This window comes from Vannielia litorea (assembly GCF_019801175.1).
Taxonomy (GTDB): domain Bacteria; phylum Pseudomonadota; class Alphaproteobacteria; order Rhodobacterales; family Rhodobacteraceae; genus Vannielia; species Vannielia litorea_B.
The window spans coordinates 442,354-557,696 of sequence record NZ_JAHVJR010000002.1 but is presented as its reverse complement, the minus strand read 5'-3'; the positions used below and the strand labels follow the sequence as shown (position 1 = coordinate 557,696).

At 64.5% G+C, this 115,343-nt stretch carries 102 protein-coding genes and 1 tRNA gene (2 of these 103 only partly in view); 59 read left to right on the top strand and 44 right to left on the bottom strand.

Annotated elements, in window-relative coordinates; all coding sequences use genetic code 11:
• Window positions 1–25, top strand: the final stretch of a protein-coding gene (locus KUV38_RS18095; protein ID WP_222471584.1) for an AzlD domain-containing protein. The gene continues 299 nt to the left of window position 1, outside the view; the window shows 25 of its 324 coding nt (coding positions 300–324); its start codon lies beyond the left edge, outside the window; its stop codon occupies window positions 23–25.
• 7 nt (window positions 26–32) lie between these two features.
• Here KUV38_RS18095 and KUV38_RS18090 read toward each other — a convergent pair whose 3' ends face one another.
• The 3 genes from KUV38_RS18090 to KUV38_RS18080 all read right to left on the bottom strand — a co-directional run bounded on the left by KUV38_RS18090 (window position 33) and on the right by KUV38_RS18080 (window position 1,523).
• Window positions 33–638 (bottom strand): hypothetical protein, encoded by a 606-nt coding sequence (locus KUV38_RS18090; protein WP_222471583.1) that lies wholly within the window; start codon window positions 636–638, stop codon window positions 33–35.
• 51 nt (window positions 639–689) lie between these two features.
• The gene (locus KUV38_RS18085) at window positions 690–824 is read right to left on the bottom strand and encodes an aa3-type cytochrome c oxidase subunit IV (RefSeq protein WP_222471582.1); all 135 of its coding nucleotides are present in this window, start codon (window positions 822–824) and stop codon (window positions 690–692) included.
• Window positions 825–932: 108 nt separating this feature from the next.
• Window positions 933–1,523 carry a YqgE/AlgH family protein gene (locus KUV38_RS18080; protein WP_222471581.1) on the bottom strand — a complete coding sequence of 197 codons (591 nt, stop codon included), beginning with the start codon at window positions 1,521–1,523 and terminating at the stop codon, window positions 933–935.
• A gap of 124 nt (window positions 1,524–1,647) precedes the next feature.
• Here KUV38_RS18080 and KUV38_RS18075 point away from each other — a divergent pair, with 124 nt between their 5' ends.
• Entirely contained in the window at window positions 1,648–2,460 is an 813-nt protein-coding gene (locus KUV38_RS18075) for a protein-disulfide reductase DsbD domain-containing protein (RefSeq protein ID WP_222471580.1), read from the top strand.
• Between the two features lie 134 nt (window positions 2,461–2,594).
• Window positions 2,595–4,151: an ABC-F family ATP-binding cassette domain-containing protein gene (locus KUV38_RS18070; protein WP_222471579.1), complete on the top strand. Its 1,557-nt coding sequence runs from the start codon at window positions 2,595–2,597 to the stop codon at window positions 4,149–4,151.
• Between the two features lie 52 nt (window positions 4,152–4,203).
• Here KUV38_RS18070 and KUV38_RS18065 read toward each other — a convergent pair whose 3' ends face one another.
• The 4 genes from KUV38_RS18065 to KUV38_RS18050 form a co-directional block, all read right to left on the bottom strand.
• Complete coding sequence (locus KUV38_RS18065) at window positions 4,204–7,593, bottom strand: efflux RND transporter permease subunit (protein WP_222471578.1); 3,390 nt, start codon at window positions 7,591–7,593, stop codon at window positions 4,204–4,206.
• Window positions 7,594–7,606: 13 nt separating this feature from the next.
• Entirely contained in the window at window positions 7,607–9,076 is a 1,470-nt protein-coding gene (locus tag KUV38_RS18060) for an efflux RND transporter periplasmic adaptor subunit (protein ID WP_222471577.1), read from the bottom strand.
• A gap of 150 nt (window positions 9,077–9,226) precedes the next feature.
• Entirely contained in the window at window positions 9,227–9,757 is a 531-nt protein-coding gene (gene moaB, locus KUV38_RS18055; RefSeq protein WP_222471576.1) for a molybdenum cofactor biosynthesis protein B, read from the bottom strand.
• Window positions 9,754–10,539 carry a uracil-DNA glycosylase gene (locus KUV38_RS18050; protein ID WP_222471575.1) on the bottom strand — a complete coding sequence of 262 codons (786 nt, stop codon included), beginning with the start codon at window positions 10,537–10,539 and terminating at the stop codon, window positions 9,754–9,756. The genes moaB and KUV38_RS18050 overlap by 4 nt, the downstream gene beginning before the upstream one ends.
• Window positions 10,540–10,612: 73 nt before the next feature.
• On the opposite strand from KUV38_RS18050, the gene KUV38_RS18045 reads away from it, so the two are divergent.
• The 6 genes from KUV38_RS18045 (at window position 10,613) to pyrC (ending at window position 15,014) form a co-directional block, all read left to right on the top strand.
• Window positions 10,613–11,554, top strand: coding sequence for an aspartate carbamoyltransferase catalytic subunit (locus tag KUV38_RS18045; RefSeq protein WP_222471574.1), 942 nt, complete (start codon window positions 10,613–10,615; stop codon window positions 11,552–11,554).
• Window positions 11,551–12,000, top strand: coding sequence for a hypothetical protein (locus tag KUV38_RS18040; RefSeq protein ID WP_222471573.1), 450 nt, complete (start codon window positions 11,551–11,553; stop codon window positions 11,998–12,000). Before KUV38_RS18045 ends, KUV38_RS18040 begins: the two co-directional genes overlap by 4 nt.
• Entirely contained in the window at window positions 11,997–12,548 is a 552-nt protein-coding gene (locus tag KUV38_RS18035) for a hypothetical protein (protein WP_222471572.1), read from the top strand. Before KUV38_RS18040 ends, KUV38_RS18035 begins: the two co-directional genes overlap by 4 nt.
• Window positions 12,545–13,111 carry an aspartate carbamoyltransferase catalytic subunit gene (locus KUV38_RS18030; protein ID WP_222471571.1) on the top strand — a complete coding sequence of 189 codons (567 nt, stop codon included), beginning with the start codon at window positions 12,545–12,547 and terminating at the stop codon, window positions 13,109–13,111. Before KUV38_RS18035 ends, KUV38_RS18030 begins: the two co-directional genes overlap by 4 nt.
• Window positions 13,108–13,671, top strand: a complete 564-nt coding sequence (locus KUV38_RS18025) for an aspartate carbamoyltransferase catalytic subunit (protein WP_222471570.1) — start codon at window positions 13,108–13,110, stop codon at window positions 13,669–13,671. The genes KUV38_RS18030 and KUV38_RS18025 overlap by 4 nt, the downstream gene beginning before the upstream one ends.
• Window positions 13,672–13,736: 65 nt before the next feature.
• Window positions 13,737–15,014 (top strand): dihydroorotase, encoded by a 1,278-nt coding sequence (pyrC, locus tag KUV38_RS18020; RefSeq protein WP_222471569.1) that lies wholly within the window; start codon window positions 13,737–13,739, stop codon window positions 15,012–15,014.
• A 33-nt stretch (window positions 15,015–15,047) separates the two neighbouring features.
• Here the strand turns inward: pyrC and hemH are convergent, their stop codons facing one another.
• Entirely contained in the window at window positions 15,048–16,064 is a 1,017-nt protein-coding gene (gene hemH / locus KUV38_RS18015) for a ferrochelatase (protein WP_315898660.1), read from the bottom strand.
• Window positions 16,065–16,124: 60 nt separating this feature from the next.
• On the bottom strand, window positions 16,125–16,949 hold the full coding sequence (locus KUV38_RS18010) for a class I SAM-dependent methyltransferase (protein WP_222471568.1): 825 nt from the start codon (window positions 16,947–16,949) through the stop codon (window positions 16,125–16,127).
• Between the two features lie 29 nt (window positions 16,950–16,978).
• On the opposite strand from KUV38_RS18010, the gene KUV38_RS18005 reads away from it, so the two are divergent.
• From KUV38_RS18005 to KUV38_RS17990, 4 genes are read left to right on the top strand one after another with little or no spacing between them, the layout of a single operon-like run.
• Entirely contained in the window at window positions 16,979–17,704 is a 726-nt protein-coding gene (locus tag KUV38_RS18005) for a ComF family protein (protein WP_222471567.1), read from the top strand.
• Window positions 17,705–17,732: 28 nt separating this feature from the next.
• Window positions 17,733–17,993, top strand: a complete 261-nt coding sequence (gene grxC / locus KUV38_RS18000) for a glutaredoxin 3 (protein WP_222471566.1) — start codon at window positions 17,733–17,735, stop codon at window positions 17,991–17,993.
• Window positions 17,993–18,823: a carbon-nitrogen hydrolase family protein gene (locus tag KUV38_RS17995; RefSeq protein WP_222471565.1), complete on the top strand. Its 831-nt coding sequence runs from the start codon at window positions 17,993–17,995 to the stop codon at window positions 18,821–18,823. Before grxC ends, KUV38_RS17995 begins: the two co-directional genes overlap by 1 nt.
• 6 nt (window positions 18,824–18,829) lie before the next feature.
• Complete coding sequence (locus KUV38_RS17990) at window positions 18,830–19,282, top strand: MarR family winged helix-turn-helix transcriptional regulator (RefSeq protein ID WP_222471564.1); 453 nt, start codon at window positions 18,830–18,832, stop codon at window positions 19,280–19,282.
• Between the two features lie 38 nt (window positions 19,283–19,320).
• On the opposite strand, the gene KUV38_RS17985 is transcribed toward KUV38_RS17990, so the two are convergent.
• Window positions 19,321–19,692, bottom strand: a complete 372-nt coding sequence (locus KUV38_RS17985; protein ID WP_222471563.1) for a hypothetical protein — start codon at window positions 19,690–19,692, stop codon at window positions 19,321–19,323.
• 11 nt (window positions 19,693–19,703) lie between these two features.
• Entirely contained in the window at window positions 19,704–20,441 is a 738-nt protein-coding gene (gene ubiG, locus KUV38_RS17980; RefSeq protein WP_222471562.1) for a bifunctional 2-polyprenyl-6-hydroxyphenol methylase/3-demethylubiquinol 3-O-methyltransferase UbiG, read from the bottom strand.
• Window positions 20,442–20,499: 58 nt separating this feature from the next.
• On the opposite strand from ubiG, the gene pip reads away from it, so the two are divergent.
• From pip to KUV38_RS17950, 6 genes are all read left to right on the top strand, one after another.
• On the top strand, window positions 20,500–21,489 hold the full coding sequence (gene pip, locus KUV38_RS17975) for a prolyl aminopeptidase (protein WP_222471561.1): 990 nt from the start codon (window positions 20,500–20,502) through the stop codon (window positions 21,487–21,489).
• Window positions 21,490–21,620: 131 nt separating this feature from the next.
• Window positions 21,621–22,817, top strand: coding sequence for a polysaccharide pyruvyl transferase family protein (locus tag KUV38_RS17970; RefSeq protein WP_222471560.1), 1,197 nt, complete (start codon window positions 21,621–21,623; stop codon window positions 22,815–22,817).
• A 98-nt stretch (window positions 22,818–22,915) separates the two neighbouring features.
• A complete protein-coding gene (locus KUV38_RS17965; RefSeq protein WP_222471559.1) occupies window positions 22,916–24,037 on the top strand; it encodes a Coenzyme F420 hydrogenase/dehydrogenase, beta subunit C-terminal domain in 1,122 nt (373 codons plus the stop codon).
• An 809-nt stretch (window positions 24,038–24,846) separates the two neighbouring features.
• On the top strand, window positions 24,847–27,435 hold the full coding sequence (locus KUV38_RS17960) for a right-handed parallel beta-helix repeat-containing protein (protein WP_222471558.1): 2,589 nt from the start codon (window positions 24,847–24,849) through the stop codon (window positions 27,433–27,435).
• A gap of 174 nt (window positions 27,436–27,609) precedes the next feature.
• Window positions 27,610–28,626 carry a glycosyltransferase family 2 protein gene (locus KUV38_RS17955; RefSeq protein ID WP_261385424.1) on the top strand — a complete coding sequence of 339 codons (1,017 nt, stop codon included), beginning with the start codon at window positions 27,610–27,612 and terminating at the stop codon, window positions 28,624–28,626.
• Window positions 28,619–30,085, top strand: a complete 1,467-nt coding sequence (locus tag KUV38_RS17950; protein ID WP_222471557.1) for a class I SAM-dependent methyltransferase — start codon at window positions 28,619–28,621, stop codon at window positions 30,083–30,085. The genes KUV38_RS17955 and KUV38_RS17950 overlap by 8 nt, the downstream gene beginning before the upstream one ends.
• 6 nt (window positions 30,086–30,091) lie before the next feature.
• Here the strand turns inward: KUV38_RS17950 and KUV38_RS17945 are convergent, their stop codons facing one another.
• Window positions 30,092–31,213 carry a glycosyltransferase family 4 protein gene (locus tag KUV38_RS17945; protein ID WP_222471556.1) on the bottom strand — a complete coding sequence of 374 codons (1,122 nt, stop codon included), beginning with the start codon at window positions 31,211–31,213 and terminating at the stop codon, window positions 30,092–30,094.
• A 317-nt stretch (window positions 31,214–31,530) separates the two neighbouring features.
• On the opposite strand from KUV38_RS17945, the gene KUV38_RS17940 reads away from it, so the two are divergent.
• The 7 genes from KUV38_RS17940 to KUV38_RS17910 all read left to right on the top strand — a co-directional run bounded on the left by KUV38_RS17940 (window position 31,531) and on the right by KUV38_RS17910 (window position 46,456).
• Window positions 31,531–38,289 (top strand): cadherin-like domain-containing protein, encoded by a 6,759-nt coding sequence (locus KUV38_RS17940; RefSeq protein WP_222471555.1) that lies wholly within the window; start codon window positions 31,531–31,533, stop codon window positions 38,287–38,289.
• Window positions 38,290–38,402: 113 nt separating this feature from the next.
• Window positions 38,403–39,182, top strand: a complete 780-nt coding sequence (gene rfbF, locus KUV38_RS17935; protein ID WP_222471554.1) for a glucose-1-phosphate cytidylyltransferase — start codon at window positions 38,403–38,405, stop codon at window positions 39,180–39,182.
• The gene (locus KUV38_RS17930) at window positions 39,182–41,506 is read left to right on the top strand and encodes an NAD-dependent epimerase/dehydratase family protein (protein WP_222471553.1); all 2,325 of its coding nucleotides are present in this window, start codon (window positions 39,182–39,184) and stop codon (window positions 41,504–41,506) included. Before rfbF ends, KUV38_RS17930 begins: the two co-directional genes overlap by 1 nt.
• Window positions 41,503–42,696: a class I SAM-dependent methyltransferase gene (locus tag KUV38_RS17925; RefSeq protein WP_315898659.1), complete on the top strand. Its 1,194-nt coding sequence runs from the start codon at window positions 41,503–41,505 to the stop codon at window positions 42,694–42,696. The genes KUV38_RS17930 and KUV38_RS17925 overlap by 4 nt, the downstream gene beginning before the upstream one ends.
• Window positions 42,697–42,698: 2 nt before the next feature.
• Window positions 42,699–43,871 (top strand): class I SAM-dependent methyltransferase, encoded by a 1,173-nt coding sequence (locus tag KUV38_RS17920; RefSeq protein ID WP_222471552.1) that lies wholly within the window; start codon window positions 42,699–42,701, stop codon window positions 43,869–43,871.
• 9 nt (window positions 43,872–43,880) lie between these two features.
• Window positions 43,881–45,437, top strand: coding sequence for a lipopolysaccharide biosynthesis protein (locus KUV38_RS17915; protein ID WP_222471551.1), 1,557 nt, complete (start codon window positions 43,881–43,883; stop codon window positions 45,435–45,437).
• A 29-nt stretch (window positions 45,438–45,466) separates the two neighbouring features.
• Window positions 45,467–46,456 carry a glycosyltransferase family 2 protein gene (locus KUV38_RS17910; RefSeq protein ID WP_222471550.1) on the top strand — a complete coding sequence of 330 codons (990 nt, stop codon included), beginning with the start codon at window positions 45,467–45,469 and terminating at the stop codon, window positions 46,454–46,456.
• Here KUV38_RS17910 and KUV38_RS17905 read toward each other — a convergent pair.
• Window positions 46,409–47,896: an O-antigen ligase family protein gene (locus KUV38_RS17905; RefSeq protein ID WP_222471549.1), complete on the bottom strand. Its 1,488-nt coding sequence runs from the start codon at window positions 47,894–47,896 to the stop codon at window positions 46,409–46,411. The two genes, KUV38_RS17910 and KUV38_RS17905, sit on opposite strands and share 48 nt — an antisense overlap.
• Before the next feature lie 36 nt (window positions 47,897–47,932).
• Window positions 47,933–49,030 carry a right-handed parallel beta-helix repeat-containing protein gene (locus KUV38_RS17900; protein ID WP_222471548.1) on the bottom strand — a complete coding sequence of 366 codons (1,098 nt, stop codon included), beginning with the start codon at window positions 49,028–49,030 and terminating at the stop codon, window positions 47,933–47,935.
• 401 nt (window positions 49,031–49,431) lie between these two features.
• Here KUV38_RS17900 and KUV38_RS17895 point away from each other — a divergent pair, with 401 nt between their 5' ends.
• Both KUV38_RS17895 and KUV38_RS17890 read left to right on the top strand, forming a co-directional pair.
• On the top strand, window positions 49,432–50,970 hold the full coding sequence (locus tag KUV38_RS17895; protein ID WP_222471547.1) for a lipopolysaccharide biosynthesis protein: 1,539 nt from the start codon (window positions 49,432–49,434) through the stop codon (window positions 50,968–50,970).
• A 39-nt stretch (window positions 50,971–51,009) separates the two neighbouring features.
• Window positions 51,010–51,822, top strand: coding sequence for a CpsD/CapB family tyrosine-protein kinase (locus KUV38_RS17890; protein WP_222471546.1), 813 nt, complete (start codon window positions 51,010–51,012; stop codon window positions 51,820–51,822).
• Window positions 51,823–51,903: 81 nt separating this feature from the next.
• Here KUV38_RS17890 and KUV38_RS17885 read toward each other — a convergent pair whose 3' ends face one another.
• The 4 genes from KUV38_RS17885 to KUV38_RS17870 form a co-directional block, all read right to left on the bottom strand.
• Window positions 51,904–52,563, bottom strand: a complete 660-nt coding sequence (locus tag KUV38_RS17885; protein ID WP_222471545.1) for a hypothetical protein — start codon at window positions 52,561–52,563, stop codon at window positions 51,904–51,906.
• A 158-nt stretch (window positions 52,564–52,721) separates the two neighbouring features.
• Window positions 52,722–52,931 (bottom strand): hypothetical protein, encoded by a 210-nt coding sequence (locus tag KUV38_RS17880; protein ID WP_222471544.1) that lies wholly within the window; start codon window positions 52,929–52,931, stop codon window positions 52,722–52,724.
• A 254-nt stretch (window positions 52,932–53,185) separates the two neighbouring features.
• Window positions 53,186–54,037: a glycosyltransferase family 2 protein gene (locus KUV38_RS17875; RefSeq protein WP_222471543.1), complete on the bottom strand. Its 852-nt coding sequence runs from the start codon at window positions 54,035–54,037 to the stop codon at window positions 53,186–53,188.
• Window positions 54,038–54,119: 82 nt separating this feature from the next.
• Window positions 54,120–55,010 (bottom strand): ExeA family protein, encoded by an 891-nt coding sequence (locus KUV38_RS17870; protein WP_222471542.1) that lies wholly within the window; start codon window positions 55,008–55,010, stop codon window positions 54,120–54,122.
• Window positions 55,011–55,456: 446 nt separating this feature from the next.
• Between KUV38_RS17870 and KUV38_RS17865 the strand changes: the two genes are divergently transcribed.
• From KUV38_RS17865 to KUV38_RS17855, 3 genes are all read left to right on the top strand, one after another.
• Window positions 55,457–56,143, top strand: coding sequence for a sugar transferase (locus tag KUV38_RS17865; RefSeq protein ID WP_222471541.1), 687 nt, complete (start codon window positions 55,457–55,459; stop codon window positions 56,141–56,143).
• 168 nt (window positions 56,144–56,311) lie between these two features.
• Complete coding sequence (locus KUV38_RS17860) at window positions 56,312–56,929, top strand: polysaccharide biosynthesis/export family protein (RefSeq protein WP_222471540.1); 618 nt, start codon at window positions 56,312–56,314, stop codon at window positions 56,927–56,929.
• Window positions 56,930–56,938: 9 nt separating this feature from the next.
• The gene (locus KUV38_RS17855; protein ID WP_222471539.1) at window positions 56,939–58,267 is read left to right on the top strand and encodes a hypothetical protein; all 1,329 of its coding nucleotides are present in this window, start codon (window positions 56,939–56,941) and stop codon (window positions 58,265–58,267) included.
• Here KUV38_RS17855 and KUV38_RS17850 read toward each other — a convergent pair.
• From KUV38_RS17850 to KUV38_RS17825, 6 genes are all read right to left on the bottom strand, one after another.
• Window positions 58,264–58,749, bottom strand: coding sequence for a glycosyltransferase (locus tag KUV38_RS17850; protein WP_222471538.1), 486 nt, complete (start codon window positions 58,747–58,749; stop codon window positions 58,264–58,266). The genes KUV38_RS17855 and KUV38_RS17850 overlap by 4 nt on opposite strands.
• The gene (locus tag KUV38_RS17845; protein WP_222471537.1) at window positions 58,746–59,216 is read right to left on the bottom strand and encodes a UDP-N-acetylglucosamine--LPS N-acetylglucosamine transferase; all 471 of its coding nucleotides are present in this window, start codon (window positions 59,214–59,216) and stop codon (window positions 58,746–58,748) included. The genes KUV38_RS17850 and KUV38_RS17845 overlap by 4 nt, the downstream gene beginning before the upstream one ends.
• Window positions 59,203–60,573, bottom strand: a complete 1,371-nt coding sequence (locus KUV38_RS17840; protein ID WP_222471536.1) for a sugar phosphate nucleotidyltransferase — start codon at window positions 60,571–60,573, stop codon at window positions 59,203–59,205. The genes KUV38_RS17845 and KUV38_RS17840 overlap by 14 nt, the downstream gene beginning before the upstream one ends.
• Before the next feature lie 80 nt (window positions 60,574–60,653).
• Window positions 60,654–62,270, bottom strand: coding sequence for a VPLPA-CTERM-specific exosortase XrtD (xrtD, locus tag KUV38_RS17835; RefSeq protein WP_222471535.1), 1,617 nt, complete (start codon window positions 62,268–62,270; stop codon window positions 60,654–60,656).
• The gene (locus KUV38_RS17830) at window positions 62,267–64,729 is read right to left on the bottom strand and encodes a tetratricopeptide repeat protein (RefSeq protein ID WP_222471534.1); all 2,463 of its coding nucleotides are present in this window, start codon (window positions 64,727–64,729) and stop codon (window positions 62,267–62,269) included. The genes xrtD and KUV38_RS17830 overlap by 4 nt, the downstream gene beginning before the upstream one ends.
• 116 nt (window positions 64,730–64,845) lie before the next feature.
• The gene (locus KUV38_RS17825) at window positions 64,846–65,145 is read right to left on the bottom strand and encodes a hypothetical protein (protein WP_222471533.1); all 300 of its coding nucleotides are present in this window, start codon (window positions 65,143–65,145) and stop codon (window positions 64,846–64,848) included.
• A gap of 370 nt (window positions 65,146–65,515) precedes the next feature.
• Between KUV38_RS17825 and KUV38_RS17820 the strand changes: the two genes are divergently transcribed.
• The 9 genes from KUV38_RS17820 to infB all read left to right on the top strand — a co-directional run bounded on the left by KUV38_RS17820 (window position 65,516) and on the right by infB (window position 76,891).
• Window positions 65,516–66,310, top strand: a complete 795-nt coding sequence (locus KUV38_RS17820) for a hypothetical protein (protein ID WP_222471532.1) — start codon at window positions 65,516–65,518, stop codon at window positions 66,308–66,310.
• 6 nt (window positions 66,311–66,316) lie between these two features.
• Window positions 66,317–67,402, top strand: coding sequence for a GSCFA domain-containing protein (locus KUV38_RS17815; RefSeq protein WP_222471531.1), 1,086 nt, complete (start codon window positions 66,317–66,319; stop codon window positions 67,400–67,402).
• 4 nt (window positions 67,403–67,406) lie between these two features.
• Window positions 67,407–68,186 carry a sulfotransferase domain-containing protein gene (locus tag KUV38_RS17810; protein ID WP_222471530.1) on the top strand — a complete coding sequence of 260 codons (780 nt, stop codon included), beginning with the start codon at window positions 67,407–67,409 and terminating at the stop codon, window positions 68,184–68,186.
• Window positions 68,187–68,198: 12 nt separating this feature from the next.
• Window positions 68,199–69,272 (top strand): NAD-dependent epimerase/dehydratase family protein, encoded by a 1,074-nt coding sequence (locus tag KUV38_RS17805; protein WP_222471529.1) that lies wholly within the window; start codon window positions 68,199–68,201, stop codon window positions 69,270–69,272.
• 54 nt (window positions 69,273–69,326) lie between these two features.
• Complete coding sequence (locus tag KUV38_RS17800) at window positions 69,327–71,198, top strand: rhamnan synthesis F family protein (protein ID WP_222471528.1); 1,872 nt, start codon at window positions 69,327–69,329, stop codon at window positions 71,196–71,198.
• Between the two features lie 161 nt (window positions 71,199–71,359).
• Window positions 71,360–71,947, top strand: a complete 588-nt coding sequence (rimP, locus tag KUV38_RS17795; RefSeq protein WP_222471527.1) for a ribosome maturation factor RimP — start codon at window positions 71,360–71,362, stop codon at window positions 71,945–71,947.
• On the top strand, window positions 71,947–73,710 hold the full coding sequence (gene nusA / locus KUV38_RS17790) for a transcription termination factor NusA (RefSeq protein WP_222471526.1): 1,764 nt from the start codon (window positions 71,947–71,949) through the stop codon (window positions 73,708–73,710). The genes rimP and nusA overlap by 1 nt, the downstream gene beginning before the upstream one ends.
• A gap of 21 nt (window positions 73,711–73,731) precedes the next feature.
• Complete coding sequence (locus KUV38_RS17785; protein ID WP_222471673.1) at window positions 73,732–74,370, top strand: RNA-binding protein; 639 nt, start codon at window positions 73,732–73,734, stop codon at window positions 74,368–74,370.
• On the top strand, window positions 74,360–76,891 hold the full coding sequence (gene infB, locus KUV38_RS17780) for a translation initiation factor IF-2 (RefSeq protein WP_222471525.1): 2,532 nt from the start codon (window positions 74,360–74,362) through the stop codon (window positions 76,889–76,891). Before KUV38_RS17785 ends, infB begins: the two co-directional genes overlap by 11 nt.
• A 42-nt stretch (window positions 76,892–76,933) precedes the next feature.
• Here infB and KUV38_RS17775 read toward each other — a convergent pair whose 3' ends face one another.
• The 5 genes from KUV38_RS17775 to KUV38_RS17755 all read right to left on the bottom strand — a co-directional run bounded on the left by KUV38_RS17775 (window position 76,934) and on the right by KUV38_RS17755 (window position 80,452).
• A complete protein-coding gene (locus tag KUV38_RS17775) occupies window positions 76,934–77,305 on the bottom strand; it encodes a hypothetical protein (RefSeq protein WP_222471524.1) in 372 nt (123 codons plus the stop codon).
• A gap of 331 nt (window positions 77,306–77,636) precedes the next feature.
• The gene (locus KUV38_RS17770) at window positions 77,637–77,774 is read right to left on the bottom strand and encodes a hypothetical protein (RefSeq protein ID WP_222471523.1); all 138 of its coding nucleotides are present in this window, start codon (window positions 77,772–77,774) and stop codon (window positions 77,637–77,639) included.
• 172 nt (window positions 77,775–77,946) lie between these two features.
• On the bottom strand, window positions 77,947–78,345 hold the full coding sequence (gene mutT / locus KUV38_RS17765; RefSeq protein WP_222471522.1) for an 8-oxo-dGTP diphosphatase MutT: 399 nt from the start codon (window positions 78,343–78,345) through the stop codon (window positions 77,947–77,949).
• Window positions 78,342–79,565: a bifunctional glutamate N-acetyltransferase/amino-acid acetyltransferase ArgJ gene (gene argJ / locus KUV38_RS17760; RefSeq protein WP_222471521.1), complete on the bottom strand. Its 1,224-nt coding sequence runs from the start codon at window positions 79,563–79,565 to the stop codon at window positions 78,342–78,344. The genes mutT and argJ overlap by 4 nt, the downstream gene beginning before the upstream one ends.
• Entirely contained in the window at window positions 79,565–80,452 is an 888-nt protein-coding gene (locus KUV38_RS17755) for a peptidylprolyl isomerase (RefSeq protein WP_261385422.1), read from the bottom strand. The genes argJ and KUV38_RS17755 overlap by 1 nt, the downstream gene beginning before the upstream one ends.
• Window positions 80,453–80,633: 181 nt before the next feature.
• Between KUV38_RS17755 and secA the strand changes: the two genes are divergently transcribed.
• Together secA and KUV38_RS17745 are read left to right on the top strand one after the other, a co-directional pair.
• A complete protein-coding gene (gene secA, locus KUV38_RS17750) occupies window positions 80,634–83,366 on the top strand; it encodes a preprotein translocase subunit SecA (RefSeq protein ID WP_222471520.1) in 2,733 nt (910 codons plus the stop codon).
• A gap of 227 nt (window positions 83,367–83,593) precedes the next feature.
• Entirely contained in the window at window positions 83,594–84,754 is a 1,161-nt protein-coding gene (locus KUV38_RS17745) for a hypothetical protein (protein ID WP_222471519.1), read from the top strand.
• Window positions 84,755–84,809: 55 nt separating this feature from the next.
• Here KUV38_RS17745 and radC read toward each other — a convergent pair whose 3' ends face one another.
• Complete coding sequence (gene radC / locus KUV38_RS17740; RefSeq protein ID WP_222471518.1) at window positions 84,810–85,571, bottom strand: RadC family protein; 762 nt, start codon at window positions 85,569–85,571, stop codon at window positions 84,810–84,812.
• 70 nt (window positions 85,572–85,641) lie between these two features.
• On the opposite strand from radC, the gene KUV38_RS17735 reads away from it, so the two are divergent.
• Window positions 85,642–86,130, top strand: a complete 489-nt coding sequence (locus KUV38_RS17735; RefSeq protein WP_222471517.1) for a hypothetical protein — start codon at window positions 85,642–85,644, stop codon at window positions 86,128–86,130.
• Window positions 86,123–86,587 carry a hypothetical protein gene (locus KUV38_RS17730; protein ID WP_222471516.1) on the top strand — a complete coding sequence of 155 codons (465 nt, stop codon included), beginning with the start codon at window positions 86,123–86,125 and terminating at the stop codon, window positions 86,585–86,587. The genes KUV38_RS17735 and KUV38_RS17730 overlap by 8 nt, the downstream gene beginning before the upstream one ends.
• Before the next feature lie 97 nt (window positions 86,588–86,684).
• Here KUV38_RS17730 and dnaJ read toward each other — a convergent pair whose 3' ends face one another.
• Together dnaJ and dnaK are read right to left on the bottom strand one after the other, a co-directional pair.
• Complete coding sequence (gene dnaJ / locus KUV38_RS17725) at window positions 86,685–87,836, bottom strand: molecular chaperone DnaJ (protein WP_222471515.1); 1,152 nt, start codon at window positions 87,834–87,836, stop codon at window positions 86,685–86,687.
• Between the two features lie 79 nt (window positions 87,837–87,915).
• A complete protein-coding gene (gene dnaK / locus KUV38_RS17720) occupies window positions 87,916–89,832 on the bottom strand; it encodes a molecular chaperone DnaK (RefSeq protein WP_222471514.1) in 1,917 nt (638 codons plus the stop codon).
• 187 nt (window positions 89,833–90,019) lie between these two features.
• On the opposite strand from dnaK, the gene KUV38_RS17715 reads away from it, so the two are divergent.
• From KUV38_RS17715 to KUV38_RS17705, 3 genes are all read left to right on the top strand, one after another.
• Window positions 90,020–90,592 (top strand): GNAT family N-acetyltransferase, encoded by a 573-nt coding sequence (locus KUV38_RS17715; protein WP_222471513.1) that lies wholly within the window; start codon window positions 90,020–90,022, stop codon window positions 90,590–90,592.
• Window positions 90,589–91,194, top strand: a complete 606-nt coding sequence (locus tag KUV38_RS17710; RefSeq protein ID WP_222471512.1) for an alpha-ketoglutarate-dependent dioxygenase AlkB family protein — start codon at window positions 90,589–90,591, stop codon at window positions 91,192–91,194. Before KUV38_RS17715 ends, KUV38_RS17710 begins: the two co-directional genes overlap by 4 nt.
• Window positions 91,195–91,340: 146 nt before the next feature.
• Window positions 91,341–92,510: a mandelate racemase/muconate lactonizing enzyme family protein gene (locus tag KUV38_RS17705; RefSeq protein WP_222471511.1), complete on the top strand. Its 1,170-nt coding sequence runs from the start codon at window positions 91,341–91,343 to the stop codon at window positions 92,508–92,510.
• Between the two features lie 153 nt (window positions 92,511–92,663).
• Here the strand turns inward: KUV38_RS17705 and KUV38_RS17700 are convergent, their stop codons facing one another.
• Complete coding sequence (locus tag KUV38_RS17700; RefSeq protein ID WP_222471510.1) at window positions 92,664–93,485, bottom strand: ABC transporter permease; 822 nt, start codon at window positions 93,483–93,485, stop codon at window positions 92,664–92,666.
• Between the two features lie 132 nt (window positions 93,486–93,617).
• Here KUV38_RS17700 and cysQ point away from each other — a divergent pair, with 132 nt between their 5' ends.
• From cysQ to KUV38_RS17655, 9 genes are all read left to right on the top strand, one after another.
• The gene (gene cysQ / locus KUV38_RS17695) at window positions 93,618–94,415 is read left to right on the top strand and encodes a 3'(2'),5'-bisphosphate nucleotidase CysQ (protein WP_222471509.1); all 798 of its coding nucleotides are present in this window, start codon (window positions 93,618–93,620) and stop codon (window positions 94,413–94,415) included.
• A 3-nt stretch (window positions 94,416–94,418) separates the two neighbouring features.
• Entirely contained in the window at window positions 94,419–95,219 is an 801-nt protein-coding gene (locus KUV38_RS17690) for a 3-deoxy-manno-octulosonate cytidylyltransferase (protein WP_222471508.1), read from the top strand.
• Window positions 95,216–96,478 carry a glycosyltransferase family 2 protein gene (locus KUV38_RS17685; RefSeq protein ID WP_222471507.1) on the top strand — a complete coding sequence of 421 codons (1,263 nt, stop codon included), beginning with the start codon at window positions 95,216–95,218 and terminating at the stop codon, window positions 96,476–96,478. Before KUV38_RS17690 ends, KUV38_RS17685 begins: the two co-directional genes overlap by 4 nt.
• Window positions 96,479–96,651: 173 nt before the next feature.
• Window positions 96,652–97,542 carry a UTP--glucose-1-phosphate uridylyltransferase GalU gene (galU, locus tag KUV38_RS17680; protein WP_222471506.1) on the top strand — a complete coding sequence of 297 codons (891 nt, stop codon included), beginning with the start codon at window positions 96,652–96,654 and terminating at the stop codon, window positions 97,540–97,542.
• A gap of 12 nt (window positions 97,543–97,554) precedes the next feature.
• On the top strand, window positions 97,555–98,541 hold the full coding sequence (gene galE, locus KUV38_RS17675) for a UDP-glucose 4-epimerase GalE (protein ID WP_222471505.1): 987 nt from the start codon (window positions 97,555–97,557) through the stop codon (window positions 98,539–98,541).
• The gene (locus tag KUV38_RS17670; protein ID WP_222471504.1) at window positions 98,531–99,769 is read left to right on the top strand and encodes a glycosyltransferase family 4 protein; all 1,239 of its coding nucleotides are present in this window, start codon (window positions 98,531–98,533) and stop codon (window positions 99,767–99,769) included. Before galE ends, KUV38_RS17670 begins: the two co-directional genes overlap by 11 nt.
• A 15-nt stretch (window positions 99,770–99,784) precedes the next feature.
• Entirely contained in the window at window positions 99,785–100,819 is a 1,035-nt protein-coding gene (locus tag KUV38_RS17665; RefSeq protein ID WP_222471503.1) for a glycosyltransferase family 2 protein, read from the top strand.
• Window positions 100,816–102,516 carry a beta-1,6-N-acetylglucosaminyltransferase gene (locus KUV38_RS17660; protein WP_222471671.1) on the top strand — a complete coding sequence of 567 codons (1,701 nt, stop codon included), beginning with the start codon at window positions 100,816–100,818 and terminating at the stop codon, window positions 102,514–102,516. The genes KUV38_RS17665 and KUV38_RS17660 overlap by 4 nt, the downstream gene beginning before the upstream one ends.
• Window positions 102,517–102,523: 7 nt before the next feature.
• Entirely contained in the window at window positions 102,524–103,960 is a 1,437-nt protein-coding gene (locus KUV38_RS17655; RefSeq protein WP_222471502.1) for a sulfotransferase domain-containing protein, read from the top strand.
• Window positions 103,961–103,970: 10 nt separating this feature from the next.
• Here the strand turns inward: KUV38_RS17655 and KUV38_RS17650 are convergent, their stop codons facing one another.
• The 10 genes from KUV38_RS17650 to KUV38_RS17605 all read right to left on the bottom strand — a co-directional run bounded on the left by KUV38_RS17650 (window position 103,971) and on the right by KUV38_RS17605 (window position 111,046).
• Window positions 103,971–104,435, bottom strand: a complete 465-nt coding sequence (locus KUV38_RS17650) for a PTS sugar transporter subunit IIA (protein WP_222471501.1) — start codon at window positions 104,433–104,435, stop codon at window positions 103,971–103,973.
• A gap of 39 nt (window positions 104,436–104,474) precedes the next feature.
• Window positions 104,475–105,047, bottom strand: coding sequence for a ribosome hibernation-promoting factor, HPF/YfiA family (hpf, locus tag KUV38_RS17645; RefSeq protein ID WP_222471500.1), 573 nt, complete (start codon window positions 105,045–105,047; stop codon window positions 104,475–104,477).
• Between the two features lie 108 nt (window positions 105,048–105,155).
• Window positions 105,156–106,466 (bottom strand): RNA polymerase sigma-54 factor, encoded by a 1,311-nt coding sequence (locus KUV38_RS21125; RefSeq protein ID WP_222496289.1) that lies wholly within the window; start codon window positions 106,464–106,466, stop codon window positions 105,156–105,158.
• Between the two features lie 11 nt (window positions 106,467–106,477).
• A complete protein-coding gene (lptB, locus tag KUV38_RS17635; protein ID WP_261385421.1) occupies window positions 106,478–107,254 on the bottom strand; it encodes an LPS export ABC transporter ATP-binding protein in 777 nt (258 codons plus the stop codon).
• Complete coding sequence (locus KUV38_RS17630; RefSeq protein ID WP_410000894.1) at window positions 107,251–107,775, bottom strand: LptA/OstA family protein; 525 nt, start codon at window positions 107,773–107,775, stop codon at window positions 107,251–107,253. Before KUV38_RS17630 ends, lptB begins: the two co-directional genes overlap by 4 nt.
• A 12-nt stretch (window positions 107,776–107,787) precedes the next feature.
• Entirely contained in the window at window positions 107,788–108,405 is a 618-nt protein-coding gene (lptC, locus tag KUV38_RS17625) for an LPS export ABC transporter periplasmic protein LptC (protein ID WP_222471498.1), read from the bottom strand.
• Window positions 108,406–108,415: 10 nt separating this feature from the next.
• Window positions 108,416–109,393: an SIS domain-containing protein gene (locus KUV38_RS17620; RefSeq protein WP_222471497.1), complete on the bottom strand. Its 978-nt coding sequence runs from the start codon at window positions 109,391–109,393 to the stop codon at window positions 108,416–108,418.
• A 9-nt stretch (window positions 109,394–109,402) separates the two neighbouring features.
• On the bottom strand, window positions 109,403–110,017 hold the full coding sequence (locus tag KUV38_RS17615; protein WP_222471496.1) for a ribonuclease D: 615 nt from the start codon (window positions 110,015–110,017) through the stop codon (window positions 109,403–109,405).
• Between the two features lie 79 nt (window positions 110,018–110,096).
• Complete coding sequence (locus KUV38_RS17610; protein ID WP_261385420.1) at window positions 110,097–110,825, bottom strand: hypothetical protein; 729 nt, start codon at window positions 110,823–110,825, stop codon at window positions 110,097–110,099.
• Between the two features lie 134 nt (window positions 110,826–110,959).
• Window positions 110,960–111,046, bottom strand: a tRNA-Leu gene (locus tag KUV38_RS17605).
• A gap of 129 nt (window positions 111,047–111,175) precedes the next feature.
• Here KUV38_RS17605 and KUV38_RS17600 point away from each other — a divergent pair.
• Window positions 111,176–112,159: a complex I NDUFA9 subunit family protein gene (locus KUV38_RS17600; RefSeq protein WP_222471495.1), complete on the top strand. Its 984-nt coding sequence runs from the start codon at window positions 111,176–111,178 to the stop codon at window positions 112,157–112,159.
• Window positions 112,160–112,168: 9 nt separating this feature from the next.
• Here the strand turns inward: KUV38_RS17600 and KUV38_RS17595 are convergent, their stop codons facing one another.
• Entirely contained in the window at window positions 112,169–112,972 is an 804-nt protein-coding gene (locus tag KUV38_RS17595; protein WP_222471494.1) for an undecaprenyl-diphosphate phosphatase, read from the bottom strand.
• 210 nt (window positions 112,973–113,182) lie between these two features.
• Here KUV38_RS17595 and KUV38_RS17590 point away from each other — a divergent pair, with 210 nt between their 5' ends.
• Window positions 113,183–114,619, top strand: a complete 1,437-nt coding sequence (locus tag KUV38_RS17590; protein WP_222471493.1) for an NAD(P)-dependent oxidoreductase — start codon at window positions 113,183–113,185, stop codon at window positions 114,617–114,619.
• 168 nt (window positions 114,620–114,787) lie between these two features.
• Window positions 114,788–115,343: the 5' portion of a hypothetical protein gene (locus KUV38_RS17585; protein ID WP_222471492.1), read on the top strand. The gene runs 155 nt beyond the window's last position; only the first 556 of its 711 coding nucleotides appear in the window; the start codon lies at window positions 114,788–114,790; its stop codon lies beyond the right edge, outside the window.

The window sequence follows — 115,343 nt, the reverse complement described above, 5'->3', positions numbered from 1 at the left end:
CGGCGCCGTGGCGCTGGGGCTGTGATCCCGCCTCAGCGGTAGAACTCCGGGTTCGGCGTCACGTAGCCGCCCTCTTCCTCCACCGGATCGCGGAAAACCTCGGTCTTCACGCCGGGGATGCGGGCAAAATCCTCCATCACGTTCTTCGGATACCAAGTCTGTTTCACATGCCCGAAGCCGGGGAGCTGCCGCAGGATCGCTGTGGTCGACTTGGCGCATTGCGCCTTGGGCACCGCGCCGTTGTTCTGCACCAGCGCCAGCGCCCGTTGCGCGACCTCGGGGCTGACCCGCACCTCCTGCGTGATCACCCTCCATTCCGGACGCGCGTGGTAGTCGATGTAAAACGCCATGACCCGCGGGTTAGCGCCGATCACCACGTCATTGCGCTCGGGCACCTGTTCGCTCTTGAAGCTCCCGGCCGGGTCCCAGATCACCCGCTCGCTGCCGTTCACGATCAGCCCGGTATGGCCACCGGCCTCGCTCTCGTTGTTGATGACGGTGACAAGGGTGAGCGACGGCGGGGCCGGGTGGCTATAGCGCGCCCGCGCCACCTGATCGTCAGGTGCCCAAACAGGCTCCGCACCGCCGCAGGCCGCCAGAACCAGCGGCAGGACAATCGCCACCCACAGATGCTTCATGAAATCCGGCCTCCCGCCCTGCTACACGCGCAGGGGGAGTTTAGCCGCTCGTCAGCCGTTGACCAGAGCGAGGAAGACCAGGAACACGAGGATCACCACCACCGACTTGGTGACAAAGCTCATGAACCCATCAAAGGTCTTTTCCTGAGCGCTGATGTCCATCTCGCCATGCTTGTGCTCGGCCATGGGTCTCTCCCGAAATTTTGTTTCGATCCCGCCAATAGCGCAAACACCCCGCCGGGGTAAAGATGCGGCGCGCCGGGCGAAACGGCGCAGCCAGTGTTAGGGCGGGGTTCAGGCGTGGCCCGCGTCGCCGCTCAGAAGGCGCGGGTCGACCCCGAGGGAATCGAGCGCCTTGGTCCATTTGTCGGCATTGCCCGTGCCAAAGACGATCTCTGGCGTGGCATCGCAGGTCAGCCAGCCATTGCGGGTGATCTCCCCCTCCAGCTGCCCCGGACCCCAGCCGGAATAGCCCAGCGCCAGAATCGCATCGCGCGGGCCGGTGCCGCGCGCCATGTCTTCCAGGATGTCCACAGTCGCGGTCATGCCAAAACTCGGGCTCACTTCAAGCGTGGCCCCTTCGCTGCGGTAATCAGTCGAGTGCAGCACGAATCCTCGGCCATGCTCCACTGGCCCGCCCACGTAAATGGGGGTGCGGGCGCGGCTCGGGGCCAGCTCGATGCCGCTGGCGATGTCGAGCTGTTTCAGCAGGTCCTGAAAGGTCAGGTCTTCGGTGGTGCGGTTCACAATCAGGCCCATCGCCGCCTCGTCGGAATAGGCGCAGATGTAAATCACCGCCCGCTCGAATCGCGGATCGCCCATGCCGGGCATGGCAATCAGCAGCTTGCCGGTCAGGTCCAAATCTTCAGTCGGTGCATCGGGCATGGTGCCATGATGGAATGCGCCGCGGCGCGGCGCAAGCCGCCCGTGCGGCCCATCCGCCACGCTCCGCCCGCTCTCGCCCAAACGTGATTTCACCGGAGCGGCGCCCCGCCTATTCTCCGCGCTCATGAAAACCCTCCTTGCCGTCGCTCTCGCGCTTGCCGCCCTCCTCGCCCCCGCCCACGCTGGCACCTTTGGTGCCACGCCGGGCGAGGTCGTGCGCGCCGAGGTGCTGCCCGGCTGGACCACCAAGCGCGGCACCCGCATGGCCGCTCTCCGCCTGACCCTTGCCCCGGGGTGGAAGACCTACTGGCGCGCGCCCGGCGAAACCGGCATCCCGCCCAGCTTCGATTGGGGCGCTTCCCGCAACCTCGCCCGCGTCACCCTGCACTGGCCCTCGCCGCGGGTGTTTGATGAAGGCGGCGTGCGCACCATCGGCTACAAGCGTGAGCTGGTGCTGCCGATCGAGATCACCCCCGCCAGGCCCGGCGCGCCGGTAGAACTGGCCGCCAAAGTCGAGCTTGGGGTCTGCGAACATATCTGCGTGCCCGCCTCGCTCGCCTTCAGTGCCACCCTCTCCGGCGCGGGCCGCCCCGACCCGGCGATCGAGGCAGCGCTCTCAGCCCGCCCGCTTTCGGCTCGCGAGGCCGGTCTGTCGGGCGTCACCTGCGCGGTTGACCCCATCTCCGATGGCGTCCGCGTCACCGCCCGCATCCCCTCGCAGCGCATCGGCGGGCGCACCGTGGCCGTGATCGAGCCGGGCAATCCGCGCATCTGGGCCTCCGAAACAGAGACCCGCCGTGAAGGCCCCACCCTGCTGGCCTCCGCCGACCTTGTGCCCCCCACCGGGCAGGCGATGGCGCTCTCGCGCAAGACCCTACGGGTGACGCTTCTGGGCGAGGGCCGCGCCATCGATATTCAAGGCTGCCCCAGCCCGTAGGCTGAGCAATCTGCCCCCCTTTCCTTGACCGAAAGGCCAAGGCCCCTTACTTCTCTGCCATCCAACGGAGACCCGAGTCATGAGCAATACCCTCGCAGCCATCGCCCTTCCCGCGCTTTGCTCCGAGGTCTCTCATGCCCGCCATCTCCCTCTCCGCCGTCCCGCTCACCGCACCTGACGGCACCGCCCTTACCCCGCCCCTAACCCTGAGCTTCGGCTCCGAACGCACCGGCCTTGTCGGGCCGAACGGCGCGGGCAAAAGCACCCTGCTGGCCCTGCTTGCCTCCGGCACGCCCGCCGCCGGCCAGATCGACCGCCAGGCGACAGCCGGCCAGCTGCTGCAAAGCTGGCCTGACCTCTCCCAGCCGGTCGCTGCCGCCCTCGGGCAAGCCGAACCGCTCGCCCGCCTTGCCCGGATCGAGGCCGGCACGCCCGCACCCGACGATCTCGACCACGCCGACTGGCACCTGCCCGCCCGGATTGAAGATGCCCTCTCCCGCGCGGGCCTGCCCAAGCTCGATCCCTCTCGCGCCCTCGCGACCCTCTCCGGTGGCCAGCGCACCCGCATCGGCCTCGCCCGGCTGCTGCTCGACGCGCCCGACATCCTGCTGATGGACGAGCCGACCAACAACCTCGACGCTGAAGGCCGCGCACTGGTGACCGAAATCATCGCCACATGGCCCGGCGGCGTTGTGGTGGCGAGCCACGACCGGACGCTGCTGGAGTGGATGGACCGGGTCGTCGAGATCACACCGCAGGGCATCCACGTCACCGGCGGCGGCTGGCAGGCTCACCTCGCCGAGCGCGATGCCCGCCGCAACCGCGAAGCCGAGGCGCTGGACCGCGCCAAGCGGGAGGAAGCCCGCGTCTCCCGCGAGCTTCAGGCCGCACGCGAGAAGGCGGCACAACGGGCGCAGGCCGGCAAAAAGCTGCGCGCCTCCGGCTCTCAGCCCAAGGTGCTCACCGATGCGATGGCTGACCGCGCGGGCCGGACCCAAGGCGCCGACCGCCGCCGCGCCGAGCGGCTCGAAGCCGCCGCACAGGCCGCACGGGAGGCCGCCGCAGCCCACGTCAGCCCCGCTCGCGCCCTCTCCATCGAGGCCGAGGCAACGCGCGGTGGGGCCACCGTGCTGCGGCTCGAGGCGCTCACAATCACGCGGGGCGATTTCCTTCTCGGCCCGATCACCGCGCATCTCGCCGCAGGCGAGCGCGTGGCGCTCACCGGACCGAACGGCGCAGGCAAGAGCACGCTGATCGCCGCCCTGCGCGGGCGGATGCAACCGGCATCCGGCCGCCTCACAGTAACCCCCGCCACCGCCACGCTCGACCAGCACGCGGGCGATCTCGACCCCGCCCGCAGCCTGCTGGCCAACCTACGCAACCTGCATCCTGAAATGGAAACCAACGCCGCGCACGCGCTACTCGCCCGCTACGGCTTTCGCGGCGCGACATCAGAAACCCCGGTCGCCCGCCTCTCCGGCGGCGAGAAGCTTCGCGCCGCGCTCGCCGTAACCCTTGGAGGCACCCCGCCCGCCCTGCTGCTGTTGGACGAGCCGACCAACCACCTCGATATAGAAACCGTGGAACTGCTCGAAGAGGCCCTGCGCGGCTATACCGGCGCCCTGCTGGTGGCGAGCCACGATACGGCTTTCATCGCAAACATCGGCCTGAAGAGAGAGATCACACTGTAGGTCGGGACTTGTCCTGACTCATCGCCATCTCACATCGGCGAAAAACAGCCCCTCACGCCGCCCTGCGACCCACGGCCAGCAGGGCCAGCGCCCCTAGTGCAAAGCCCAGCACCACCAGCGCCAGCGCACCGGCCAAAAACAGCCCCAAGGCCGCCGAAAGCCCGGTCGCCGGCACCAGCACCGCCAGCCCCGGCCAGACCGCACCTGTCGCCACCGTCCAGCCCAGCGTCGCGGCAAACCACGCCGCCACGGCCAGCGCCACCAGCGCCACCACGCCCGACACGCCCCGCGCGCCGCCCCTGAACTGCCCGGCCCGGCGCAGCGCCTGAAACTGCCGCCGCACGTCCTGCTGCATCGCCAGCAGCGAGGGCACCACCAGCAGCACCAGCACCATGCCAAAGCCGAGGCCGAAGACCAGCGTCACCACCGTCGGCTTCAGGAACTGCGCCTGGCTCGACGGCTCGTACAGCAGCGGCGCGAGGCCGATCACCGTGGTCAGCGTGGTCAGCAGCACCGGACGCAGCCGGTCGCAAGCGCCGTCGATGATCGCCGGAAACAACCCGCGCTCTCGGCTGTATTCATCCACCGTCGTCACCAGCACGATGGAATCGTTGATGATGATCCCCGACATCCCGATCAGCCCGACGACCGAGAACATGCTCAGCGGCAACTGCCAGATCTGGTGCCCCCAGATCGCCCCGATCAGGCCAAAGGGGATGACCGCCATGATCAGCATGGGCCGCGTCCAGCTGGAGAAGATCCACGCCAGCACAAGGTAGATCCCGATCATGCAGGCCCCGAAGCCCAGAAGCGCGTCGGAGAGAAACTCGTTCTCCTGCTCGGCCAGCCCGCTCATCTGGGTCGCCACGCCGAACTCCTCCTCCAGCCCCGGCAGGATCACCTCCTGCACCTGAAGCATGATCTCCGAGGCCCGTGCGGCATTTCCGTCGTCCAGATCGCCGGTAACAGAGACGAGCCGGATGCCGTTCTCGCGGTCGATGGTCGAGAAGCCGGTCTGGCGGCTCACCCTCACGATATCGGCCAGCGGCACATAGGCGCCCTCCGGTGTGCGCATCATCGTGCGGTCGAGGAAATCTGCGGTCAGTTCCCGATCCGGCAGTTCCACCCGGATCGCCGCGCTCCTCGGGCCGTCCGGGTAGGTGGCCGCCTCTATGCCGCCCAGCCGGTTACGCAGGACCGAGCCCAACGCGTCGATCGAGAAGCCCAGCTCCTGCCCCTGCGGCGTGAGGTCGAGGATCAGCTCTTCCTTGTCATAACTCAGCGTGTCTTCCAGCGCGGAGACTTCGCCGAATTGCGCCAGCTGCCGCTTCAGCGCCTCCGCGGCTTCTTTCAAGCGACCCACGGAGGCGCCCGAGAGCTGCACGTCAATCGCATCGCCGCCCGGACCGCCGCGCCAGCCGCGAAAGCTGATGACTTCCGAGAGCGGGTGCCGCTCCACGCTGTCTTGCAACTCGGTCACGAAGGTCGAGCTGGAATAGGGCCGCAGGTCGGGGTCGATCAGCTCGATGGCGATGGAGCCGAGCAGGTCTTCATCCTTGTTGTCCACGCCGCTCAGGCCGCGCCCGGTGTTGCCGCCGATCTCTGCCACCGCATAGGCCACCGGGTTGCGCCCGTATTCGGCCTCGTACTTCTCGCCCAGGCTCTCCACGGCGGCCTGAAACATCCGCATCTGCGCAATGGTGTCAGCCCGGTCTGCGCCCGGCGCCATGGCAAAGTTGCCCTCCACCCGGCCTTCCTCGGGCGCGGAGAAGAACCGCCATTGCACGTTGCCACGCACCAGTTCGCCCACCTGCACCGCAAGCAGAACCACCACCGCCGCCAGCACCGGATACCGCGCCCAGACCACGCCCCGCATCAGCCCGCGGAAGAGATGGTCGCGCACCCATGAGAACCCTTTGTTGAACTGCCGCGACGGCCAATCATACCACGCTGCCTTCTTCTGGTTGGCGGCAATGGCATGGGCCATGTGATTGGGCAGGATCACGAAGCACTCGACCAGCGAGGCGATGAGCACGGTGATGACCGTAAAGGGAATATCGGCAATCATCTCGCCGAACCGCCCCTCGATCACCGTGAGCCCGGCAAAGGCGATCACGGTGGTGATCGTGGCGCTGAACACGGGGCCGAACATGCGGATCGCCGCGTTCTCCGAGGCCTGAAACGGCCCTTCCCCCAGCCTTCGCGCCCTGAAGTCGGCATGCTCACCCACCACGATGGCGTCGTCCACCACGATCCCAAGGGTGATCAGCAGAGCGAACAGCGAGATCATGTTCAGCGTCAGCCCGGCTGCCCACATGATCGCGATGGCCGCGAACATCGAGACCGGGATGCCCATCGCCACCCAGAAGGCCGTGCGCGCATTTAGGAACAGGAACAGCAGGCCCAGTACCAGCGCGAGGCCCATCAACCCGTTCTCGATCAGAATGTTCAGCCGCCCCTCGATCGCCTCGCTGCGGGTGCGGATCAGGTCAATCTCCACGCCCGCCGGCAAGGTTCGCTCCAGCTCGGCGGCAACCTCCTCCACCGTGGCCTGAATCCGGATCGCATCGCCCTGCACCGAGCGGTCGACCCGTACGCTCACCGCCGGGTTGGGGCCCACGTAATAGGTGCGCTCCCGGTCCACCCCCTCGACCCTGATCTGCGCCACGTCACCGATGGTCAGGTCGGGCTTCAGGACAATTCCGGCAATCTGGTCGGGGCTTCGCTTGGCCACGCCCGTGCGCACCCGCGCCGCGCCGCCGCTCACATCGCCCGCCGGGTCGGCCTCGGCCTCGGCGGCGATGGCATCGGCGATCTCGCGCATGGTGATATCGTTGTTGATCAATTGTGCCGAGGGCACCTCGATGATCACCTCCGGCGCCGCCACGCCCCTGAGGGTGGTGCGCGTCACCCCGGCCTCGAAGAGCCGGGCCACGAACTCGTCGGCATAGCGCGCAAGCAGCTCCACGCCGACCGGGCCGGTGATGATCACATCGGTCACCCGGTCGCGCCACGCCGAGCGGGTGACAACCGGGTCGTCGGCCTCTTCGGGCAGGTTGGTCACCGCATCCACGGCCTGCTGCACGTCTTCGGCCGCGCGCGCCATGTCGTAATTGGCCTCGAACTCCAGCCGGATGCTCGCCCCGCCCTCGCGCGAGGTGCTGTCGCTCTCCTCCACCCCGTCCACGGCCAGCAGCGCGGGCTCCAGCACGGCGACGATCCCGCTGTCCACATCCTCCGCGCCCGCGCCGTCCCATGTGACACTCACGCGCACCGAGTCGAGCACGATATCGGGGAAGAACTGCGCCCGCATCCGCGGGAAGGCGGCAATGCCCGCCGCGATCATCAGCACCAGCACGAGGTTCGCCGCCGTCCTGTGGCGGGTGAAGTAGCTCAAAAAGCCTGTGGCGCGGGCCGGGGTGCTGAGCTTGCTGCGTGCCATTGCCTGCCTCCCCCTACCCGCCCATCCGGCTTTCGATCCGCTCCACCGTCTCCGCCGGAACGCGATCCTGCGAAAGCTGGGCAAGCACGCGCTCCTTGGCCTCGGCGGGCATCCGGTTGTTGCCCTCGATGAAGGCGATGAGTTTGGCGCGGCGCTCAGGGCTCAGCTCCACCAGTTCCTCGCGGGTCGGCTCGGCGGGGGCAGGGGCCGGGGCGGCATCGCCCAGCGCGCGGGCACGAATGCCGGGGCCCACCAACGGGCTGCGCTCGGCCACGATCAGGGCACCCGCATGGCCTTCGGCCCGGATGATGATCTCATCGCCCTGCCGCCGCAGCACTTCCACCTGCGCCAGTTCCAGCCGCTCCTCGGCGTTCAGCACCAGCACGGTGCCCGCGGCATCCACCGCCGTGGCAGGCACCACGGCCACGCCTTCCAACGCTGGCTCCTCGATGCTGACGGTCACAAAATCGCCGGGCCGGAAGCCCGCACTCTCAGTCAGATCGGCATAAATCACCCGGCCCGTCTGGCCCTCGCCCACCGCGCCGCTCACCCGGTCCAGCCGCCCCTCGGCCACGAGGTCGAGGCCCGAAACGTCGAGCCGCACCTGCATCGCCGCCGGAATCAGCCGCCCGTCCTCGCCCAGCAGCCGGGCATATTGCGCCGTGCTCAGCCGAAAGGAGACCTCAAGCGCATCTGGGTCGATCAGCGAGGCCATCAGTTCGTTGGCCGCCACCAGCCCGCCCTCGACCACCGCCACATCGGCCAGCGTGCCGCTGAAACTTGCGCGAATTTCATGGTCGGCAAGGTCGCGCTCGGCATTGGCCAGCGCGATAGTGGCCCGGCTCACCCCGTTGCGGCCCACATCCACCCGGCTCTGCGCCGAGGCCACCGCCTGCCGCTTGCTGAGCACCGCCTGATCGGCTGAGGCGGCGGCCAGTTGCGCCTCTTCCACCGCCGCGGCAGAGCCGACGCCGCGCTCGCGCAGGCTCTCTTGCCGCACCAGCGCCTGCGCGCGCAGGTCGGCCTGCCGCTCGGCGGCGGCCTGATCGTCGCGCGCCAGCACCAACGCCCGCTCTGCATCGGCCAGCTCGGCCTCCGCCTCGGCCACATCGGTGCGGGCGTTCTCCAGCGCGGCTTCGGCGTTTACCGGGTCGATCCGCGCCAAGAGCTCGCCCGCCTCCACGCTGCCGCCCTCGGTGAAGGCCTCGGAAAGCTCCACGATCCGCCCGCCCACGGCCGCGCGAATATCGAGCGTGCGCTCACTGAGCACCTCGCCGAAGGCAGTCATCACCGGCACGGCGCGACCCGGCTCCAGCACCACCACGTTAACGCCCGCCACCCGCTCCCGCGCGGGCCGCGACCCGGCTTCGCGGTTCATCCGCTCTTCGACCGCCCCCCAAAAGCTCGCCCCCGCCACGGCCAGAAGCCCCAGCGTGACCGACAAAAGGAACAGCCCCACGAGGGAGCGACGCAGAAAATTCATCCGGACTCTCGGTTGTTACAGGCCGCGTAAACCCTAGCCCTGACCCGAAATCAGGCAAAGCCACAAGGATGTTACGCAGCCCCTTGCGGTTTCCGTCACTTTATTTTCGCCCATTGCGCAAAAAATGTGACAGCCGCAGCCAATCCGCCCCTACTTCCGCCGCAGGTGCTCATCGAGCCGAGGCATGATCTCGACGAAGTTGCAAGGCTTGTGGCGGTAGTCGAGCTGCTTTGAGAGGATCTCGTCCCACGCGTCCTTGCAGGCGCCGGGAGAGCCGGGCAGGGCAAAGAGATATGTGCCCATCGCCACGCCCCCGGTGGCCCGTGACTGCACCGCGCTGGTGCCAATCTTGGCCATCGAGACATGGGTGAAGACCGTGCCGAAGGCATCGATCTCCTTTTCGTACACGTCCCGGTGCGCCTCTACCGTTACGTCTCGGCCGGTCAGCCCGGTCCCGCCGGTCGAGATCACCACGTCAATCGCTGCATCTTCGCACCACGCCCGGAGTTGTGCCGCGATCTCCGCCCGCTCGTCCGGCAAAATCTTCCGGTCGGCCAGTACATGCCCCGCCGCCTCGATGCGGGCCGCCAGCACGTCACCCGAGCGGTCCTCCGCAAGGCTGCGGCTGTCGCTCACTGTCAGCACCGCGATCCGAACGGGGATGAACTCTCTCTCGCTCATGGTGTCTCCAGCCGCGCCTTTACCGTCAGCAAATCGGCCCATGCGTGGCGCTTCATCTCTGCCCGCCGCAGCAGGAAGGAGGGGTGGAACATCGGCATCACCGGAACGCCCGCAAACTCGTGCCAATTGCCACGGAGCCGGGTGATCCCCCGCTTGCCGAGGAGCGAGCCACAGGCGGGGTTACCCATCAGCACGATCAGCTCCGGCGCGGCCAGCTCGATGTGGCGCTCCACGAAGGGGCGCATCATCGCCAGCTCTTCGGGCTCCGGGTCGCGGTTCTGCGGCGGGCGCCACGGCACCACGTTGGTGATGTAGAGCGCCGCTGCCGCGTCCTCGGCATCGCGCGCCAGCCCGATGGCAGCAAACATCCTGTCCAGCAACTGGCCGGAGCGCCCGACGAAGGGCTTGCCCTGCGCATCTTCTTCCGCGCCCGGGCCCTCGCCGATCACCATCACCCGCGCCTCGGGGCGGCCATCGGCAAAAACGAAATTCCGCGCGCCGCGCTTCAACTCGCAGTGGGGGAAGGCCTCCTGCGCCGCCGCCAGCGCCTCAAGGCTCCCGGCTGCTGCTGCCATCGCCCGCGCTTCGGCGACCACATCGACCTCGGGCACCACCACCGGCGCGTGAGGCTCGGGCTTCGCCGCCGCTGCGGGGGCCGCCTTCGGCTCCGGCTTTACCTCGAAACGGTCCACCGGCGCTTCGCCAATGGCATCCACCGCGCCCAGCTCCACCTGCCAGGCCAGCGCCGCGAGCATCGCCTCTCTGCTGAATTCCCCGTCCATGCCGCAGGCTTACCCCATGTTGCCGCCCCACGCGAGCCTGCTATAGATGGGCGCGAATTTTCGGGGGACCATCATGACCTTGCGCGCAAAGCACCTCCTCGGCATCGCCAGCCTCGCCCCCGACGAGATCACCGCCATCCTCGATCTGGCCGAGCATTACGCCGCCCTGAATGCGTCGCCCGACAAGCACGGCGACGCCCTGCGCGGGCTCACCCAGATCAACATGTTCTTCGAGAACTCCACCCGCACCCAAGCCAGCTTCGAGTTGGCCGGCAAGCGGCTGGGGGCCGATGTGATGAACATGGCCATGCAGGCCAGCTCGATCAAAAAGGGCGAGACCCTGCTCGACACCGCCCTGACGCTCAACGCCATGCACCCCGACCTGCTGGTGGTTCGCCACCCGCATTCCGGCGCGGTCGATCTGCTGGCGCAAAAGGTCAACTGCGCCGTGCTCAACGCGGGCGACGGCCGCCACGAGCACCCCACTCAGGCCCTGCTCGACGCGCTGACCATCCGCCGCCACAAGGGCCGCTTGCACCGGCTGACCGTGGCGATCTGCGGCGATGTCGCCCACAGCCGCGTGGCGCGGTCCAACATCATGCTGCTGAACCGGATGGAGGCTCGTGTCCGCCTCGTCGGCCCGCCCACGCTGGTGCCCTCCGCCTTCCGCGAGCTGGGTTGCGAAGTGACGCACGACATGGCCGAAGGCCTCAAGGACGCTGATGTGGTGATGATGCTCCGCCTCCAGCGCGAGCGGATGGACGGCGGCTTCATCCCCTCCGAGCGCGAGTATTTCCACCGATACGGCCTCGACGCCGAAAAACTCGCCCACGCTGCGCCCGATGCCATCGTCATGCACCCCGGCCCGATGAACCGCGGCGTCGAGATCGACAGCGCCACTGCCGACGACCCCACCCGCTCGGTCATCACCGAACAGGTCGAAATGGGCGTCGCCGTCCGCATGGCCGCGATGGACCTACTGGCCCGCAACCTCAAGGCGGCCCGCGCGGCATGAGCGAGACTCCGGCAAGCTGGACCCCCTCCTTCCGGAACTTCCTCCTCCGCTTCTTCCTCGTCGGCCTGCTGACCTCGCTGGCCTATGGCCTCCTTCCCACTGGCCTGCGCGAGGCCGATCCGCTGACCTTCTGGCTTACCCTGCTCGTCACCCTCTTTCTCAGCCCGCTGCTCTGGGGCTTCGTCTTCGACGATCACCTGCGCTGGATGCGCCACCGCCGTGAACGCTGGGAGCTTCTGCCAGACAGGCTGCGCCTCCACGATGGCACCGGGGAGGCCACAGACCTGATGCTGCATGAAATCAGCGCCGCCAAGGCCACCCTCTTCGGCGGCGTCCGGATCACCCGCACCGATGGCCGCAGCCTGATCGCCCGCTACATCCCCCGCCCGCGCGCGATGGCCGGGGCGATCACCACGGCCCTCGCCGCGCATCGGGCAACCGCATGACCGGAATTGAAGCCCACCTCGCGCCCGGCGAAACCCTGCTCTGGCAGGGCAAACCCGCTCACATCCGGCTTGGCGGCGCCTACAAGGTCATCGCTGCCTTCGGCTGGCTATCTCTCCTGACCTTCGCCTTTTTCCTGCTGATCGGGCTGGCGAACATGGATGAAATGGAGGGCGCCTTCGGCTTCTGGCTCACCTTTCTCCTGCTTTCCGCCACGCTCTTCGTAGTCTTCGCTCTCTTCGCGCCAGACTGGGGCAAGCGGCTGGCCCGGCGGGTGCGCTACGGGGTCAGTGAAAGCCGTGCGCTGGTGCTGGTTGGCAGCGGCAACCTGATCCGCCACCGGATCACCGCAAAGGGCAAGATCGAGCGCCACGACCGGGGCAAACACGGCTGGGATGTGATCTTCCACTTCCCCGCACCGCGAACAGTGCAGGATGCCTCCGGCCAGCCTCGCACCATCCGCCCCCGCCCCACCGGCTTTCATGGCCTGACCGGGGAGGAGGCCAAACTGGCCGAGGCCGCGCTTCACGCTATCCGGGGGCGGCCATGAGCGGCACACCTTCGGGCTGGCAAGGCATCCTCGAACGGGGGGAGCGTATCCTCTGGCAGGGGCGGCCGGGGCGGGGGATGAAGCTCCGTGAGGGCGACCTGCCAGAAAGTCTCTTTGGCTTCGGCTTCACCGCCGTCCCGGTACTCTGGCTGGTCAACGCTGGCGGCGACGGTTTCGGGCGGCTCGGCGCGCCCGGCGTCTTCCTGCTGGTCGCGCCCCTGTTCCTCGCCATCGGCCTCTACAAGACCGTGCTCAAGTACCCGTGGCGCGTCTTTCTGCGCCGCAACACCTTCTACACGCTGACCAATCGCCGGGGCATCATCGCGACTGACCCCCTGGGCATGAAGGAGCTGAAGAGCTACCCGATCACCCCGCAGATCGAGCTGGAACCGGGGCGCCGCGGCGATGACATCTGGTTCGCCCGCGAGCAGCTGGGCAGCAGGCGCAACAGCCCGGTCCGCAAGATCGGCTTCGAGCAGATCGAGAATGGCCGCAAGGTGATCGCACTCGCTCGCGCCGCGCTGGCGGAGCGTGAGACGAAAGACAAGGAGGTCACGCCATGAGCAAACACCCCCCGGGCTGGGAAGGGCTCCTCGACGACGATGAAGAGATCCTCTGGCAAGGCCGCCCCAACGGCGGGGTCGTCGTCCGCTCCAAGGACGCCTTCGAGAGCCTCTTCGGCCTGTTCTTCGCCGGCTTCGCGGTGTTCTGGATCTCGATGGCCTCCTCCATGCGCCCGCCCTCCAACGCGCCCTTCATCTTCCAGATCTTCCCGCTCTTCGGCCTGCCCTTCCTCGCCATCGGCCTCTACATGGTGTTCGGCAAATACTTCTGGCGCGCCTACGTCCGGCGGCACACCAACTACACGCTGACCAACAAGCGCGGCTTCATCGCCACCGAGGTCTTCGGCAATCGCAAGCTTAAGAGCTACCCGCTGACCGACCGGTTGGAGCTGGAGCAAACCGCGCAGGGCGATACGCTGTGGCTCGCCTCTCAGCAGTTCACCCGCCGCAACAAGAACGGCTTCAACCGCACCTACACCAAACGCATCGGCTTCGAGCTGATCGAAGACGGCGGGCGGGTGATGGGGCTGGCCCGCAAGGCGGTGGGTGAGGCGAAATGAGCGTTGGGCACGTCTCGGGCCGCGCCGGTCTTTGCACCGATGGAAAACGCCCTTAAGGAAGCTCCATGACCTGCACATTCTTCACCAACGTCACCCTGATCGACCCCGAGGCGCTGAGCGAGGCACCGGGCCACCTGCTGGTGAAGGATGGCGTGATCGCCGATCTTGCCCAAGGCCCGATGGCGGCGCCCGAGGGGGCCGAGGTGGTTGACGGCGGCGGCAAGGTGCTGGCACCCGGAATCGTCGATCTCGGGGTGAAGATCTGCGAACCGGGCGAGCGCCACAAGGAATCATTCAAATCCGCAGGCGCGGCGGCTGCGGCGGGCGGTGTGACCACCATCATCATGCGCCCCGATACCCTCCCCGCAATCGACAGCCCCGAGACGCTGGAATTCGTCACCCGCCGCGCTGCCGAGGCCGCACCTGTGACTATCCGCGCCATGGCGACGCTGACGAAAAATCGCGAAGGCCGCGAAATGGCCGAGCTGTCGTTTCTGAAGGACGCAGGCGCGCTGGCGTTCTCGGACGGGGACAAGGTAGTTGCCGATACCAAGGTGCTCGCCCGCGCGCTGGCCTATGCCCGCGAGTTGGATGTGCTGGTGGTGGGCCACCCGCAGGAACCGACCCTGTCAAAGGGTGCCGCAGCGACCTCCGGCAAGCTGGCGACCCTGATGGGCTTGCCCGCCGTCAGCCCGATGGCCGAGCGTATGGGGGTGGACCGCGATATCGCGATGGTCGAGATGACCGGCGCGCGCTACCACTTCGACCAGCTCTCCGCCGCCCGCGCCCTGCCCCCGCTGGAGCGGGCCAAGGCCAACGGCTTCGACATCACCGCAGGCGTCTCGATCCACCATCTCACGCTCAACGTGAACGACCTCTCCGAGTACCGCACCTACTTCAAGCTGAAGCCCCCGCTACGCGACGAGGAGGACCGTCTGGCGATGGTCGAGGCGGTCGGCTCCGGCCTGATCGACGTGATCTCCTCGATGCACACCCCGCAGGACGAAGAGAGCAAACGCCTGCCCTTCGAAGAGGCCGCATCCGGCGCCGTCGCGCTCGAAACCCTGCTGCCCGCCGCCATGCGGCTCTACCACTCCGGCGCCCTGTCGCTGCCCCAGCTCTTCCGCGCCCTCGCGCTGAACCCGGCCAAACGCCTCAGGCTACCCTCCGGGCGCCTTGCCAAGGGCGCTCCCGCCGATCTAGTGCTGTTCGACCCGTCCGCGCCCTTCCAACTGGATCGCAGCACCCTGCGCTCCAAGTCCAAGAACACCCCCTTCGACGGCGCCCGGATGGAAGGCCGCGTTCTGGGTACCTGGGTCGCCGGAAAGCGCGTCTACCAGTAGGTCAGGGCTTGCCCCGGCTCGCCGGGGCCGGGATCAAACCCAGCCCAAAAGGCTCTCGCCGATCGCATCAGCCAGCGCCTCGATATGATCGGGCCGCTCGTTGAGGCAGGGGATGTAAGTAAACTCCTCGCCCCCCGCGTGCTCGAAGCTCTCGCGGATCTCTCCCTCGATCTCCTCCAGCGTCTCGATGCAATCGGCACTGAACGCAGGCGCCACCACGGCGATCTTCTTCACCCCCGCTTTGGCTCGCGCAGCGACCTCTTCCACGGTGTAGGGCCGCAGCCAGTCTTCCGGGCCGAACTGGCTCTGGAAGGTGGTGATCACTTTCTCCTCCGGCAGCCCGAGCCGCTCGCGCAGCAGCCGCGTCGTCTTCTGGCACTGGCAGTGGTAGGGGTCGCCCTCCATCAGGTAGCGCTTCGGCATCCCGTGGTAGCTGCACACCAGCAGCTCCGCATCGCCAATGCCCTCCGCGACCGAGGCCGCCAGCGCATCGATATAGCTCTCCCGGTCGAAGTACGCCGGCACCGTCCGCACCGCCGGTTGCCACTTCTCCTTCATCAGCGCCCGGAAGAACTGGTCATTCGCCGTCGCTGTCGTCGGCCCCGCGTATTGCGGATAGAGCGGGAAGAACACGATCTTGTCGCAACCCGCTGCCACCATCTCGCGCACCTTGCTCTCGGTCGAGGGATTGCCGTAGCGCATGCAGAAATCGACCATCACCCTGTCCCCATACTGCTGTTCCAGGCGCGTGCGCAGCGCCTCGGTCTGCGCGATGGTGATCACCATCAGCGGCGACATGTCCTTGGCCTTGTCCCAGATCAGCTCGTAGTTCTTGCCGCTGCTGAAAGGCCGCTTGGTCAGGATGATCCCCTTCAGGATCGGCTGCCATTTCCACGCCGGATAATCGATCACCCGCTTGTCGCTCAGAAACTCGTTCAGATAGCGCCGCATGTCCCAGTAGCCGGGGCTGTCCGGCGTGCCGAGATTGGCGATCAGAACGCCCACCTTGCGGGGCTTCACGGGCGGATGGTCGGGCGGCAGGTGGCTCACGGGCTGTCCTCGCGTTTGGGTTTGCCTAGGCTTAGTGCCCCCGGCGCACGGGTCAATGCGTCACCTCTTCCCACCGTCCTCACCGCGCTCCTCGGTGCCCAGCGCATCGGCCAGCCGGGCGGTGGCCGAACCGGGGCGGAGCGGCTGCGGCTGGTTCGGGCCGGGCGACCACCCAGTGAGGAAAACAGTCTCGAACAAGGCCCGAATGCGCCCATCCGCCGTCGCACCTGCCTCCAGCGCGGCAGCCGCGCGCAGCAGCACCGCCCGTCGCGTCGGCACCCGCAGCCGGGCCTCCATCGCATTGGCTTCGCCCATTGCCCGCAGGTCGCGCATCAGCGCCAGCCCGCCCGAATAACTCACCTCCAGGGGCAGCGCATCGGCCACCGGCAGCACAAATCCCGCCCGCTGGAGCAGCGCACCGAGGTCACGGATCTCGCCCATCGGCAGAACGCGCGGGCTGAGCCCGCCGGTCTCCGCCGCCTCGGCCTCTGCCAGCGCCGCCCGCAACCCCGCAAGCGTCTCGCCGCCCAGCATCGCCCCGATGAACAGCCCATCCGGCGCCAGCCCGCGCCGCGCCTGCACCAGCTGCCCCACCGGGTCGGAGGCCCAGTGCAGCGCCATGCCGTGGATCACGAGGTCATGCGCACCCTCTTCGATCCCCAGCACCTCATCGTCGCCGATCACCTTCGCCTCGGGGAAGGCCTCGCCCCAGATCTGCGGAAAACCGGTCACAACGCAGGGCGCCGTAAACGTTCTGTTAACCTCGCTGAGTCTTTCCTTGATCTCGTCAATGGCCTGCGCGTGCAGGAACAGCGCGTCGCGGCTGGCGCGGAGGCGATTGCGGGCAAGGGCCTTGCGGTCGGTCAGTCTGGGCGGCTGGGCCATGGGCGGCTTATCTCGGAGGGTGCGGGCCGATGCAACGGCTACTGCAAGCGATCTACCCCAACCAATGCCTCTCCTGCGGCGAGGTCACCGGCTCCGATGCCGGGCTCTGCGCCACCTGCTGGCGCGACACCGCCTTCATCTCCGGCCTCACATGCCACCTCTGCGGCGCCCCCCTTCCCGGCGATGACGACCCCGACGACGCGCCCGATCTCACCTGCGACGATTGCCTTGCCATCGCCCGGCCCTGGGCCCGCGGCGCGGCGGCCATGCTCTATCGCGGCAATGGGCGGCGGCTGGTGCTGGCGCTCAAAGGCCACGACCGGGCCGATCTCGCCCAGGCCGTCGCACCCTGGCTCGCCCGCGCCGCCGCGCCGCTCCACGAGCCCGGCATGCTCATCGCGCCGGTGCCGCTCCACTGGCTGCGCCTGTTCAAACGCCGCTACAACCAGTCCGCCCTGCTCGCCCGCGCCCTCGCCCGCACGCTGGAGGCGCCCTTCTGCCCCGATCTGCTCGTCCGTGCCCGCGCCACGCCCCGGCAGGAAGGGCTCGGCGCGGCGGCCCGTTTTGCCAACATGGCCGAGGCCATCCGCCCCCACCCAAAGCGCCGCCATCGCATGGCCGCCCGCAAGGTGCTGCTGGTCGATGATGTCATGACCTCCGGCGCGACGCTGGCCGCGTGCACCGAGGCCTGCCTTGCCTCCGGCGCCACCGAGGTGCGGGTTGTCACACTGGCACGAACGGTCAAGGACACCTAAGTATGGCCGGAACCCGAAAGGACCAACCATGCCCACCCCCATCGAAATCTACACCACGCCGATCTGCGGTTTTTGCATTCGGGCCAAGCGCCTGCTGACCGAAAAAGGCGTCGAATTCACCGAGATCGACCTCTTCGAGGAGCCGGGCCGCCGCTCCGAGATGATGGACCGTGCCGGCGGGCGCCACACGGTGCCGCAAATCTTCATCGGCGAAACCCACGTCGGCGGCAGCGATGATCTCTTCGCGCTCGAAAGTGCTGGCAAGCTCGACCCGATGCTCGCCGCCTGATGCGCGCCGCCCTCCTCCAGCTCACCAGCTCCGACGACCCGGCAGCCAACCTCGACACGGTTCTGCCTATGGTCGAGCAGGCCGTGGGGGAGGGGGCCGAGCTGATCTGCACACCCGAGGTCACCAACTGCGTTTCCGCCAGCCGCGCCCGCCAGATCGCGGTGCTGAAGCCAGAGGCGGAAGACCCGACCCTCGCCGCTTTCCGCGAGGCCGCCGCGCGGCACGGCAGGCACCTCCTGCTTGGCTCAATCGGCCTCAAGACCGGGGACGCCGATGGCCGCTTCGCCAACCGATCCTTCCTGATCGGCCCATCCGGCGACATCCTCGCGCGCTACGACAAGATCCACATGTTCGACGTGCAGGTGTCGGAGACCGAAACCTACCGCGAAAGCGCCGGATACCGGCCCGGAAACGTCTCTGTTCTGGCCGAAACGCCCCTTGCGAAGATCGGCCTGACCATCTGCTACGATGTCCGCTTCCCGCACCTTCACCGGGCGCTCGCCAAGGCCGAGGCACAGATCATAACCGTGCCCGCCGCCTTTTCGCCCGGCACTGGCCCGGCCCACTGGCAGCCGCTGCTGCAGGCCCGCGCCATCGAGACAGGCTGCTTCGTGCTCGCCCCCGCCCAATGCGGCATCCATAGCGCCACCGAGGGCCGCAGCCGCAGCAGCCACGGGCACAGCCTCGTGGTGTCCCCATGGGGCGAGGTTCTGGCCGATGGTGGCACCGCTCCGGGTGTGATCACAGTTGACCTCGACCTGTCACATGTGGACGATGCGCGCCGTAAGATCCCCGCACTGACCCATGATCGCCCTTTCGAAGGCCCCTGACCCTGCATGGCTGTTGAAACCTCCGATACCCTCGCCGTTGCGCTCTTCTCGGAGCTGCTCACCGCCGAGCAGCTTGCGCGCAACCGGATGTCGAAGGCGCTGCCCAAGGGCATGGAGATCAGCCATTTCTCGGTGCTGAACCACCTCGCCCATATCAATGAAGAGCGCAGCCCCGCCCAGCTCGCGCAGGCCTTTCACCTGACGCGCGGGGCCATGACCAACACGCTGAACAAGCTCGAATGGGCCGGTTACGTGCACATTCGCCCCGATTGGGATGACGCGCGGCGCAAGATGGTCTCCATTAGTCCCTCGGGCCGTGCGGCGCGCGATGCGGCGATTGCCTCGGTCAGCCCGGTCATCGCCGCCATCGTCTCCGAGATTGGCAGCGAGCGGGTCCGCGCCATGCTCCCCGTGATGCGCGAGTTGCGCCAAAAGCTCGGCTCACGCGAAGAACCCTGACGCTCCAGCCTTGCGGCTTCCGGGCTGGATGCCCCCCCCTAGAAGCTCGTCTTGCAGGCCTGCGCCACCGGCGCCCATTTCTGAACCGGGATGCCGTTCTTCGCCAGCACCAGCGTCTTGTCGATCGAAAGCCGTGAGGCGTCCCTCGCCCGAGGCGCACTTGCTGCGACCTTCTCCAAGTCGCGCACCGCTGCGCTAACCTTCTTCGCACCGTGGCGCTTTTGCAGCTCCGCCATCAGGCAGGTGCGGCCGCGCCGGTCGGCATCGCTCCACATACCGCCTTTCTGGCCGAGAAGCGCGTTAACGCGCACCATCACCGCCTCGTCAGCGGCCTCGTAACGTTGCATCAGGTCGGCAGACGCCGGCGCGGCCACTAACAGGAGGGCCGCGATCAGGGCAAATTTGCGCATGTGGGTAAACTCTAGGGTTTCACGCTGGCGGTGACGTAATTGACGCTCAGGTCACGGTCGCTCAGGCTCCAGCTCCAGGCGATTGGATTGAAGACAAATCCCTTCCGGTCGACCGGGTCAAGCCCGGCGTTGCGGATCAGATCATAAAGCTCATCCGGGGTGATGAACTTTCGCCAGTCGTGGGTGCCCTTCGGCAGCCACCGCATCACCCACTCCGCGCCCACGATGGCCATCGCAAAGCTCTTCGGGTTGCGGTTGATCGTGGAGCAAATCATCAGCCCGCCGGGCCTCAGCAGTCTCTGACACGCCTCGATATAGTCCGGCGGCGAGGCCACGTGCTCCACCACCTCCATGTTCAGCACCACGTCAAACTGCTCACCCGCCTCCGCCAGCGCCTCCGCCGTGGTGTGGCGATAGTCGATCTCCAGCCCCGACTGCTCTGCATGAACCTTTGCCACGGGGATATTGCCAGCGGCGGCATCGGCGCCCACCACCTCGGCACCCATCCGCGCCATTGGCTCCGCCAGCAAACCGCCGCCGCAGCCGATATCGAGGATGCGCAGCCCCGAAAAAGGCTCTGTTCCGGCCCGATCCCGCTCGAACTCGGCGGCGATCTGGTCACAAATGTAGTCCAGCCGGCAGGGATTGAGCATGTGCAGCGGCTTGAACTTCCCGTCCGGGTCCCACCACTCCGCCGCCATCGCCTCGAACTTCGCCAGCTCCGCCGGGTCTGCCGTATCGACCGTCATCGAAAAACTCCTTCTCAACCCCATGGTCCCGGGCCACGCCACGCTATATAGCTCAGGGATGGACAGGAACGCGGGTCATAACAGCGCATACCGCCACCTCTACCCGGCGATCAGCCCGTTCGACCAGCGGATGATCGACATGCCGGGCGGCCACTCGATCTATGTCGAGCAATGCGGCAACCCCAAGGGCATCCCGGCGGTCGTGCTTCACGGCGGCCCCGGCGGCGGGTGCTCACCTGCCATGCGCCGTTACTTCGACCCCGATATCTACCGCGTCGTCCTGTTCGACCAGCGCGGCTGCGGCCGCTCCCGTCCCTTCGCCTCGGTCGAGAACAACACCACGCAGGACCTGATCGCCGATATCGAGCGCATCCGCGAGACCCTCGGCATCGACCGCTGGGTGGTGTTCGGCGGCAGCTGGGGCGCCACGCTCTCGCTGCTCTATGCGCAGGCCCACCCGGCGCAAACCGCTTACCTCGTGCTGCGCGGCGTCTTCCTGATGACCCAGCGCGAGCTGCAATGGTTTTACGGCGGCGGCGCGGCCCGGTTCTTCCCCGATGTCTGGAAGCGCTTCACCGAGCTGATCCCCGAGGCCGAGCAGGGCGACCTCATCGCCGCCTACCACCGCCGCCTGTTCTCCGGCGACCTGATGGAAGAAACCCGCCTCGCCCAGCGTTGGGCCGGCTGGGAGAACGCCCTCGCCTCGATGGAAAGCCACGCCCACATGGGCGAGGGCAGCGGCAGCTACGCCCGCGCCTTCGCCCGGATCGAGAACCACTATTTCAGCAACGCGGGCTTCCTACGCGAAGACGGCCAGATCCTTACGGACATGCCCGAAATCGCCCACATCCCCGGAACGGTGGTGCAAGGCCGCTACGACATGATCTGCCCCCCCGAGGCAGCGCAGGCCCTCGCGGACCGCTGGCCGCGCGGCACCCTCAAGATGATCCCCAACGCCGGCCACGCGCTCTCCGAGCCGGGCATCTCGGCAGAACTCGTGCGGACCACGCGCGGCATCGCCAAGGCACCGGAGCTCTACGGGTTCTGATCCGCACGACCTCGGCCTGGTCCACCACCTCTGTCAGCGCCCGCCGAGCATATCCTTGGCGGATGCAGAATCTTGCTCTACGCTCCAAGGCGTTACCTTTTTGCATTTCAATCGCAGAGATTTCACCATTGATGCCACAACCGTCCAAAACGATCCGTCTCGGGCTGCTCTGGCATTCGATGACGTCCGACAATCTCGGAGTCGGCGCGCTCACCTTGGCCCATATCGCGATCCTCCGCGAAGCCGCCGCAAAGCTCGGGCTGACGCCCCATTTCACCATTCTTGGATGGAAGGACCCGCGCCCGCAGTACTTCGAGGCAGACGACATCGAGGTCGTCGAACTGCGGATGAAGGATTTCATCAAACCGGTCGGCGGTCTGCTCTCGCATCTTCGCCGCTGCGATGTGGTGCTCGATATCTCCGCCGGAGACAGCTTCACCGATATCTATGGTACCAAGCGGGCCGGCACGATGCTGGCCGCCAAGATCCTCACATTCGTCGCCCGCCGCTCGCTGATCCTCGCGCCACAAACGATCGGCCCCTTCGAGCGTGGTTGGGCACGCCGCATGGCCCTCTGGGTCATTCGCCGAGCACGGGTGGCTGCGGTGCGCGATGATCTTTCTGCCGACTTCCTGCACAGCCTCGGCTACTCGGGCAACCTGACCGCCGCCAGCGACGTCGCCCTGCGCCTGCCCTTCGAGCGCGCTCAAATGCCCCCGACTGACAAGCTCCGTGTCGGCCTCAACGTCTCGGGCCTTCTGTTCAATGGCGGATACACCGGCGGCAATATGTTCGGCCTGCGTGACTCCTACGCCGAGACAATCCGCCGTCTGGTTACAAACCTCGCCGCGCGTGATGACATCGAGCTGCATCTCGTCGGCCATGTCATCTCCGATGCCACCGAGGTGGAAGACGACTATCGGGTCAGCCAGCGGCTGGGCGAGGAGTTTCCCGGCACAGTCGTTGCGCCCAAGTTCAACGACCCCATCGAAGCAAAGAGCTACATCGCCGCGCTGGATGCCTTCGCCGGCGCCCGCATGCACGCCTGCATCGCCGCCTTCTCCTCCGGCGTTCCGGTGCTGCCAATGGCCTACAGCCGCAAGTTCGCGGGCCTGTTCGGGGCACTGGGGTATGAGACGATGGCCGACTGTCGTGAACACAGCGGTGATGAAATCATAAGCCGCTTTGAGGCCCTCCTCGCCAACGGTGAGACTGTCGCAGCGCAGATGCAGCAGCCTCTGTCGCGCGGGCTGCACCGACTCGCGCTTTATGAGGACGCCATCGGAAAGGTGCTCGCGGACGTGCGCGGAGGGCCCAGCACGCCTTGAGCACACAACCAGCCTCTCCCACGCTTCGCCGCATTCTGTCTGGCAAGCTCTGTGCAGGATGCGGTGCCTGTGCCGCCATCGCACCCGACGCCGTGAAGATGGGCGTATCAGCATCCGGCTACCTTCGACCCGTGCAATCTGCCGAGTTGTCAGTCGCGCAAGAGTCACGGCTCCGCAAGGCCTGCCCCGGCGTTGGCCTCACGCTGGAGCCCGGCGACCGGCCCGATCATCCTCTGTGGGGGCCTTACCTCTCTGTTCACAGTGGCCACGCCACCGACCCTGCGCTTCGGCAGAATGCCTCTTCCGGTGGCGCGCTCTCGGCTCTGCTGGTGCACCTGCTGCAAAGCGGCGCTGTTGATCGCATTGTGCAAACCGGAGCCGATGCGGCCCTCCCGATCGCCAACGTCACGGTTCTGAGCGAGCGTGCCGAGGAAGTCTTCCAAGCCGCCGGCTCCCGATACGCCCCCTCCGCGCCGCTCGCCGGGATAGAGCCCCTGCTCGCCTCCACGGAGCGCCACGCTTTCGTCGGCAAGCCCTGCGATGTCGCCGCCCTTCGAGCTCTCGGCAAGACCGACCCGCGTGTCGCAACCCGGTTCCCCTATATGCTGTCCTTCTTCTGCGCCGGCGTGCCGAGCCTCTCCGGCGCGCGAGAGGTCTTGAGCACCATGGGCGCCCCAGAGGCCCAAGTCCGTCACTTTCGCTACCGGGGCGATGGGTGGCCCGGCCATGCGAAGGCTACGCTTGAGGACGGGACCGAGCAGCGCATGAGCTATGCCGACAGCTGGGGCGGCATCCTTTCACGGCACGTGCAGTTCCGTTGCAAGATCTGCGCCGATGGCACCGGCAGCTTCGCCGACATCGTCTGTGCCGATGCGTGGGAAGCAGACGCCGATGGCTATCCAACCTTCACCGACCGGCCAGGGGTCAGCATCGTCATGGCGCGAACGCGGGTGGGGGCTGAAGTGATGGAGCAAGCGGTGACCGGGGGGCGCCTGTCGCTGCAGCCATTCGACATAGAAGGCCTCGAAGGCATCCAACCGGGCCAAACCCAGAAACGACGCTTCACCTTGGCCCGCATGTCCGCCTTGCGGCTGCTCCTGCGACCGGTGCCCCGATACCGCGGCTTTCACCTCGCCCGCAACGCCCGCCGCGCCGGACTTCGAGGCCTCACGCGCAACTTCCTAGGCACCCTGCGCCGCGCCATCGTGGGCCGCCTATAGCCCTTCCCACTCCGATACCTGCAAGAACAGGCCCAAAGCGGCCACCTCGGGCGGCAACAAACCGCGCAGGCGAAGGGGTTCGAGGCCATTTTGTTAGAATGCGTATCGTTTCGCTGCCCCCTTGCCGCAAAATTGCCGGTTTCTGAGGCGCACCGCCGCAACCGCCGCGTGGGTTACGTCGGATGACGTAAGCATTTGGAATACCGACTTCTTCCGGCATTTTCGAACCCACCCCACCCCGCCTCAAGCCCACCTTGGGCACCCCAAACCCCTTGTTTTCTGGCGGATCATTGCTCAGCGGGACTCAGTTCTCGCCACCACATTGCCACCATTTGGCCCCGTTGCTATGCGAGCCACCACAGGCAAGGGACAGCAACTCAAGAGGTAACAACCGAAGCAGGCTGGGCTCGTAACCTTCCCGAAACCGATGTCGGGTAGCACAGACGAGCCTCCACGATAGTCACGGTCGGACACATCGCGTGTCCGGTTCTTCACCCGGTGGCCACCACCACCGTGGGAGGACCCTTTTGTCGTGGCTGTTCCATGGCTGGAAGCAATTCAGCGGACCCGACCACCACCAACTCCCGGGTTCATTCGACCGACGCATATTGGGGAGCTACCCGATGCCAACGCAGACCATAAATGTTTCGAGCAGGGCCGAACTGCTCGATGCCCTCGAACAAGCCTCTGGCGGCGAAACCATCGTCCTGGCCGATGGCGACTACGGATCCCTGGATATCAATAATCAGGCCTACTCGAGCTATGTCACGATCACTTCGGACAATCCGCTGGGGGCAAAGTTCGATGAGGTGACTGTCGACAACTCCAGCTACATCCGCATCGACGGAGTGCATGTTGAGAGCCCGAGCAACGGGGAGTTCGCTTCGAGCATCGTTGCGATCGTCGACGGCAGCCATCACATCGAGTTCGTAAACAGCGAGGTCAACGGGCCGGTCGACAATGACTATTCCGGCCACTACGGCATCTACACCAACCAGACCTCGCACGTCACGTTTGAAAACAACTACATCCATGACGTGAAGAATGGCGGTTGTTTCTATGACTCCGACAACTTCCAGCTGATCGGCAATACGGTCGATCACATCAACAATGACAGCTTCAAGTTCATTCGCATCAACGACGCGTTGATCGAAAACAACTTTGGCGCTGGTCATGTGTATGCGAGCGCTGGCGCCCACCTTGACTTCATCCAGTTTCAGGGTGGCGACTCCAGCAATGTCATCATTCGCGGAAACGTGCTGCTGCCAGTGACCGCCGGTGACATTCAGGGCATCTTCCTTGATGACGCCCACTACACGAACATCGAGATTTCCCAGAACATCATCGTCACCGGTATGATCCGCGGGATCTCTGTGAGCAGCGGTACCAATGTCGTCGCCCATCACAACACGGTCCTTGATATCGCCGGCATCGGCAGCAAGGCAACGGAAGTTCTCGTCGACGGCGAGAGCTACGGTAACATTCAGGGTGTCTATCCGGGGTTCTCGGGGCTCGGCACCACAGGCGGCAACCTGTACATCCATCAAGGTTCGACCGGCCCCTACAACTACGACAGCCTCTTCGAGAACGCTGACGTCGGCCTCGGCATCACCCTCGCAGACCTCACACCTATCGCCGGCAGTCTTGCTGAAGACTATGGCGCTTATGAGCGCCTGATGGAGTTGTTGGGCGAGGATACGGGCGGCGGCGGTACGCCGGATCCCGATCCGACTCCGGACCCCGACCCCGATCCCGAGCCCGAGCCTGACCCCGATCCGGAACCCGATCCCGAGCCGGAGCCGGAACCCGATTCTGACGTGCACTTCGAAATCGTCGAAGGCGCGGCCTTCAGCATGGTCGGAACCGCCACCTTCGACGACACCTCCGACGTTGTCGAAATCGCGGCCACACCTGAGCTGCAAATGGCGGCAGGCACGATCTCCTTCTCGTTCGAGGCGGCGACGGTCAACGGCATGCAGGGTCTGCTGACCCGCGACGCCAGCTACTATGCTGGCGGCGGCAATCACCTTGCCGTCTATCTCAACGGGAGCACCCTCACCATCCGCTTCCAGGATGGCACCAGCGATCACATCGTCACGGTTCCCGGCTTTCAGGCCAATACCGAATATGAGCTGATGATCACCTTCGATGGCACCACCACCGCGGTGCTGCTGGATGGTGTGGTGGTCGACACCGCCAACTTCGGCATGAGCTGGGTGGACAACACCGAGTACCTGCAGGTCGGCGGCCTCGGTTGGGGGAGCCAAACCGGTGCAGCCGGATTCTCCGATCCGTTCAACGGCTCGATCAGCAACCTCGTCATCACCGAGGGGGTTCACTCTTCGGCAGAGATCGCCGACATGGTCGCCGAGGCGCTCGAAGGTCTGAACGAGGGCGATCCCAGCGATGGCGTTGTTCGCACCGGCACCGACGGCGACGATGTCCTTACCGGCGGCATTGGCGATGACACGCTCCAAGGCGGCCTTGGAAACGACGTCCTGAACGGCGGCGACCCCGATGTCCTCACCCGGGTGGACGGAGCCGACGCCTTCTTCGGCGGTGATGGCAACGACACGGTGAGCTACGAGGGTTCCTACGGCTACCTTCTCGTCGACCTTCTGAACCCCACGATGAACACTTGGGCTGGCGAAGGTGACACCTTCGACAGCATCGAGAACATCATCGGCAGCCAAGGCAGTGATAATCTGCGCGGCGACAACGGTGACAACGCGCTCTATGGCGGCGCCAACGGCGACCTGCTCTATGGCCGGGCCGGCAACGATATCCTCGTTGGCGGAGATGGCAGCGACGTCCTCAGCGGCGGCGCGGGGGCCGATGTCCTCGACGGTGGCGACGGACGCGACAGGGCGAATTACGTCTACTCCAAGGTCGATCTGGTCATCGACCTCGAGGACTCCTCGCGCAACACCGGCGAAGCCAGAGGGGATACCTACATCTCCATCGAAGACGTCGCTGGCGGTCATGGCGGAGACGAAATCTCCGGCACGGATAGCGCCAACCGCCTTTACGGCTTTGCAGGTGACGATCACCTCTTCGGTCGGGGCGGCAACGATATCCTGATCGGTGGTGCCCACAGCGACACGCTCGATGGCGGCGCCGGGAACGACAGCCTGCGTGGCGGCTCCCATGCCGACATCTTCGTCTTCAACGATGGCTCCGACACGGTCGAGGATTTCGACTTCGCCGATGGCGATGTGCTCCACATCGAACAGGCCGCAATCGGCGCCGTTGCCGGGATGTCGGGCGCCGAGGTCGTCGATACCTTTGGTGCGCTGGTCGACGGCAACGCCGTGCTGGACTTCGGCAATGGCGACGTGATCACGCTGGATGGGGTCGCCGACCTCTTCACCTTGGCCGACCACGTCTTCGTCGTCTAAGCGTACGTCCCGACCCTCAACGGGGGCGGACCAAACCGAAATCGAAATCTTGCCCGAAACGTGAAAACAGCGTTTCGGGCAAATTCCGTTGAATTGCGCGCGCCGACATGGAAGTATTTTCCAAGATCGACATTTTTTCTTTTCCCAGATTGTTCGCCCGGAGCGACTATCGATTTGAGCACCACAGCCGATAAGGCCACCGAGCCACGCAGCAAAAGCGCGCCCGGCACCGTCTCGGAACAGGCGAGCCCTTCGGCACCTGTCGTTTCAATCATCGTGGTGAGCTACAACACCCACGATATGACGCTGGCGTGCATCAGTTCGGTGCTCGACCAAACCACCTGCCCTTTCGATCTCTTGGTCTACGACAATGCCTCGCAGGATGGCTCCGCAGACGCCATTGCCGAGGCCTTCCCCGACGTTCGCCTGATCGCGGATCACACCAACCACGGCTTCGCGAAAGCCAACAACATCGCCGCGCAGCTGGTGACCGGCGAATACCTCCTGCTGTTGAACCCTGATACCATCGTGCTGGACGGCGCCATCGACGCACTCGTCTCCTTCGCCCGTGCCCGTCCGGAGGCACGGATCTGGGGTGGCCGAACGCTCTACGGCGACCGCAGCCTCAATCCCACCAATTGCTGGGGCCGCATGTCGCTCTGGAGCATGACCACCCAAGCCCTCGGCCTCTCCAGCCTGTTCCGCCGGAGCGCCCTCTTCAACCCGGAGGCCTACGGCGGCTGGCAGCGCGACAGCGAGCGCGAGATCGACATCGTCTCGGGCTGCTTCTTTCTCATCAAGCGCGACTTCTGGAACACCCTCGGCGGTTTTGACCCGGCCTTCACCATGTATGGTGAAGAGGCCGACCTGTGCCTGCGCGCCCGCGCAATGGGCGCCCGGCCGCGGATGACTCCTGACGCAGAAATCGTCCACTACGTCGGCGCATCCTCCAAGGTGCGCGCGGCCAAACTGGTGATGCTCCTCAAGGCCAAGACCACCCTCATCCGCCGCCACTTCCCTCGCTGGCAAAGGCGCGCCGGCACGGTCCTTCTCGCCAGCTGGCCATTGTCCCGCATGCTGGCCACCGGCGTGCTCGCCCGCCTCCTCCGCTCCCAACGCTGGCGCGACGCCCACACCGCCTGGCGCGACGTCTGGCAGCAACGCAACGACTGGCGCGGGGGGTATGAGTGATGCACAGGCAAGGCGGCCTGCCACCAAAGCAGAAGGCACAGCCACGATGAAGATACTGGTTGCGATCGCCAATTACGGCGACACCAGCGGAAAGTTCATACATCAGCTCATCGACAGCTATCGCAGCTTCAGCTGCGAGGTCGACATCGTTGCGCTCTCTAACGTCGAGAAGGAGGTGGCCGAAGGTGTCGAAGTCCGTGTCGGGCTCCCCATCTCCAACCCGTGGTCCTTGCCGTTCTCGCACCGAGATCTCTTTGCCGAACGGCAAGATGACTACGACCTGTTCATCTACTCAGAAGACGACACCCTGATCACGGAAGAACATGTCGACGCGTTTCTGGAAGCCCAGGAAGCCCTCCCAGAGGGCTACATCGCCGGCTTTGTCAGGCATGAGATCGATCAGGATAAGAACCTTCACTACTCAACGGTCCACGCCAGTTACCACTGGGAGCCCGATAGCGTTCTGGAGGCCGGTGGAGAGCTTTATGCGCATTTCACCAACGAGCATTCAGCCGCCTATGTTTTGACCCGAGCACAGCTCAAGGCGTGCATTGCCTCAGGCGGCTTTCTGATACCGCCACATGAAGGCAGATACGATATGCTCTGCTCCGCCGCGACTGACCCATATACCCGATGCGGGTTCCGAAAGGTCGTGTGCATTTCCCGGCTGCTGGACTTCAGCCTCCACCATTTGCCCAACAAATACGTGGGCAAAATTGGCCTGCCGAAGAGTGAGATTGATCTTCACCTTCAGAAAATGGAACACATCTACCATCAGGGCTTGCCCAGCGCCTCCTTGCTGAATGGGCACGCGAGAGTTGAATTCACACACAGGTTCGATCGGTCCTACTTTACGCCAGAAGTAAAGTCGGTGTTGCGCGCAGCTCCGGCATCGCCAGCAAGGGTCCTCTCCGTAGGATGCGACATGGGCCGTACGGAAGCCGCGCTCGCCTCGTCGGGCCATTCAGTCAAGGCAATCCCGCTTGACCCCGTCATCGCAGAGTCCGCACGGTTGCGCGGGGTCGAAATCCTCGACGCCGATTTATCGAACACTGCGAGCAGCATTGAGGACGCCAGCTACGATGTCGTCCTCATGAACCTCTGTCTTCCCTATGTGAAAGACCCCGTAGACTTTCTCAAACGCTTCCGCCCTGCCCTCACTGAGAGCGGGAAAGTCATTGTGCTGTTCTGGAACTGGTCGTGCCTCGCCGAGCGCAAGCGGCTCAAAGCTGAGCGAAACCAATTCCCAGAGGCCGTGAACGTTGGCGACTTCGCCAAAAGCAACATCCATCGGACCGACCCGGCAATTGTTAGGTCATGGCTGAAGCAGGCGGGTTTTCAGGTTGAACGCACGGCCTATGACACGGCAGGAAAAGCCGCCAAGCTCTCCAAACTCACCCTGGGTATGGTCGATCCATGGCTCGGCCTCACTGGCACAATACTGGCCCGCTTGCGTTAAGCCTGATCAATCCGCAAGCAGCCGTTCGGCCTCTGCCTCGATCTGGGCGGCCCAAGCACCCCAACTCAACCTGTTCTCGTAGTGCCGTCTGGCCGTGGCGCACATCGCAAGATACGCATCCCGGTCTGACCAAAGCGCAGCGATCCGCTCCGCCTGCGCCTCCGCCGATGCCTCCGGTTCCAACAGGAGGCCGTTTTCACCGTCCCGGATGATAGACTTGATACCACCCGTCTTTGTCCCGACAGGTGGCAGCCCATAGGCGCAGGCTTCACAAAATGCGATGCCAAAGGCCTCTTGCCGCGAAGGGACAACGAGAAAGGCAGCCTGCCGAAACAGGCCCTCCAGCTTTGCCGCGTCCTTCGAGTCCGATTTGTTGAGGTATCCATGAACGGTTACGTCCTCGATCCCCTTCGCACTCTCTGGCTCGCAACCAACGATATGAAGTTCCGCGCCCGGAAACCGCGCACGCAGGATCTCGAACATCTCAAGCAGCAAAGGGCCGCCCTTGCGCTCCCAGTCCCCCCCGACAAAGAGCAGCTTCAAGTCCGGTACCGCCTCACGTGCGGCAGGGTCGTAGCCCGGATCTACCTCAAAGTTCGCGCCCAGAGGCACCATGCGTACGCGGCAATGCGCAAGGTCATAGTGCTCCTGCGCCGACTCCACAGCCCAATCCGATGAGAGGCACAGCGCGTCGACACGCTCCAAGAATCGCTTCTGAATGGCCTCACCAAGCCGCAGAGACCTTTCGGACATGCCCGACAGGTGGCTGTAGGAACTGACGATCGAAGCGAACAAAGCGTCCGCAATATGGACGATACGGCAGTCCGCTTCGAGGTCGCAGAGCTTGTGGCTGGCACCGACTGAAATGATCACATCCGGGCGGACCACAGCGATCTTCCGGTTGACGAGATATCCGTAGGCCTTCCGAATGAGCGGCTCTCGCAAAAGGTCGAGCCCGAACTTGCGTGAAATCTTGCCCGCGTAGAACAGGAATTTATCCAGCTTTGGCGTATCGATTAGCTCGATTTCATGCTGGCCGTTTTTCAATGCGCGATAACTGAAATAGGGCGTGCCACTCCAGTACTTCACGTTCTGAGGAGACCACAGCCCGACATACGCCAACTTCATGCCGTTCGGCCTTTGAAAGACAGTTCAAGCAGCTGAAACCAAATGGAAATACAGGAATTCACCCAAACCGCCGACTCAGATACCCCCCGATTCGCAACCTCAGAGCGCAACTCGGTATTCGACTCGCGCAAAGGATGATTCAGAGCCATTACTCCTTGCCTTTTTCTCGCCTTACTCCCGCCATTCGTAAGACAATCTTCGGATTGCGTCACCAATTGTCGGGCATGACACCGATTTTACTTTGAGAGCATGGTCTCAAGCCCTACGCTGAAACCCGATTTTTGGAACATCTTATTTTTGAGCAAGGGGTTTGGGTGATGAGCGTCTCTGACGACTTCTCCAATGGTGATCTGGGTGAGGAATGGCGCATTGAGGGGCCGGCTGCTGTATCGCACGGCTTTGCCTCAGGCGGCGGAGATGCTTGGCTGGAATTGCAAACACCCGATGGCAACCATGACATATGGAATGCCAACAACGCTGCCCGCGCCATGCAAGACATGGCGGATGTCGATTTCGAGATCTCAGCGAAGTTCCTCACAACGCCGACCCAGCGCTACCAGATGCAGGGACTCCTCGTAGAAGAGGATGCTTCCAACTGGATCCGCTTCGACACCTATTCAAGCGGCTCCACGCTCTATGCCTTCGCGGCCATCACGGTCAACGGCTCTTCCTCGGTTGCGTTTCAAGTGCCGATACCGGGCGGAACCGCACCCTTCGTCCGTGTGGATCGCGAGGGTGACGTCTGGACATTCGAGTATTCGCAAGACGGGTCGACCTGGGTTGAGGCTGGCAGTTTCACCCACGCGATCAACGTCACGGCAACCGGTGTATTCGCTGGCAACAGCGGCCCGGCCACTGGCTACACCGCACAGGTCGACTATTTCGAGTCTTCCCTCGATCCGCTTGTCGGTGAAGACGCGGCCCTTGCGCCGCCGGACGCACAGGATGATGCCTTCAGCACCGAGGCCGACACTGCGCTGACCCTGTCGAATGCCGACCTGCTCGCAAACGATACGGACCCGGCCAATGATCCGCTGACCATTGTTGCCATTGGGTTCCCCGAGCATGGCACACTGACAGACAATGGGAACGGCACCTACACCTACACCCCGGACCCGGGGTTCAACGGCGAAGACACCTTCACCTACACAATCTCGGATGGAAGCACCGAAGACACTGCCACCGTTGTCCTGACGGTGGGCACACCGGCACCACCAAGCTTCAACTCCGATGACTTCTCAGGCGGCAGCCTCTCGGACGATTGGATCATCGTCACCCCGAGTGCCGCAACCCAAGGTTTGGGTGACAGCGGGGCCGATCAGTATCTGGCGCTCTCCACTGGCGCCGGCAACTATGATCTCTGGGGCTCGAACAACGCCGCCCGTGCGATGCAGGTGGTTTCCGATGGCGACTTCGCCATCGAGGCGCTGTTCCTCTCAACGCCGACTGAGCGCTTCCAGATGCAGGGGTTCCTGTTCGAGGCAGATGCGCAGAACTGGCTCCGCTTTGACACCTACTCCAACGGCTCCGGTCTCTATGCCTTTGCCGCCATCACCATCAACGGCAGCACCTCGACCGCCTTTCAAACCGCCATTCCCGGCGGCGTTGCCCCCTATCTCCGTGTTGAGCGCGAAGGTGACACCTACACTTTCTACTACTCGCTCGACGGCGAAGCCTGGACAGTCGCAGGCAGCCTGACCAGCAGTCTCGTGATCACTCAGGCGGGCGTCTTCGCAGGCAGTTCGGGGGCCAATGCGGCCTATGTAGCCGAGGTGGATTACGTCCAAACCGATGCGGACCCACTGGTGAACGAAGACGGTGTCGCTCCGCCGCCCGACGCGATCGACGACAGCTTTGCAACTGCCGAAGGCACGGCCATCACACTGACCGAAGCCGATCTGCTCGGGAATGACACGCTCCCCGAGGGCAGTACCATCTCCGTGCAGTCCGTCGGCTCGGCTGACAACGGCACGCTGACAGACAACGGCAACGGCACCTATACCTACACACCTGACCCCGGGTTCAACGGGCCTGACTCTTTCGAGTACACGATCACCGACGGAACCCAGCAAGACACCGCAACGGTGAACCTGACGGTCGGCACCCCGCCGCCGCCCAGCTTCAGCGCCGACGATTTCTCGGGCGCCAGCCTTGGCAGTGAATGGACCGTCATCGCTCCCAACGGCACGTCGCAAGGGCTGGAGACAAGTGGCGGTGAGGCCTATCTGACTCTCACCACCCAACCCGGTAACCACGACCTCTGGGGCAGCAACAATGCCGTCCGGGTCATGCAAGTGGTCTCCGATGATGATTTCGGCATCGAGGCCAAGTTTCTCTCGGTCCCGACCGAGACCTACCAGATGCAGGGCTTTCTGGTCGAAGGCGACCCACAAAACTGGATCCGCTTCGATACCTACTCGAACGGCACAAACCTCTACGCCTTTGCCGCGATCACGGTGAACGGCTCCACCACGATGGCCTTTCAGGTCCAGATCGACGGTGGCGTGGCTCCCTACCTGCGGCTTGAGCGCGAGGGCGACACTTACACGTTCTTCTATTCCGTGGATGGCGAAACATGGACTACGGCGGGTGAGCTCAACAGCAACATGGTCGTGTCCCAGATCGGCCTCTATGGCGGCAGCACTGGCAATGCGCCGGGCTTCACCGCGCAGGTCGATTACGTCTTCACCGATGCAGATCCCCTCACAATCGAAGATGGCATCGCGCCTCCGCCGGATGCGACAGACGACGCGTTTGCCACCGCTGCGGACACAGCTTTCACATTCTCGGACGATGACCTGCTGGCGAACGATCTTCAGCCCGAGGGCAGCACGGTCACTGTGGTGTCTATCGAACAGCCGGATCATGGCGTCCTGACCGACAATCTGGATGGCACCTACACCTACACCCCCGATGCCGGCTACAACGGCTTTGACGGGCTGAGCTACACCATCAGCGATGGCACGAACACCGACAGCGCCAACATCGTCCTGACTGTCGGCACACCGCCGCCGCCCGCCTTCGGGTCCGACGACTTCGATAGCCCGACGCTCGGCCCAGAGTGGATCGTGGTCACCCCCAATGGCGCCTCTCAGGCGCTCGCCGATGACGGCACCGATGCCTACCTCGTCCTCACGACCGGCCCGGGCAATCACGATGTCTGGCAAGAAAACAACAGCACCCGTGCGATGCAGGCGATCTCCGACGAGGATTTCGCCCTCGAAGCGCATTTCCTCTCGACCCCGACCGAGGCCTATCAGTTGCAGGGCTTCCTTGTAGAGGCAGATGCGCAAAACTGGCTCCGCTTCGATACATACTCCGACGGCAACCGCCTCTTTGCCTTTGCCGCTATCACGGTGAACGGCAGCACAAGCATGGCCTTCAAGGTCGAGATTACCGAGGGCACGGCGCCGTACCTGCGCGTGGAGCGCGAGGGCGACACTTACACACTCTCCTATTCGCAGGATGGCGAAACCTGGATCGAGGCAGGCAGTCTCTCCAGTTCGATGGTCGTCACCCAGGCTGGCGTCTTTGGCGGCAGCACCGGCGGCGCAGGCGGATTTACCGCACTGGTCGACTACGTGATCGCCGATGCCGACCCGCTGTCCGGCGAAGATGGTGTGCCTTACCCGCCTGAAGCTGTCGACGATGCCCTCGCCACCGCAGCCGACACCAGCCTCACGTTCAGCCCGGACGATTTGCTCGCAAACGATGTGCAACCCGGCGCACAGCTCACCGTGACATCGGTCGGAGCACCCGAGCACGGCAGCCTGTCCGAAAACCCGGACGGCACCTACACCTACACGCCCGACACGGGCTACAATGGGTATGACAGCTTCACCTACACACTCTCCGACGGCACCACCGAAGACACCGCCAACGTCGTCATCACCGTCGGAACGCCGCCACCCCCGCGTCTGGCGTCCGATGACTTCAACAGCGATAACCTGTCGTTCGTGTGGGATGAGGTCCTGCCGCAAGGCACCGGCTATGCCTTCACCGGCGATGAGGCCAACGCGCTGCTGGAGCTGTCCACTTCTGCCGGGAATTACGACATCTGGGGCAACACTCTCAACGCGCCGCGGATCATGCAGGAGATTAGCGACGAAGACATGACGCTCGAGGTGCGCTTCCTGAGCACGCCCACCGAGCGCCACCAGATGCAGGGCATCTTGGTTCAGGCCGACGAGAGCAACTGGCTTCGTTTCGATTTCTACTCGGATGGCACGCGGCTCTATGTCTTTGCCGCCGTCACAATCGACGGCACCTCCACGACAGTATTGAAGGAGAGTATCAGCACCGCCGCCCAATATCTCCGGCTCGAGCGGGTCGGTGACACCTACAGCTTCCTGTACTCCGAGGATGGCGAAACGTGGGTGACGGCAGGCAGCGCCATTGTCGATATGGAGATGACACAGGCAGGCATCTTTGCCGGAAGCGTCGGTGCCGACGCCGCGCTGACGGCCTTGGTGGATTACGTCGAATCCAGCTTTGATCCGATCCTTGATGAAGATGCCGGCTACGAGCCAGACCCTGCCGCACCGATCCCGGCAGATGACCATTTCAACGTGGATCCCGGCGGCAGCCTCGCCTTCACCGAGGCCGAGCTTGTCGGCAACGACTACGACATCAACGGTGACACACTCACGCTCGTTTCCATCGAAGATCCGGCAAACGGCACCATCACCGATCTCGGCGGCGGTAACTATGTCTACACACCCGATCCCGGGTTCGAGGGGACCGAAGAGTTCACCTACGTGGTGAGCGACGGCACCTTTGTGTCCACGGGCAATGTCTCGGTTCTGGTCGCCACTTTCGACGCCCAGTCCGATGATTTCTCCGGTGAGACCCTCTCTCCCGTCTGGCAGTTCGAGGGCATCGCTGGCGAGGCGCACATCGCCTATGACGGGGCAGAGGCCTTCCTTGCCATCACATCGCCCGAGGGCGTGCAGGTCAGTGCATCCGACGTGATGACGACACCGCGCGTGCTCCAGGATGTCGAGAACCTGGATTTCGAGATTTCCGCGGGCTTTCTGTCCGAGCCATCGCAACAGTATCAGGAGCACGGGCTTCTGGTGATCGAGGACGAGGGCAACTGGATCAGGTTCGACCTCGCCTACACCGGCTCGACCCTGACCCTGATCGTCGGCGATATCGTCAACGGCCAAACCACCTATCCGTTGTTCGATTCCATCGGCCCCGGCGTTGTCGAGGAGCTTCGGATCAGCCGCGACGGTGACCTGTTCATTTTCGAATACCGCGGCGGCGGGTCAGACTGGGTCGAGGCTTTCACCTACGAGCGCGTCATGGATGTGAGTCAGGTCGGCCTCTTCGCCGGCAGCACGTCCTTCACCGGAACAGTGCCCGGCTATACCGCCTACGTGGACTACTTCGAAAATTCGCTCGACCCGATCACCAACGAAGACGGCAGCTACGTGCCCGTAAATCACGCGCCCGTGGCGGTCGACGACAACCTCTTCGTGGCCGAATCGGTCACCTTCGACCTGAGCGATCTTACGGCCAACGACTATGACCCGGACGTGAGCGACACGCTGACGCTCACCAACCTCGGCACGCCATCAAACGGTACGCTGTTCGACAACGGCGATGGCACCTACACCTACACCCCCGGTGAAGGCTTCCAAGGTGTTGATACGATAACGTATGAAATCAGCGACGGAGAGTTCACCTCCTCCGCCACGCTGAGCCTCGATGTGCAGGATCCGATCAATGTCTGGTACGGCGACACCCAGAGCTTCGGATCGCCCGGCGAAAGCCAAGTGTGGATCAACATCCTCGGTAACGTCAGTGAGAATGTCACCGAACTGACCTACAGCCTCAATGGCGGCCCGCTACAAACACTGTCGCTCGGGCCCGATACCCGGCGCCTGCAAGAGAACGGCGATTTCAACATCGACATTGCCTACACTGATCTCGACGGCTCCTCCGCCGATGACGTGGTAACCATCTACGCCACTCTCGATAACGGCCAGGTCGTCACTCAGGATGTGACAATCGAATACGAGTCAGGTGGCGACTGGAGCCCCAACTACTCCATCGACTGGGAGACCGTCACCCACCTTCAGGACGTCGTGCAGGTGGTCGATGGCGAGTGGACCTTTGACGACAACGGCGTGCGCCCGACCCAACTCGGGTACGACCGCCTTCTCGTTCTCGGCGACCAGAGCTGGGACAACTACGAACTGGTGACAACCATCACCATGCACGACCTCCAGAACGTCGATCCGAACGGGCGTGATGGCGGAGGGTTTGCCATCGGCATGCTCTGGGACGGGCATACCACCGATCGTTTCGTTGGCTGGCAACCCGCCAGCGGCTACGAGCCGGGCGCATCGATCTTCTATACCGATCGAGTCGAGAGCCACAGTTACCACGTCTTCTCCGAAGTGCTCGGCACCGACAACATGACCCTCTCCGAAGGGCTAACCTACAACTTCGTCGTCAGCGTCGAGCAGACCGGCATCTATGACCGGGTCTACAGCATCAAGATCTGGGAGGTTGGCACGCCGGAGCCCGCGGAGTGGACGCTTCAGACCACCGAGACCTTCTCGCTCGAAGAGGCCCCGGCGACCGGCTCGATCTACCTCAACGCCCACTACTTCGATGTCACCTTCGGCGATCTGACCGTCACCGAGATCACCGGCAGCGATATCATTCAGGGAGACGACACCGCCGAGGTGCTTATCGCCGCCGATACTGGCAGCGCCCAGCCCGGGCAGGGCGAGCTGGATGTCTTCGTGGGTGCCGGCGGGGCCGATGTCTTCGTGTTCGGCGATGCTGGCGGCGCCTTCTACGATGACGGCAATGGGGCCACCGACGGGATCGAGGACTACGGCTTCATCTGGGATTTCGAGGCAGGCATCGATCAGGTCCAGCTGTCCGGCAGCGCCACGGACTACCTCCTCACCGAGGATCACGCCGGCCTGACACCAGGCACAGCCATCTGGCTCGTGGGCACCGGCGGCGACGCCGACGAGCTCATCGGGGTGATCAACGGCGTCACCGGTCTCGATCTCGAAGACGGCAATTTTGCCTTCACCGACGCAATCGTCTGACGCGAAGGACACGCATCATTCAATCCCGTCAACCGGGATCAGCCAAAATATCTTGAAAAGGCCTTTATTCATTCGCAACAATTCAAGCACCGGTTTTATTGGAGTATTATTCGATGAAGATTGCCATTCTTGCCGGCGGTAAGGGCACTCGCCTCGCTGAGGAAACAGTCATCCGCCCCAAACCGATGGTCGAGATCGGCGGCAAGCCGATCCTCTGGCACATCATGAATATCTACTCGCATTACGGGTACAACGATTTCGCCGTCGCGCTCGGTTACAAGGGCGATTACATCAAGCGCTACTTCGCGGAGTACGGCACGCTTTCGGGCAACCTCACCATCAACCTCGGCGCCCCTGAGCCGCTGGTGCGCCACGATCAAGCCCACGCACCCTGGACGGTCGACCTGATCGAAACCGGCGATGAAACCCTCACGGGCGGGCGCGTCAAACGGCTCAAGCCCTACCTGAACGACGAGACTTTCATGCTCACGTGGGGCGATGGCGTGTCAGACGTGAACCTCGACAAGCTCCTCGCCTTCCACCGCAGCCACGGCAAGCTCGCCACCATCACCGCCGTCCGCCCGCAGGCCCGCTACGGTCACATGCGTTTTGAGGGCGATCAGGTCACCGCTTTCGAGGAAAAGCCCCAAACCGCCGAGGGCTGGATCAACGGTGCCTTTTTCGTGCTCGAACCGCAGGTGCTCGATTACATCGAGGGCGATATGGTCATGTTCGAGCACGCACCGCTCGAAAACCTCGCCAAGGACGGCCAGCTGATGGCCTATCGTCACGAGGGGTTCTGGGCAGCGATGGACACGCTGCGCGACAAGCACACGCTGCAAAAGCTGTGGGACTCCGGTGAAAAGCCCTGGGCTGTCTGGGAGAAAAAGTGATGCGCGTATTGGTAACCGGCCACCGAGGCTACATCGGCACCGTCCTCACCCCCATGCTCACCGCCGCCGGCCACGAGGTCGCGGGCATCGACAGCGACCTTTATGAGCGCTGCACCTTCGCCCCCGGCGGGGAGATGCCCGAGGTGCCGACCCTGCTCAAGGACATCCGGGAGGTCACCCCGGCCGATCTGCTCGGCTTCGATGCCGTGCTGCACCTCGCCGCCCTCTCCAATGACCCGCTCGGCGATTTTCGCCCGCAAACGACCTATGACATCAACTTCGAGGGCACGATGAATGTCGCCCGCGCCGCCAAGGCCGCCGGGGTCGAGCGCTTTGTGTTCTCCTCCTCCTGCTCCAACTACGGCGCAGGCGGGGCCGATTTCATCGACGAGAACGGCGCCTTCAATCCGGTCACCCCCTACGGCGAAAGCAAGGTCAAATCCGAGCTGGCGCTGGCCGAGCTGGCCGATGACAGCTTCTGCCCGACCTACCTGCGCTCGGCCACCGCCTATGGCGTCAGCCCGCGCATCCGCTTCGACCTGGTGCTGAACAACCTCGTCGCATGGGCCGTGACCACCAGCAATATCCACATGAAGTCCGATGGCACCCCGTGGCGCCCGATCACCCATATCGAGGACATCTCCCGCGCCTTCTGCGCCACGCTGGAAACGCCGGTCGAGAAAATCCGTAACGAGGCGTTCAACGTCGGCGTCACCGAGCACAACTACCAGATCAAGGAACTGGCCGAGATCGTCGCCGCCGTGGTCCCCGGTTGCGAGGTCACCTTTGCCGACGATGCCGGGCCCGACAAGCGCAGCTACCGCGTGAACTGCGACAAGATCCAGCGGGTCATGCCATCCTTCAAGCCCCAGTGGGATGCAAAGAAGGGCGCGCAAACGCTCTACGAGTCCTACAAGGCCGTCGATCTGACGCTCGAAGAGTTCGAAGGCCCGCGCTACCAGCGCATCGGCCACATCAAGAAGTTGATCGCCGACGATGTGATCGACACCTCGCTCCAGCACACCGAAAGCGCCCGCGCCGCGCGCGCAGAGGCCGCCACCCAGAGCCTGCCCGCCGATTTCGTGGCCGACGCCGCCGAGGTGTCCTGCATCTCCTGTGGCACCAAGGGCCTCCAGCCGATCCTGGATCTCGGCCTGATGCCCCGCTCCGATGGTCTGCTGGATGAAACCGGCCTCGCCCACCGCGAGTCCCTCGTGCCGCTGCGCCTTGGCTACTGCCCCGGCTGCACCCTTGTGCAGCTGCTCGAGACCCGCCCGCCCGAGGAAATGTTCGGCGACGACTACCTCTATTTCTCCTCCTTCTCCGAAGACCTGCTGAAGCACAGCCGCGAGAACGCGCTGGAGCTGATCGAGATGCGCGGCCTCACCGGCGACAGCCTCGTCGCCGAGATCGCCTCGAACGACGGCTACCTGCTCCAGAACTTCAAGGAAAAGGGCGTGCCCGTGCTGGGCATTGACCCGGCCCTGCAACCGGCCACCGCCGCCCGCGAAAAGGGCATCGAAACCATCAACGACTTCTTCGGGAAAAAGCTGGCCCAAGGCCTCGCCGATGAGGGCCGCCGCGCCGATGTGATCATCGCCAACAACGTCGTTGCCCATGTCGCCGACCAGAACGACCTCGTCGCCGGCATGGCCGCGCTGCTCAAGGATGACGGCATCGTTTCGGTCGAGTTCCCCTACGTGCGCGACCTGATCGACTTCATCGAGTTCGACACGATCTACCACGAGCACCTGTGCTACTTCTCCGTCGGCTCTGCCAAGACCCTCTTCGCCCGCCACGGGCTCTACCTGAACGACGTGCGCCGCCTGCCGATCCACGGCGGCTCACTGCGGCTCTACTTCGGCAAAACCGACCAGCCCTCAGAGGCCGTCGCCACCATCCTCGCCGAAGAGGCCGCGCTGGGGCTCGATACCTTCGCCTATTACGAAACCTTCGGCGAGCGCGTCCGCGAGTTCCGTCGCAAGGCGCGTGATCTGATCGGTGGCCTGCGCGCCGAGGGCAAGCGCATCGCGGCCTATGGCGCGGCGGCGAAGGGCACCATCATGCTCAACTTCCTCGACTTGAACAGCAGGCTGATCGAATACGCGGTCGACAAGAACGTGCATAAGCAGGGCAAATACATGCCCGGCGTCCGCGTCCGCATCGACGACCCCGAAAAGCTGAAGTCCGACAAGCCGGATTACGTCATGATCCTGCCGTGGAACTTCCGCGACGAGATCATCCGCCAGCAGCAGGAGTTCCTCGCAGCGGGCGGCAAGTTCGTCGTGCCGATCCCCGAACTGGAGATCGTGGGCCAGTCGTGAGCGATACCGGCATGACACCTCCCACCAAGCCCTGCCCGGCCTGCGGCGGCACCGCCCTGACCGAGATCTATCGGCTGGATGCGATCCCGGTGCAAAGCTGCATCCTGCTCGATACCGAGGCGGAGGCGCGCGACTTTCCCCGCGCGCCGCTGGTGCTCGATTTCTGCGCCGACTGCGGCTTCGTCTTCAACCGCGCCTTCGATCTGGCCAAGGTCGACTACGCCTCGACCACGGAAGAGAGCCAGCACTTCTCGGGCACCTTCAACCGTTTCGCGCAGGAACTGGCCGCCGAGGTCGCCTCGCTCTACGACCTGAAGGGCAAGCGCACGCTCGAGATCGGCTGCGGCAAAGGCGAGTTCCTTCAGGAACTGGCGCGCCAGACCGGCACTCAGGGGCTGGGCGTTGATCCCGGTTTCATCCCCGAGCGCCTCCCCGGCGCCGACGGGCAGGAGATCGCCTTTCAGCGCGAGTATTTCGACCCGGCCACCATCGCCGACACCCCCGATTTCGTCGTCTGCCGCCACACGCTGGAGCACATCCCCGAGGTCGGCAAGCTGATGGACGATATCGCCGAGGTGCTGAAAGGCCGCCGCGATGTGGGCATCTTCTTCGAAACCCCGGATGTGCGCCGCGTGCTCGATGAGGGCGCCTTCTGGGATATCTATTACGAGCACTGCTCCTACTTCACCCTCGGCAGTCACGCCCGCCTGTTCCGCCGCGCCGGGATGGATGTGACCAAGCTCTACCTCGCCTACGACGACCAATACATCATCCAGTATGCCGAGCCCTCCACCGGCCGCCCGCCGCTGGACAACGAGGATGATCTCGCCGCCGTCCGCACCCTCGCCGCCGCCTTCCCCGCCAAGGTGGCCGAGGTCCGCGCGCATTGGACCAAATTCGTCAAAACCCGTCACGCCGAGGGCAAGCGCGTTGCCATCTGGGGCGGCGGCTCCAAGGGCGTGTCCTTCCTCACCACCAACGGCCTCGGCCCCGAGGTCGCGCAGGTGATCGACATCAACCCCCACAAGCAAGGCAAATACCTGCCCGGCACCGGCCACCTCGTCTGGTCGCCCGATGACCTGCCCGGCACGCCCCCCGACACGGTGATCGTGATGAACCCGATCTACCTGCCCGAGATCGGCGCGCAGCTCAAATCGATGGGCCTCACGCCCGAACTGGTGGCGGTGTAGCCATGAGCCTCGCCACCCACTGCCCCGTCTGCAACACGCCCGCGCCCGGCCCGGTTTTCGCCCTCGGCAATGTCCCGATCATCTGCAACCAGCTCTGGCCAGACGCCGACGCCGCCCGCGCTGCCCCGGCGGGCGACGTGACCCTCGTCATCTGCCCCGCCTGCGCCTTCGTCTGGAACGCCGACTTCGACCCGGCAAAAATGCACTACGCCCCCGGCTACGAGAACGCGCTGCACTTCTCGCCCCGCTTTCAGGCTTTCGCCGAAGAGCTCACCTCCGGCCTCGTCAGCCGCTTCGATCTGGCGGGCAAGCACGTCATCGAGATCGGCTGCGGCGATGGCCACTTCCTCGACCTCATGGCACAGCACGGCGCCGCCACCGCCACCGGCTTCGACCCGTCGATGGAGGGCAAGGAAACCCCCTTCACCGCCCGCGACGGCGTCGAAATCGTGCCTGAGTACTTCCGCTCCGACCAACTCGAGCGCCCCTTCGATGCCATCCTGTGCCGCCACGTCCTCGAACACCTCGATACACCCCTCGCGCTGATGCAGGACATTCGCCGCGCCATCGGCCCCCGCGACGTGCCGATCTACTTTGAGGTGCCCAACGCCGGGTGGATGCTCGAGACCGTCTCGATGTGGGATGTGATCTACGAGCACGTCGGCTACTGGACCGCCGCCTCCATCACCACCCTGATGCGCCGCGCAGGCTTCGTTCCAACCTTGGTGCAGGCGGGCTACGGCGAGCAGTTCCTGATGGTCGAGGCCCGCCCCGTCGAGCCCGACCCCGCCTACCTCGATCCCGGCGCAGCCCAGGTGCAGGACACCGCCCGCGCCTTCGGGCAGGCCGCCAACACCGAGCTCGAATCCTGGCGCAGCCGCCTCTCCAAGCTCGACGGCAAAGCCGTGATCTGGGGCGCAGGCTCCAAGGGCATCACCTTCGCCAACGCCCTCGGCCCCAAGGCCGCCGCCCCCCTCGCCGCCCTCGTCGACCTCAACCCCCGCAAACACGGCCTCACCGCCCCCGGCATCGCCCTCCCCGTCATCGCCCCCGAAACCCTCACCACCCTCGCCCCCGATCTCGTGCTGATCTCGAATGCGCTCTACGAGGCCGAAATCTCCGCCCAGGTCCGCGCCATGGGCCTCACCCCCGACTTCGCGGTGCTTGCAGGATAGGAGGCCCGCGTGGCCGACCACAAACACGTCGTCGTCTCCAAACGCCTCGTCGCGATCAACTCCGCGAGCAGTGTCATGGCGCGGATCGTCAATTTCGTGGTTCTCCTCTGGGTCTATCAATACCTGCTGCGGCACCTTCCGGCCGAGGAGTTCGCCGTCCTCCCCCTTGTCACCTCGCTGATGGTCTTCGGGCCCCTTTTCTTCTCCTTCTTCGTCGGTGGAATTGCACGCTACATGGTCGATGCCTATGCCCGCGGCGATGGTGAAGAGGTCAGGCGCATCTCTTCGTCGCTCTTCCCGGTCCTGGTGGGTTTTGCGTCCATCCTGATGCCTGCGCTGGTCCTGTTCGCAATGAACATCGAAAAGGTCTTCAACGTCGCGCCACACATGGTCGAGCAAACGCGGCTCATGTTCATCCTGCTCGCCGCGGGCTTCGTATTCCACATGGTCACGATGCCATTCACCACTGCCTATGTCGTGCGCCAGCGCTTTGTGGAGCGCAACTTGTTGGAGGTCGCGCGGGATGTCGTGCGGGCAATCCTTACGGTCACGGCGTTGCTCTACTTCGGACCCGCCGTCATCTGGGTTGTCGTTGCGACCGTCACCGCCGAGTTCATCACCGACCTCGTGAAGATCCGTCGATCATTCACGATCCTGCCGGAGCTCGGCGTCAAACGTCACCTGTTCTCGTTCTCTCTGACTAAAGAGCTTCTGGGCTTCGGCCTGTGGACGACGCTCGGCCAGTTGGGCACCGTACTCTACACCCATGCTGCAACGCTCATTCTCAACCTCTACGGTACGGCTGTCGATGTGACCGCCTACCACGTCGGAGCCACCTTCTTCAGGCAGATCGAATCCACAGTGAAGATCGCTGCGATGCCACTCCAGCCGGCGGTAACCGCCATGAATGCTCTGAACGATCGCGAGCGTCTGGCACGCACAGTCTTTCGGGGTGGCCGCTATGCGCTCTGGGCATCGATGATCATCGCAGTGCCGCTGGTCGTCTACGCAGACATCTTCGTAGAGCTCTACATGGGCCCAAACTATGATCGCGCACCGTTGATCATCATCCTCTTCATGATCAACTTCGTTTTTACCCAGCCCTCGCTGATGCTTGCGACAACGGCGATGGCGACCAAACGCGTGCGTGAGTTCTTCCTCCCTGCTTTCCTGTTCCAGTTCGCGGGCTTCATGCTGATGGTGGTCTTTGCGGAAGTCCTCTCATTCGGCGCAGTCGGCGTGACCCTTGCGCTCACCATCGTGACCGTACTGTCCCAAGTGCTCTATTTCTGGGGTCTGTTCCTTCGGTTGACCGGCAAGGGCTTCCCCGAATTCGCCCGCAGCACGCTCTTGCGCGGACTGGGCCCAGCGCTCGTCGCAGCTGCCTTCTGGCTGCTCATCCGGCAATTAAGCCCACCGGCCACATGGTCCGGCCTGATCTTGCAGGGTGCCCTTGGCTCACTCGTCTACCTGTCGGTCATCCTTGGCCTGTGCCTGGACGAGGGCGAAAAGGCCGAATTCAAGTCGCTTCTGGCAAAACGATCGCCGGCATTGCGAAAATCCTAGATCTCATCGTGTACTCGGAGAACACCACCATGCCATCCCTTGAACAGGAGCCTGAACCCCTCGTTTCAATCGGATTGCCGGTGTTCAATGGCCAGGACTTCGTGGAGCAGGCGATCCGGTCCATTCAAAAACAGTCCTACCAGAACTTCGAACTGATCATTTCCGACAATTGTTCGACCGACCGGACTCTTGAGATCTGCCGTGATCTAGCGGCATCGGATCCGCGCCTCCGCGTTGTCACCACAGAAACTAACATCGGGGCAGCAGGTAACTTCAACCGTGTCGCCCAGCTTGCAACCGGGCGGCTGTTCGCATGGGCCAACCATGACGATCTTTGGGCCGACACATACATCAAAAAGTGCGTGACGGCACTGAGCGCCGAACCAAGCGCCGTTCTAGCTTACTCGAAGTCTGCAAAGATCGACGAGGACGGTGAAGAAATCCACGAACTCAACAACAATCTCGGCCTCACCGCATCAAGGCCCGCAGCGCGCCTAAAGGCGTATCATGACGCCTTCATCGACGTGGATCGGCGCCGGGCGTGGGGCAAGGAACCAATCGAGGGGTTCTGGATTCCCGTCTACGGCGTGATGCACACAGAGCTCCTGCACCAGACTTCCCTGATCGGCAATTACATCTCCTCCGACACCGTGCTTCTCGAAGAGTTGCTCATCCTCGGAACCTTTGTCGAAGTCGAGGAGAAGCTATTCTTCAAGCGTGACCACCAGAAACGCTCGATGCGCGACAGCGAGGCTTACGATGCAAGAGCCGAATGGTTCACTGGGTCGCGGGCCGGTCGCCTGCTATTTCCGCGCTGGCGCGCGCTCCGAGCCCGCCTTCGCGCTTCCATCGTACTGCCCAAAGGGGTCGGCAACAAAGCCGCGTGCTTCTGGCGATCCCTTTCCTTCTACGTGCGGCGACGCTCAGAAGGGAACGGCTTGATCAAGGAAGTCATCGTCAACATGAGCCGCCTACTTCTTGGAACGGACCGCGCCCGGCGACTCTTGCGAAAGTGGTGAGCGCCTCAACGGCTTGCCTTCATCTCTCGAAGAAAAGCCGCTTTGCTGCGTCCTAGCGAGTGCCCGCGGCGGATGCTCCGAGCTTTTGGAAACCGGTGCAAAGCGGCTATAGCGGATGGTCCGCGGAGTGCCTTTCTTTGCATCGAAATCATCAGTTGCAGTTTCATCTTCAGATTTGGCGTCCAGAACCCACAGTGAGCTACCGATCAGAAACAGGAACAACACATAAGTGCCGTTCCAGAAATGCACCGTCCAACCCGTCATGAACCACGCGGTGAGGCTGAACAATGCGCCGAGGCGGTAGTTCGAGACCCTCTCGGAGAGGTCGCGTTTGCGCCAGAGCGGAACATAGGCCGCAAAGAACGCCAACAGAGTGAAGAACATCGCCGGAAATCCGTGCCGCATCGCAAAAACGATCCAGAACATATCCACGCTGGCCCCAAGCCAATACGGGCGCTCCCAATCGTTGAACCCCAATCCGAAGATCGGGTGTTCCAGCACGTTGGCCATCCCGAAATTCCAGATATGCAGCCGCAGATAGGCGCTGTACTCGTTAAAAGAGAAGTAGCTGATGAACACCGCAGAGGCAGGACGGTTCGAGCCAATCTCGATCACCGCATAGGCGAGTGCAGTCAGCACGGCGAGAATTTTCCATCTGGCCTTAACGTTGCGCAGGACCGAATCCCAGGAGATCATCAGGAGCTGAGTGACCATCCCGGTAAGCGGCCCGGATGAGAGAGAAAAACCGGCGGTGAAGAAGGTTGCCAAAGCAAGGCCCAGCCGTTTCGCCAAGCCCCTCCCGTGCCCGACCACCATGTAGGCAAGGCCAATGACGCTGCCGCAGAACATTCCGAACAGGATCGGATGCTCAAAAGTCGCCTGCACACGCTGCATGCCCCAGCGTGGCTCCTTGATCACCCGGTCATACGACGGCCAGAGCTTGTCCATCGTTTCCAGCGGGATGTTCCGCCCCGTCAGCGCTTCGATGATCGCAAATGGCATGAGCAGCATGACGATGAAGAACAGTGTTCGTGCTACCGTCAGAAACTGGCCTGGGGTGCGCACAAGACAGCGCCCAAGAAAATAGGCGCCTGCCGTTTCCACAAAGAAAATGCCACCCGCCTCGACGGCTACCTGCGGCCCGTGTAGCACCAAGAAGCTGATGACACTCCACAGGCACAGGCCGAGTATCGCAAAATCGGCCACCCGCTTCTGCCCCGCCTCGCCTTGCAACCAGAGCACAAGCAGAGGCACCGTCGCGAACAGGAGCAGGATACGGTAGGCGGATAGCCTCAGGCCGCCCAGTTGCAGGATGAATGGCAGCAACAGCGCAAGCAGGTAGAGCGTAACGATACGGTTCGCCCACGTTGGTCCGGCGAGGTCCCCGGAGCCCGCGAGTTGGGGGTTACTCAACGTGCCTGTGTTACCTTGGTCTACCAATTGCGCTCCTGCGTGCTGCCAAAGCGGTTTCGGCGTTCAAGGCCGAGGCATCGCACCATGCCCATACTTCTCGGCCAATGTTCCCACTTTCGGACCGATCCCGGCAAGTGTCAGCGGCGGCGCACTCATGGCGCGCTTCAAATATGCACCATAGTGATACGCAACTCCCCTCGACTTCAATTGCAGATACAGGTTGCCGTCTGTGACGCCGAGCCTGCGGTCCTGCGGATAGGTGCTCATTATATTGCCGACGACCTCAGCACCCTCCGCCATGATCAGCGTGGCCTTGCTGCCAACGCCATCGACATCAAGTACCGTGTTGTGGCGCACGACGACATTGTTGCCGTTCGACACCGATATCCCCCGGATCATACCGGTCACGATGGCATTGCCCTCGATCAAGACGTTGGAGAATCGGGCATCGTCCATGAAGATTCCCTGAACATCGGCGCGGGTCTTGGGCAGGAACACATTGCCTCGCAGCACGATGTCGCGTGAGTCGGCCCCCTGAAACTGGATGAAATCCAGATGTGCATCCCTTGACGGATAGATGTGCTGCGCGCCGGTATTCCTCTCGATCAAGGCATCGCTCACCCCAATGAACTTGAGCGCATCGTTCCCGATGAAATCGATCTGATTGCCGACGACCCGAAGCCCGTTGGCTGCCTGAAGGATTCCTCCATTGTTGACGTGATGAATGGCGTTGCCCGCAAAAACCACATCCTCAACCCCGCCACTGGTGACGATCCCCGATTGCCCGTCATAGTCATCGTCGATCCGTCCATTGATTTCGCAATCGATGATCTGGATTTCCCGGCTTCCGTCTCTGATCGTCACGACACCACTGCCTCGGCCGCCGTTCACAGGGGAATCCACGTGAACGCCCTCCACCCGGATGCCGCCGGACCCCGCGATATCGATCGCGTCAAAACGCGCAGCGCGGCGTTTTTGAGCGCGCAGGGTAACGCGCGCACTGAACATTCTGCCCTCGATGGAAAGAGAGCCATAATCACCCGGCGGCAATTCAATGACTTCTCCGCCCTTTGCACGGCTCAATGCAGCGTTGAGCTCTGCAGGCGACGTCACCCCTATCGATTCTGCTGCAACGGGGAACGCGCGCATCAGAGTAATCACGAGAGCCGCCACGCATAGCCAGCCGAATCCTGCAATCGAGTGCATTCTGTCCATAGGTGCCTCGCTCAGGTCCGAGATGGAGTTAGGTGGCTTCTGGTCAGGTGGGAGCTTCAAACGCTCCTTCCACAACACACGCGACCATTCGGCCCTGATTGATCGGATCGATTCTGGCCTGCCCACGGTCAATCGCCTCGCTGATGTCCAAGCGTCCGCGCCAGAATACCACGTTCATCCGAAGCGATTTCAACCAATTGCATAACAATTCCGCGGGCGCGCCGCGGTACTGTCTCGAATGCAGCCGCAGTAGCGGGCCCCTCGCACAACTGTGCTTCACAAAACCGACTGTGCCATTGCAGCAATGGCCGAATGCTGTACTGTTTTTTGGGAGAAATTTTGATGCCATGTCGCTGGAACCCAAGTTTTACCTAAAGGTCTTCCGGAGCCGTTTCCCGCTCTTCTTCACCGTGTTCGTCGCGGTGGTTGCTATTGGCGTGGCGTTGGCGATCACGCTGCCCAAGGTCTACCGCGCCCATGCGTCCCTGCTGGTCGAGGGCTCCCAGATCCCGAGCGATCTGGCCTCCTCCACCGTCCGGACCGATCTTGCCGAGCAGGTTCAGGTCATCCGGCAGCGCCTCCTGACGCGCGACAACCTGCTCGACATTGCCTACCGCTTCGAGCTTTACGCTGATCGCCCCGATATGCAGCCCGACGAGATCGTGGCCGACATGCGCAAACGGGTCCGGATGGATCTTGCCGCCGGGCGGCAGCAGGCCACCGTTGTTCATCTCACCGCCGAGGCCGACAATGGTGAAACCGCCGCCGAGGTCGCCAATGACCTTGTAACGCAGGTTCTCAAGCAGGATGCCTCCTTCCGGACCGATGTTGCGACCGACACGCTCGCCTTCTTCCAGAAGGAAGTGGCCCGCCTCGGCGAGCAGCTGGACGAGGTCAACCGCCGCATCCTCGAGTTCAAGAACGCCAATATCGACGCCCTGCCTGAAACGCTGGATTACCGCCTCGGACGGCAAGCCCTGCTTCAGGAACGGCTTGCGCAGACCCGGCGGGAGATTTCCCAGCTCAAGGATCAGCGCCGTCGTCTCGTCGAACTCTATGAGCGCACCGGGCAGGTTGCGCTGCCGACAGCGCGGAGCCAGAGCCCCGAGGAGGTGGAGCTTGCCGAGTTGCAGTCCCAGCTCCGGGCGGCGCGCGCGGTTCTCAGCGAAACCAACCCCAAGGTGACGATGCTGAAGAGCCGGATCGCGCAGCTTGAAGCGACCATCAGTGGGCGCGAGCCGGAGGCCGCCGAGGAAGAGAGCGAAGACCCGTCCAGCGGCGTGATCGAGGCCCAATTGGTGGAGATCGACAGTCAGATTGAAACGCTCGAAAACGATGCCGCCGCGCTGAGCGAAGAGATTGCCGAACTCCAGAGCACCATCGAGCGCTCGCCGTCCAACGCGATCACGCTGACCGCGATGGAACGGGAGCGCGACAACATCCAAGGCCAGTATGATGCTGCGGTCGAGCGTCTGTCTGCGGCAGCGACTGGCGAGCGGATCGAGGTGCTTTCCAAGGGGCAGCGGCTCTCGGTGATCGAACATGCCGTGGTCCCAAACTCCCCTGCACCTCCCGGCAAAACGCTGATCGTGCTGGGCGCCATGGCCGCCGGGCTGCTTCTGGGCCTCGCCGCCGTGGTTTTGGTTGAAATCCTGTTCCCCCGGCTACGCCGCCCTGTGGAACTGACCCGCAAGCTGGGCATCACCCCCCTTGGCACGCTGCCCTATGTCGAGGCACCCGGTGAGGCCTGGCGTCGGACCGGCGTTCGGTTCGCTGTGCTGGCACTTGTCTGCGCCGGGATCGGCGGCGGACTCTGGGCGGTGGACCAGATGGTCATGCCGCTTGATCAGTTGGTGGAAATCGTCCGCGCGAAGGTGGAGCTATGAGCCAGTCCCACCCCGCACCTAAAAAGGATCGCTAACGCGATGGAGAAACTTCAGGCCGCAATCGACGAGGCCCGCAAACGTCGGAGCGATGGCCCGTCCGCCACAGGACGCAGCCGCTCGGCTCCGGCGACACTTCCGGTGGGCTGGACCGAACTGCCGGAGTTCCGGCCGCAAGCCAACAGACTGTCACGCAGCCGGATCGTCGCCAACTCCAATAATTCGGCACGCGTTGCCGTCGACATGCTGCGCACCCGCCTGCTCCGGCTAATGCAGGAGAACAACTGGAAGCGGGTCATGATCACCTCACCCAACCCCGGTTGCGGCAAGACGACCGTGGCCGCGAATCTCGCTCTTGCAATGCAACGGCAACAGGAGCGCCGCGCACTGCTGATGGATCTGGATTTCGCAGGCTCTAGCCTCGCCAGAACGCTCGGCCTGGAGCCGCAGCATGATGTGAGTGACCTGCTCGAAGGCACCGTGAGCCCGTCTGAACAGATGGTGCGCATCGGTGACAACTTGGCCATCTCGGCCAACCGTGCCAGCCGCCACGACAAGGACGAGGTGCTGAAGACCGGTCAGGCCGCCGATGTGCTCGACACTCTGGAGAAGGAACTCGACCTCGGGATCATGATCTTCGATTTCCCGCCCTTCTTCGCCAATGACAGCGCCATTGCGGGGGCCAGCTTTGTAGATTGCGCCATTATCATCGGCGCCGCCGAGCAGACCTCGATTCACGATATCGACATGACGGAGCGCGATCTTTCGCAATACACCAACATCGCGGGCGTCGTGCTGAACAAATGTCGCTACAACAGTGGCGCGGCGGATTCCTACAATTACCCCTATCGGTAAAAGCGCGCCCTAACCCACGGGTTCACCAAAGCAAAAGGGCGTGCCTTGGCACGCCCTTTGTATCTCTTATGTCTGCCGCGCTCAGGCGAAGGCGGCGGGGCCGCTCTTTCCCTGACGGCGACCGAGGTAGAACAACCCGGCAAGCGCCATGAGCATCACAGGCAGAGCCGGCGGGATCGGCGCCGGCGAAGGCGTATCCAGCGGGACCAGAACCTTGGCCTTCACGATCAGGTCGGAGGCAACGGTGTCGCCGTAGTCGATGGCAACGCCACTCTCCAGCCACACACGGAGGCTCGAACCTTGGTCGAAGTCCACGCGCTGAGCGATCGTATCCCAGCTCAGCACGCCGCCGGAAATGATGCCGTACACCGTGAAGAACACGCCGGAACCGGAGTGGTTGGAGGCCTGGTCGTCAGGCGCCGTAAACACGAGGTTCACGGCGATGTCGTAAACGTTGGCGCTAAGGCCGCCGGAGGTCACCGTCCACTCGATGAAGTTGGCGAGACGGATCACCTGATTTTGGAAGTCGAAGGTCAGGTCCACCGGGCCCGACGCGGCAAACCCGGCATTCACCCCACAGTTCGAGGTACAGCTGCCGGAAGTCACGGCAATGGAAGACTGGTCTGCGTCCAGAGTGAAGGTCGGATAGGTCGTCGCTTCTGCGACGTGGCCGAAGGTTGTAGCTGCGCCAAGGGCACCAATCGCAACAACACTACGGAAGAAAGCTCTTATGTTCAGCACAATTATTCCCCAGCAAGACAAAATCAATTGAGTCCAATTTGGCTGAATTAAGGAAATTTGTAAAGATTATTGTACGCTCACGATCAACCCGAACCGCCTCCAAATGCGCTTCCGGTCTCACCCACATGAATCCACATGTTTTCGGTAGGTTAGCGCATTCACGCGCGTCGCGTTTGCCTCGGCTTTGCCACGGATGAACGCTCTTTGAGCACTGAGAGAATGAACAGCACACCGAAAACCGCGCCAAAAGAGACGACAGTCGATGCCATCGACACAGCGATTCCCTGCACGACCGGAAGGCTTGCGACCATAATCGAATAGGCAAGAACGCCCCAGAACACCGCCGCCGAAACTGCCAGAGCGAGCATCACTGCCGCCTGACCGCATCGTGAACTTGTTTGATCTTCTGGTCTCATAGTCGCCGCTTCTTGCCCCGAGTCTGCCCGCGAAGTGATCTTCCTGACCTAGTGTGATATGACATTAACCACAATCTAGACCATCGGGTTCCACTAAACCTATCCGCGATAAAGTTAACGAATGGTTTATTTTAGCGTGCAACACGACAGTTTCAGATTTCCCGCTTAAGGCGAGTATTGTCCAGCGAAATATCCGGTATCATGGATTAAATTTTGAATCCAAGCGCTTGGAGCACCATCCAGCGCATACGAACAAGGCGCTGACGGGCCAGCGTGACTAGAGCGGCTTTCCGCTCATCGGGTGCGAGTGAATCGGCGCGAATGATCCGAGGCGCGTGTATCACAACGCTCACCGGCATCATCAGTGCCCGCCCAAACCACCGTGCCCGCGCCGCAAGGCCTGGACCGTTCAGCCCGAAGGCCTCCTGCGTGACCCGGTGCCACTTGCGCCGCAGCGCTGCCCAATCGCGTCGGGATGGATGCCCAACCCGCAGGGCCGATTCGTACACCAGTGTGTAACCAGCCGCCGTTGCGCGGTGAGACCAGTCGTAATCCTCGCTCACACCGGCGCGGAACCCGCCGATTTTGTCAAAGACGCCACGATGCGTCACCAGATTGCCTGACCCCGAGAAGCCCTGCTTCTCGATGTAGCTCTTGAAGTCGAAGGCAAAGACAGTCTCAAACGCCTCCGCGCCCGAGCGTGGCGGAGGGGTTTCGTCAAACACGTACACGTGGCCACCCACAAGGTCAGCCCGGGCCGCAACACGGCGCGCAACCTCGACCCAGTCGTCATCCGGCAGGCAATCACTGTCGATAAAGAAGAATCGGTTGGCCGTCGTCTCCTCGACACCGCGGTTCCGCGCATGCGCGGCACCTTTCTTTTCCTCCACCACCAGCCGAAATGGCGGCATCACCTCGGGCGGCGTATCAGAGGCGTTGTCGACGACGATCGCATCGATCCCGTCATCGATCTGCGGCTGCAGGGCAGCCATGCACCGGTTGAGGCGCTCCTGGTCATTATAGTGTGGGATGATGATCGCCGCGTCAGGCTTGGTCACGGCTTCCTCCGGCTCTGGTTCCGTCGCGGGCCGTGAGGCGGGCGGATCGGGTGGTGCCTGCGGCAGTGTCTCGGCTCTCTCGTCACTCTGCGGCTTGGCGGAACTGCTGCGCGCGAAAAAACCGGATGCTCCCGGCCTCCGCCGGGAGCGCGGACTCGATCATCAACCCATCGGCAAGCATCTCCCCAATCACCCCTTCATCAATCACCTGCAAACCGTCACTGGCCGCATAGACCAGTGCCAGCTCGCACATCTTGTTCACCAGTCGCGGCACCCCTTCACTCGTCTTGAACACGCCAGCCAAGGCGCCCTCGGTAAATTCCTCGCCGGTCCCGCCCACGTGCTTCAGCCGGTGGCGTACGTAATCGGCTACCCCTTCTTCATCGAGCGGCTCCAGATGATAGAAGACCGAAACGCGCTGCGCGAACTGACGCAACTCGGGCAGCGCCAGCAACTCCCGCAACTCCGGCTGCCCAACCAGTACGAGTTGAAGCAGGCCATCCTTCCCCGAGTTCATGTTGGTGAGCATCCGCAGCTCCTCGAGCTGCTCCGCACCAAGGTTCTGGGCCTCATCTATAATGAGGCCCACCCTGCGGCCCTCTCCGTATTCGTTCAGGACGAACTCCTGAAACGCCTTGAAGATCTCGATCGGATCCCCGGACCGGGGCAGGGCAATGTCGAGCGCGTGGGCGATCCACCCCATCAGCGCACCCTGATTCGCATGCGCATTCGAAATCAACCCGACCGTCACATCGTCACCAACAGAGCGCAGTAGCTTCTGGAGCAGCGTGGTCTTGCCCGCGCCCACCTCGCCGGTGAGCACCGTCACGGGCGCCCGCGACATCAACCCGTACTCCAATACCTGGTAGGCCCGCTTGTGCAGCGGCGACCAGAACAGAAAGTCGGGATCCGGGAGCAGAGAAAACGGGCTCTCGGAGAAGCCAAAATGGGTTTCTAGCAATTCAGCGGTCAAAACATCGTTCCATTACCAGTCATTTCCACCCGGCGCCCTTGTGCGTGGCCTCTCAGGCCCCACAAGATGCACCTGCGGCACAACCCTCCCCCAGCCAGAAGCCTAGGCTCACGAAAAAGTATTCACAACGAATCATTGCAAATTAAGTCCATTTCGCCTGTTCTACCTTCGTCACCTGGGAGTTTGGCAACATATGGGTTTCTGCGCGGCAGAAAAATGTATGTAGCTGGCAAGTATCTGGGGGAACGCAGATACTGCCGCCCCCCGAAATTCTTTGATTATACTTTTCGACTTACGTGAAACGAGCGTGAATTTGTATTTGGAGAGAGTGGAATGTGTTTGTCTGTTTTTCGCCAAGGGATTTTTCTAAGAGACGGGCTGACCAGGGGGGGCTATGGCACGCGGAATTTCCGATGTGCACCTAGGGAGCTGCGGGATTTGAAGTCATGAAGCATCATATCAAGCAAGAGAGTTGCGCTGCCGAGGCCGTCGTGTTTGACGGCAACATGCTGCTTGCAAAGGCGCCCGGCATTTATCGCATTGTTCTTAAACGTATTTTTGATGTCGCCGTCGTGCTGTTTCTCGCACCGACCGCACTTGCCATCATCCTCATCTGCGCCGCGATCATCGCGATGGACGGTCACAATCCGTTCTACTCTCAGATGCGCATCGGCCGTGGCGGGCGCCGCTTCCGCATGTGGAAGCTGCGCAGCATGAAGGTCAACTCCGGCGCCCTCTTCCGCAAGCACCTCGCTGAGAACCCCAAGGCGAAGCGCGAGTGGACGCTGAACCAGAAACTCACCAATGATCCGCGCATCACGAAAATCGGCGCGCTGATCCGGAAATGCTCGATCGACGAGCTGCCGCAGCTCTTCAACGTCCTCACCGGGTCGATGTCCCTAGTTGGGCCGCGCCCGATGATGGAAGATCAGCGGTCGCTTTATCACGGGCGCGGCTATTTCAAATTGCGCCCCGGACTCACCGGCTATTGGCAGATTTCAGATCGCCATACTTCCGAATTCACGGATCGCGTGTTTTACGATGAAAAATACAACCGTGAATTGAGCTTTTTGGTCGACATGCGCATTCTGGTCAAAACGATCGGGGTCGTATTCCGCTGCACCGGAGTCTGAGCGCGCGCCGCACAGCGCGCCCTCACCCCCCCTTCGCCTGCCCCCTCTGTCGCCCAAAGCACGCGCCTTCAGAAAAATTTTGTCCAGGCGGGCGTCTTCCACGTGCGTTCTGGCGCCATTCATGGAAAGTTCCGGGCAACGGGCGCAGAAGCAGCGGTATTTGATGCTATGAAAAACTTCTATCGGATCGGTATTGCAATGATGCTGACGCTGGTGGCCACCATGGCCGCGGCGCAGTCCGAGTACAGGGTCAGGGCCGGCGATACGCTGGTCATCGAGGTGCTCGAAGATCCCACGCTCAACCGCAGCGTCGTCGTGCTGCCGGACGGGCGCTTCAGCTTCCCCATGGCCGGCACGATCCCCGCCGCCGGGCGAAACATCGGCCAGATCCGCGAGGCCGTGACCCAGGCCATCTCCAGCAGCTTCGCCGCCACGCCCAACGTCTACGTCGGCGTGCAGCCCGCACCGCCAACGCCCCGCGTCCCGCGCGCGCCTGCCCCCGCTCCGATGATCACCGTCTACCTGATGGGCGAGGTCGAAAAGAGCGGCCCCATCTCCGTGCCGCCGGGCACCACCTTCCTGCAGGCCCTGTCGCAGTCCGGTGGCATCACCCCCTTCGGCGCAACCAAGCGCGTGCAACTCCGGCGCACCAACCCCACCACGCGGGCCCAGAAGGTCTATCGCATCAACTATCGGGCGCTCTCCAACGGCGCGGCCCTGAGCCGCGACATCGTGCTGACCGAGGGCGACGTGATCCTGGTGCCCGAGCGCCGGCTTTTCGAGTAGGATGTTCCCATGTCGATCGGCAAGAGGCTCTCCAGCGGTGTAGCAGCCGCGGCGATGCTCGTCGCGTCTTGCCTGCCGTCTCACGCGCAGGACGAGGGCGGCCTGCTTGCCACTGCAACGGTCGGCCTCGGTGTTCTGCATGATGAAGATGGCACCCGCGCCCGCAACGAGCTGGGCTTCACGCTCTCCAGCTCCACCCGCCGCGCGAGCCTCTCTTTCAGCCTCAGCGGCGCGCTCGAATACCCCGATGCCGACGATGATCTCACGCTCGAAGATCCCACGCTGGCGCTGGCCTACAAGCTAACCGGTGCCAACGCCTCGCTCGCGTTTGATGCGGCCTATCGGCAGGTCGAGATCAGCACGCTGGTCTTCGACGAAGAGCTCGATCCCACAGCGCCGATCACCGACACCGGCTATCGCACGACCGCCGATCTGGGCGCGGAGTTGACCTTTGGCATCGAGGCGCCCTTCGGCGGCACGGTCGGCCTCGGTCTGCGTGAGGTGGCTTACCACGAGACCGACTCTCCCGCGCTGTTTGACTACGACACGCGTAACGCCGACCTCGCCCTGCGCTTCGCCGTCGATCCCCGGATCGAGCTGAGCCTGACCGGCAGCTATGAAGACATCGAGTCCGAAGGGGCGGGGCGCGACCGCACCACCACTGCCGCCGGGCTGGGCGCAGAGTTTCAGATCAACAAAAGCCTCACCGCCAGCCTGAACCTCCGCCACACCGAGATCGAAACCAGCGCCGGGGGCGGCCCGGTCACCCGCCAGAGCGGCCCCGAGTGGGATGCCACCCTCGTGCGCACCCTCCCCGACGGTGCGCTCACCTTCGATCTGGCAAGCACCGTCACCTCGCTCGGGCGGCGGCACGAGGCCAACATCTCGCGGACCCGCGAGTTTCCCACCGCGCGCCTCGCATGGTCTGTCGGCCTCTCCCAAGCCAGCGACGGCGAGGTGGATGGCCTCTTTTCCCTGTCATGGACCCGCGATGGCAAGCGCGGCAGCTTTCAAGCCCTCGCCGAGCGCGATGTCCGGGCGAGCACCTTCGGCGACGAGGCACTCGTTGACCGCCTGAGCATCGGCTACCGCCGCAACCTGACCGAGCTTTCAGGCCTCACAACCTCGCTGACCTACCGCCGCACCGACTATCTGGACCCGGCAGCCGATACGGTCGAGCAGATGGAGTTCGGCCTCGGCTTCACCCGCAGCCTGACGGAACGCGCAGACCTCACGGCCCGGTTCTCCCATGCCCGCAGCCGGTCGGGCACGCAGGATGCCGTGTCAGAGAACACCATCTACCTCGGGGTGCAGCGCAACTTCTCCTGGCGGCCCTAGCGGCGCAGCGGCGCAGCGGCGATAAAGCCCTTCAGCCCTTCGATCAGCGCGGCATGGCTCGCGCCCGGCCCCTCCGGCAATGCCTCCGGCGCCGTTTCCGCCAAAAGGGCGGGCAGCTCCGCCACCTCCCAGCACACGCGCACCGCCGTGCCTTTTTCCAACGCCCGTGCGGTGGCGGCTTGGTGATCGTTGCGGTGCTCGCCCAGCCCCGCCATCCGCGGCACGATGATCAGCGGGCGGCGAAAGCGCTTTGCCGCGAGGATCGTGCCAATACCCGCATGAGCCACCACCACACGCGCCCGTCTGAAGATGTCCGCAAACTCGGCGGGGGGCAGCATCCCGCGCGGGGCAAGGTTGGCGCAATTCACCCGCCCGCTCCCGACCTGCGCAATCACCTCTTCACTCGTGGTCGCCGCCCAAGCGTCCATCGCCTCCACCAATCGCGGAAAGCCAAGCTGCGTGCCCACCGTCAGGAAAATCACAGAACGGCCCCGAAGTATCCCGCGCCGCTCTCCTCCGCCACATGCGGCCACTGGCTGAGCCAAAGGTCGGCCACCCGCCGCGCCATCTTGCCGGAGAGAGACATCTCCTCGGCATTCGCCACCGAGTCGACCCAGATTGTCCGCGCCCCAAAGAGCTTGCCCAGCGCCAGCGCCGTCACCCCCGGTAGCGCCCCGGTGGAGATCACGATATCGGGCCTGCAGCGCCTGAGCGCCCCCCCGATGCGCCAGCCCACCAACGGCAGCCGCCAAAGATCGCTGCGGCTGAAGTCCGGCACGATCACCGCAGGGCTCGCACCAAACTCCTCCGGCAACCCGGCCAGCGTGGTGGCATAGGTTACCTCGCAGCCCTCGAAAGCGGGCCGCATTTCCATCAACTGCTGCCAATGCCCCCCGCCGGAGGCAAGGGCGAGGATCCGCGTCCTGCGCGGCGCCTCAACAGCGGTCATAGATGTCTTCGTAGCGCTTGATGTCGTCCTCCCCGAGGTAGGCGCCGGTCTGCACCTCGATCAGGTACATCGGCACCTTGCCCGGGTTCGCCATCCGGTGGACAGCGCCGATCGGGATGTAGACGCAGCCGTTCTCCGGCACCATCTTCACCTCTTCGCCCACCGTCACCTCAGCGGTGCCGCCGACAACGACCCAATGCTCGGCCCGGTGCACGTGCGACTGGAGCGAGAGCACGCCGCCCGGCTTCACACAGATGCGCTTCACCTGAAAGCGCTCGCCCACCACCAGCGACTCGTACCAGCCCCACGGGCGGTGATAGCGCGGGTATTCCTCGGCCATCACCCGGTCTTCCGCCGCGAGTTGCTCCAGCGCGCCGGGGATCTCCGCCAACTTGCTGCGGTCCGCCACCAGCACCCCGTCGCGCATTGCCACGGCCACCACGTTCTTCAGCCCCACGCCGAGCACCCGCATCGATGGCTCATCGCAGCGCAGCAGGCTGTCGTCGCAATCCACCGCCGTTGCGGCGCCGGAGGTCGCCACGCCGCGCGCATCGCGCGGCAGCAACTCCCAGACGGCATCCCAGCCGCCGAGGTCAGAGCAGGCCGCGCCCAGCGTCAAAGACCGGGCGCCGGGCAGCTTGTCGACGACCGTGTCAGCAAAGCTGCGCACCTCCATCTCCGCAATGGCCTCGCCGCCATACCGGAAAAAGCCATGCTCCGCCTTTCCGCTCTCCAGCGCCCGGCGGCACTGCTCCAGCAGCTCAGGCGCATGTGCCTTGTAGGCGGCGATCAGGTCACTCTTGCGAATGAGTCCCATCCGGGCGCCCTCATCTCCACCGTGCCCGCCAGCCTCGTCCGGCTCGACGATCCGAATGGCGCGTCCACCGACGCGGGCCACCGTCTTCAACCCAGTCTCTTCTGCCGCCGCGCCGGAGAAGGTCACCAGCCTGCCTGTCCGCGCCACCTCGGCCCCGGCTCGCACCGCCTCGCGAAAGACCGCCGCGCTGCCGGCAAAATGGTTGATCCCGGTGATGAACAGCAGCGCATCCGGGTCCGCATCGCTCTTCAGCGCCGCAAGCAGCACCGCCGCAGCCGTGCCCCGGCCCTCCGGCTCCACCAGCACGCTGGTATCCCAGGCGCCCGCCGCACGGGCCTGATCCATCGCCAGAAACCTGAATTCTTCTGTCGTCGCCACCACGGGCGCGCCAAAGCCCTCTCCCGCAAGCCGGGTCAGCATCTCCTGATAGGGCGTGCGTGCGCCAAGAAAGGGCGCGAACTGTTTTGGAAAGGTCTTGCGCGAGGTCGGCCAGAGCCGTGTGCCTTGGCCGCCACCGAGGATGATCGGATGTATCGTCATGGTCTGTCTCGCTTTCTCTGAAAAGGTTGAAGAAAAATCCTGCTCGTAAATCCTTGGTTAAATGCCTGTAATCCTGCCCCTCACATCGGGATGAACCCCTGCAACTCCGGCAGGGCCTCCCGCATGAGCGCCCGGATGCGTGTCTCCGCCTCCGCCATCGCGCCCGCGTCCTCTCCCTCGATCGGCGTGACAAAGCGCACAAAGCCGCCGTCGCGCCGCCCTTTCGTGATCCCATCCGCCAGCACCCCGAACTTGACGGCCACATCGTTGACCATCCGGCTGCCGCGCTGCTCGAACCAGTAGTAGACAAGCTGATGCTCGGTGCCCTTGGTGATCACCGCGCGGATCGCGTCAAAGCGGCCGTATCCGGTGCCTTCCATATCCAGCGGGCGGGTGCCGAACTCGCTCACCTCCCAGCCATCGGCGGGCAGGCAGATTTCCGGCGAATGGATCGCCGCGCTGCCGGTCTGGTCGATGTAATACGAAGAGAAGATCTGCACCGGCACCGCGCCCACGGGGCTGAAATAGGTGAGATGCAGGTAATCATCCGGGGCGATCACCCGCTCGACCCTCGGGTCGAGCGCGCCGCGCACGCCGGTCCATTCGCCCAGCCGTTCGGGGAAGCGGTCAAAACTGGCCCGCGCCGGGGGCGGCCCGCCCGGACCGCCAAGGGTAAACACCAGCAGGCTCGCCACCGCCCCGGCAACGGCCACCGCGATGAAGCCGCGCCCCGGCCGTGCCGAAAGCGCCCGCGTGGCCAGCGCGCCAGTGCCCGACAGGTCGAGGTCAAACAACCGCCGCGCCCCGCCCCCGCCGCTCACAAAGCGCAGCAGCAGCATGAACACCGCCAGCAGGGCGATGGAGGCAAGCAAGATCGCCCAACCCTCGAAGGCATGCAAAAAGCCCTCCGCTGCCTCGATGCCCGAGCGGTTCACGATCCACGCGGTGATGGCGATGCGGATCGAGTTCATCCCGATCGCCAGCGGCACGGAAAAAGCCACCAGCGCCAGCCGCCGCCAAACCGGCTCCCGGCTGATCGCGGCCAGCAGCACCGCAAAGCTGATCACCGGAAACAGGTATTGCAGCCCGGCGCAGGCCTCGGCCACCTGCAACCGGTAAACCCCGAGGTCGATGATGTTGCCGTCCAGATAGACCGAAAGGCCCATGCCCCGGATCAGGTCGGTCGCGAATTCCGAGGCAACGAACTGGAGCGAGGTGGTGAGCTTCCAGTAAAAGAACTGAGGCAGGGGCAGCATCAGCACCAGCAGCGCAACCGGCAGCCAGAGCCGCCGTGCGCGGGGCCAGCCCAGCGCCACAACCAGCACCCCGGCCACCCAGAGGATGATCCCATAAGCCGCGATGTCGGCAATCCGCCCGAAGCTGCCAATCAGCCCGAAGCCGAGGCCCAGCGCCACCAGCACCACGCCCGGCCAGATCGGGCGGGGCGGCAGCGCGGCCAGCTCCGCCGGTTCGTCGCGCATCCGCCGCAACCCGATCCAGAGCGCCATCAGCACCACCACCGGGCCATGTGTGTAGGCCGGCGTCATCCAGCTTTCGCCCAACTCCTGCAGCCCGATCGCGAAAACCGGCAGCGCCGTGAGCACCAGCAGCGCAAGCCCGCCTGCGCCAAGGGCAAAGCCGCCGGGCCGGGTGCCTGTTGCGCCGCCCGCACGCACAGAGGCCGCCGCGCCGCTCAATTGCCTTCCCTCTGCATCGCGGGCAGGGCGGCAAGGCCCTCGCTCGCAGCCGTCACAAGCGCCGGATCAACGGTCTCGGCCAAGGCAATCGCCGCCTCATACCGCGGCCGCGCTTCCTCGACCCGGCCCAGCGCCACCAGAACCTCGGCCGCATGCAACTGCGCCTCGGCATCGGTCGGCAATGCATCGGCCGCCGTCAGCAGGGCAGGCGCCGCGGCCTCGTAATCGCCTCGGCGAAATGCGATCCAGCCATAGGTTTCCAAAAACTGCGGCACCTCGCTGCCCGCCAGCGGCGCGGCCAGTTCCGCTGCACGCTCAAGGCTCTCCGCATCGTCGCGGGCGGTCGAGAGAAGAGTGGCAAGGTTGTTGCGCACCGGTGCGCTTTGCGGATGATCGGCCAGCAGCGCCTCGTAAATCTCAATCGCCTCATCGGCTTCGCCCCGCCCATCGTAGTGCAGCGCCAGTTCCCAGCGCAGCAGATCAGACCCCGGAATTGCCTCCAGCGCCGCCCGCAGCATCGCCCCGGCGGCCTCGGCGTCCTCCTGGCGCTGATGCACCCGCAACAAATCCAGCCACAGCCGCTCGACCTGCGGGTCATCGTCGATCAGCGCCGTGTAGATCTCGACCGCGCGGTCATAGTCCTGCCGGGTAGTGGCCAGCGCCGCCGCCGCGGCCCGAAGTTCGCGGTTGTCCGGGAAATACTCCAGCCCAAGCTCGATCACCGCCTCGGCCCGCTCAGCCTCGCCTACTGCAAGGTTGGCCCGGGCAATCGCGGCATAGGTCACCGCAGAGCCTCCACCCTCCGCCGACCGCCCCGCAAGGTAAGCCATCGCCACGTCGAGGTCCTGCTCCGCCACCAGCCGGTCAAAGTGGATGCGATCCGCCGCCAGCAGCGCCGCCACCGTGCCAAGCTCCTGCAGCCGTGACTCGATACCTTCGGCAAGGCTCCACTGCGCCGTCACCCGGTAGTAGTCGCCCAGCAAAATCAGCAGCCCCTCGTGGCGCGGCGCGCGGGTCAGCGCGGTCGTGACCACCTCGATGGCCGCACCGTCGTTCCCGGCTTCCGAGAGCAGCTTGGCGTAACGCAACCCGATCTCGGGCGCATAGCCTGAGGCCTCGAAGGCCCGCGCCTGCATCTGCCGCGCCAGTTCCGGTTGGCCGGTCGCAGCGTGGGCCTGCCCGATGAGTGAGAGGGTCTGCGGGTCGTCGGGGCGGGCTGCCTGCGCCGCAGCCAGCACCCGCTGCGCCGCCTTCGCTTGGCCCCGCTCCAGCAGCCATGCCGCCAGCGTCTGCCCGGCCTCCACATGGCGCGGGTTGGCCGCCAGCAACTGCCGCAATACCTCCTCCGCCTCACCGCGCGCGCCGGTGCCGTCGAGGATCTGCGCCATCAGGAACATCGCCACGCTTGCATCTTCGCCGGTCTCGGTGGCACGTGCAGCGACCTCGCGCACTTCCTGCAGCGCCACATCGACCTGCCCGCTCTCAAACAGGATCGCCGCCCGCAGCAGCCGGTATTCATCCGCCGCCGTGTCACCGGCCAACAGCTTGTCCAGCTCCTTCAGCGCCGCCTCCGGGCCGCGATACTGCGCCAGAAAGTTCACCAGCGGCAGCCGCGCTTCGGTGTCCGCGTCCTCCGGCAAATCGCGCAGCGCCGCCTCGGCCCCGTCCAGGTCGCCTTGGCCAAGGTGCCAGTCTACCAGCATCTCGCGGATCGGCTGACTCTCAGGGTAGACCTCCAGCATGCGGGCAAAATGCGGAACGATCTCGTCTTTCCTGTCGAGCCGGTAAAGCAGCTGCAGCCGCGTCGTCAGCAGTTGGATATCCCGCGGGTAGACCCCCAGCCCATAGTCCAGCGCCTCGATCGCATCCTCAAGGCGCCCGCCCCGCACATGCCCGTCGACAATGGCCTGATGCAGCGGCAGCAAGTCCTCGGAGCCGTCCCGAAGCGCCCTAAGCCGCTCGTGGGCCGTCTCCCGAACCTCGGGTTGCTCCTTGGCCACGGCATCGGCATAGGCCAAAACCGCCTGCCGCGCCTTCACGCGCGGGTCATCCGGTGCAATCCGCGCCGCCTGCTCCGTGCGGGTCCGCGCGTCATCCCACTCCCAGTCCTCAAGATTGGCGGCAGAGAGCGCCAGCAGCGCGTCCAGGTTCTCCGGGTCCTGCTCCACCGCTCGCTTCAGATGGGCCAGCGCGCCATTGCGGTCCCCGGTGCGCTCCAGCAAGGCCGCTAGCGCCAGCCTTGCGTCCAGCCGGTTCGGCTCCCGGTCGAGCACGTTCATGAACTCCACCCGCGCCCGGGCATCATCCCCTTCGGCAAGGTATGTCTGCGCCCGCTCCATATGCTGGGCCGCGGCTTCTTCGTCGCTCTTGCAAGCACCCAAAGCCAGCAGCGCAACGCCCAGCACCACCGCTCGCGCCGCGCATTTCAGACCGGACCCGCCCGCAGCCGGGTGTTTCATCGTCTCACTACGTAACATCCCTACCCCTCGCCCCCGCGAGAGACTTTGATGGAGAGAGGCTCCGAGCCGGATTCCATCGCCAAAAAAGCCCTTTGCAGACCTGAGTACCGGTGCTCTCACCAGCTCGTTTTCTGCCCGCAATCGTCAAAGTAAATTGAAAATCCAATGTCAGTTAAACTCACCGAATAATCCTGCGCGGCACCCCCTGACGAGTCAACGAATTTGTCCCATTCCAAAGAGTGGCTCGCAGCCATGTGTTCCTGCACGTGTTTATAGCTTTCAGCGGGGCCGAATTTCGCGCCGATGTAAGCACATCGGGCATGTTGGCCACCAAGCGTCCCTGGCACCTGAAAACCATTATTTAACAAATCTTTGCGAAGATCACCGTGGGGCAAAAATGCCTCGCCATAAGGCACCGCGCACCAACCCTTAGAGGAGCAAAACGGCCAGTGCGTTAATCCACTCCTTTCGATTCAACCATTTGGTGTGCGAATTCAGCCAAAACCCTTGACTGAATCAAAGAAACGTTTTCCACTCTTTCCACACCATCGTGCACGTTTCCCACCGCAACCGCCGCAGGATCCGGCAGAATCAGAATCGGCCATCGCCGTGCCGCACCCGCAAATCGCCACCCACGACTCAATTCACCACCGCAGCCGAAAGCGCCCCAATTGTGTCTTGTGTGATTTGCGTTAGGGTGGGCGCCGTAGCGATTTTTGTTCAAGTCAATTTTCGCCCGAGCGTTTTCGGGCTGACGATCCGGTGCGTGAAGCAAAAGGCACAAGCATGAAATTATTCGGAGCCGGGCACAGCCATCTGTCCGCACTCTTTCGCGCCCATCAGCTGATGCTGCGCAATGACAGTCTCCCGCCCGAGTTGGAGACTTTCTTCATGCGCCTCGCCCATGACTCCAACCAACCCAACTTCACCCGGAACCCGCGCCAAATTACCCCAGAACTTAAGAGAAAGATCGCCTTCGTTCTGGAGCGCGAAGCACCCGATGAAGTGGTGCTTGCGGCCATGGGCAACGAGTACAACAGCATTGCCCTGTTGCAGCATCCGGAGCCGTTCGATTTTGAAACGCCCTTCGGCCCGGAAGCCCGCCTCCTTGGCGCCGCGCCCATCCCGTACAGCGCAATCCGCCGGTTCGTCGAAGATCGGGCGCAGATCAATGTGGGCCTGTTCATCGACACCTTCGCAGACACATTCGGTGGCCCGATCCGCGTGCTGCCGCCACCGCCACCGAACCCGAGCGAGGCACATATCCGTGCCTATCCCGGCAGTTTCTCCGAGCGTGTAACCGAGCACGGCGTCTCCCCCGCGCCCCTTCGTCTCAAGATCTGGCGTCTCTACGTCGATGTGCTCCGTCAGTTGGCAGAGGCCGCCGCGCCCGGACGTGTCGCTGTTGCCGACCTGCCCGCCACGATCTTCGACAACAATGGCTTTCTGGCCGGGGAGTACTGGCACAGTGACCCGACCCACGGCAACGCCGCCTACGGTCACGAGGTCTACCTTCACCTGCTGGCGCGCCACGGCATAACACTCGCCGATGCCCGCACCCGAGAAGTCGCGGAGGACTGACAGAGCATGGGCAAAACACCCTACTCCGACCTTCCCGACCACGCCTTCTGGTCCAAGGCGCATCAGGTCGACGACATGCGCGAGATCGACCCGGTCGTCTCAGCCGGGTTCGAACTGACGCCGGATATGAAAATCGCCACCGCTGGCAGCTGCTTTGCTCAGCACATCGCCCGCCACTTGCGCGCGGAGGGCTACAACTACCTCGTCACCGAAAAGGCCCATCCTCTGCTGACCGAAGGTATCGCGCAGGAGCACGGCTACGGCGTGTTCACGGCCCGCTTCGGCAATATCTACACCGCCCGTCAACTGCTGCAGCTCGTCCGGCGGGCTTATCGCGAGTTCACGCCGCTCGAGCAGTGCTGGGAGCGCGAAGACGGCACCCTGATCGATCCCTTCCGGCCCAATATCCAGCCGGGCGGCTTCCTCTCCCGCGGCGAGTTCGACGAGCAGCGCGCCCTGCACTTCGCCGCGATCCGCAAGATGATCGAAACCGCCGATGTCTTCGTCTTCACCCTCGGCCTGACCGAAGCCTGGAAAGACAAGCGCGACGGTGCGATCTTTCCCGTCGTGCCCGGCGCCGCGGGCGGCACTTTCGATCCCGGCAAATACGAGTTCGTCAATTTCGAGGTCGACCGGGTCGTCAGCGATTTCGAGTCCTTCGTCTCCTTCATGCGGGCCCGCAACCCGAGAGTGCGGATCTTGCTCACCGTCTCTCCGGTGCCGCTGGTCGCCACGGCCCGTGCCGATTGCAGCGTGATCACCTCCACCTGCTATTCCAAGGCCGTGCTGCGCGTGGCCGCCGAGCGGTTGGAGCGCCAACTGGAGAACTGCTTCTACTTCCCCTCCTACGAGGTCATCACCTCCAGTTTTTCACGGGGCGAATACTACGCCGATGATTTCCGCACAGTGCGCGAGGCCGGCGTCGCCCATGTGATGTCTCTGTTCATGCGCCACTATACCCGCAGCACTCCACCCGCCAAAGAACGCGGGGCAGATGATGCGGCCGAACGGGCGCGCAGGTTTACCGCAGAGGTCGAGAAAGACCTCGATGTTATTTGTGATGAAGAGTTGCTGGTACCGAGGGAGCCTTAGACACATGAAGCCATTCGCACCCGAAATGACAACGGCGCATCAGGTCGTCGGGCTGTATTCCTTCCCCAAGAGCGGAAACACATGGCTGCGCGCCCTCATCGCCGCGCTCGTCGGCGTCCCGAATGATCCAGGCTCGCTCCAGCGGTACCTGACCGATACCCATTACGGAAAGGTCATGGAGAACCCCTGGTCCTTCAATGGAGCTGATTGGTATTTCTACAAGTCGCACCACAAGCAGCTTCTGACCGAAGATGAGGGCCAGCCCTTCGCGACCGACAAGGTGATCTACATCTACCGCCACCCGCTGGATGTGTTCATGTCCTACCTCAACTTCGTGTCGCGCAACGTTTCGCCCAAGGCCGGGCGCAGCCTGCCGTTTCAATTCGACAGCGTTGAGAGCCTCACGCCGAAGCAATTCGAAGAGCTGTTCGCGATCTTCTGCGAGCACGTCACTCTGTTTCCACAAAATCGGGCCTTCGGCTCGGTCTTCGAGCACATCGACAGTTTCATGGCCCTCAAACGCAGTGGCCTCGACGTGCATGTGATGCGCTACGAAGACCTGATCGACGACTTCCGGCTCACGGCCCGCAAGATGTGCCTGTTCCTCGGTTTTCGCGGCGTGAACCTGAAAAAGGTCTTTGAAGACGCCGACGAACGCACCGCCCGGAATGGCAAGTTTTTCTGGAAGCGGCAGAAGGACAATTACCTCAATTACCTCTCTTCGGAGCAGGTGAACCAATTCTACACTCGCCATGCGGTAAAGATGCGCGAGTTGGGCTACTGAAAGAGAAAGCGCATGGAGACAGTCTTCATTACCGGAGGAGCGGGATTTATCGGGTCTCGATTGACCGGTCTGCTCGCGCAGCGGTACCGGGTGGTCGCCTATGACAGTCTCCTGCCGCAGGTGCATGGCGGGAATCCTGACAATCGCGCGCGCTTCGAGGCGGCGGGCGGCAAGCTGATCAAGGGCGATGTCCGCGACCGGGCGGCGCTACAGGATGCACTGGCCCAGGTGGCCCCCGCAATCGTCGTGCATCTTGCCTCCGAGACCGGCACCGGCCAGTCCTACGATTTCGTCGGCCGCTATTGCGAGGTCAATGTCGGCGGCACCGCCAACCTTGTCGAGGCCATCCGCGCCGTTGGCAGCGTGCGCCGGGTGCTGCTGGCCAGTTCCCGCGCTGTCTACGGTGAGGGTGCCTGCGTCGGCCCTGACGGCCGCCCCGCCGCCGCGGTCGAGCGCCGCCCTGCAGACATCGCCGTGGGCGATTATGCCCCCCATGATGCCACTGGCCTGCGGCTGAACCCGGTGCCCACCGATGCCGTCACCTGCCCTGTCGCGCCCGCCTCGATCTATGCCTCTACCAAGCTGATGCAGGAGTTTCTGCTGCGTCAGGCTTTCTGGGGCACCCCAGTGGGCGTGGGCGTTCTGCGCATGCAGAATGTCTTTGGCGAAGGCCAGTCGCTGAACAATCCCTACACCGGCGTCCTCTCCATCTTCGTCCGCCAGATCCAAGAGGGGCTGGCCCTGCGGCTCTACGAGGATGGCAACGCGGTGCGCGATTTCATCCACGTCGACGATGTCGCCCGCGCCTTCCTCGCGCTGGCCGAAGTGCCCCAACTCCCCGAACGCGCGATCGACATCGGCTCGGGCGAAACCGTCAGCCTGCTCGATGTCTCCCGCCGCCTTCTTGCTATGCTGGGCGCCGCCCCTGACCGCTTTGAAATCACCGGCGAGTTCCGCCCGGGCGATATCCGCCACGCCGTTGCAGACATTTCCGCTGCACGGACCATGCTGGGCTGGCGCCCGCAAGTCTCTCTCGAAGCCGGGCTCCAGCGGCTCGTGGAGTGGTCCAGAGTCCCGGCGGTCTGACCGCATCCAGCCAGCGCCCAGCCCCTGCGGCATGCAATTGAAAGTAGCGCAATCATGAGCAAAACCGCAGCAATCTTCACGATCGGGGCCAATCTGGATGACCGTGAAGACATGCTCTATTTCCTCCGCCGCCTCACTCATGAGGTGGATCGCCTTGTCGTGGTCACCGGCCACAAGGGCACGAGCGAAACCCTGACGCGCCGCCTCGATCCGGTTGGCAGCGCCCGGATCGAGGTGATCGGCTTCAACGGCGCAATCCACAGCGTCTTCGGCGGCTACCAATCCGGCCTTGCCCACCTCGGAGAAGCCGCGCACGCGCTTGATGCCCTCATCATGACGGGAAACCACGCAATTGGCCTGATCGACCCGGAAGAGGGCGCGTTGCGGCGCCTCGCGCTCGGAGTCGCCGGTGTCTGGGCACCCTACTGGACCAACCCCCAACTCGAGCCGCGCCTGCTGTCCCGCCCCGGCTTCGACCGCGCTCCAAGCCCCGACCTTCTGATCCTCGGCAAAGACGCCCTCGGCCATTCAGGCCTTCTGGCAGAACTCGCCCGACTGCGGCCCGCCCGTGACTTCTGGGACGAGTACAACCAATGCACCCTGCCCCTCGCCAAGTATCTCGACCAAAACGCCATTCCGCTCGAATTCCCCTTCGAGGCCGCAGAGTTAGAGACGGTCTCACCCGCCCTCTTCGAGATCGACACCATCGTCAGGCCCGGCGCCACGGTCATGCCCCGCGCCCTGCTCTTCCTCGATCCCCTGCTGCACGACCTGAACGCGATCAAACTGCGCGACGCGCTCGACCGGCTCGAGGGCATCAACCCGCAACTCTGCACGCTTGTTACCCGGTTCTGCCTGCGCCAGCTGCCGGCGCGCGACTTCTGTGCCATCACCGATCAATACGAGGTTCTGCCTAGCCAGGCTGCCCAGCCAGACAAGGCCGCGTGGGCCTTCGGCGCCGTCGCCGTCTTCATCCACGCCTTCTACGCCGAGATGATGCCCGAGTTCTGGGAGCGCATCTGCCATCTGCCCTGCAAGGCCCACCTTTTCATCTCCACCGCCACCGACGAGGACCTCACAGCCATAGAGAGCTTTCTCGACGCGCAGGGCTGGCCCGCCGACCTGCGCACCGTCCGCAAGGTGCACGTCAATCGCGGCCGCGACATGTCTTCGCTCTTCATCACCTTCCGCGATATCGCCCTCTCTGGCGAGTTCGAGGTCGCGCTGCGGCTGCACTCCAAGCGCACGCCTCAGGTGTCCCGGCGGGTCGGGGAGAGCTTCAAGGAACACCTCTTCGACAACCTCGTTGAAAGCGCCGGATACGTCTCCAACCTGCTCGACCAGTTCGAGGCGCACCCCGATGTCGGCCTCGTTATCCCTCCCGTGGTCCACATCGGCTTCGCGACCCTCGGCCACTCATGGCACAACAACCGCCGCCCGCTACAGGAGCTCGCCCGCGACATGGGCATCAAGCTCCAGCTCGATCCCTTCACCCCCGTCACCGCCTACGGCACCATGTTCTGGTTCCGCATCCCGGCCCTCGCCCGCATGTTCGAGTGGAACTGGCTCTGGGATGATTACAACCGCGAGCCCTTCCACATCGATGGCGGGCTGGCTCATGTGCAGGAGCGGCTGATCGGGCTTTGCGTGCAGGATGCAGGCTACCGCACCGTCTCGGTGATGAGCACACGGCAGGCCGCGCGGAACTACGCCAAGCTGGAGTACAAGCTCCAGATGCTCGCGGGCCACATGCCCACCGGCAACGTCCTGATGCAACGTGACCACCTCCGCCGCACCAGCCTCGGCCTCAAGCACAGGCTCCGGCTCCGGCTTGAGCGCCTCTATGGCCGCGTCCTCCAGCGCTTCCCCGGCGTCCACGGCGTGCTCCGCCCCACCGCCCGGATCGTCCGCAAACTGCTGTCCTGATCCGCCGGTTGGCGCCGCCCCACCAATCCCTCTTGCGATTCGCGCCGCACGGGCCTATATCCCCCTCAACAGCGGCAGCGTCGGCCTCCACCCCCGATGCTCCACCGGAAAATCCGACGGGCCGCAGCGCCCGTTTTTTTGTGCCTGAAAGCCACACCCCTATGACCGACCTCATCGCCAAGACCGGAATGGATCAGCGCATGGCCGAGATCGTCCAGCCCGTTATCGAGGGCATGGGCTTCGAACTGGTGCGCCTGCGCCTGATGGGCGGCAAAACGGCCAACCTGCAGATCATGGCCGAAAAGCCCGAGGGCGGGATCGAGGTGGATGACTGCGCCCGCATCTCCACCGCTGTCTCCGCCGTGCTCGACGTGGAAGACCCGATCGAGGACGAATACACGCTCGAAGTGAGCAGCCCCGGCATCGACCGCCCCCTGACCCGGCTCAAGGATTTTGACCGCTGGGAAGGCTACGAGGCCAAGATCGAGACCACAGAGATGATCGACGGGCGCCGCCGCTTCAAGGGCGAGCTTCAGGGCACCGAAGGCAACGAGGTGCTCATCGAGATCGAAGACCACGGCAAACCCGTGACCATCGGCCTAGAGTTCGACTGGCTCTCCGACGCCAAGCTCGTGCTCACCGATGACCTCATCCGCGACGTGCTGCGCCACCGCAAGGACGCAGGCCATGTCGATGAAACCCAATTTGACGAGGTGCAAACCCTCATGGACGGTCAGGAGGACAACTGATGGCCATTACTTCCGCAAACCAGCTGGAGCTGCTGCAAACCGCCGAGGCCGTGGCCCGCGAAAAGATGATCGATCCGGGTCTCGTGATCGAGGCGATGGAAGAGAGCCTCGCGCGCGCCGCCAAGTCGCGCTACGGCGCCGAGATGGACATCCGCGTGAGCATCGACCGCAAGACCGGCCGTGCCACCTTCACCCGCATCCGCACCGTCAAGGGCGAGCCGGAGCTGGAGAACTACCAGGCCGAGATGACCCTCGAGGCCGCCGCCCAGACCCTTGGCACCAAGGGCAAGGATTACATCGTCGTTTCCGGCATGTCGCAGCCCGAGGCCGAGGATGAAGAGCCGCAGCCGATCCGCCGCTTTCTTCTGCGCACCCCCTCCGATCTGGACCGCGCCCTTGCCGAGGGCGTCGATCAGGATACCGCCCCCACCGATGGCGACGAGCTGGTCGATGAGGTTCCGCCCGTCGAGATGGGCCGGATCGCCGCGCAGTCGGCCAAGCAGGTCATCCTGCAGAAGGTCCGCGAAGCCGAGCGTGATCGCCAGTACGAAGAGTTCAAGGATCGCGCCGGCACCATCATCAACGGCCTGGTGAAGCGCGAAGAGTATGGCAACGTCATCGTTGATATCGGCGCAGGCGAGGCTGTGCTGCGCCGCAATGAGAAGATCGGGCGTGAGAGCTACCGCCCCGGTGACCGCATCCGGGTGTATATCAAGGACGTGCGCCGCGAGCAGCGTGGCCCGCAGATCTTCCTGTCGCGTACCGCGCCCGAGTTCATGGCCGAGCTGTTCAAGATGGAAGTGCCCGAGATCTACGACGGCATCATCGAGATCAAGGCCGTCGCCCGTGATCCCGGCTCCCGCGCCAAGATCGCCGTCATCTCCTACGATGGCTCGATCGACCCGGTCGGTGCCTGCGTGGGTATGCGCGGCTCCCGCGTTCAGGCCGTGGTCAACGAGCTGCAGGGCGAGAAGATCGACATCATCCCGTGGAACGACGATCAGCCCACCTTCCTCGTCAACGCCCTCCAGCCAGCCGAGGTCTCCAAGGTCGTTCTTGATGAAGAGGCCGGCAAGATCGAGGTCGTGGTGCCCGACGAGCAGCTTTCGCTCGCCATCGGCCGCCGTGGCCAGAACGTGCGCCTCGCTTCGCAGCTGACCGGGCTGGATATCGACATCCTGACCGAAGAAGAAGAGAGCGCCCGCCGCCAGGCCGAGTTCGAAGAGCGCACCAAGCTCTTCATGGATACGCTCGATCTGGATGAGTTCTTCGCCCAGCTTCTGGTGTCCGAGGGCTTCACCTCGCTCGAAGAGGTCGCCTATGTCGAGCTCGACGAGCTTCTGGTGATCGACGGCGTCGACGAAGGCACCGCGGGCGAGCTTCAGGCCCGTGCCCGCGACTACCTCGACGAGCAGAACCGCAAGGCGCTCGAGCACGCCCGCGAGCTTGGCGTCGAAGACAGCCTCGTGAACTTCGAAGGCCTGACGCCCCAGATGATCGAGGCGCTGGCCGAGGACGGGGTGAAAACCCTCGAAGACTTCGCCACCTGCGCCGACTGGGAGCTGGCCGGCGGCTGGACGACCGTCGACGGCGAGCGCGTGAAGGACGATGGCATCCTCGAGAAGTTCGAGCTCTCGCTCGAAGAGGCGCAAGACATGGTCATGTCCGCCCGGATCGCCCTTGGCTGGGTCGACCCTGCCGAGCTGGCCGCCGAGGACGAGGGCGAAGACGCGCCCGCAGAAGAAGAGGAGGCCGGAGCCTGATCTCAGGCTCCGGACACCGGCCTGAGCCGCGGCGGACGCAATACAACAAAGGGTGAAACGCCCGAACGCAAGTGCATTGCAACGGGCGAGGTGCGCCCTATATCTCACCTCGTCCGTTTCGTCGTGGGGCCCTCCGGCGAGATCGTTCCCGACATTTCGGCCAAACTGCCGGGCCGCGGCATCTGGGTTTCGCCCAGCCGCGCCGCGCTTGAGAAGGCGGTGAAGAAAAAGCTCTTCGCCCGCGCCGCAAAGGCTCCGGTCGAGGTGCCAGAGGATCTGGTCGAGACGGTCGAGCGCCTGCTGGTCAAGCGGGTGACAGACGGCATCGCCCTCGCCCGCAAGTCGGGCCGCGCGGTGGCGGGATACGAAAAGGTAAAAGGCTGGCTCCTGACCGAGGAGGCGCGGCTGCTGATCCAGGCCTCCGATGGCTCCGAGCGGGGCAAGTCGAAGCTCAGCTCTCCGCCCGGAAAGGGCACGTTCCTGGGCTGCCTGACCGCAAACGAAATCGGTTTGGCATTCGGCAGGGAACATGTGATACACGCCGCTCTTGCGTCTGGTGGACTCACGAAGCGTGTTGTAGAAGACGCCGCAAAGCTTGGCGCTTTGCGCGAAGAAAGCGGGGATACGCCCCGGAAAGGACGAACATCGCATGAGCGATAGTGACGGCAAAAAGACCCTTGGGCTGCGCGGCGGCCCGCGCTCCGGACAAGTGAAGCAGAGCTTCTCGCACGGACGCACGAAAAACGTCGTGGTGGAAACCAAGCGCAAGCGCGTTGTGGTGCCCAAGCCCGGTGCGCCCACGGCTGGCGCCGGCGCCGCTGCTGCAGCGGGCGCCGCTTCCGATCCGTCCAAGCGCCCCGCAGGCATCTCCGACGCCGAGATGGAGCGCCGGCTGAAGGCCCTCGCCGCCGCCAAGGCGACCGAGGCCGAAGAGGCCAAGCGCCGTGAAGCCGAAGAGAAAGAGCGCGAGGCCGAGCGCCAGCGCCGCCGTGAAGAGGCCGAGGCGAAGGAGCGCGAAGAGCGCGAACGCCAGGAAGCCCTGAAAGCGAAAGAAGAGGAAGACGCCCGCAAGAAGCGCGAGGCCGAAGAGGCGAAGGCCCGCGAAAAGGCAGAGCGCAACGCGCCGCCCGCCGCTGCAGCCGCCGCCCAGCCCGGCCCGGCGCCTGCCGAGGATGGCGCCCGTGGCGGTGGCAACCGCCCCGCCCCCCGTCGGGACGACCGCGACAATCGCGACAACAACCGTGACAACCGGGGCAAGGGCTCCCGCGATGACGGCGGTCGCCGCTCCGGCAAGCTCACCCTGAACCAGGCGCTCTCGGGCGGCGAAGGCGGGCGTCAGCGCTCGCTGGCTGCGATGAAGCGCAAGCAGGAGCGCGCCCGCCAGAAGGCTCTGGGCGGCGGTGACAACCGCGAGAAGGTCGTGCGCGACGTTCAGCTGCCCGAAACCATCGTGGTGTCCGAGCTGGCCAACCGCATGGCCGAGCGCGTCGCCGAGGTGGTGAAGGCGCTCATGCAGAACGGCATGATGGTCTCCCAGAACCAGGTGATCGACGCCGACACCGCCGAGCTGATCATCGAAGAGTTCGGCCACAAGGTCGTCCGCGTGTCGGACGCCGACGTCGAGCAGGTCATCGAGACCGCCGACGACAAGGAAGAAGATCTCAAGCCGCGCGCGCCCGTGATCACCATCATGGGCCACGTCGACCACGGCAAAACCTCGCTGCTCGATGCCATCCGCGACGCCAAGGTCGTGGCCGGCGAGGCGGGCGGGATCACCCAGCACATCGGGGCCTATCAGGTGACCACCGAGAGCGGCGCCGTTCTGTCGTTCCTCGACACGCCGGGCCACGCCGCCTTTACGTCCATGCGTGCCCGCGGTGCGCAGGTGACCGATATCGTGGTGCTCGTTGTGGCCGCCGATGACGCGGTGATGCCGCAGACCATCGAAGCCATCAACCACGCCAAGGCCGCCGGTGTGCCGATGATCGTGGCGATCAACAAGATCGACCTGCCCGCCGCCAACGCCCAGAAGGTCCGCACCGATCTGCTTCAGCACGAAGTGATCGTCGAGGCCATGTCGGGCGACGTGCAGGATGTCGAGGTTTCCGCCCACACCGGGCAGGGCCTTGATGAACTGCTCGAAGCCATCGCGCTTCAGGCCGAGGTGCTCGAACTCAAGGCCAACCCCGAGCGCGCCGCGCAGGGTGCCGTGATCGAAGCCCAACTCGATGTGGGCCGCGGCCCCGTCGCCACCGTTCTGGTGCAGAACGGCACGCTCAAGCAGGGCGATATCTTCGTCGTCGGCGAGCAGTGGGGCAAGGTCCGCGCGCTGGTCAACGACAAGGGCGAGCGGGTGGCCGAGGCTGGCCCCTCCGTGCCCGTCGAGGTGCTCGGTCTCAACGGCACTCCCGAGGCCGGTGACGTGCTCAACGTGGTCTCCTCCGAGGCGCAGGCACGTGAGATCGCCGAGTACCGCGAGAACGCCGCCAAGGAAAAACGCGCCGCCGCCGGTGCCGCGACTACCCTTGAGCAGCTGATGCAGAAGGCCAAGGACGACAAGGACGTCTCCGAGCTCCCCATCGTGGTGAAGGCCGACGTGCAGGGCTCTGCCGAGGCCATCATCCAGGCGATGGAGAAGATCGGCAACGACGAGGTCCGCGTGCGCGTGCTGCACTACGGCGTCGGCGCCATCACCGAGAGCGACATCGGCCTTGCCGAAGCCTCGGGCGCGCCGGTCATCGGCTTCAACGTCCGGGCCAACGCGCCCGCGCGTCAGGCCGCCAACCAGAAGGGCGTCGAGATCCGCTACTACTCGGTGATCTACGACCTCGTGGATGACGTGAAAGCCGCCGCTTCCGGCCTGCTCTCCGCCGAAATCCAGGAGGATTTCATCGGCTACGCGCAGATCCGCGAAGTCTTCAAGGTCACCGGCGTCGGCAAGGTTGCCGGCTGTCTCGTGACCGAGGGCGTCGCCCGCCGCTCCGCCGGCGTCCGCCTGCTGCGCGACGACGTGGTGATCCACGAAGGCACGCTGAAGACCCTCAAGCGCTTCAAGGACGAGGTGTCCGAGGTCATCTCCGGTCAGGAATGCGGTATGGCCTTCGAGAACTACGACGACATCCGCGAAGGCGATGTCATCGAGATCTTCACCCGCAAGGAAGTCGAGCGCACGCTTGACTGATACGAAATAAGCTGCGGCCACATCAGGCCGCAGCTAGTTTTCTTATTCCTCAATACATGTGTTCGGGGTCCCTTTCGCGACGATCTCTTTCCAATTCGGCCCGAGTTCTTCGCGCGCCGAGAAAGCAATTCGATACTTAGGATGACCGGGACCGACCATTTGAACTACGAGGCTATCTTCAATAATTCGATAGTCGCTTCGAGCTTCTTCAAAATAAAACTTATCACCGCCCCTTTTGATCACCTCAATAGACGCGACTTTGTTTGCAACGCTCGAGGCGCCTGACTGTCCACACGCTGGAGCAGCCGTTGTGGAGACTGCAAACGATGTTTTTGTCAACGGCTGCACCTTAGTTACGGCACAGCCGGCCAACCCCAACATCAAGATTGCTAAGCCTATTGGTTTGATACCCATATCATTCTTGTCCCTTCTTTTCCGCTCGGCTTTCGCGAGCACGAGCTATCTGGATGGAAAGGCTGATAACTTTCAACTGAATTATGCGAGCGAGATCTTAAGCCACATCAGATTCGCTTCTTTTCTTGATCTTCATCCGCACGGAGTTCGAGCGCACGCTCGACTGACCCGGCTGACGCAAGTCATTACGCGGGCCGTGCCTTTCGGAGGGTGGTCCGTTTGTTTTGGCGGGCGCGGGCCGGGCGGGCAGCATGCAAAAGGCCCGTACCGAGCGGCGCGGGCCTTTCCGTGAACTCAATCCCGTTTCTGTCGGAGTGGGAGAAAATGCGGCTCAGGCGGCGACGGCATCCACCGGACGGCCGGTAAAGTCCCGTGCGCCCACACGCACCACAACGCGCCCGTCAGCGAGCGCCTTCACAAAGGTGCCCTGAACCGAAACACAGCTTCCCAGAACGATCGTACGTAGCATGTTCACTCCCCGCGGTGGCTTAACCTTGGGTGAAGCTAGCCGATAATCGTTTAAGGATCACTTACAATCTGAACGTGCATTCGGGATTTCCGCCCAAATTTCGGGCACTTCGCGGAAATCCGCGCATCGATTCCGGTCAGATGCCTTGGCAAAGGCCCGCAATCGCCCCCGGTCAAAGCCAGTCGCGCAGAATCGGAATCAGCGGCACATCCGCGGGCGGCATCGGGTAGTCGCGCAGCTCACTCGCCCGCGCCCACTTCAGCACCTGCCCCTCGCGCCCCTGCGGGGTGCCGCCCCACTTGCGGCAGGCAAACAGTGGCATCAACAGATGAAAGTCGTCATAGCCGTGCGAGGCAAAGGTGAGCGGCGCAAGGCAACTCTGCCACGTCTCGATCCCCAGCTCCTCGTGCAGCTCACGGATCAGCGCCGCCTCCGGCGTCTCCCCCGGCTCCACCTTGCCGCCCGGAAACTCCCAAAGCCCGGCCATGCTCTTGCCTTCCGGGCGCTGCGCCAGCAACACCCGCCCGTCCACGTCAATCAGCGCGACGGCAGCAACCAGAACAACCTTCACGACCGGTAATCGGCGTTGATCGAGATGTATTGATGCGTCAGGTCGCAGGTCCAGGCGGTGAACCGGCCCTTGCCCAGCCCCATATCGACCCGGATGACCAGCTCCGGCAGCTTCATGTAGCCCGCGCCCTGCTCCTCGGAGTAACCCGGTGCAACCCAGCCGTTCTCGGCCACCAGCACCTCGCCGAACTTGATCGTCAGCTTGTCCCGGTCGGCCTCGGCGCCGCTCTTGCCCACGGCCATCACGATCCGGCCCCAGTTCGGGTCTTCGCCCGCAATCGCGGTCTTCACCAGAGGTGAATTGGCGATGCTCATCGCCACCCGCTTGGCATCGGCGTCATGGGCCGCCCCGGTGACCTTCACGGCCACGAACTTGGTCGCGCCTTCGCCGTCCTTCACCACCTGATGGGCGAGGTCTTTCATCACCTCGGCCAGCGCCGCCTCGAACTCTTCGCTCTGGTCGCACTCCACGCCCGAGGCACCGGTCGCGGCGCAGATCAGCGTGTCGGAGGTCGAGGTATCGCCATCCACCGTGATCGCGTTGAAGGTGGTCTCGTTGTGGCAGCTCACCATGCTCTGCAGCGCATCGCGGCTGATCTTCGCATCGGTGAAGATATAGACCAGCATCGTCGCCATATCCGGCGCGATCATGCCCGAGCCCTTGGCGATCCCGGCAATCTTCACCGTCCCGCCTTTCAGCGCCACCTCGCGTGTGGAGCCCTTGGCAAAGGTGTCGGTGGTCATGATCGCCTTGGCCGCCAGCTCGATGCCGCCTTCGTCGAGACCGCCCACCAGTTCCCCGAGCTTTCCGGTGATCCGATCATGCGGCAGTCGCTCGCCGATCACCCCGGTCGAGGCGGTGAACACGCGAGCCTTCGGCACATCGGCAGCCTCGGCCACCGCGGCGCAGATCGCCTCAACGCTCTCCTGCCCGGCCCCGCCGGTGAAGGCGTTGGAGTTGCCGGAGTTCACCAGAATGGCCGCCCCCGCGTCGCTCACCTTGCGGATCTTCGCCTCGCAGTCGCGCACCGGGGCCGAGCGGGTGGCCGAACGGGTAAACACCCCCGCCACCACGCTGCCCGGATCGAGCAGGGCCAGCATCACGTCGAGCCGGCCCTTGTAGCGCACCCCGGCCTCCACGGCGGCAAACTTCACCCCCCCGATCACTGGCAGATCGGGGAAGCGCTCGGGCGCCAGCGGCGATACGGGGTACTTGCCCATCAGTCCTCCAGAAGGCTGAAGTCGTTGAGAACGGCAGCCGGGATCTCGCCCTCGGCCTTTTCCACACCGGCCTTTTCCACGGCAGAGGCAATCACCTCGTCCACGGCGGCGCGCTGCACCTCTTCGGTCAGCTGGTCCTTCACCGCGGCCATGTCGGGCTTGTCCTTCAGGCGGGTCTCGTTGAGCTTGATCACGTGCCAGCCGAACTGGGTCTGCACCGGGGCGCTCACCTCACCGGCCTTCATCGCCATCACGGCGGTCTCGAACTCGGGCACCATCATGCCGGCACCAAACCAGCCCAGCGCGCCGCCGTTGGGTCCGGAGGGGCCGGTGGACTTGACCTTGGCCACCTCGGCAAAATCGGCGCCGCCCTCGACCTCTTCCTTCACCGCCTGCGCCTCTTCCTCGGTTTCCACGAGGATGTGAGCAGCGTTCCACTCGCGCTGCGGCTCGGCGTCGGCGTAAAGCTCGTTGTACTTGGCCTCCAGCGCCTCATCGGTCACGGCGGCCATCGCGGCGGCCTCCAGCACGTCCCCGGCAAGGTAGCCGCTGCGCTGGTTTTCCAGCACCAGAACGGTCTCTTTGCTCGGCTCACCGGCCTCGCTGGCCAGCGCAGTCTGCTGTACCAGCTGCTCGAGGATCCCCTCCCAGAGCACTTCCGGCGGCAGCTGGGCGTATTGCTCGGGCAGGCTCTTGCGGGCCACGATCATGTGGCCAACGGTAATGTCCACACCGGCCACGGTCGCCACAACGGTCTCTGCGGTCACGTCAGTTGCAGCCTCTGCCGCCGCCTCGGGGGCCGCCTCTTCCGCTTCCTGCGCCATCGCACCGGCACCGAGGCCAACGGCCAGCATGGCACCCAGCGCGATCATCTTGGGGAAGGTCATACATCTACTCCTGCTCAGCCGCCCCTGCGGCGGCGTTGACACTATGGGTCTCGGGTCTTACATCGCCTTGTGTTCCAAGGCGCAAGCCCGTTTCTCTGCCCGCGTTTCTATGGGGGCAGGCGAAGGGCGGCAAGCGCGATCAGCCACACAAAACCGTCAAGGCAGGGCGAGCGGAGAGAATATGCTGGGTCTGGGTACCGTCGCGAAAAAGGTCTTTGGCACCGCCAATGACCGCAAGATCAAGTCCACCCGTCCGCTGGTCGAAAAGATCAACGCGCTGGAGCCGGAGTTCGAAAAACTCTCCGACGAAGGGCTGAAGGAAAAGACCGAGGAGCTGGCCAAGCGGGCGATGGGCGGCGAGAGCCTCGATGCCCTGCTGCCCGAAGCCTTCGCCAACTGCCGCGAGGCCGCCAAGCGGGCGCTCGGCCTGCGCGCCTTCGACGTGCAGCTGATGGGCGGCATCTTCCTGCACGAGGGCAACATCGCCGAGATGAAGACCGGCGAGGGCAAGACCCTCGTGGCCACCTTCCCGGCCTACCTCAACGCGCTCACCGGCAAGGGCGTGCACGTGGTCACCGTCAACGACTACCTCGCCAAGCGCGATGCCGAGTGGATGAGCAAGGTCTACGGCGCTCTCGGCCTGACCACCGGCGTCGTCTACCCGCAGCAGCCCGACGGCGAGAAGAAGGCGGCCTACGCCTGCGACATCACCTACGCCACCAACAACGAGCTGGGCTTCGACTACCTGCGTGACAACATGAAGTCCGAGCTGAGCCAGATGTATCAGCGCGACCATAACTTCGCGATCGTCGATGAGGTGGACTCGATCCTGATCGACGAGGCCCGCACCCCGCTCATCATCTCCGGCCCGTCGCAGGACCGCTCCGAGCTCTACATGACGCTCGATGGCGTGATCCCCTCGCTGACCGACGAGCACTTCACCAAGGACGAGAAAACCCGAAACGTCACGCTCACCGACGAGGGCAACGAGTATCTCGAGGGCCGGCTTCACGCTGAGGGCATCCTGCCGGAAGACCAGTCGCTCTACGACCCGGAGAGCACCACCATCGTCCACCACGCCACGCAGGCGCTGAAGGCCCACAAGCTCTTTCAGAAGGACAAGGATTACATCGTCCGCAACGGCGAGGTGATGCTGATCGACGAATTCACAGGCCGGATGATGGCCGGGCGCCGCCTGTCGGACGGTCTGCACCAGGCGATCGAGGCGAAGGAAGGCTGCGAGATCCAGCCCGAGAACGTCACCATGGCCTCCGTGACCTTCCAGAACTACTTCCGCCTCTACAACAAGCTCGGCGGCATGACCGGCACCGCGCTCACCGAGGCCGACGAATTTGCCGAGATCTACAAGCTCGGCGTTGTCGAGGTGCCAACCAACAAGCCCATCGCCCGGAAAGACGACCACGACGCGGTCTATCGGACCACCAAAGAGAAGTACGACGCCATCGTCGAGCGCATCCGCAAGGCCAATGAAAAGGGCCAGCCGGTGCTGCTGGGCACGACCTCCATCGAGAAATCCGAGATCCTGAGCCAACTGCTCGAAAAGGCCGGCATCACGCACAACGTGCTGAACGCCCGCCAGCACGAGCAAGAGGCTCAAATCGTGGCCGACGCCGGCAAACTGGGGGCAGTGACCATCGCCACCAACATGGCCGGCCGCGGGACCGACATCAAACTGGGCGGCAACGTCGAGTTCAAGGTGATGGAGGCCATCGCCGGCGATCCCGAGGGCGACACCGAAGAGATCCGCGCCCGCATCGAAGAGGCGCACAAGACCGATGAAGAGGCGGTGAAGGAGGCGGGCGGCCTCTTCGTGCTGGCCTCCGAACGGCACGAGAGCCGCCGGATCGACAACCAGCTGCGCGGCCGCTCCGGCCGTCAGGGCGACCCGGGTCGCACCTCCTTCTACCTCTCGCTCGAAGATGACCTGATGCGCATCTTCGGCTCCGAGCGTCTCGATGCCGTGCTCTCCAAGCTCGGCATGAAAGAGGGCGAGGCGATCATCCACCCCTGGGTGAACAAGTCGCTCGAGCGCGCGCAGGCCAAGGTCGAGGGCCGCAACTTCGACATCCGCAAGCAGCTGCTCAAGTTCGACGATGTGATGAACGACCAGCGGAAGGTCATCTTCAAGCAGCGCCGCGAGATCATGGAGAGCCAAGACCTCTCCGAGATCGTCTCCGACATGCGCCACGAAGTGGTCGACGAGCTGGTGGACGAGTACATGCCGCCCAAGACCTACGCCGACCAGTGGGAGGCCGAGAAGCTCTACGCCGCGCTGATCGAAAAGCTCAACATCGACGTGCCCGTGATCGACTGGGCGCAGGAAGAGGGTGTCGACCAAGACGAGATCGCCGAGCGCATCGAGAAGGCCTCCGACGAGATGATGGCCTCCAAGGCCGCCCAGTTCGGCCCCGACACCATGCGCAACATCGAAAAGCAGGTTCTGCTGCAAACCATCGATGGCAAGTGGCGCGAGCACCTGCTGACCCTCGAGCACCTGCGCTCGGTCATCGGCTTCCGCGGCTACGCCCAGCGCGACCCGCTGAACGAGTATAAAACCGAGGCGTTTCAGCTCTTCGAGGGCATGCTCGACAGTCTCCGCGAGGAGGTCAGCCAGAAGCTCGCCCAGATCCGTCCGCTGACGGAAGAGGAGCAGGCCCAGATGATGCAGCAGCTCGCCTCGCAGCACCCCGGCCTTGCCGCCGCCTCCGCCGACGCAGCCGAGGCGGATACCGCCGAGGCCGCAGCCCCGCAGGCAGGTGAAGGCGCCTTCCCCGGCGCCATCCCGGGCTTCGACGAGGCCGACCCCAACACCTGGGGCAATCCGGGCCGGAATGATGCCTGCCCCTGCGGTTCCGGCAAGAAGTTCAAGCACTGCCACGGCGCACTCACCTGAGATTGCCCACCAGAGCGAAACAACAAATGGGGCGGCGATAAGGCCGCCCCTTTTGCGTTTTCCCATATGTCGCGGCCTTTTCGGCCTGCGCCCTCAACATCCTGCAACGCCCCGGCCCCGCCACGGCCACAAATGGCCCATTCGCGCCCCGTCCGCGCCCAACTCTGTCGTTAAATGTTTCCCCCATAATCCCCGATTGGGTGACGGGATGGGTGACGGAGGGAACGATGAAGATTGAGTCCAAGCTGAAAAAGCGGCTGATGACGGCTGGCTCGGTGTTTGCAATTGCACTGGGTACCGGCTTCGTGATGCAGAAGGTCGGGCCGATGGCCGATTCCTTCACCGATGATGCGCCGCAAGAGGTGGTCTCCAAGGCCCCCGCCGACCCCGCAGGCGCGCTCCAGCCGCTCTCCAGCGCCCGTCAGGAGCGCAAGGCAGCCGAGGCCGCCTCGCAGAAGCGCACCGCCCCCACCGAGGCCACAGAGGCCCGGTTCTCCGCTCCGGCCCCCGCCGAGGAAGAGGCCGGCCTTGCGCCCGCACCGCAACTCGCCAAGCCCGCCGAGCAGCCCGCCGTGGGCGTGACCCGCTCCGCCTCCGTGCTGCCCATGCCAGCGCTGCAATCGCGCACGCCGTCCGAGCCGATGCCCGCGCCCGAGGCCGCTGCCGCGCCCGCCACGGGCGAAGCCACGGCCACCGGCGAGACCGAAACCGCGCAGGATTGCACCGTTTCGCTCAGCGCCAAGCCGCAGCCCGCCGCCATGGTCCGCCTCGCGCTCACCGCGCCCTGCAACCCCGGCGAGCTCGTGACCTTCACCCACGGCCCGCTCACCTTTACCGAGGTGACCAACAACGAGGGCAGCCTCGTGGTCGATGTGCCCGCGCTTGCCGCCAACGCGAACTTCGAGGCCAGCTTCCCCCTTGGCGAGCGTGCCACCGCCCTCGCCCTCGTGCCCGGCGTGGATGACTTCAACCGCACCGCCCTCACTTGGGAGGGCACCGGCGGCGTCGCACTTCATGCCTTCGAGAACGGCGCCGAGTTCGGCACCGAGGGCCATGTCGATGCCTCCGCCCCCGCAGGCTCCTCCCGCGCCACGGCAGGCGAAGGCGGCTTCATCACCCTGCTGGGCTCCGCCGACGCGCCCCGCGCCCGCATGGCCGAGGTCTACAGCTACCCGCTCGCCGCAGGCGGCTCCGTCAGCCTCACCGTCGAGGCCGAGGTGACCGCCGCCAACTGCGGCCGCGAGGTGCAGGCCAAGGTGCTCCGCAAGGGCGCCGATGGCTTCGCACCCCACGCGCTCTCGGTCACCATGCCCGGCTGCGAGGCCGAGGGCGAGTTTCTGGTCTTCTCCGGCATCCTGCCCGAGATCCGGCTCGCCTCCGCCGAGTAACCGGCCCGCGCGTTTGCACCAACAAAGGGCGTCGCCGCAGCGGCGCCCTTTCGCGTTACAGGTAGCCCTCCGCCCGAAAGCTCAGTTCGCTGGCCCGCCCCACGATCAGGTGGTCGTGCAGGGTGATCCCCAGCGCATCCGCCGCCTCGCGGATCTTCTCCGTCATCTCGATATCCGCCGTCGAGGGCGTCGGGTCACCGCTCGGATGGTTGTGCACGAGGATCAGCGCCGAGGCATTCACCTCCAGCGCCCGCTTCACCACCTCGCGCGGATAGACCGGCACATGATCCACCGTGCCCCGCGCCTGTTCCTCATCGGCAATCAGCACGTTGCGGCGGTCGAGGTAGAGCACGCGGAACTGCTCGGTCTCCCTATGGCCCATGCTGGCGCGGCAATAGTCCAGCAGCTGCGCCCAACTCGAGATCACCTGCTTGTCCAGCACCTTGGAGCGGGCCAGCCGGTGCGCCGCGGCCTCCACGATCTTCAGCTCCGCAATAACGGCATCGCCCACCTCCGGTACATCACGCAATCGCGCAGGCGGGGCCGAGAGAACGCCGTTGAAGTCTCTGAACCGATCCAGCAGCGCGCGGGCCAGCGGCTTCACATCCCGGCGCGGGATGGCCCTGAACAGCACCAATTCCAGCATCTCGTAATCCGGCAGAGCCGCCGCGCCACCGGCCATGAACCGCTCCCGTAGCCGCTTGCGATGATCCTTGATGTAGCTCGGCAGCTTGCCCGCGGGCAGGGCGGTCGCCACCTCTTCGGCCTCATCCGGGTCGAACAACGGCATCGGGGCTTCATGGAAGGCGCGTGTCATGCCGCGACTGTGACACGCACATGGTGAATCAACGGTTAACACCGCCCGGCCCCGCGCCTAATCTCCCGGCATGAACATGCTCGCCCCCGCCCTTGCGCTCCTCCTCGCCGCCTCACCGCTCTCTGCCGCCAGCCTGCTCGGCACATGGAACTGTCAGGCCAGCGAAGGGAACGCCGCCCTTGGCCGAACCGTCACCTACAACGCCGATGGCACCTTCACCGGGCGGCAGGCCTTTCGCATCAAGCTGCGCTACAAGGGCAAGACCGGCTCCTCCAAGATCGCCTTCTCGGCAGCCGGGCGCTACGTGGTCAAGGGCAACGTGCTGGCCGAGCGGGTCGAGCGCACCTTCGCGCCCACCGTCACCGTGACCACCGAGGGCAAGGCCACCCGCCTGCGCGGCCCCGAGGCCGACAGGGCGCGTCGGCAGGTCGAACAGCCGCACCATGTCCGCTACGTCGTCCGCAAGCTGACGGACACGCGGCTCACGCTCGAATACGTCTCGCCTTCCGGCAAGAAGGCCGACAATCTCCGCATGTCCTGCCGCCGCACCAATGGCTAGGCCCGCGCTCGCCGCGCTTTTCCTGCTGTCACTTGCCGCCTGCCGCGATGATCCGCAGGTCGCGCTGCTTACCGGCGGCTGGCTCTGCACATCCCAGCCGGGCGACTACACGATGGAGCGTCAGGTGAGCTACGGCGAGGGCGGCACGCTCTCCGGCCGGACCGATGTGCAAAGCACCGATGGTGGCGACCCCGTTGCCATGCAGTTCAGCTTTTCCGGCACGTGGGAGCTCGCCGAGGGCGCCCTGACCGAGCACTACGAGACTCACCGCCTGATGCGCTTTGCCGAAGCCGGGCAAAACGTGCCGCTGGCCGAGCTGCCCTCCGGCATGATCACCGAGGTCGAAACCGCCCTCGCCAACCAACTCGCCCGCTACCGGATCGAAGAGATCAGCGCGAGCGCCCTGCGCCTGCGCGACACCGATCAAGGCATCGAGACCACCTGCACCCCCGCGTAAGCCCAAGTTCGACCCGTCTCCCAAGCGCTCTTGCCCCCAAAAACGCGAAAGGGCGCGCCACTCCCGGCGCGCCCCTTGGCTCGGGTGATCGCCACCCTCAGCCCTTCATCCCGTCCCAGAAGCTCTTCACCTTGGAGAAGAAGCTGGAGGTCTCCGGGTTGTTGTCTTTCGCCAGCCCCTCGAACTCCTTCAACAGCTCCTTCTGGCGGCTGGTCAGGTTCACCGGGGTCTCCACCGAAAGCTCGATGAACATGTCCCCGTTGCCCGCACCCCGCAGCGGCGGCATGCCCTTGCCGCGCAGGCGCATCTGTTTGCCACCCTGCGCGCCCGCCGGAATCTTCACCCGGCTGCGGCCACCGTCGATGGTAGGCACCTCGATGTCACCGCCCAGTGCGGCGGCAATCATGCTCACCGGCACCCGGCAAAACAGGTCCGGGCCCTCGCGCTCGAACAGCGGATGCGGCTCCACCTCGATGAAGATGTAGAGGTCGCCCGCAGGCCCACCGCGCAGCCCGGCCTCGCCCTCACCGGCAAGCCGGATGCGCGTGCCAGTCTCGACGCCGGCGGGAATGTTCACGCTCAGCGAGCGGTCCTTCTCCACCCGGCCCTGGCCGCCACAGGCCTTGCAGGGGTTCTTGATGTGCTGGCCGAGGCCGCCGCAGGTGGGGCAGGTGCGCTCCACCGTAAAGAAGCCCTGCTGCGCGCGCACCTTGCCCATGCCCGAACAGGTCGGGCAGGTGGTGGGCTCCGCGCCGCCCTCGGCGCCGCTGCCCTCACAGGTGTCGCATTGCACAGAGGTCGGCACGTTGATGGTTTTCTGCGTGCCCTTGTAGGCCTGCTCCAGCTTGATCCGCAGGTTGTAGCGCAGGTCGCTGCCGCGCGCCGCACGCCTTCCCCCGCCGCCGGGGCGGCCACGGCCACCCATGAAGTCGCCGAAGAGGTCGTCGAACACGTCGCTGAAGGCAGAGGCGAAATCGCCCTGCTGGTTGAAGCCGCCGCCCTGTCCGGGGCGCGGGCCGCCGCCCTCGAAGGCCGCATGGCCAAAGCGGTCGTAGGCCGCCTTGCGCTCGGGATCCTTCAGCGCGTCATAGGCCTCGTTGACCTCCTTGAACTGGTCTTCGGCCTTGGGGTTGTCGGCGTTGCGGTCGGGGTGCAGCTCCTTGGCCTTCTTGCGATAGGCCTTCTTGATCTCGTCGCCCGACGCGCCGCGCTCAACGCCCAGCACCTCGTAGAAATCGCGTTTTGCCATCTGATCGCCCTTTCCCTTGAACCGCGAAGACCGGCCCGGTTTCCCGGACCGGCCTATCCCGGGTTACATCAACGTGCGATCAGGCACGCTTGTCGTCGTCGAGGTCTTCAAAGTCGGCGTCCACGATGTCGTCATCCACACCGCGGGGGCCATCCTCGGCGTCTTCGGGCTCGGCCTCACCGGCCTTCTCCTGCTCCGCCTTGTAGATCGCCTCGCCGAGCTTCATCGCGGCCTCGGTGAGGTTCTGGATGCCCGACTTGATCTTGCCGGCGTCCTCGGCTTCCAGCGCCTCTTCCAGCGGGCCCATGGCCAGCTCGATGGCTTCCACCGTCGAGGCGTCGACCTTGTCGCCGTGCTCCTCAAGCGATTTCTTGGTGGAGTGCAGCAGGCTCTCGCCCTGGTTCTTGGTTTCCACCAGCTCCTTGCGGGCCTTGTCGGCCTCGGCATTGTCCTCGGCGTCCTTGACCATCTTCTCGATGTCGTCGTCGCTGAGACCGCCCGAAGCCTGGATGGTGATCTGCTGCTCCTTGCCGGTCGCCTTGTCCTTGGCGCCCACCGACACGATGCCGTTGGCGTCGATGTCGAAAGTCACCTCGATCTGCGGCATGCCGCGCGGGGCAGGCGGGATCTCTTCGAGGTTGAACTGGCCGAGCATCTTGTTGTCGCTCGCCATCTCGCGCTCACCCTGGAAGACCCGGATCGTCACCGCGTTCTGGTTGTCTTCGGCGGTCGAGAAGATCTGGCTCTTCTTGGTCGGGATCGTGGTGTTGCGGTCGATCAGGCGGGTGAACACGCCACCCAGCGTCTCGATGCCCAGCGAAAGCGGGGTCACGTCGAGCAGCACCACGTCCTTCACGTCGCCCTGCAGCACGCCGGCCTGAATCGCGGCACCCATCGCCACAACCTCGTCAGGGTTCACACCCTTGTGCGGCTCCTTGCCGAAGAACTTGGTGACCTCTTCGATCACCTTCGGCATCCGGGTCATACCACCCACCAGCACGACCTCGTCGATGTCGCCGGTGCTCAGCGCGGCATCTTTCAGCGCGGCCTGGCACGGCTTGATCGAGGCCTTGATCAGATCGCCCACGAGGCTCTCCAGCTTGGCGCGGGTCAGCTTCATGACCATGTGCAGCGGGGCACCATCGGAACCCATGCTGATGAACGGCTGGTTGATCTCGGTCTGGCTCGCGCTCGACAGCTCGATCTTGGCCTTTTCCGAGGCTTCCTTCAGACGCTGCAGCGCCATCTTGTCCTTGGTCAGGTCAACGCCGTTCTCTTTTTTAAACTCGTCGGCAAGGTAGTTGACGATCCGCATGTCGAAGTCTTCACCACCAAGGAACGTGTCACCGTTGGTGGATTTCACTTCAAACAGGCCATCGTCGATCTCGAGGATGGTCACGTCGAACGTACCGCCGCCAAGGTCGTAAACGGCGATGGTCTTGCTGTCTTTCTTGTCGAGGCCATAGGCCAGCGCGGCGGCGGTCGGCTCGTTGATGATCCGCAGCACTTCGAGGCCCGCGATCTTGCCGGCGTCCTTGGTCGCCTGACGCTGGGCATCGTTGAAGTACGCCGGAACGGTGATCACCGCCTGCGTCACGTCTTCGCCAAGGTAGCCCTCGGCGGTCTCTTTCATCTTGCCAAGAATGAACGCGGAGATCTGGCTGGGCGAATACTTCTCGCCGCGCGAGTCGACCCATGCGTCGCCATTGCCGCCATCAACGATGTTGAACGGCATGTTCTTCTTGTCCTTCGCCAGATCCGAGTCGTCGAACCGGCGGCCGATCAGGCGCTTCACGCCAAAGATCGTGTTTTCGGGGTTGGTCACGGCCTGCCGCTTGGCGGCTTGGCCGACAAGGCGTTCACCCTCGGTGAAGGCCACAATCGAGGGCGTCGTGCGTGCACCCTCAGCGTTTTCGATCACCTTGGGCTGCGAGCCGTCCATGATGGCGACACAGCTGTTCGTGGTCCCAAGGTCAATACCGATGACTTTAGCCATTATACTCTACCTCTTCATTCGGCGATGTTGTGGGCAACAGGTCCTCTGAGAGGCCCCTGACACCCGATCCCAAGTGGCCGGGGTTGGGCCCCCGACCGAGCTTCGAAGGGTATATAAGGAGGCGGTTGCGCGGCTGCAACACATGTGAAGGGATGAATCTGTGGGAAAATCGCATGGATTGGAGCCAATGACCGGATTCTTGGGCAATCTCGCAGAGGGGTTCGAGCCGCAGCCGCTGCTGGTGAGCGCCCGGCTGGCACTGCGCCCCCTGTGCGAGGACGACCGCGCGTCGCTGGCAAAGGCCGCCGCCGACCCGCAAATCTGGGCCGGACACCCCGCCACCGAGCGCTGGCGGCCCGAGGTCTTCGGCCCCTATTTCGACCTGCTGTTTGCCTCCGGCACAGCCCTTACAGTGCGCGAGGCGCCCACAGGCCGCGTCATCGGCACCTCCCGCTACTACGCCACCACCGATGCGCCTTGCGTGCCCTCCGTCGGCTTCACCTTCCTGACCTGCGATCACTGGGGCGGCGGCACCAACTTCGAGCTGAAGCGGCTGATGTTCGGCCATGCCTTCGCGGTGTCCGAGACCGTCTGGCTCCACATCGACCCCGGCAACATCCGCTCCCAAACCGCCACCGGCAGGCTCGGCGCGGTGCACGATCACGATGCGATGCTCGATTACGGCACCGGCCCCGGCCTGCGCCAATGCTGGCGGCTGGAGCGCACCGCTTGGGAGCATGTGCTGGCAGAGCGGGCATGACAGCCCCGCTCGATTTTCACGGGATTCGTCTCTATCCCGGCCTGATCGACCGCCCGGCGCAGGACGCGATGGTCGCCGCGCTGCGTCGCGTGGCCGAGGCCGCGCCGTTGTTTCACCCCGAAACCCGGTTCGGAAAGAAGATGTCCGTCAAGATGACCTCGGCGGGCGCCTTCGGCTGGGTCTCCGACCGTCGCGGCTACCGCTACGAGCCGCGCCACCCTTCGGGCGTCGCATGGCCGCCCATCCCGCCCGAGGTGCGCGCCATCTGGCAACAGGTCAGCGGCGTGGACCGCGCCCCCGAGTGCTGCCTCGTCAACTACTACGCCGAAAGCGCCCGCATGGGCCTGCATCAGGATATCGACGAGAGCGACTTCTCCATGCCCGTGGTCTCCATCTCGCTGGGAGACGATGCCCTCTTCCGCGTCGGCGGCCTCTTCCGCTCCGACCCCACCGCCTCCACATGGCTCCACTCCGGCGATGTCTGCGTGCTCGCAGGCGAGGCCCGCCGCGCCTTCCACGGCATCGACCGCCTCAAGCCCGGCACCTCCACCCTTCTGCCCCAAGGCGGCCGCCTCAACGTGACCCTTCGCGTCGTCACCTGACCCGCTCATCCGCCCTTCGAGGCGTCTTCGCCCCCGCCCCGGCCGCGACACCCGCACAGGGGCGATGACCGGGCGCAGCCCGCGAAGAGCCGCCCCCTTCCAATCCCCCGCCGCCCCCGCCATCCTCCCATCCGAGGGAGGCCACCATGAAAATCACCAAAGTCACCAGCCACGTGCTGCGCTACGACCTGCCGGAACCGCTCGGCTACTCGCAGCAGTATTACCACCAGCGCACCGCCCATCTCGTCGAGGTCGAAACCGATGAGGGCATCACCGGCTGGGGCGAATGCTTCGGCGCGGGCAACGTGGCGCTGGCCAACCGCGCCATCGTCGAGCAGGTAATCGCCCCGATGGTGCTGGGCATGGACCCGCTGGACCGCGACGTGATCTGGCACAAGGTCTACAACCTCCTACGCGACCACGGGCAAAAGGGCATGCCCATGCAGTCCCTCTCCGGCGTCGACATCGCGCTCTGGGACATCGCCGGCAAGGTCGCCGGCCTGCCGCTCTGCCAGATGGTCGGTGGCCGCCACCGCGCCCGCCTGCCGGTCTACGGCTATGGCATGATGCTCCGCCCCGAATCCGCCGACGAGCTGGTCGCCCGCTTCCCTGATGAGGCCGCCGCCATCAAGGGCATGGGCTTCGCCGCCACCAAGATGAAGGTCGGCCTCGGCCCGCGGGATGACATCCGCCTGATCGAGGCCGTCCGCCGCGGGGTGGGCGACGACTTCCGCTTCATGGTCGATGCCAACCACTGCTACACCACCGCCGATGCCTTCTACGTCGGCCGCGCGATGGAGGAGTTCGCGCCCTACTGGTTCGAAGAGCCCGTCGCGCCCGAGGATTACGACGGCTACCGCGAGCTGCGCACCGGGCTGACCACCAACATCTCGGGCGGCGAGGTGGAGTTCAATCGCTGGGGCTGGCGCGCGCTGCTGGAGGCCCGCGCGCTCGATATCGCCCAGCCCGAGGTCTGCGCCCTCGGCGGCGTCACCGAGTATCTCCGCGTGCTCGCCCTCTGCCACGCCCATTTCACGCCCGTCGTGAATCACGTCTGGGGCTCGGCCATCGCGGTTGCCTGCAACCTCCACCTCCTCGCCGCCATGCCGCCCCTGCCCGGCGGCCTCTTTCCGTGGGAGCCGATGCTGGAGTTCGACACGACCGACAACAAGTTCCGCGACGACCTGCTCGAAGAGCCGCTCGATATCCAGGGCCAGGTCGCCCGCACCGGCGGCTACGCCGCGGTCCCCGAAGGGTCGGGCCTCGGCGTCTCGCCTGACCGCGATTTCATCGCCGCCTACGAGGTCGCGCGGTGAGCGCGGCGGGTTAACTTAACCAAGGCGGGCGAATATCGCGTATGCATAAGATGTGCATGGGATGTGCATCAGTTGTGCATCAATGTTTTATGGGGTTAACGCCATTTCCGGCCAAATCCCTGCCCCACCGCACGCTGCCGCCACGCAGCCGCCTCAGCGCTTGGCGTTCCAGCTCATCGAGACCCGCTTGCGGGTAAAGAACTCGCCCAGCAGCCCCAGCATGATCAGCGTGAGTGACAGCAGCACCGGATAGGTGATCGAGCTGTAATGCGGGTTGTAATTGATAAAGGCGAACCCCCGCGCCTGATCGATCGTGTGGAACAGCGGGTTCCAGTCGAAGAACGGCAGCATGTAGGCCGGCAGGCTGTTGGCGAGAAACATCTTGCCCGAAGCCACCATGTTGGCCCGCGAGTAAATGCTTGAAATGATTGAGACCGCATCCGGCGCCCAAGGGTTGATCGACAGAAACAGCATGCCCACCGCAACGCCCGAGAACCACGCCAAGAGAAACATCGCAAAGGTGCCCATCGGGTCGTAAAACTCGATCGGGTTGATCGCCACGTGGTAGATGAACAGCACCATCGAGGCCGAGAGCAGCTGCGTGTATAGGCTCGCCAGCGCCGCCGAGCAGATCGCCACAAGCGTGTTCATCGGCGCGTGCTTCATCATCGCCGAGGCCGGCCCCTCCGAGCCCACCACCGCGCCCATCGCCTTGATATGCGTCATGAACATGAAGATCCCGCTCATGATGTAGAGCACGAAATCCCCGCGCACGGCGTTCTTCTTCATGCCCAGAATGGTGAACATGAAGTAGAAGATGCCCACCAGAATGACCGTCTGGAGCATGTTCATCACAAGGCCCCACACGGCGTTGCCGCTGCCCTTGCGCACCTCGCGCACCGTGGCGTGATAGATCAGCTCCAGCATCGCCAGAGCCGAGCCGTAGGGCGTTCTTGGGGTTTGCTTCTCGAACATCTGCCTGTGCCGCCTCTTGGCGCTGCCTGCCCGGCAACCTTGCACGCAAAACTTGCCGAAACTTTGACGCCAAACCATAAGGGGCGCGGACCGGCAGTCAATTGACGGAGCCGCGAGTTGAAGGAGAGAACGATGGATTTCGACCGTTTGGTCACAGTGATGCGCCGGCTGGCGCTCGAGGCGGGCGCCAAGATCATGGAGATCTACGAGGCCGACGACTTCGAGGTGAAGGCGAAATCCGATGAAAGCCCCGTGACGGAGGCCGATGAAGCCGCCGATACCCTCATCGGCGCGGGCCTGCGCGAGGCCTTCCCTGATGTGCTGGTGGTGACCGAGGAGCAGGCTGGCACCCATACCGAATCCGCCGATGCCTTCCTCATCGTCGATCCGCTCGACGGCACCAAGGAGTTCATCAACCGGCGCGGCGATTTCACCGTGAACATCGCCTATGTCGAAAACGGCGTGCCCCTGCGTGGCGTGGTCTATGCCCCTGCAAAACAGCGGCTTTTCTACACCCTCGCCTCCGGCCAGTCGGTCGAGGAAACCGGCACCCACGCCCCCGGCGAGCCGGGCGAGCAGGTGCCGATGCATGTGTCAGAGCCTGACAATAGCGCGCTTCTGGTGGTGGCCTCCAAGTCGCACCGCGATCAGGCCACGGAGGATTACATCAACCTTTATCAAGTGGCCGACATGAAGAGCGCGGGCAGCAGCCTCAAGTTCTGCCTCGTCGCCACCGGCGAGGCCGATCTCTACCCCCGCCTTGGCCGCACGATGGAGTGGGACACCGCCGCAGGCGATGCCGTGCTGCGCGGCGCGGGTGGCAAGATGGTCCGCTTCGATGACCACACCCCCTTCACCTACGGCAAGCCGGGCTACGAGAACCCGTTCTTTATCGCCTATTCGCCCGATGTGGCGCTCAAGCAGGGCTAGCGCTTGTCCTTTCTCATCGTCATCCCCGCCCGCTACGCCTCGCAGCGCTACCCCGGCAAACCGCTGGCCACCCTGCGCGGCGCGTCCGGCATCGAGAAGAGCCTGATCCAGCGCAGTTGGGAGGCCGCGCAGGCGGTCGAGGGCAGCCCCCGCGTGGTGGTCGCCACCGATGATGACCGCATCCGTACGGCGGCAGAGGCCTTCGGCGCCGAGGTGGTGATGACCTCGCCCGAGGCCCGCAACGGCACCGAGCGCTGCGCCGAGGCCGTGGCCAACATGGCCGAAAGCTTCGATGTGGTGGTGAACCTGCAAGGCGATGCCCCGCTGACCCCGGCGTGGTTCATCACCGATCTCGTCGCCGCCGCCCGTGCCGAACCCTCTGCCGAAATCGCCACGCCCGTGCTGCGCTGCGACGGCGCCGCGCTGAATGCCTTTCTGGCCGACCGCAAGGCAGGCCGCGTCGGCGGCACCACCGCCGTCTTCGGGCATGACCGCTCCGCGCTCTACTTCTCCAAGGAGGTGATCCCCTTCACCTCCGAGGCGTACGCTCCCGAAGCCGCCACGCCGGTGTTCCACCATGTCGGCGTCTACGCATATCGCCCCGATGCCCTCGCCGCCTACCCCTCCTGGCCCGTCGGACCGCTGGAAACGCTGGAGGGGCTGGAGCAACTCCGCTTTCTGGAGCAGGGCCGCCGGGTGCTCTGCGTCGAGGTCGAGGGGCGCGGGCGCGCCTTCTGGGAGCTCAACAACCCCGAAGACGCCCCCCGGATCGAGGCCATGCTGGCGCAGATGGGCGTTGAATGAGTGAGGGCGCGGCGGCGGCGGGCGAGGCGGGGCCGCAGGCCAGCGTCATCATCGTCAGCCGGAGCCGCGCTGCCGAGCTGCGCCGCAACCTCCCTGCCTATCGCTTCCAGACTCACCGCGCCTTCGAGCTGATCCTCGTGGCCGACCCGGCAGGCCTCGCCGTCGCGCGGGAGCTTAACCTTTCTCAGCGGATGAAACTGGTAGAGTTCGACGAGGCCAACATCTCTGCGGCCCGCAACCTTGGCCTCGCACAGGCCGCCGCGCCGCTGGTGGCCTTCATCGACGATGACGCCACACCCGAACCGCCCTGGCTTTCGCGCCTTCTGGCGCCGTTCAGTGACCCGTCGGTGATTGCCAGCACCGGCTTCGTGCGGGGCCGAAACGGAATTTCCATGCAATGGCAAGGGGTTGCAACAGACGAGACCGGCGCCGACATCGCGCTCGACGTTAACGAATTGGAAACCACGCTCTGGCCCAGCGCGCGCTGCGTCAAGACTCACGGAACCAATTGCGCCTTCCGCCGCTCTGCCCTCACCGCCATCGGCGGGTTCGACCCGGCGTTCCGGTTCTTTCTCGACGAAACCGATGTCACCCATCGCCTCGCGCCTTCGGGTGGCCAAACCGCCATCGTACCCCGCGCGCAGGTCCACCACGGCTTTGCCGCCAACGCCTCCCGCCGCGCCAACCGCGCGCCCACCGACCTGCACCAGATCGGCCGCTCCGCCGCGCTCTTCCTGCGCCGCCACTGCCCCGCGCCGCGCCACGCCGAGGCGCTGGACGCCCTGCGCCAAGGGCAGGCCGAGCGGGTCGCGCGCTACCGCAAGCAGGGCCGCCTGAGCGCCGAAGAAGAAGCCCCGCTCATGCCTTCGCTCGAGGCCGGCATCGCCGAAGGGATGGCCGCCCCCCTCACCGATCCTGCCCCGCTCGCCGCCGCCGAAAGCCCCTTCAAGCCCTTGCCCCAAGGCCCCGGCCCTACCTCGCACGAGCTGCGCAGTTGCGGTCTCATCGGCTTCCGCCGCGCGCTCGCCCGCGCCCGCGCCGATGCCGCCTCCGGCCAAAAGATCGTCACGCTCCTCCGCCTTTCCCGCACGCCCCGCAAACACGCCAGCTGGTTTGACCCTGCGGGCGTCTGGGTCCAGCGCGGCGGCCTCTTCGGCCGCTCCCTGCGCAGCGACCCGCCCTTCCGCCTCTGGCGCCGCGCCGCCCGGATTGCCCGCGAGCGGGCACGGATTGCCACTTTTCGCAGCCCCGAGAGCTGACCTTCGCCCAAATCGCGGGCCATAGGCCAACACGCGCCCGTGAATCCCGCCCCGAGTGCAACAAAATGGGGCGCTTGGCTGTTTCTTCCTCACGGGTTTGCGCCTATCGTCTCGGCCAACAGTGCCACGCCCCGGCGAAGCCCATGTGACTGAAGCAGATTGAAGAGACCAAAATGAAAAAAGTGACCAAGGCGATCTTCCCGGTGGCGGGGCTCGGAACACGATTTCTCCCGGCGACCAAATCCATCCCCAAGGAGATCATGACCCTGGTTGACCGACCGCTGATCCAATACGCCATCGACGAGGCGCGCGCGGCGGGGATCAAGGAGTTCATCTTCGTCACCTCGCGCGGAAAAGGCGCGCTGGAGGATTACTTCGACCACGCCCCCGTGCTGGAGCAGGAACTGCGCAAAAAGGGCAAGGACCAGCTCATGGAGGTGCTCAAGAACACCAACATGGAAAGCGGCGCCATCGCCTATATCCGCCAGCACAAAGCGCTCGGCCTCGGCCACGCCGTGTGGTGCGCCCGCCGCCTGATCGGCAATGAACCCTTCGCCGTGATCCTCCCAGATGACGTGATCGCAGCCGAAAAGCCCTGCCTCCAGCAGATGGTCGAGGCGCATAACGAGACCGGTGGCTGCATGGTCGCCGCGATGGAAGTGCCGCAATCCAAGGCCGGCGCTTACGGCCTTCTGGCGGTCGAAGAAGACAACGGCAGCCTTGTGAAGGTCTCCGGCATGGTCGAAAAGCCCAAGCCCGAGGATGCCCCCTCCAACCTCGCCGTGATCGGCCGCTACATCCTCACCCCCAAGGTGCTGAACAACCTCAACAAGAAGCACAAGGGCACCGGCGGCGAGATTCAACTCACCGACGCCATCGCCGAGGAGATCGGCGGCAAAGAGGGCGTCTACGGCTACCGTTTCAACGGCGAGCGCTTCGACTGCGGCTCCAAGGCAGGCTTCCTGCAAGCCACCGTCTCCTTCGGGCTTGGCCGCGACGAGCTGCGCGACGAGCTTTGGGGCTACCTGCAAGAGCTGGTGGCCAGCGAGAAAGCCGCCCAGTAAAGGCCCGCCCCGATGGCTGAGCATGTTCTGGTCACAGGGGGCGCAGGCTTTATCGGCGCCCATGCCTGCAAGGCGCTGAAGGCGGCGGGCTATGTGCCCGTGGCCTTCGACAACCTCTCCACCGGTTGGCGAGATGCGGTCAAGTTCGGCCCGCTCCATGAGGGCGACCTGCTGGACCGCGCCAGCATAGACACCGCCTTCGCCACCTATCGCCCCGTGGCGGTGATGCACTTCGCCGCGCTGTCGCTGGTGGGCGAGAGCATGCGCGATCCTGGCAAATACTGGCGCGAGAACGTGACCGGCGCGGCCAACCTCGCCGATGCCGCTGTAGCCGCCGGGTGCCTCAACTTCGTCTTCTCCTCCACCTGCGCCACCTATGGCGACCAGGATGGCGTGCTGCTGGATGAGGAGACCGAGCAGAAGCCGATCAATGCCTACGGCAGTTCCAAGCTCGCCATCGAGCAACTGCTCGGCGATTTCGAGGCCGCCCACGGGCTGCGCTCGGTTATCTTCCGCTACTTCAACGTCGCCGGGTCGGACCCGGAGGCAGAGGTGGGCGAGCAGCACCTGCCCGAGACCCACCTGATCCCCCTGATGCTCGATGCCATCGCCGGCAAACGCGATGCGCTCACCATCTACGGCACCGATTACAACACGCCCGACGGCACCTGCATCCGCGACTACGTGCATGTCTCCGATCTGGTCGATGCCCATGTGAAGGGGCTGGAGTGGCTCAAGTCGGGCCGCGAGAGCCGGGTCTTCTGCCTCGGCTCTGGCGATGGCTTCTCGGTCCGCGAGGTGGTCGATGCCAGCCGTACCGTGACCAACCGCGAGGTGCCGATGATCGAGGGCGCGCGCCGCCCCGGCGATGCCACCGCACTGGTCTCCGGCAGCCGCCGCGCGGTCGAAGAGCTGGGCTGGGCGCCGCAGCGCTCCGATATGGCCACCATGATCGCCGACGCATGGCGCTGGCATCAGTCCGCGCCCTATGAGCGCTGAGCCCTCCTCCTCCGACCGGCCCCGCTGCCTAGATCTGTCGCGGCTCGTCTCCCGTGTCGGACGCGGGCCGCTTACCGGGGTGGACCGGGTCGAACGCGCCTATCTCGACAGGCTGCTGGCCGAAGACGCGCCGCTCTTTGCCCTGATCCGTCAGCCGCTCTCCTTCGCCCTGCTCGACCGCGAGGGCGTGGCGCTGCTGGCCGAGCGGCTGGACGGGGGCGGGCAATGGGGCCGGGCCGATCTGCGCGGATTACTCAACCGGCGGCTCAACGCGCTCCAGCGCCGCGTGCATGCCGATATCCGCAGGCTCGCCCGCGCCTCCTGCCCCCGCCCGCGCCTGAGCGCCATGCTGGCGCGGCACCTGCCCAAAGGCACGCGCTACCTCAACGTGGGCCACTCCAACCTCACCGAGCGGGTGCTCACCGCCTTCCGCGCGCAGGGCGCCGAGATCACCGTGCTGATCCACGACATGATCCCGCTCGATTACCCGCAGTACCAGCGCGAGGGGCAGCCCGAAAAATTCGAGGCAGCCATGCGGCGGGTCAGCCGCCACGCCACCCGGCTGATCTGCAACTCCGAAGACACCCGCAGCCGCACCGCCCATTGGTTCGGCCAGTTCGGCCGAATGCCGGAGGCCACGGTGGCCCTGCTCGGGGTAGAGCGCCCTGCACCTCGGCCCGGCGACCTGCCCGAAGGCTTGCCAACCGGCACCCCCTATTTCGTGACCACGGGCACCATCGAGCCGCGCAAGAACCACGCGCTCCTGCTCGACGCATGGGAGAAACTCGCCGAGATGCCCGGCAAAACGCCCGCGCTCTTCATCATCGGCAGCCGCGGCTGGAACAACGAGGCCCTCTTCGCCCGGCTCGACGCCCTGCGCGAAAGCGGCGCACCGATCCATGAGCTGCCCGGCCTCTCCGATGGGGCCGTCGCCGCGCTCACCGCAGGTGCCTGTGCCGCCCTCTTCCCCTCCCACGCCGAAGGCTTCGGCCTGCCGCCCGCCGAAGCACTCGCCCTCGGCACCCCGGCGCTGGCCAATAACCTAACGGTTTACCGTGAATTTCTCGGGGAATTGCCAGTTTACCTGGATGGGAACGATAGCTATCTATGGGCCAAGACCATTTATGAAATGGCAACAACGAACGGTGCGGGGCCGTCGGACGAGGTGGAGTTGGCGACGCTCCCTACGTGGGAGTCGCATTTCAACACAGTTTTAAGCGTAACCTGATACCGCGGTTCCGCCATGCCCCCGGGGCGAAGGATTGAGTTGGGCGCTTTGAGATCATACCGCTTGCGGCTCCAGCGGAAACGCTGGCGCATCCGCGCTTTGCGCAAGCGGCGTGAGCTATCCTCAGTGGCCAACCGCAGCGCCGCCGTCCGCCCCGGCGATGTGCTCGCCTTTGTCACCCTGCGCAACGAGCGCATCCGCCTGCCCTATTTTCTGGATTATTACCGCAAGCTCGGCATCGCGCATTTCTTCATCGTCGATAACGGCTCCGATGACGGCTCACGCGAATACCTGGCCGATCAGGGCGATGTCTCGCTCTGGACCACCGAGCACAGCTACAAACGCGCCCGCTTCGGGGTCGACTGGCTCAACTGGCTGCAACGCAGATACGCCCACGGGCATTGGGCGCTCGTGGTCGATGTCGATGAGTTCTTCGTCTACCCGTTCTGCGATACCCGGCCCATCCGCGCCCTGACCGACTGGCTCGATGCCTCCTCGATCAAGTCCTTCTCGGCCATGCTGCTCGACATGTATCCAAAGGGGCCGCTCGATGCGTTACCCTACAGCGAGGGGCAGAACCCGCTCGAGATCGCCAGCTATTTCGACAGCGGCAACTACCAGATCACCCGCAACGCCATGTATGGCAACCTGTGGATTCAGGGCGGCCCCCGCGCCCGTGCCTTCTTTGGCGATGCCCCCGAGCGGGCGCCCGCGCTCAACAAGATTCCGCTGGTGAAATGGGATCGCAGCTACACCTATGTCAGCTCCACCCACATGCTGCTGCCCCGCGGCCTGAACCTGACCTACGATGAGTGGGGCGGCGAGAAGGCCTCGGGCATCCTGCTCCACGCCAAGTTTCTCGATACCTTCTCCGCCAAGTCCGAGGAGGAGCTGGAGCGCGGCCAGCACTATGCGGCGAGCCACGAGTACAAGGCCTACGCCCGCGTGCTGCGCGACAATCCTGATTTCTGGACCAAGTGGAGCGAGCGCTACATCAACTGGCGGCAGCTCGAAATTCTCGGGCTGATGTCCAAGGGGAACTGGGCCTGATGGTCGGCTTCGTGATGCTCGTGCATACCGCGCTCGACCGCGCCAGCCAGACTGCCCGGCACTGGGCCACCAGCGGCTGCCCCATCGTCATCCACTGCGACAAGAAGGTGCCGCGCAAGGCCTACGAAAAGCTCACCGCCTCGCTCGCCGATCTCGACAACGTCAGCTTCGCGCCGCGCTACCTCTGCGAGTGGGGCACATGGAACATCGTCGCCGCCACCCAGAAGGCGGCGGAGATCATGCTGGAGCAGCACCCCGAGGTCAGCCACGTCTATCTCGCCTCCGGCTCATGCCTGCCGCTTCGCCCGGTGCAGGAGCTGCGCGCCTACCTCAAGGCCCGCCCGCGCACCGACTTCATCGAAAGCGTCACCATCGAAGACGTGACATGGACCAAGGGCGGCTTCGACAGCGAGCGGTTTACCCTGCGCTTCCCATTCTCATGGAAGAAACAGCGCTTCCTGTTCGACCGGTACGTCGCCTTGCAACGGGCCGTGCGGTTCAAGCGCAGGGTGCCCAAGGGGCTGGTGCCGCACCTCGGCTCGCAATGGTGGTGCCTCTCGCGTCCGACCCTCGAGGCCATCCTCACCGATCCCGACCGCCCGCTCTACGACCGCTACTTCAAGCGCGTCTGGATCCCCGACGAGAGCTACTTTCAATCCATCGTCCGGGTCTATTCCAACGATGTGGAGAGCCGCTCGCTGACGCTTTCCAAGTTCGACTTTCAGGGCAAGCCGCACATCTTCTACGACGATCACCTGCAGCTCCTGCGCCGCTCCGACTGCTTCGTCGCCCGCAAGATCTGGCCGCAAGCCAACCGGCTCTATGCCTCCTTCCTGTCGAACGACCCGAAGGTCACCAAGAACGCCGAGCCGAACCCCTCCAAGATCGACCGGCTGTTTGCCAAGGCCGTCGACCGCCGCACGCTCGGCCGCCCCGGCCTCTACATGCAGAGCCGCTTCCCCAACCGCGACTGGGAAAACGGCAAGACCTCGGAGTCCTACTCGGTGTTCGAGGGGTTTTCCGAGCTGTTCTCCAACTTCGATACATGGCTTGGCAAAACTGCCGGTGGCCGGGTCCATGGCCATCTCTTCGCCCCCGACAGGGTCAATTACGCGGGCGGCGAGCCAACCTACAACGGCAACCTGCCCGACAGCGCCCTGCTGCGCGACCACAACCCCGAGGCCTTTCTGACCAGCCTGATCTGGAACACCCGCGGCGAGCGGCAGATGTTCCAGTTCGGCCCGGGCGACAGCCAGAAGATCGAGTGGTTCATCGCCACCGATCCCAAGGCGCAGATCTCGGTCATCACCGGGGCTTGGGCGATTGGCCTGTTCAAGCTGGGCATCAATTCATCGGTCGTCCGCAAGGAGGCCGCGAGGCTGCAATCCATCGAGGCCGAGCATATGCGCACCCTGCGCTCGCCCTACGCCAAGGCGCGGGTCCGGATCTGGACGCTGGCGGAATTCATCGAAGACCCGATGAACAACCTCCAGACCATCATGGACGATATCATGCCCGGCGCCCGCCGCCGCCTCACCGCAGCGCCGCTGATGCATGATCTCAACGGCTTCGGCCGCTTCCTGCAAACCCTGAAGAACCAGGGGATGAACCCCTATCTTGCCGGCGATTTCCCGGTCGATCCCGCGCTGGTGCCCACCTCCGCCGACGCCCAGCGCCCCTATCTGGTAAAGAAGTGACCCTAAAATGAGTGCCCGTTTCGACTACTTCGTGATCTTCGGCGAGATGCGCACGGGCTCCAATTACCTTGAAGAGAACATCAACCGGTTCGACGGGCTGCACTGCTACGGCGAGGCCTTCAATCCGCATTTCGTCGGGCACCATAACACCAAGGAACTGTTCGACATGACCCTCGCCGCGCGCGAGGCCGACCCGCTCCGCCTGATCGACCGGATGAAGAAGAACACCAAGGGCCTGCCCGGCTTCCGCTTCTTCCACGATCACGACCCCCGCGTGCTGGAGGCCTGCCTGCCGGACCCGCGCTGCGCCAAGGTCATCCTCACCCGCAACCCGCTGGAGAGCTACGTCAGCCGCAAGATCGCCGCCGAGACCGGCCAGTGGCGGCTGACCGATGCCAAACACCGGCGCGACGCAAAAATCCGCTTCGATGGCGCCGAGTTCGAAGCGCTGGTGGCCGAGTTGCAGGCGTTTCATCTCCTGCTCCAGCACGAGATGCAGATCACCGGGCAAACCGGCTTCTACATCGCGTATGAGGATATCAACGACCTTGGCGTGCTGAACGGCCTCGCGCGGTATCTTGGCTGCGAGGCCCCGCTCGAAGAGCTTTCGACCAAGCTGAAAAAGCAAAATCCCGGCGGGCTGGATGAAAAGGTCGCCAACTTCGACGAGATGCAGGCCGCGCTCGCGAAGATCGACACCTTCGGCCTCACCCGCACCCCCAACTTCGAGCCACGGCGCGGCGGGGTGGTGCCCACCTATCTCGCCTGCGCCAAAAGCCCGATCCTGCATATGCCGGTGAAGGGCGCGGCCCTCGGCCCGGTGGAGGCGTGGATGGCCGCGCTCGACGGAGCGGAGACCGAGGCGCTGCAACGCGGCTTCAACCAAAAGACCCTTCGCCAATGGCGACGGCAAAACAAGGGTGGCCGCAGTTTCTCGGTCGTCGCCCACCCGCTGGAACGGGCGCATCGCGTGTTCTGCCATCACATCCTGCGGGCCGAGGGCGAGGAAGCCTTCGTCAAAATCCGCCGCACCCTGCGCGAAGGCTACAAGGTGCCCCTCCCCGAGGGCGAGCCGGGCGAAGACTATGACACCGCCGCCCACCACGCCGCCTTTCTCGCCTACCTGAAGTTCCTCAAGGCCAACCTCGCCGGGCAGACCGGCGTGCGGATCGATGCGGCATGGGCCAGCCAGGCGGCGGTGATCCAAGGATTCGCCGAACTGGGCCAGCCCGACATGGTGATCCGCGAAGATCAGCTGGCGCTCGGGCTCTCCCAGCTTCTGGCGCAGTGCGAGATTGAAAGCTCAGTAGCCCCGGAGCCGCCCGAAGAGGCCGGCGCCATGCTGCTGGACGCGATTCTCGATGACGATATCGAGCAGGCGGCAATCGATGCCTACCAGCGCGATTATCTGGCCTTCGGCTTCAAGCGGCTGCGCAACAGCTAGTCGACGCGGCTCAGGCCGCCTGTTCGCCGGGCGCTTCTGTCAGAATGGTGTGCAGGGTCGAGGGCGCATCATTGGCGCGCAGCTTGCCGCAAACTCCCGCGTCCCGCAGCGTGCGCGAGACCAGCGCCAGAGCCTTGAGGTGATCCACGCCCGAATCCTGCGGCGCGAAGAGGGCAAACACCAGATCCACCGGCTGCCGGTCCACCGAGTCGAAATCCACCGGCTTCTCGATCCGGAAGAACACGCCCACGACCGAATCCAGCCCCTCAAGCCGCGCATGCGGCAGGGCAACGCCCCGGCCCACACCGGTGGGGCCGAGGCTTTCACGTTCCATGAGCGCATCGACAGAGCGCTGGGATTCCATCCCATAGGCGGCGTGAGCCTGCTCGGCGAGCTGCTGAAACAGCCGCTTCTTGCTGCTCACGCCCTGCAAGACCTTCACGGCCTCAGGCTTGAGGATTTCTCGCAGTTCCATGCTCTGCCCGGCCTTCCCGCCCCTCCAGCGGGGCGCCACTCATTCCTGTTGGGTGTCGATCCAGCCGATGTTCCCGTCGTCCCGACGGTACACCACGTTGACACCACTATGCCCTTCATTGCGGAAAACCAGAACCGGCGCGCCTTGGAGCTCCATCTGCATCACAGCCTCACCGACAGACAGCGAAGGCACGCGGGCCTCCATCTCTGCGATGATCATCGGCTGGAGGCTATCCGGCTCCTCGGTGTCGGTGTCTTCCGATGCGGCGAGGATATACGAGGAGGCACCGATGAATTCAACCGGCTGCGTGCGCTCCTTGTGGTGGTCCTTCAGGCGGCGTTTGTAGCGCCTGAGTTGCTTTTCCATCTTGTCGCAACACAGCTCGAAAGCGGAGTAGATCTCGGCCGCATGGGCCTTGGCAGAGGCGGTGAGGCCGGTCGAAAGGTGAATGGTCGACTCGCACACGAACTCGTGGGCGCTCTTCGAGAAGACAACGTTCGCGTCGGTCGGACGCTCCGCGTATTTGTCCACGACTGCACCGAGGCCGGACTGCACGTGAGTTTGCAGAGCTTCACCGATGTCGATCTGTTTTCCGCTGATCTGGTAGCGCATGGCACCTCCTGGGGTCTTCTTCTGGGTCTTCATCCCATCGGCGGAAGCACGGCACAGCGCCATGCGTGCCGGTGGGCAATCACTATGTAATGCGGCGTTGTGTGGATTTCACCGAGTTCGGCGCTGCTCCGCTGATTTGGTCAGCAGGCGGCGTCGATTTGCGGAGGACGGTATGTTCAGGCATTTTCTGTATTTGGCGACAGTTCGCCGCGAGATGTCAACTCCATCCTCTCTCAACCTTTCACAGATCGCCTCGTCCGAGAGCACCGAATCGCGCTCCTCCGAAGCCACGAGTCGGGCGATGGCGAGCTGCGCCGCATGGCTCGAAACCGGCTTGCCCGGCCCGGCGGTGAGGGCTGCCGGAAAGAGGCTATCCAGCTCGATGATCTCGCCCCTCCAGAGCATCGTCTTGCCTGCAATGGCACGGCCTACGGTGGACTTGTGCAGCGAGAGTCGCTCGGCAATCGCCGAGCGGGTGAGCGGTGCCAGCGCCTTGCTGCGCCCGGTGAAATAGCCCGCCTGTGCATCCACCACCGCCCGGCCCACGGCCAACAGCGTCTTGCCCCGGTATTTGACCGCGGCGATCAGGTCTCGGGCGTCCCTGAAGTGGTTGGTGGCCATGTCCCCCCGCGCCGCCGCCAGCTCGCTGTCGATCTTCAGCCGGGGCGCGTGGTCGTTGACCAGCTCCACCTCCAGCGCGGCGTCCTTGCCCTCCGACACCACCAGCTCAGGCACGCGGATGATCGGGTCTGCCGTGTCGAACGCCCGGCCCGGTGACGGGTCCAGCGAGCGCACCAAATCGGTGATCTCCTCGGCCTCCTCAGCGGTCAGGCCAAGTGCCGGCCCGATCAGGTTGGTCTGGCCCTTGGTGAAATAGGGCAGCCCGGTCAGGATCAGCTGGATCCGCTCGCCCGAGAGCCCGGCATCCAGCATTTGCAGCCTCACACTGTCGATCAGGCTGAACGCGCCGATCCCCGCAGGCTCGCAAGCCTGCAACGCCCGCACCGCCTGCATCGCCCGGATCTCGGGGATGCCGTGATCCCGCGCCACGGCCTGCGCGTCGGGCTGGGTGAGAAAGCCGTTTTCATCGAGGTCATAAGCAAGGTTCATCGCCGCCTCGGCCACATCGGCGGGCAGGTCCATCAGGGCGATCTGGCTGCACAGATGCTCGCCAAGGCTCGGCGTGGCCGCCACCGTCTGCAAGGCCACGTCATAGGCGCTGAGGCTGGCACCCGAGACACCCGAGGCGGCATCCATCGGCGTGTAGATCAGAAACGGGTTTTCCGATGCCGCCTCGGCGATCATCTCCTCCAGCACCACCCCGCCCAGCGCCAGCACTGCAACCGATTGCTGCAGCGCCGGAGACATGGCGAGCCGTTGGGTCTGACGAAGTTCAAGCCGGGTTTGCGGGCCGCTCACCTCAGCCCGCCCTACATGATGCGGAAGCTGTCGCCGAGGTAGACACGGCGCACGTTCTCATCCTTCACCACCTCGTCGGCGGTGCCGCTCATCAGGATCTTGCCGTCATGCAGAATGTAGGCGCGATCGACCGTCTCCAGCGTCTCCCGCACGTTGTGATCGGTGATCAGCACGCCGATGCCCCGGGTCTTGAGGTCGGCCACGAGGTGCCGGATCTCCCCCACCGAGATCGGGTCGACCCCGGCAAACGGCTCGTCGAGCAGCAGGTATTTCGGGTCGGCGGCGAGGCAACGGGCAATCTCCACCCGGCGGCGCTCACCGCCCGAAAGGGCGAGGGCAGGTGCGCGGCGCAGGTGCTCGATGGCGAATTCCGAGAGCAGCTCCTCCAGCCGCTCGCGCCGCTTGTGGCGGTCACTCTCGGCGATTTCCAAAATTGCCATGATGTTGTCTTCCACGTTCAACCCGCGAAAGATCGACATTTCCTGCGGCAGGTAGCCGATGCCCAGCTTGGCGCGGCGATACATCGGCAGGCTCGTCACCTCGCGCCCGTCGATGGTGATATGGCCGCTTTCCGGCACGATCAGCCCGGCGATGGTGTAAAAACAGGTCGTCTTGCCCGAGCCGTTGGGGCCGAGCAGGCCCACAACCTCGCCCCGGCCCAGCTCCATGCTGACATCGCGGATCACGAGGCGTTTGCGGTAGCTCTTGCGCATGTTCACCACGCGCAAACCGCCCTCGCCTCCGGCCACCCGCAAGCCGGGCTTGGTATCAGCCTTGCTGTCGCTCAATTTTCCGCGTCCGACCGGAAGACGGTGCGCACGCGGCCTTCCATCACGCCGGTCCCCTTGTCGAGGTCGACCACCAGCTTCTGGCCAGAAAGCGCGTTCTGGCCCTGGGTCAGCAGCACGTCGCCGGTCATCACGATCTCGCTGGAGCCAATGGTGTACACCGCCTCACGTGCCTCGGCCGCCTCGGCCCCGCTCACCAGCGTGACGCCGCCGGTGGCGTGCAAACGGCTGACCTTGCCGGTCGCGCTTTCGCCGCCCTCGTATTCCACCTCGACCATCGCAGCCGCCAGACGCATCTCACCCTGTCCCACCTCCACATTGCCCCGGAACACGGCCTTGCCGGTCTCCTGGTTGATCTGGAGCTGATCGGCGGCGATCTCGACGGGCAGCGAGCTGTCATGCTTCAGCGCCCCGAAGGCCACGTTGGCGCCCTGCGCCAGCACCGGGCCGGAAAGCCCGGCAAAAGCCGCGAGGCACCCGGCCAGAAAGAGGCGTTTGAAAGTCGCGCGTTTGAAAGTCACGGAGAATAATTCCTATTCGCTTGGCGGGGTGTATACCAGTTTCACCCCTCCGTTGAAAACCAGAAGGTAGCCGCTGGCCTCGTCGCCCTCTTCGGCGCGGGCAAGCCGCATGCTGCCCGCGTCCAGCACGCCGGCGGGGCCTTCGGCCTGCACCGGGCCGGGCGATTCGATCTCGGTGCGCTCCAGCGCGGTGGTGATCTCTTCCGAGGTCACGCGATAGCCCGTGGGGGTGGTGATGATGACGCCGCCGTTCAGCACCGCCTGCCCGGCCTCGGTGTCGATCTGCCCAGAGAGGGAGAAAAGTTCATAGGTCGCGCCGCCCTCGGTTTCGAGCTTCGCGCTCAGGTCGGTCGCCGAGACCAGGTGCTCATTGTCGGGATCGGGCCGGGCGGTGGAGGCGGCGATGGAAATCGCCGACCCGTCGCGGGTGACGCCCGAGTAGTTTGGGGCCGAGATGCGCTGCTCGCGCGCCAGCTCGTTCACATCGACATCGGCGTAGGGGATCGAGCGGGTTGGGTCGACCGTGCGGGCGACCAGAAACAGCGTGGAGAGCATCGCCAGCGCCGCCAGCGGCAGCACGATCTTGGCCATCGAGACGAAGCGGGAATAGCTGTTGTCGTAAACCGACATGACCGCGCCCTCAGGCCACCCCCGCGCGCAAGCAATCGTGGATGTGGAGCAGCCCCTCGGCCCGGCCCTCCGGCGAGAGCACGAAAAGGCAGGTGATCTTCCGACCGTTCATCAACGCAAGCGCCTCGGCGGCAAGCGCGTCGGGACCGATGGTCAGGGGGTTCTCTGTCATGACTTCATCCACGGTATGATCCAGAAGCCCCGACATGTGCCGGCGCAAGTCACCGTCGGTGACGATACCGTGAAGCCTACCATCCTGCGCCGCCACGCCCACCACGCCAAAGCCGCTCTGGCTCATGGTAAGCAGGGCCTCGCTCATAGGCGTTCCGGGAGCGGCAAGAGGCAGCGCATCGGCTCCGTGCATGAGGTCGCGCACCTTTGCCAGCCGCGCGCCCAACTTGCCGCCGGGGTGAAAGTCGCGGAACTTTTCGGGCGTGAACCGGCGGTGCTTCATCAGCGCCACGGCCAGCGCATCGCCCAGCGCCAGCGTCATCGTAGTGGAGGTCGTCGGCACGATCCCCTCCTCGCAGGCCTCTTCGGCGCGGGGCAGGACAATCGCGCAATCGGCCCGCTTCAGCAGCGTGCTCTCCGGGTTCGAGGCCACCCCGATGAGCGGAATGCCGAAGCGCCGGGTGTGGGCGATCATGTCGGCCAGCTCGGGGGTTTCGCCGGAGTTGGAGAGCAGCAGCGCCACATCGCCCGGGCTCATCATGCCAAGGTCGCCGTGGCTGGCCTCGGCGGGGTGAACAAAATGCGCAGGCGTGCCGGTAGAGGCAAAGGTGGCCGCAAGCTTGCGGGCGATATGTCCCGATTTGCCCATGCCGCTCACAATCACCCGCCCCGGCGCGGCGAGGATCATCTCGCAGGCCTCGGCAAAGCCCGGCCCAAGGCCATCGGCAAGGCGGCTCAGCCCCTCGGTTTCGAGAGCGATCACCCGCTTGCCCGCTTCGATGAGCGTGGCGCGGTCGATGGGCGGATGGGTTGTCATCGCGGCAGCCTAATGGGCGAATATGTCGATTTCGGGCCAGCCGGCGAGGTCCAGCTTGGCACGTGTTGGCAGAAAGCCAAAGCAGCTTTGCGCCAGCTCCATCCGCCCCTCGCGCTCCAGCCGCTCGTTCAGCACGTCGCGCAGCTGGTGCAGGTGCAGCACATCGGAGGCGGCATAGCTCTGCTGCGCCTCGGTCAGTTCCGGCGCACCCCAATCGGAGCTTTGCTGCTGCTTCGAGATATCCACCCCGATCAGCTCTTGGCACAGGTATTTCAGCCCGTGCCGATCGGTGAAGGTGCGCACCAGCTTGGAGGCGATCTTGGTGCAATAGACCGGCGCGGCCAGCGCGCCGAAGGCATTGTACATCGCGGCGATGTCGAACCGCCCGAAGTGGAAAAGCTTCAGCACCTCGGGGTTTTCCAGCATGGCGCAGAGGTTCGGGGCCTCGGTCTGGCCTTTCTCAATCTGCACCAGATGCGCCTCGCCGTCGCCGCCCGACATTTGCACAAGGCACAGCCGGTCCCGGTGCGGGTTGAGGCCCATGGTCTCGCAATCGATGGCCACCACCGGGCCAAGGTCCAGCCCGTCGGGGAGGTCGTTCTTGTAGAGATGGGTCTTTGCCACGATGCGCTGCCTCTTTTGCCGTTTGAGCCGAAATAGGCCCTTCGCCGTGTGAAATCAAATGCCGCCGCAGCAGCGGGCGCTACTCGGGGAAGAACTTGGCCATTTCCGCCTCGAAATGGCTCCAGCTCATCGTCGCCTTGTTGCCCGCGTGGCCGTGGTAGTGGGACTTGCCGGAAGATGTCGGCAGCCCGGCCCAGATGGTAGCGAGGCGGTTCATGAAAGTCTTGCGTGGCATGGTGCCCGCGAGCAGCTCGGCCAGCCCCGCCTCACGCAAGAGTTGGTCGGCCAGCGTATCCTGCACCTCGGGACTGAACCGGGTCTCCGGCGGCGCGCCGATATGATCCACGAGGCGGCGCAGGGTGACGGGGATGAACTGGTAGCGTCCGATGGCATGGTTCTGGCCCGGAGTGTCCTCGATCCACTGGTAGATCTCGCCGATGGTCATCTCTGTCGGGCGGCTTGGTGGCTTGACGCGCGCACTCAGTACCACCGCATCATACCCCGCCGCCCCGGCCTCCGCCTCGGCGATCAGCCCCCGAATCCACTCGGAGTAAACCGCCTCGGTCGTCCAGCCCCGTCGCGGGCTGGCCCGGACGGCTCCGGTCCCCCTGTCCGGCAGCGGGGCAAAGAACCCGCCCTCTTGCACCCCGGCAAACAGGCTCGGCCCGGCGCCTGCATCCGCCCCGGCCCGCGCACCCAAGGGCCGTGCGCCGCCAAAGATCGGGTCGGCGGCCTCTGCTGCGCCAAGCCAGCACAGGCAGAGCATAAGGGCCAGCCAGCCCCGGCGGATATGCATGCGATCAAGCATCGAGCCTCGTTCTGAGCGCGCACCGTCGCCCGCCAGAAACCAGAAAAGCGTTGAGGTTCGGTTACCCGCGCAAAATCGCCCACGCCAAAAACGAAGGCCCCCGAAACGCAAAGCGCTCGGGGGCCTTTCGACGTTGGTGCCCAGGAGAGGACTCGAACCTCCACGTCCATACAGACACCAGCACCTGAAGCTGGCGCGTCTACCAATTCCGCCACCTGGGCAGGTGTCGTGAGAGGGGCAGATATATGCGCCGAACGGGGGTGTCAACCACAGTTCTGCGGCCATTCGCGCCTTGCCCGGTGGGGCGCAGGAAGCTATCAGCAATTCAGCCAGCAAGGGAGACATCTGTTATGTCGAAGCTCGTTACCATCTATGGCGGTTCCGGCTTTCTGGGGCGCTACATCGCCCGCAGGCTGGCCAAGCAGGGATGGCGGGTGCGCGCTGCGGTGCGCCGCCCCAACGAGGCCCTCTTCCTCAAGCCCTACGGCGTTGTCGGCCAGGTCGAGCCGATCTTCTGCAATATCCGCGACGATGCCTCCGTGGCCGCCGCGATGCAGGGCGCGGACGTGGTGATCAACTGCGTCGGCGTGGGCGGAACCTACGGCAAGAACAACATGGACGCTGTGCATGTCGATGGCGCGGGTCGCATTGCGCGGATCGCGGCGGAGCAGGGCGTTGCCCGCATGGTCCACGTCTCCGCCATCGGAGCCGATGCCGAGGGGCCGAGCGCTTATTACCAGACCAAGGGCAAGGGTGAGGAGGCCGTTAGGGCGGGCTTTGCCGAGGCGGTGATTCTGCGCCCTTCGCTGATGTTCGGCCCCGAGGACGGCTTCATCAATCTCTACGCCTCGATGGCCCGTTTCGGGCCGTTCCTGCCGGTGATCGGCGCGGAGACCCAGGTGCAGCCCGTCTTCGTCGATGACGTGGCCGCCGCCGCCGAAAAGGCTACGCTGGGTGAGGTAGAGGCCGGCACCTATGAGCTGGGCGGGCCGGAGGTGCTGACCATCCGCGCGCTGGTCGAAAAGGTGCTTCAGATCATCCGCCGCAAGAAGATCATCGTCCCCCAGCCCGCCTTCGTCGCCCGCCTGATGGCAGGCTCGCTCGACATGGCGCAAACCGTGACCGGCGGGCTCTTCACCAACTCCCTGATCAACCGCGATCAGGTGAAGAGCCTCGGGGTCGACAACGTGGTGGCCGCGGGCGCCAGCGGGCTGGAGAGCCTCGGCATCACCCCCACCCCGATGGAGGCCGAACTGCCCGACTACATGTGGAAATACCGGCCCTCCGGCCAGTATGACGCGATCAAGGAATCGGCGGGCAAGCTGAAGGCCTGAGGCCGCGGGTCAGGCGTAGGCCCACCACAGCAGGAACAGGCCGAGGATCACCCGGTAGATCACGTAGGGCGTGAAGCTGACCGACTTCAGCAGGCGCATCATCAGCGTGAGCGCGAGCAGTGCGGAGATGAAGGCGAAGAAGGCGGCGATGGCTGCATCCTTCGCTGCCTGCGCATCGGCGGTGGCAACTACCTCCGCGCCGAGCAACACACCGGAGGCCGCGATCGTGGGGATCGACATCAACATCGCCAGCTTGGCGCCGTCTTCCCGCTTGTAGCCAAGGCTGCGGGCGGCGGTGATGGTGATGCCCGAGCGCGAGGTGCCGGGGATCAGCGCGACCGCCTGCCAGAGCCCCATGATGAGCGCGTCCTTCAGGTTCCAGTCCGTGCTCTCCTTCACCTCGGCCCCCTTCTGGTCGGCCCAATAGAGAACGAGCCCGAAGATCAGCATCGTCCATCCGATCACCGCGACCGAGCGCAGCTGATCGTCCAGCCCGGTCAGCTTGAGGACAAGGCCGAAGAGGATCACGGGAATCGTTGCGAGGATCAGCAGCCATGCCAGCCGCGCGCCGGGCGTGTCGACCTTGCCCTGCGCGAGCCGGAGCGTGCCACCGGCGGCAGCGGCAACATCCTGCCGGAAATAGAGAATGACGGCAAAAAGGGTGCCGACATGAACTGCCACATCAATAACCTGCCCTTGGTCGTGCATTCCGGTGAGGCCGGGCAAAAGGATGAGGTGCCCCGAGGAGGAGATCGGCAGAAACTCTGTAATGCCTTGAATTATCGCGATAATCAGGAGTTGCCAGAGTTCCATGCTGCCCTGCCCGGCTGGTTTTTTTGCAGCCTACAGAACAGGCAGACAGAGGGAAGCGCGAAAATAGGTAAACTGTGCTGACACAAAATCTGGGGAGTTGACGCAGTCCGGGCCAGACAGTAGCCCAAAATCGCAAAATTAGGTCAGCACATCTGACTTTTATTCCCTGCGCTATCCGTGTAGGCAGACGACGAAACGTAAGGAGACGTCATGGCCAAGCAGCCCATGCTGAAATTCGTCGAGCTAGAACGCCAGATGCCCGAGAAGCGGGAGGCCAATGTACGCTCGAATGATTTCAAAGAGATTTACGCGGAGTTTGCGGCAGAGCGCGCCGAGGCGCAGTCGAGCCGGTGCAGCCAGTGTGGCGTGCCCTACTGCCAGAGCCACTGCCCGCTGCACAACAACATCCCCGACTGGCTCCGCCTCACCGCGACCGGGCGGCTGAAGGAAGCCTACGAAATCAGCCAAGCGACCAACACCTTCCCCGAGATCTGCGGCCGCATCTGCCCGCAGGATCGTCTCTGCGAGGGCAACTGCGTGATCGAGCAGTCCGGCCACGGCACGGTGACCATCGGCTCGGTGGAGAAGTACATCACTGATACCGCGTGGGAAAACGGCTGGGTCGAGCCGCCGAAGCCGCTCGAGGAGCGCCCCGAGAGCGTGGGCATCATCGGCGCAGGCCCCGGTGGCCTTGCCGCCGCCGACATGCTGCGCCGCGCTGGCGTTCAGGTCACGGTCTATGACCGTTACGACCGTGCGGGCGGCCTGCTGACCTACGGCATCCCCGGCTTCAAGCTGGAGAAAGACGTTGTGATGCGCCGCAACAAGCAGCTCGAAGACGGCGGCGTGACCTTCAAGCTCAACTGCAACGTGGGCGAGGATATCTCTTTCGAGGACATCCAGAAGGCCCACGGCGCGATCATCATCGCCACCGGTGTCTACAAGACCCGCGAGCTTCAGGCTCCCGGGGTTGGCGCCAAGGGCATCGTGAAAGCCATTGATTTCCTTACCGCTTCCAACAAGAAGAGCTTTGGCGACGCGGTTGCCGAGTTCGAGGATGGCACGCTTAACGCTGAGGGCAAGAACGTGGTCGTCATCGGCGGTGGCGACACCGCGATGGACTGCGTGCGCACCTCCATCCGTCAGGGCGCGACCAGCGTGAAATGCCTCTACCGCCGCGACCGGGCCAACATGCCTGGCTCCCAGCGCGAAGTGGCCAATGCCGAGGAAGAGGGCGTCGAGTTCGTCTGGCTCTCCGCGCCCAAGGGCTTCACCGGCGATGCGACCGTCGAAGGCGTGATGGTGCAGAAGATGCGCCTTGGCGCGCCCGATGCCTCCGGCCGCCAAAGCCCTGAGATCATTGAAGGCTCCGACTACGTCGAGAAGGCCGATCTGGTCATCCAGGCGCTCGGCTTCGAGCCCGAGGATCTGCCCACGCTCTGGGATCAGCCCGAGCTTCAGGTGACCCGCTGGGGCACCGTGAAGGCCGATTTCCTGACCCATGAGACCCCGATGGAAAACGTCTATGCGGTGGGGGATATCCAGCGCGGCGCTTCGCTCGTGGTCTGGGCCATCCGCGATGGCCGCGAGGCCGCCGAGGCGATCCTTGAGAAGTTCGGTGCCGCCCGTGCGGTGGCTGCAGAATAAGGGCTGAAACGGCGAAAGGTCGCATGCAGAACTGATGCACAACCCATGCACATCCCATGCATACGCAGGGTGTTAAAGGTCAGCATCAGTGACGCAACGCCTTTGCGGCCCGGCCCGACCGGAAAGGTCAGCATCGCTGACGCTGAGACGCGAAAGAGTTAAGAGACGGTGAAAACGATCACGCCCCTCCTGCCCGCTGCCCTCGCCCTGCTCACCGCAGGCGGGGCCGCCGCGCAATCCACCAGCCCGCCCGCGGGTTGCTCGGGCTTTCTGACCGTCCACACCCGGGCCTGCACGGTCTCGCACTACTGGCGCTGCGATGATGCGCCGGAGGGCACCACCTGGGAGGTCAGCCATGACCTCGACGGGCCGACCAGCATGCATGTGTACGACCGCGAGTTTCAGTGGGTCGATGCCTTCTACTTCAACAGCGGCACCACCGAGCGGCTGTTCGAGCCGGGCCCGGACCCGATCAGCATGAGCGAACTGCTGGAGCAGGGGGTGGATACGTACGATTTCACCACCATCGAGCAGACCGGCGAAGAGGCGGTGAAGCTCAACACCAAGGGCCGCGACGAGACCACCGGCAACACCGAGGTGATCGACGGCGTGACCCTGCTCACAGTCACCGTCAACTCGGAGACCCGCGACGAGAACGGCGATCTCGTATTCGCGGCCACCGGCAAGCAATACGTCTTTGCCGACGAGCGGCTCTTCATGCTCG

Bases quoted from the DNA above. Each gene is read 5' to 3' on its own strand.
- KUV38_RS17745 (WP_222471519.1), top strand. From the start codon at position 83,594: ATGAAGATTGAGTCCAAGCTGAAAAAGCGGCTGATGACGGCTGGCTCG.
- KUV38_RS17590 (WP_222471493.1), top strand. From the start codon at position 113,183: ATGGCCAAGCAGCCCATGCTGAAATTCGTCGAGCTAGAACGCCAGATG.
- KUV38_RS17945 (WP_222471556.1), bottom strand. From the start codon at position 31,213: ATGAAGTTGGCGTATGTCGGGCTGTGGTCTCCTCAGAACGTGAAGTAC.
- hpf (WP_222471500.1), bottom strand. From the start codon at position 105,047: ATGCGCTACCAGATCAGCGGAAAACAGATCGACATCGGTGAAGCTCTG.
- dnaJ (WP_222471515.1), bottom strand. From the start codon at position 87,836: ATGGCAAAACGCGATTTCTACGAGGTGCTGGGCGTTGAGCGCGGCGCG.
- KUV38_RS17890 (WP_222471546.1), top strand. From the start codon at position 51,010: ATGGAGAAACTTCAGGCCGCAATCGACGAGGCCCGCAAACGTCGGAGC.
- secA (WP_222471520.1), top strand. From the start codon at position 80,634: ATGCTGGGTCTGGGTACCGTCGCGAAAAAGGTCTTTGGCACCGCCAAT.
- KUV38_RS17655 (WP_222471502.1), top strand. From the start codon at position 102,524: ATGAGTGCCCGTTTCGACTACTTCGTGATCTTCGGCGAGATGCGCACG.
- KUV38_RS17715 (WP_222471513.1), top strand. From the start codon at position 90,020: ATGACCGGATTCTTGGGCAATCTCGCAGAGGGGTTCGAGCCGCAGCCG.
- KUV38_RS17705 (WP_222471511.1), top strand. From the start codon at position 91,341: ATGAAAATCACCAAAGTCACCAGCCACGTGCTGCGCTACGACCTGCCG.
- KUV38_RS17985 (WP_222471563.1), bottom strand. From the start codon at position 19,692: ATGCGCAAATTTGCCCTGATCGCGGCCCTCCTGTTAGTGGCCGCGCCG.
- KUV38_RS17855 (WP_222471539.1), top strand. From the start codon at position 56,939: ATGTCGATCGGCAAGAGGCTCTCCAGCGGTGTAGCAGCCGCGGCGATG.
- KUV38_RS17995 (WP_222471565.1), top strand. From the start codon at position 17,993: ATGCGCGCCGCCCTCCTCCAGCTCACCAGCTCCGACGACCCGGCAGCC.
- KUV38_RS17880 (WP_222471544.1), bottom strand. From the start codon at position 52,931: ATGCTCGCTCTGGCAGTTTCGGCGGCGGTGTTCTGGGGCGTTCTTGCC.
- rimP (WP_222471527.1), top strand. From the start codon at position 71,360: ATGACCGACCTCATCGCCAAGACCGGAATGGATCAGCGCATGGCCGAG.
- lptC (WP_222471498.1), bottom strand. From the start codon at position 108,405: ATGTCGGTTTACGACAACAGCTATTCCCGCTTCGTCTCGATGGCCAAG.
- KUV38_RS17910 (WP_222471550.1), top strand. From the start codon at position 45,467: ATGCCATCCCTTGAACAGGAGCCTGAACCCCTCGTTTCAATCGGATTG.
- rfbF (WP_222471554.1), top strand. From the start codon at position 38,403: ATGAAGATTGCCATTCTTGCCGGCGGTAAGGGCACTCGCCTCGCTGAG.
- KUV38_RS17970 (WP_222471560.1), top strand. From the start codon at position 21,621: ATGCCACAACCGTCCAAAACGATCCGTCTCGGGCTGCTCTGGCATTCG.
- KUV38_RS17710 (WP_222471512.1), top strand. From the start codon at position 90,589: ATGACAGCCCCGCTCGATTTTCACGGGATTCGTCTCTATCCCGGCCTG.
- KUV38_RS17840 (WP_222471536.1), bottom strand. From the start codon at position 60,573: ATGACGATACATCCGATCATCCTCGGTGGCGGCCAAGGCACACGGCTC.
- dnaK (WP_222471514.1), bottom strand. From the start codon at position 89,832: ATGGCTAAAGTCATCGGTATTGACCTTGGGACCACGAACAGCTGTGTC.
- KUV38_RS18065 (WP_222471578.1), bottom strand. From the start codon at position 7,593: ATGGCACGCAGCAAGCTCAGCACCCCGGCCCGCGCCACAGGCTTTTTG.
- cysQ (WP_222471509.1), top strand. From the start codon at position 93,618: ATGGATTTCGACCGTTTGGTCACAGTGATGCGCCGGCTGGCGCTCGAG.
- KUV38_RS18080 (WP_222471581.1), bottom strand. From the start codon at position 1,523: ATGCCCGATGCACCGACTGAAGATTTGGACCTGACCGGCAAGCTGCTG.
- KUV38_RS17810 (WP_222471530.1), top strand. From the start codon at position 67,407: ATGAAGCCATTCGCACCCGAAATGACAACGGCGCATCAGGTCGTCGGG.
- KUV38_RS17990 (WP_222471564.1), top strand. From the start codon at position 18,830: ATGGCTGTTGAAACCTCCGATACCCTCGCCGTTGCGCTCTTCTCGGAG.
- radC (WP_222471518.1), bottom strand. From the start codon at position 85,571: ATGACACGCGCCTTCCATGAAGCCCCGATGCCGTTGTTCGACCCGGAT.
- KUV38_RS17665 (WP_222471503.1), top strand. From the start codon at position 99,785: ATGCCCCCGGGGCGAAGGATTGAGTTGGGCGCTTTGAGATCATACCGC.
- KUV38_RS18045 (WP_222471574.1), top strand. From the start codon at position 10,613: ATGACCTTGCGCGCAAAGCACCTCCTCGGCATCGCCAGCCTCGCCCCC.
- KUV38_RS17965 (WP_222471559.1), top strand. From the start codon at position 22,916: ATGGGCGTATCAGCATCCGGCTACCTTCGACCCGTGCAATCTGCCGAG.
- ubiG (WP_222471562.1), bottom strand. From the start codon at position 20,441: ATGACGGTCGATACGGCAGACCCGGCGGAGCTGGCGAAGTTCGAGGCG.
- KUV38_RS18025 (WP_222471570.1), top strand. From the start codon at position 13,108: ATGAGCAAACACCCCCCGGGCTGGGAAGGGCTCCTCGACGACGATGAA.
- KUV38_RS18050 (WP_222471575.1), bottom strand. From the start codon at position 10,539: ATGGACGGGGAATTCAGCAGAGAGGCGATGCTCGCGGCGCTGGCCTGG.
- KUV38_RS17820 (WP_222471532.1), top strand. From the start codon at position 65,516: ATGAAATTATTCGGAGCCGGGCACAGCCATCTGTCCGCACTCTTTCGC.
- KUV38_RS17940 (WP_222471555.1), top strand. From the start codon at position 31,531: ATGAGCGTCTCTGACGACTTCTCCAATGGTGATCTGGGTGAGGAATGG.
- KUV38_RS17775 (WP_222471524.1), bottom strand. From the start codon at position 77,305: ATGGGTATCAAACCAATAGGCTTAGCAATCTTGATGTTGGGGTTGGCC.
- KUV38_RS18040 (WP_222471573.1), top strand. From the start codon at position 11,551: ATGAGCGAGACTCCGGCAAGCTGGACCCCCTCCTTCCGGAACTTCCTC.
- KUV38_RS18010 (WP_222471568.1), bottom strand. From the start codon at position 16,949: ATGGCCCAGCCGCCCAGACTGACCGACCGCAAGGCCCTTGCCCGCAAT.
- KUV38_RS18070 (WP_222471579.1), top strand. From the start codon at position 2,595: ATGCCCGCCATCTCCCTCTCCGCCGTCCCGCTCACCGCACCTGACGGC.
- KUV38_RS18035 (WP_222471572.1), top strand. From the start codon at position 11,997: ATGACCGGAATTGAAGCCCACCTCGCGCCCGGCGAAACCCTGCTCTGG.
- KUV38_RS17895 (WP_222471547.1), top strand. From the start codon at position 49,432: ATGTCGCTGGAACCCAAGTTTTACCTAAAGGTCTTCCGGAGCCGTTTC.
- KUV38_RS17595 (WP_222471494.1), bottom strand. From the start codon at position 112,972: ATGGAACTCTGGCAACTCCTGATTATCGCGATAATTCAAGGCATTACA.
- pyrC (WP_222471569.1), top strand. From the start codon at position 13,737: ATGACCTGCACATTCTTCACCAACGTCACCCTGATCGACCCCGAGGCG.
- KUV38_RS17950 (WP_222471557.1), top strand. From the start codon at position 28,619: ATGAGTGATGCACAGGCAAGGCGGCCTGCCACCAAAGCAGAAGGCACA.
- KUV38_RS17930 (WP_222471553.1), top strand. From the start codon at position 39,182: ATGCGCGTATTGGTAACCGGCCACCGAGGCTACATCGGCACCGTCCTC.
- nusA (WP_222471526.1), top strand. From the start codon at position 71,947: ATGGCCATTACTTCCGCAAACCAGCTGGAGCTGCTGCAAACCGCCGAG.
- infB (WP_222471525.1), top strand. From the start codon at position 74,360: ATGAGCGATAGTGACGGCAAAAAGACCCTTGGGCTGCGCGGCGGCCCG.
- KUV38_RS17650 (WP_222471501.1), bottom strand. From the start codon at position 104,435: ATGGAACTGCGAGAAATCCTCAAGCCTGAGGCCGTGAAGGTCTTGCAG.
- KUV38_RS17770 (WP_222471523.1), bottom strand. From the start codon at position 77,774: ATGCTACGTACGATCGTTCTGGGAAGCTGTGTTTCGGTTCAGGGCACC.
- KUV38_RS17865 (WP_222471541.1), top strand. From the start codon at position 55,457: ATGAAGCATCATATCAAGCAAGAGAGTTGCGCTGCCGAGGCCGTCGTG.
- galE (WP_222471505.1), top strand. From the start codon at position 97,555: ATGGCTGAGCATGTTCTGGTCACAGGGGGCGCAGGCTTTATCGGCGCC.
- KUV38_RS17860 (WP_222471540.1), top strand. From the start codon at position 56,312: ATGAAAAACTTCTATCGGATCGGTATTGCAATGATGCTGACGCTGGTG.
- KUV38_RS17610 (WP_261385420.1), bottom strand. From the start codon at position 110,825: ATGCTTGATCGCATGCATATCCGCCGGGGCTGGCTGGCCCTTATGCTC.
- KUV38_RS17730 (WP_222471516.1), top strand. From the start codon at position 86,123: ATGGCTAGGCCCGCGCTCGCCGCGCTTTTCCTGCTGTCACTTGCCGCC.
- KUV38_RS17830 (WP_222471534.1), bottom strand. From the start codon at position 64,729: ATGAAACACCCGGCTGCGGGCGGGTCCGGTCTGAAATGCGCGGCGCGA.
- KUV38_RS17620 (WP_222471497.1), bottom strand. From the start codon at position 109,393: ATGACAACCCATCCGCCCATCGACCGCGCCACGCTCATCGAAGCGGGC.
- KUV38_RS17845 (WP_222471537.1), bottom strand. From the start codon at position 59,216: ATGACCGCTGTTGAGGCGCCGCGCAGGACGCGGATCCTCGCCCTTGCC.
- KUV38_RS17920 (WP_222471552.1), top strand. From the start codon at position 42,699: ATGAGCCTCGCCACCCACTGCCCCGTCTGCAACACGCCCGCGCCCGGC.
- KUV38_RS17700 (WP_222471510.1), bottom strand. From the start codon at position 93,485: ATGTTCGAGAAGCAAACCCCAAGAACGCCCTACGGCTCGGCTCTGGCG.
- argJ (WP_222471521.1), bottom strand. From the start codon at position 79,565: ATGGGCAAGTACCCCGTATCGCCGCTGGCGCCCGAGCGCTTCCCCGAT.
- KUV38_RS18075 (WP_222471580.1), top strand. From the start codon at position 1,648: ATGAAAACCCTCCTTGCCGTCGCTCTCGCGCTTGCCGCCCTCCTCGCC.
- pip (WP_222471561.1), top strand. From the start codon at position 20,500: ATGGACAGGAACGCGGGTCATAACAGCGCATACCGCCACCTCTACCCG.
- KUV38_RS17670 (WP_222471504.1), top strand. From the start codon at position 98,531: ATGAGCGCTGAGCCCTCCTCCTCCGACCGGCCCCGCTGCCTAGATCTG.
- KUV38_RS17805 (WP_222471529.1), top strand. From the start codon at position 68,199: ATGGAGACAGTCTTCATTACCGGAGGAGCGGGATTTATCGGGTCTCGA.
- KUV38_RS17685 (WP_222471507.1), top strand. From the start codon at position 95,216: ATGAGTGAGGGCGCGGCGGCGGCGGGCGAGGCGGGGCCGCAGGCCAGC.
- KUV38_RS18030 (WP_222471571.1), top strand. From the start codon at position 12,545: ATGAGCGGCACACCTTCGGGCTGGCAAGGCATCCTCGAACGGGGGGAG.
- KUV38_RS17600 (WP_222471495.1), top strand. From the start codon at position 111,176: ATGTCGAAGCTCGTTACCATCTATGGCGGTTCCGGCTTTCTGGGGCGC.
- KUV38_RS17735 (WP_222471517.1), top strand. From the start codon at position 85,642: ATGAACATGCTCGCCCCCGCCCTTGCGCTCCTCCTCGCCGCCTCACCG.
- KUV38_RS18090 (WP_222471583.1), bottom strand. From the start codon at position 638: ATGAAGCATCTGTGGGTGGCGATTGTCCTGCCGCTGGTTCTGGCGGCC.
- KUV38_RS18060 (WP_222471577.1), bottom strand. From the start codon at position 9,076: ATGAATTTTCTGCGTCGCTCCCTCGTGGGGCTGTTCCTTTTGTCGGTC.
- moaB (WP_222471576.1), bottom strand. From the start codon at position 9,757: ATGAGCGAGAGAGAGTTCATCCCCGTTCGGATCGCGGTGCTGACAGTG.
- KUV38_RS17815 (WP_222471531.1), top strand. From the start codon at position 66,317: ATGGGCAAAACACCCTACTCCGACCTTCCCGACCACGCCTTCTGGTCC.
- grxC (WP_222471566.1), top strand. From the start codon at position 17,733: ATGCCCACCCCCATCGAAATCTACACCACGCCGATCTGCGGTTTTTGC.
- KUV38_RS18085 (WP_222471582.1), bottom strand. From the start codon at position 824: ATGGCCGAGCACAAGCATGGCGAGATGGACATCAGCGCTCAGGAAAAG.
- galU (WP_222471506.1), top strand. From the start codon at position 96,652: ATGAAAAAAGTGACCAAGGCGATCTTCCCGGTGGCGGGGCTCGGAACA.
- KUV38_RS17755 (WP_261385422.1), bottom strand. From the start codon at position 80,452: ATGACCTTCCCCAAGATGATCGCGCTGGGTGCCATGCTGGCCGTTGGC.
- KUV38_RS17800 (WP_222471528.1), top strand. From the start codon at position 69,327: ATGAGCAAAACCGCAGCAATCTTCACGATCGGGGCCAATCTGGATGAC.
- KUV38_RS18005 (WP_222471567.1), top strand. From the start codon at position 16,979: ATGCAACGGCTACTGCAAGCGATCTACCCCAACCAATGCCTCTCCTGC.